The organism is Zhongshania aliphaticivorans (genome assembly GCF_902705875.1).
GTDB classification, from domain to species: Bacteria; Pseudomonadota; Gammaproteobacteria; order Pseudomonadales; family Spongiibacteraceae; genus Spongiibacter; species Spongiibacter aliphaticivorans_A.
Genome location: NZ_CACSIK010000001.1, coordinates 1,557,126 through 1,672,468, shown reverse-complemented (window position 1 = coordinate 1,672,468; position 115,343 = coordinate 1,557,126). Strand labels below are relative to the sequence as shown.

The 115,343-nt window shown below is 46.0% G+C and carries 102 protein-coding genes, 1 tRNA gene and 1 other RNA gene (2 of these 104 cut by a window edge); 30 read left to right on the top strand and 74 right to left on the bottom strand.

Annotated features, from left to right (window positions below; translation table 11 throughout):
• The 3 genes in view from AELLOGFF_RS07610 to AELLOGFF_RS07600 are tightly spaced (each overlapping or abutting the next) and all read right to left on the bottom strand, a layout consistent with a single transcriptional unit that may run on beyond the window.
• Positions 1 to 851, bottom strand: the 5' portion of a protein-coding gene (locus AELLOGFF_RS07610; RefSeq protein WP_159268192.1) for a lipoprotein-releasing ABC transporter permease subunit. Its footprint begins 370 nt before the window's first position; 851 of the gene's 1,221 nt are visible here — the first part of the coding sequence; it begins with the start codon at positions 849 to 851; its stop codon lies beyond the left edge, outside the window.
• Positions 851 to 1,585, bottom strand: coding sequence for a lipoprotein-releasing ABC transporter ATP-binding protein LolD (gene lolD / locus AELLOGFF_RS07605; protein WP_159268191.1), 735 nt, complete (start codon positions 1,583 to 1,585; stop codon positions 851 to 853). Before lolD ends, AELLOGFF_RS07610 begins: the two co-directional genes overlap by 1 nt.
• Positions 1,585 to 2,832 (bottom strand): lipoprotein-releasing ABC transporter permease subunit, encoded by a 1,248-nt coding sequence (locus AELLOGFF_RS07600; protein WP_159268190.1) that lies wholly within the window; start codon positions 2,830 to 2,832, stop codon positions 1,585 to 1,587. The genes lolD and AELLOGFF_RS07600 overlap by 1 nt, the downstream gene beginning before the upstream one ends.
• A gap of 138 nt (positions 2,833 to 2,970) precedes the next feature.
• On the opposite strand from AELLOGFF_RS07600, the gene AELLOGFF_RS07595 reads away from it, so the two are divergent.
• A complete protein-coding gene (locus tag AELLOGFF_RS07595) occupies positions 2,971 to 4,092 on the top strand; it encodes a 3-deoxy-7-phosphoheptulonate synthase (protein ID WP_159268189.1) in 1,122 nt (373 codons plus the stop codon).
• A gap of 15 nt (positions 4,093 to 4,107) precedes the next feature.
• Here the strand turns inward: AELLOGFF_RS07595 and nqrM are convergent, their stop codons facing one another.
• The 9 genes from nqrM to AELLOGFF_RS07550 all read right to left on the bottom strand — a co-directional run bounded on the left by nqrM (position 4,108) and on the right by AELLOGFF_RS07550 (position 12,904).
• Positions 4,108 to 4,347: a (Na+)-NQR maturation NqrM gene (gene nqrM, locus AELLOGFF_RS07590; protein WP_159268188.1), complete on the bottom strand. Its 240-nt coding sequence runs from the start codon at positions 4,345 to 4,347 to the stop codon at positions 4,108 to 4,110.
• A 4-nt stretch (positions 4,348 to 4,351) separates the two neighbouring features.
• Complete coding sequence (locus AELLOGFF_RS07585) at positions 4,352 to 5,365, bottom strand: FAD:protein FMN transferase (RefSeq protein WP_235035745.1); 1,014 nt, start codon at positions 5,363 to 5,365, stop codon at positions 4,352 to 4,354.
• A 4-nt stretch (positions 5,366 to 5,369) separates the two neighbouring features.
• A complete protein-coding gene (gene nqrF / locus AELLOGFF_RS07580; protein ID WP_159268187.1) occupies positions 5,370 to 6,593 on the bottom strand; it encodes an NADH:ubiquinone reductase (Na(+)-transporting) subunit F in 1,224 nt (407 codons plus the stop codon).
• Between the two features lie 24 nt (positions 6,594 to 6,617).
• Positions 6,618 to 7,226 carry an NADH:ubiquinone reductase (Na(+)-transporting) subunit E gene (gene nqrE, locus AELLOGFF_RS07575; protein WP_159268186.1) on the bottom strand — a complete coding sequence of 203 codons (609 nt, stop codon included), beginning with the start codon at positions 7,224 to 7,226 and terminating at the stop codon, positions 6,618 to 6,620.
• Positions 7,226 to 7,891 carry an NADH:ubiquinone reductase (Na(+)-transporting) subunit D gene (locus AELLOGFF_RS07570; RefSeq protein ID WP_159268185.1) on the bottom strand — a complete coding sequence of 222 codons (666 nt, stop codon included), beginning with the start codon at positions 7,889 to 7,891 and terminating at the stop codon, positions 7,226 to 7,228. The genes nqrE and AELLOGFF_RS07570 overlap by 1 nt, the downstream gene beginning before the upstream one ends.
• A 2-nt stretch (positions 7,892 to 7,893) precedes the next feature.
• The gene (locus tag AELLOGFF_RS07565) at positions 7,894 to 8,661 is read right to left on the bottom strand and encodes a Na(+)-translocating NADH-quinone reductase subunit C (RefSeq protein WP_159268184.1); all 768 of its coding nucleotides are present in this window, start codon (positions 8,659 to 8,661) and stop codon (positions 7,894 to 7,896) included.
• Positions 8,654 to 9,853, bottom strand: a complete 1,200-nt coding sequence (locus tag AELLOGFF_RS07560) for an NADH:ubiquinone reductase (Na(+)-transporting) subunit B (protein ID WP_159268183.1) — start codon at positions 9,851 to 9,853, stop codon at positions 8,654 to 8,656. Before AELLOGFF_RS07560 ends, AELLOGFF_RS07565 begins: the two co-directional genes overlap by 8 nt.
• A 3-nt stretch (positions 9,854 to 9,856) precedes the next feature.
• A complete protein-coding gene (locus AELLOGFF_RS07555) occupies positions 9,857 to 11,197 on the bottom strand; it encodes a Na(+)-translocating NADH-quinone reductase subunit A (protein ID WP_159268182.1) in 1,341 nt (446 codons plus the stop codon).
• Between the two features lie 240 nt (positions 11,198 to 11,437).
• Positions 11,438 to 12,904: a glyceraldehyde-3-phosphate dehydrogenase gene (locus tag AELLOGFF_RS07550; protein WP_159268181.1), complete on the bottom strand. Its 1,467-nt coding sequence runs from the start codon at positions 12,902 to 12,904 to the stop codon at positions 11,438 to 11,440.
• A 158-nt stretch (positions 12,905 to 13,062) separates the two neighbouring features.
• Between AELLOGFF_RS07550 and mfd the strand changes: the two genes are divergently transcribed.
• Both mfd and AELLOGFF_RS07540 read left to right on the top strand, forming a co-directional pair.
• Positions 13,063 to 16,503 carry a transcription-repair coupling factor gene (gene mfd / locus AELLOGFF_RS07545; RefSeq protein WP_159268180.1) on the top strand — a complete coding sequence of 1,147 codons (3,441 nt, stop codon included), beginning with the start codon at positions 13,063 to 13,065 and terminating at the stop codon, positions 16,501 to 16,503.
• 67 nt (positions 16,504 to 16,570) lie between these two features.
• On the top strand, positions 16,571 to 17,395 hold the full coding sequence (locus tag AELLOGFF_RS07540) for a CsiV family protein (RefSeq protein WP_159268179.1): 825 nt from the start codon (positions 16,571 to 16,573) through the stop codon (positions 17,393 to 17,395).
• On the opposite strand, the gene AELLOGFF_RS07535 is transcribed toward AELLOGFF_RS07540, so the two are convergent.
• Both AELLOGFF_RS07535 and AELLOGFF_RS07530 read right to left on the bottom strand, forming a co-directional pair.
• Positions 17,389 to 18,132 carry an S-methyl-5'-thioinosine phosphorylase gene (locus tag AELLOGFF_RS07535; protein WP_159268178.1) on the bottom strand — a complete coding sequence of 248 codons (744 nt, stop codon included), beginning with the start codon at positions 18,130 to 18,132 and terminating at the stop codon, positions 17,389 to 17,391. The genes AELLOGFF_RS07540 and AELLOGFF_RS07535 overlap by 7 nt on opposite strands.
• Positions 18,133 to 19,245 carry a mechanosensitive ion channel family protein gene (locus AELLOGFF_RS07530; RefSeq protein ID WP_159268177.1) on the bottom strand — a complete coding sequence of 371 codons (1,113 nt, stop codon included), beginning with the start codon at positions 19,243 to 19,245 and terminating at the stop codon, positions 18,133 to 18,135. It abuts the gene before it with no gap.
• A gap of 254 nt (positions 19,246 to 19,499) precedes the next feature.
• On the opposite strand from AELLOGFF_RS07530, the gene AELLOGFF_RS07525 reads away from it, so the two are divergent.
• The 3 genes from AELLOGFF_RS07525 (at position 19,500) to AELLOGFF_RS07515 (ending at position 21,022) form a co-directional block, all read left to right on the top strand.
• On the top strand, positions 19,500 to 19,817 hold the full coding sequence (locus AELLOGFF_RS07525) for a DUF6763 family protein (protein WP_235035743.1): 318 nt from the start codon (positions 19,500 to 19,502) through the stop codon (positions 19,815 to 19,817).
• Positions 19,818 to 19,997: 180 nt separating this feature from the next.
• The gene (lexA, locus tag AELLOGFF_RS07520) at positions 19,998 to 20,600 is read left to right on the top strand and encodes a transcriptional repressor LexA (protein WP_159268176.1); all 603 of its coding nucleotides are present in this window, start codon (positions 19,998 to 20,000) and stop codon (positions 20,598 to 20,600) included.
• A 5-nt stretch (positions 20,601 to 20,605) separates the two neighbouring features.
• On the top strand, positions 20,606 to 21,022 hold the full coding sequence (locus AELLOGFF_RS07515) for a hypothetical protein (RefSeq protein WP_159268175.1): 417 nt from the start codon (positions 20,606 to 20,608) through the stop codon (positions 21,020 to 21,022).
• A gap of 15 nt (positions 21,023 to 21,037) precedes the next feature.
• Here the strand turns inward: AELLOGFF_RS07515 and AELLOGFF_RS07510 are convergent, their stop codons facing one another.
• The 5 genes from AELLOGFF_RS07510 to AELLOGFF_RS07490 all read right to left on the bottom strand — a co-directional run bounded on the left by AELLOGFF_RS07510 (position 21,038) and on the right by AELLOGFF_RS07490 (position 25,417).
• The gene (locus AELLOGFF_RS07510; RefSeq protein WP_200842620.1) at positions 21,038 to 21,295 is read right to left on the bottom strand and encodes a hypothetical protein; all 258 of its coding nucleotides are present in this window, start codon (positions 21,293 to 21,295) and stop codon (positions 21,038 to 21,040) included.
• Positions 21,296 to 21,380: 85 nt separating this feature from the next.
• A complete protein-coding gene (locus tag AELLOGFF_RS07505; protein WP_159268174.1) occupies positions 21,381 to 21,851 on the bottom strand; it encodes a hypothetical protein in 471 nt (156 codons plus the stop codon).
• Positions 21,852 to 21,882: 31 nt separating this feature from the next.
• Positions 21,883 to 24,555: a type I DNA topoisomerase gene (gene topA / locus AELLOGFF_RS07500; RefSeq protein WP_159268173.1), complete on the bottom strand. Its 2,673-nt coding sequence runs from the start codon at positions 24,553 to 24,555 to the stop codon at positions 21,883 to 21,885.
• Positions 24,556 to 24,672: 117 nt separating this feature from the next.
• Positions 24,673 to 24,924 carry a DUF1653 domain-containing protein gene (locus AELLOGFF_RS07495; RefSeq protein WP_159268171.1) on the bottom strand — a complete coding sequence of 84 codons (252 nt, stop codon included), beginning with the start codon at positions 24,922 to 24,924 and terminating at the stop codon, positions 24,673 to 24,675.
• On the bottom strand, positions 24,917 to 25,417 hold the full coding sequence (locus AELLOGFF_RS07490; RefSeq protein WP_159268169.1) for a hypothetical protein: 501 nt from the start codon (positions 25,415 to 25,417) through the stop codon (positions 24,917 to 24,919). The genes AELLOGFF_RS07495 and AELLOGFF_RS07490 overlap by 8 nt, the downstream gene beginning before the upstream one ends.
• An 86-nt stretch (positions 25,418 to 25,503) precedes the next feature.
• Between AELLOGFF_RS07490 and AELLOGFF_RS07485 the strand changes: the two genes are divergently transcribed.
• A complete protein-coding gene (locus tag AELLOGFF_RS07485; protein ID WP_159268167.1) occupies positions 25,504 to 25,944 on the top strand; it encodes a universal stress protein in 441 nt (146 codons plus the stop codon).
• Positions 25,945 to 25,947: 3 nt separating this feature from the next.
• Here the strand turns inward: AELLOGFF_RS07485 and AELLOGFF_RS07480 are convergent, their stop codons facing one another.
• Positions 25,948 to 27,840 carry an ATP-binding cassette domain-containing protein gene (locus AELLOGFF_RS07480; protein WP_159268165.1) on the bottom strand — a complete coding sequence of 631 codons (1,893 nt, stop codon included), beginning with the start codon at positions 27,838 to 27,840 and terminating at the stop codon, positions 25,948 to 25,950.
• 107 nt (positions 27,841 to 27,947) lie between these two features.
• On the opposite strand from AELLOGFF_RS07480, the gene AELLOGFF_RS07475 reads away from it, so the two are divergent.
• Positions 27,948 to 29,885 (top strand): transglycosylase SLT domain-containing protein, encoded by a 1,938-nt coding sequence (locus AELLOGFF_RS07475; RefSeq protein WP_159268163.1) that lies wholly within the window; start codon positions 27,948 to 27,950, stop codon positions 29,883 to 29,885.
• A 47-nt stretch (positions 29,886 to 29,932) separates the two neighbouring features.
• Here AELLOGFF_RS07475 and AELLOGFF_RS07470 read toward each other — a convergent pair whose 3' ends face one another.
• The 3 genes from AELLOGFF_RS07470 to AELLOGFF_RS07460 all read right to left on the bottom strand — a co-directional run bounded on the left by AELLOGFF_RS07470 (position 29,933) and on the right by AELLOGFF_RS07460 (position 32,427).
• The gene (locus AELLOGFF_RS07470; protein ID WP_159268161.1) at positions 29,933 to 30,733 is read right to left on the bottom strand and encodes an MOSC domain-containing protein; all 801 of its coding nucleotides are present in this window, start codon (positions 30,731 to 30,733) and stop codon (positions 29,933 to 29,935) included.
• Positions 30,734 to 30,976: a glutaredoxin family protein gene (locus AELLOGFF_RS07465; protein WP_159268159.1), complete on the bottom strand. Its 243-nt coding sequence runs from the start codon at positions 30,974 to 30,976 to the stop codon at positions 30,734 to 30,736.
• Positions 30,977 to 31,122: 146 nt separating this feature from the next.
• Entirely contained in the window at positions 31,123 to 32,427 is a 1,305-nt protein-coding gene (locus AELLOGFF_RS07460; RefSeq protein WP_159268157.1) for an ammonium transporter, read from the bottom strand.
• A gap of 559 nt (positions 32,428 to 32,986) precedes the next feature.
• On the opposite strand from AELLOGFF_RS07460, the gene rlmB reads away from it, so the two are divergent.
• Positions 32,987 to 33,754, top strand: coding sequence for a 23S rRNA (guanosine(2251)-2'-O)-methyltransferase RlmB (rlmB, locus tag AELLOGFF_RS07455; protein ID WP_159268155.1), 768 nt, complete (start codon positions 32,987 to 32,989; stop codon positions 33,752 to 33,754).
• 15 nt (positions 33,755 to 33,769) lie between these two features.
• Here the strand turns inward: rlmB and AELLOGFF_RS07450 are convergent, their stop codons facing one another.
• Both AELLOGFF_RS07450 and AELLOGFF_RS07445 read right to left on the bottom strand, forming a co-directional pair.
• Positions 33,770 to 34,945, bottom strand: coding sequence for a vWA domain-containing protein (locus AELLOGFF_RS07450; RefSeq protein ID WP_159268153.1), 1,176 nt, complete (start codon positions 34,943 to 34,945; stop codon positions 33,770 to 33,772).
• A gap of 1 nt (position 34,946) precedes the next feature.
• Positions 34,947 to 35,795, bottom strand: coding sequence for an AAA family ATPase (locus AELLOGFF_RS07445; RefSeq protein WP_159268151.1), 849 nt, complete (start codon positions 35,793 to 35,795; stop codon positions 34,947 to 34,949).
• A 206-nt stretch (positions 35,796 to 36,001) separates the two neighbouring features.
• Between AELLOGFF_RS07445 and cysK the strand changes: the two genes are divergently transcribed.
• Positions 36,002 to 36,964, top strand: a complete 963-nt coding sequence (gene cysK, locus AELLOGFF_RS07440) for a cysteine synthase A (protein ID WP_159268149.1) — start codon at positions 36,002 to 36,004, stop codon at positions 36,962 to 36,964.
• A 51-nt stretch (positions 36,965 to 37,015) separates the two neighbouring features.
• Here the strand turns inward: cysK and AELLOGFF_RS07435 are convergent, their stop codons facing one another.
• The 18 genes from AELLOGFF_RS07435 to gltX all read right to left on the bottom strand — a co-directional run bounded on the left by AELLOGFF_RS07435 (position 37,016) and on the right by gltX (position 53,340).
• Positions 37,016 to 38,638, bottom strand: coding sequence for a serine/threonine-protein kinase (locus AELLOGFF_RS07435; protein WP_159268147.1), 1,623 nt, complete (start codon positions 38,636 to 38,638; stop codon positions 37,016 to 37,018).
• Complete coding sequence (locus AELLOGFF_RS07430; RefSeq protein ID WP_159287836.1) at positions 38,635 to 39,510, bottom strand: alpha/beta fold hydrolase; 876 nt, start codon at positions 39,508 to 39,510, stop codon at positions 38,635 to 38,637. Before AELLOGFF_RS07430 ends, AELLOGFF_RS07435 begins: the two co-directional genes overlap by 4 nt.
• 17 nt (positions 39,511 to 39,527) lie before the next feature.
• Complete coding sequence (locus tag AELLOGFF_RS07425) at positions 39,528 to 40,877, bottom strand: autotransporter outer membrane beta-barrel domain-containing protein (protein WP_159268143.1); 1,350 nt, start codon at positions 40,875 to 40,877, stop codon at positions 39,528 to 39,530.
• Between the two features lie 60 nt (positions 40,878 to 40,937).
• Positions 40,938 to 42,575: a caspase family protein gene (locus AELLOGFF_RS07420; protein ID WP_235035742.1), complete on the bottom strand. Its 1,638-nt coding sequence runs from the start codon at positions 42,573 to 42,575 to the stop codon at positions 40,938 to 40,940.
• Between the two features lie 132 nt (positions 42,576 to 42,707).
• A complete protein-coding gene (locus AELLOGFF_RS07415; protein WP_159268139.1) occupies positions 42,708 to 43,514 on the bottom strand; it encodes an FHA domain-containing protein in 807 nt (268 codons plus the stop codon).
• 158 nt (positions 43,515 to 43,672) lie between these two features.
• A complete protein-coding gene (locus AELLOGFF_RS07410) occupies positions 43,673 to 44,080 on the bottom strand; it encodes a hypothetical protein (RefSeq protein ID WP_159268137.1) in 408 nt (135 codons plus the stop codon).
• Between the two features lie 7 nt (positions 44,081 to 44,087).
• A complete protein-coding gene (locus AELLOGFF_RS07405) occupies positions 44,088 to 44,540 on the bottom strand; it encodes a YcgN family cysteine cluster protein (RefSeq protein WP_159268135.1) in 453 nt (150 codons plus the stop codon).
• Between the two features lie 8 nt (positions 44,541 to 44,548).
• Entirely contained in the window at positions 44,549 to 44,827 is a 279-nt protein-coding gene (locus tag AELLOGFF_RS07400; protein WP_159268133.1) for a YcgL domain-containing protein, read from the bottom strand.
• Positions 44,824 to 45,942 carry a ribonuclease D gene (gene rnd, locus AELLOGFF_RS07395; protein WP_159268131.1) on the bottom strand — a complete coding sequence of 373 codons (1,119 nt, stop codon included), beginning with the start codon at positions 45,940 to 45,942 and terminating at the stop codon, positions 44,824 to 44,826. The genes AELLOGFF_RS07400 and rnd overlap by 4 nt, the downstream gene beginning before the upstream one ends.
• Positions 45,935 to 46,534, bottom strand: a complete 600-nt coding sequence (gene recR / locus AELLOGFF_RS07390; protein WP_159268130.1) for a recombination mediator RecR — start codon at positions 46,532 to 46,534, stop codon at positions 45,935 to 45,937. Before recR ends, rnd begins: the two co-directional genes overlap by 8 nt.
• A gap of 2 nt (positions 46,535 to 46,536) precedes the next feature.
• Entirely contained in the window at positions 46,537 to 46,860 is a 324-nt protein-coding gene (locus AELLOGFF_RS07385) for a YbaB/EbfC family nucleoid-associated protein (RefSeq protein WP_159268128.1), read from the bottom strand.
• Positions 46,861 to 46,871: 11 nt separating this feature from the next.
• Positions 46,872 to 48,761, bottom strand: a complete 1,890-nt coding sequence (dnaX, locus tag AELLOGFF_RS07380; RefSeq protein ID WP_159268126.1) for a DNA polymerase III subunit gamma/tau — start codon at positions 48,759 to 48,761, stop codon at positions 46,872 to 46,874.
• 115 nt (positions 48,762 to 48,876) lie between these two features.
• An RNA gene (gene ffs / locus AELLOGFF_RS07375) (signal recognition particle sRNA small type) lies at positions 48,877 to 48,973 on the bottom strand.
• 104 nt (positions 48,974 to 49,077) lie between these two features.
• Positions 49,078 to 49,674 carry a DUF4136 domain-containing protein gene (locus AELLOGFF_RS07370; RefSeq protein ID WP_159268124.1) on the bottom strand — a complete coding sequence of 199 codons (597 nt, stop codon included), beginning with the start codon at positions 49,672 to 49,674 and terminating at the stop codon, positions 49,078 to 49,080.
• 29 nt (positions 49,675 to 49,703) lie between these two features.
• Complete coding sequence (locus AELLOGFF_RS07365; RefSeq protein ID WP_159268122.1) at positions 49,704 to 51,107, bottom strand: DegQ family serine endoprotease; 1,404 nt, start codon at positions 51,105 to 51,107, stop codon at positions 49,704 to 49,706.
• Between the two features lie 96 nt (positions 51,108 to 51,203).
• Positions 51,204 to 51,482 (bottom strand): polyhydroxyalkanoic acid system family protein, encoded by a 279-nt coding sequence (locus AELLOGFF_RS07360; RefSeq protein ID WP_159268120.1) that lies wholly within the window; start codon positions 51,480 to 51,482, stop codon positions 51,204 to 51,206.
• A 165-nt stretch (positions 51,483 to 51,647) separates the two neighbouring features.
• Positions 51,648 to 51,723: transfer RNA gene (locus AELLOGFF_RS07355), tRNA-Ala, on the bottom strand.
• Positions 51,724 to 51,855: 132 nt separating this feature from the next.
• A complete protein-coding gene (gene gltX / locus AELLOGFF_RS07350; RefSeq protein WP_159268118.1) occupies positions 51,856 to 53,340 on the bottom strand; it encodes a glutamate--tRNA ligase in 1,485 nt (494 codons plus the stop codon).
• Between the two features lie 132 nt (positions 53,341 to 53,472).
• On the opposite strand from gltX, the gene dusA reads away from it, so the two are divergent.
• Genes dusA through AELLOGFF_RS07335 form a run of 3 tightly spaced genes read left to right on the top strand, consistent with a single transcriptional unit; the run spans position 53,473 to position 55,894 of the window.
• Positions 53,473 to 54,492 carry a tRNA dihydrouridine(20/20a) synthase DusA gene (gene dusA / locus AELLOGFF_RS07345; RefSeq protein ID WP_159268116.1) on the top strand — a complete coding sequence of 340 codons (1,020 nt, stop codon included), beginning with the start codon at positions 53,473 to 53,475 and terminating at the stop codon, positions 54,490 to 54,492.
• On the top strand, positions 54,485 to 55,435 hold the full coding sequence (gene tal / locus AELLOGFF_RS07340; protein WP_159268114.1) for a transaldolase: 951 nt from the start codon (positions 54,485 to 54,487) through the stop codon (positions 55,433 to 55,435). The genes dusA and tal overlap by 8 nt, the downstream gene beginning before the upstream one ends.
• Before the next feature lie 3 nt (positions 55,436 to 55,438).
• Positions 55,439 to 55,894, top strand: a complete 456-nt coding sequence (locus tag AELLOGFF_RS07335) for a TerB family tellurite resistance protein (protein WP_159268112.1) — start codon at positions 55,439 to 55,441, stop codon at positions 55,892 to 55,894.
• 7 nt (positions 55,895 to 55,901) lie between these two features.
• Here the strand turns inward: AELLOGFF_RS07335 and AELLOGFF_RS07330 are convergent, their stop codons facing one another.
• The 14 genes from AELLOGFF_RS07330 to AELLOGFF_RS07265 form a co-directional block, all read right to left on the bottom strand.
• The gene (locus tag AELLOGFF_RS07330; protein ID WP_159268110.1) at positions 55,902 to 56,390 is read right to left on the bottom strand and encodes an STAS domain-containing protein; all 489 of its coding nucleotides are present in this window, start codon (positions 56,388 to 56,390) and stop codon (positions 55,902 to 55,904) included.
• Positions 56,391 to 56,393: 3 nt separating this feature from the next.
• Positions 56,394 to 57,575, bottom strand: a complete 1,182-nt coding sequence (locus AELLOGFF_RS07325) for a PP2C family protein-serine/threonine phosphatase (protein WP_159268108.1) — start codon at positions 57,573 to 57,575, stop codon at positions 56,394 to 56,396.
• Positions 57,576 to 57,656: 81 nt separating this feature from the next.
• Positions 57,657 to 58,388 (bottom strand): VacJ family lipoprotein, encoded by a 732-nt coding sequence (locus AELLOGFF_RS07320; RefSeq protein ID WP_159268106.1) that lies wholly within the window; start codon positions 58,386 to 58,388, stop codon positions 57,657 to 57,659.
• Between the two features lie 77 nt (positions 58,389 to 58,465).
• Positions 58,466 to 59,215 carry a DNA-binding domain-containing protein gene (locus AELLOGFF_RS07315; RefSeq protein ID WP_159268104.1) on the bottom strand — a complete coding sequence of 250 codons (750 nt, stop codon included), beginning with the start codon at positions 59,213 to 59,215 and terminating at the stop codon, positions 58,466 to 58,468.
• Complete coding sequence (locus AELLOGFF_RS07310) at positions 59,212 to 60,084, bottom strand: DUF692 domain-containing protein (RefSeq protein WP_159268102.1); 873 nt, start codon at positions 60,082 to 60,084, stop codon at positions 59,212 to 59,214. Before AELLOGFF_RS07310 ends, AELLOGFF_RS07315 begins: the two co-directional genes overlap by 4 nt.
• Positions 60,085 to 60,135: 51 nt before the next feature.
• Positions 60,136 to 60,603, bottom strand: a complete 468-nt coding sequence (locus tag AELLOGFF_RS07305) for a hypothetical protein (protein ID WP_159268100.1) — start codon at positions 60,601 to 60,603, stop codon at positions 60,136 to 60,138.
• Positions 60,604 to 60,832: 229 nt separating this feature from the next.
• Complete coding sequence (gene hrpA, locus AELLOGFF_RS07300; protein ID WP_159268099.1) at positions 60,833 to 64,729, bottom strand: ATP-dependent RNA helicase HrpA; 3,897 nt, start codon at positions 64,727 to 64,729, stop codon at positions 60,833 to 60,835.
• Positions 64,730 to 64,788: 59 nt separating this feature from the next.
• The gene (locus AELLOGFF_RS07295; protein ID WP_327785477.1) at positions 64,789 to 66,495 is read right to left on the bottom strand and encodes an AMP-binding protein; all 1,707 of its coding nucleotides are present in this window, start codon (positions 66,493 to 66,495) and stop codon (positions 64,789 to 64,791) included.
• A gap of 150 nt (positions 66,496 to 66,645) precedes the next feature.
• Complete coding sequence (locus tag AELLOGFF_RS07290; protein ID WP_159268097.1) at positions 66,646 to 67,125, bottom strand: hypothetical protein; 480 nt, start codon at positions 67,123 to 67,125, stop codon at positions 66,646 to 66,648.
• A gap of 63 nt (positions 67,126 to 67,188) precedes the next feature.
• Positions 67,189 to 68,181 (bottom strand): oligopeptide/dipeptide ABC transporter ATP-binding protein, encoded by a 993-nt coding sequence (locus AELLOGFF_RS07285; RefSeq protein ID WP_159268095.1) that lies wholly within the window; start codon positions 68,179 to 68,181, stop codon positions 67,189 to 67,191.
• Positions 68,181 to 69,188 (bottom strand): ABC transporter ATP-binding protein, encoded by a 1,008-nt coding sequence (locus AELLOGFF_RS07280; RefSeq protein ID WP_159268093.1) that lies wholly within the window; start codon positions 69,186 to 69,188, stop codon positions 68,181 to 68,183. Before AELLOGFF_RS07280 ends, AELLOGFF_RS07285 begins: the two co-directional genes overlap by 1 nt.
• Positions 69,185 to 70,492 (bottom strand): ABC transporter permease, encoded by a 1,308-nt coding sequence (locus tag AELLOGFF_RS07275; RefSeq protein WP_159268091.1) that lies wholly within the window; start codon positions 70,490 to 70,492, stop codon positions 69,185 to 69,187. The genes AELLOGFF_RS07280 and AELLOGFF_RS07275 overlap by 4 nt, the downstream gene beginning before the upstream one ends.
• 13 nt (positions 70,493 to 70,505) lie before the next feature.
• Positions 70,506 to 71,450 carry an ABC transporter permease gene (locus AELLOGFF_RS07270; protein ID WP_159268089.1) on the bottom strand — a complete coding sequence of 315 codons (945 nt, stop codon included), beginning with the start codon at positions 71,448 to 71,450 and terminating at the stop codon, positions 70,506 to 70,508.
• A gap of 2 nt (positions 71,451 to 71,452) precedes the next feature.
• Complete coding sequence (locus AELLOGFF_RS07265; protein ID WP_159268087.1) at positions 71,453 to 73,078, bottom strand: peptide ABC transporter substrate-binding protein; 1,626 nt, start codon at positions 73,076 to 73,078, stop codon at positions 71,453 to 71,455.
• A 63-nt stretch (positions 73,079 to 73,141) separates the two neighbouring features.
• Between AELLOGFF_RS07265 and mnmC the strand changes: the two genes are divergently transcribed.
• The 3 genes from mnmC to AELLOGFF_RS07250 all read left to right on the top strand — a co-directional run bounded on the left by mnmC (position 73,142) and on the right by AELLOGFF_RS07250 (position 79,175).
• Positions 73,142 to 75,217 (top strand): bifunctional tRNA (5-methylaminomethyl-2-thiouridine)(34)-methyltransferase MnmD/FAD-dependent 5-carboxymethylaminomethyl-2-thiouridine(34) oxidoreductase MnmC, encoded by a 2,076-nt coding sequence (gene mnmC, locus AELLOGFF_RS07260; RefSeq protein WP_159268085.1) that lies wholly within the window; start codon positions 73,142 to 73,144, stop codon positions 75,215 to 75,217.
• Positions 75,210 to 76,085, top strand: coding sequence for a glutaminyl-peptide cyclotransferase (locus AELLOGFF_RS07255; RefSeq protein WP_159268083.1), 876 nt, complete (start codon positions 75,210 to 75,212; stop codon positions 76,083 to 76,085). Before mnmC ends, AELLOGFF_RS07255 begins: the two co-directional genes overlap by 8 nt.
• 129 nt (positions 76,086 to 76,214) lie before the next feature.
• Positions 76,215 to 79,175 carry an insulinase family protein gene (locus tag AELLOGFF_RS07250; RefSeq protein WP_159268080.1) on the top strand — a complete coding sequence of 987 codons (2,961 nt, stop codon included), beginning with the start codon at positions 76,215 to 76,217 and terminating at the stop codon, positions 79,173 to 79,175.
• Between the two features lie 84 nt (positions 79,176 to 79,259).
• Here the strand turns inward: AELLOGFF_RS07250 and AELLOGFF_RS07245 are convergent, their stop codons facing one another.
• Positions 79,260 to 79,691, bottom strand: coding sequence for a Spy/CpxP family protein refolding chaperone (locus AELLOGFF_RS07245; protein WP_159268078.1), 432 nt, complete (start codon positions 79,689 to 79,691; stop codon positions 79,260 to 79,262).
• Between the two features lie 148 nt (positions 79,692 to 79,839).
• Positions 79,840 to 80,241: a regulatory protein RecX gene (locus AELLOGFF_RS07240; protein WP_419183922.1), complete on the bottom strand. Its 402-nt coding sequence runs from the start codon at positions 80,239 to 80,241 to the stop codon at positions 79,840 to 79,842.
• Between the two features lie 212 nt (positions 80,242 to 80,453).
• Here AELLOGFF_RS07240 and AELLOGFF_RS07235 point away from each other — a divergent pair, with 212 nt between their 5' ends.
• The 12 genes from AELLOGFF_RS07235 to AELLOGFF_RS07180 all read left to right on the top strand — a co-directional run bounded on the left by AELLOGFF_RS07235 (position 80,454) and on the right by AELLOGFF_RS07180 (position 91,687).
• Positions 80,454 to 80,666 (top strand): Flp family type IVb pilin, encoded by a 213-nt coding sequence (locus AELLOGFF_RS07235; RefSeq protein ID WP_200842619.1) that lies wholly within the window; start codon positions 80,454 to 80,456, stop codon positions 80,664 to 80,666.
• A 15-nt stretch (positions 80,667 to 80,681) separates the two neighbouring features.
• On the top strand, positions 80,682 to 81,134 hold the full coding sequence (locus tag AELLOGFF_RS07230) for an A24 family peptidase (protein WP_159268074.1): 453 nt from the start codon (positions 80,682 to 80,684) through the stop codon (positions 81,132 to 81,134).
• 34 nt (positions 81,135 to 81,168) lie between these two features.
• Positions 81,169 to 81,651, top strand: a complete 483-nt coding sequence (locus tag AELLOGFF_RS07225) for a TadE/TadG family type IV pilus assembly protein (RefSeq protein WP_159268072.1) — start codon at positions 81,169 to 81,171, stop codon at positions 81,649 to 81,651.
• Between the two features lie 164 nt (positions 81,652 to 81,815).
• Complete coding sequence (cpaB, locus tag AELLOGFF_RS07220) at positions 81,816 to 82,736, top strand: Flp pilus assembly protein CpaB (RefSeq protein ID WP_159268070.1); 921 nt, start codon at positions 81,816 to 81,818, stop codon at positions 82,734 to 82,736.
• A 41-nt stretch (positions 82,737 to 82,777) separates the two neighbouring features.
• On the top strand, positions 82,778 to 84,091 hold the full coding sequence (locus AELLOGFF_RS07215) for a type II and III secretion system protein family protein (protein ID WP_159268068.1): 1,314 nt from the start codon (positions 82,778 to 82,780) through the stop codon (positions 84,089 to 84,091).
• Positions 84,092 to 84,108: 17 nt separating this feature from the next.
• Positions 84,109 to 85,362, top strand: coding sequence for a CpaF family protein (locus AELLOGFF_RS07210; protein WP_159268066.1), 1,254 nt, complete (start codon positions 84,109 to 84,111; stop codon positions 85,360 to 85,362).
• Positions 85,363 to 85,379: 17 nt separating this feature from the next.
• Positions 85,380 to 86,243 (top strand): type II secretion system F family protein, encoded by an 864-nt coding sequence (locus AELLOGFF_RS07205; RefSeq protein WP_159268064.1) that lies wholly within the window; start codon positions 85,380 to 85,382, stop codon positions 86,241 to 86,243.
• A 10-nt stretch (positions 86,244 to 86,253) separates the two neighbouring features.
• Complete coding sequence (locus AELLOGFF_RS07200; RefSeq protein ID WP_159268062.1) at positions 86,254 to 87,126, top strand: type II secretion system F family protein; 873 nt, start codon at positions 86,254 to 86,256, stop codon at positions 87,124 to 87,126.
• Between the two features lie 18 nt (positions 87,127 to 87,144).
• Positions 87,145 to 87,846, top strand: coding sequence for a hypothetical protein (locus AELLOGFF_RS07195; RefSeq protein WP_159268060.1), 702 nt, complete (start codon positions 87,145 to 87,147; stop codon positions 87,844 to 87,846).
• Positions 87,843 to 88,112, top strand: a complete 270-nt coding sequence (locus AELLOGFF_RS07190) for a DUF3613 domain-containing protein (protein WP_159268058.1) — start codon at positions 87,843 to 87,845, stop codon at positions 88,110 to 88,112. The genes AELLOGFF_RS07195 and AELLOGFF_RS07190 overlap by 4 nt, the downstream gene beginning before the upstream one ends.
• 5 nt (positions 88,113 to 88,117) lie before the next feature.
• The gene (locus AELLOGFF_RS07185) at positions 88,118 to 90,316 is read left to right on the top strand and encodes a pilus assembly protein TadG-related protein (protein ID WP_159268056.1); all 2,199 of its coding nucleotides are present in this window, start codon (positions 88,118 to 88,120) and stop codon (positions 90,314 to 90,316) included.
• A 207-nt stretch (positions 90,317 to 90,523) separates the two neighbouring features.
• The gene (locus AELLOGFF_RS07180) at positions 90,524 to 91,687 is read left to right on the top strand and encodes a PilT/PilU family type 4a pilus ATPase (protein ID WP_159268054.1); all 1,164 of its coding nucleotides are present in this window, start codon (positions 90,524 to 90,526) and stop codon (positions 91,685 to 91,687) included.
• Positions 91,688 to 91,703: 16 nt separating this feature from the next.
• Here AELLOGFF_RS07180 and secF read toward each other — a convergent pair whose 3' ends face one another.
• The 3 genes from secF to purL all read right to left on the bottom strand — a co-directional run bounded on the left by secF (position 91,704) and on the right by purL (position 98,531).
• On the bottom strand, positions 91,704 to 92,627 hold the full coding sequence (gene secF / locus AELLOGFF_RS07175) for a protein translocase subunit SecF (RefSeq protein ID WP_159268052.1): 924 nt from the start codon (positions 92,625 to 92,627) through the stop codon (positions 91,704 to 91,706).
• Positions 92,628 to 92,636: 9 nt separating this feature from the next.
• Entirely contained in the window at positions 92,637 to 94,502 is a 1,866-nt protein-coding gene (secD, locus tag AELLOGFF_RS07170) for a protein translocase subunit SecD (protein ID WP_159268051.1), read from the bottom strand.
• Between the two features lie 141 nt (positions 94,503 to 94,643).
• A complete protein-coding gene (purL, locus tag AELLOGFF_RS07165; protein WP_159268050.1) occupies positions 94,644 to 98,531 on the bottom strand; it encodes a phosphoribosylformylglycinamidine synthase in 3,888 nt (1,295 codons plus the stop codon).
• Positions 98,532 to 98,671: 140 nt separating this feature from the next.
• Here purL and mltF point away from each other — a divergent pair, with 140 nt between their 5' ends.
• A complete protein-coding gene (gene mltF, locus AELLOGFF_RS07160; RefSeq protein ID WP_159268049.1) occupies positions 98,672 to 100,135 on the top strand; it encodes a membrane-bound lytic murein transglycosylase MltF in 1,464 nt (487 codons plus the stop codon).
• Between the two features lie 58 nt (positions 100,136 to 100,193).
• Here the strand turns inward: mltF and AELLOGFF_RS07155 are convergent, their stop codons facing one another.
• The 3 genes from AELLOGFF_RS07155 to AELLOGFF_RS07145 all read right to left on the bottom strand — a co-directional run bounded on the left by AELLOGFF_RS07155 (position 100,194) and on the right by AELLOGFF_RS07145 (position 104,913).
• On the bottom strand, positions 100,194 to 100,550 hold the full coding sequence (locus tag AELLOGFF_RS07155; RefSeq protein ID WP_159268048.1) for a YibL family ribosome-associated protein: 357 nt from the start codon (positions 100,548 to 100,550) through the stop codon (positions 100,194 to 100,196).
• A gap of 223 nt (positions 100,551 to 100,773) precedes the next feature.
• Positions 100,774 to 103,830, bottom strand: a complete 3,057-nt coding sequence (locus AELLOGFF_RS07150; protein ID WP_235035741.1) for an efflux RND transporter permease subunit — start codon at positions 103,828 to 103,830, stop codon at positions 100,774 to 100,776.
• Positions 103,831 to 103,848: 18 nt separating this feature from the next.
• Complete coding sequence (locus tag AELLOGFF_RS07145; RefSeq protein WP_159268046.1) at positions 103,849 to 104,913, bottom strand: efflux RND transporter periplasmic adaptor subunit; 1,065 nt, start codon at positions 104,911 to 104,913, stop codon at positions 103,849 to 103,851.
• A 137-nt stretch (positions 104,914 to 105,050) separates the two neighbouring features.
• Here AELLOGFF_RS07145 and AELLOGFF_RS07140 point away from each other — a divergent pair, with 137 nt between their 5' ends.
• Positions 105,051 to 105,662 (top strand): TetR/AcrR family transcriptional regulator, encoded by a 612-nt coding sequence (locus tag AELLOGFF_RS07140; protein ID WP_159268045.1) that lies wholly within the window; start codon positions 105,051 to 105,053, stop codon positions 105,660 to 105,662.
• A 10-nt stretch (positions 105,663 to 105,672) separates the two neighbouring features.
• Here AELLOGFF_RS07140 and AELLOGFF_RS07135 read toward each other — a convergent pair whose 3' ends face one another.
• The 9 genes from AELLOGFF_RS07135 to folC form a co-directional block, all read right to left on the bottom strand.
• Positions 105,673 to 106,242, bottom strand: coding sequence for a mechanosensitive ion channel domain-containing protein (locus AELLOGFF_RS07135; RefSeq protein ID WP_235035740.1), 570 nt, complete (start codon positions 106,240 to 106,242; stop codon positions 105,673 to 105,675).
• The gene (locus tag AELLOGFF_RS07130; protein ID WP_159268043.1) at positions 106,239 to 108,230 is read right to left on the bottom strand and encodes a transglutaminase TgpA family protein; all 1,992 of its coding nucleotides are present in this window, start codon (positions 108,228 to 108,230) and stop codon (positions 106,239 to 106,241) included. Before AELLOGFF_RS07130 ends, AELLOGFF_RS07135 begins: the two co-directional genes overlap by 4 nt.
• Before the next feature lie 30 nt (positions 108,231 to 108,260).
• On the bottom strand, positions 108,261 to 109,214 hold the full coding sequence (locus AELLOGFF_RS07125; protein WP_159268041.1) for a DUF58 domain-containing protein: 954 nt from the start codon (positions 109,212 to 109,214) through the stop codon (positions 108,261 to 108,263).
• A 2-nt stretch (positions 109,215 to 109,216) separates the two neighbouring features.
• Positions 109,217 to 110,131, bottom strand: a complete 915-nt coding sequence (locus tag AELLOGFF_RS07120; protein ID WP_159268039.1) for an AAA family ATPase — start codon at positions 110,129 to 110,131, stop codon at positions 109,217 to 109,219.
• Between the two features lie 3 nt (positions 110,132 to 110,134).
• Positions 110,135 to 111,346, bottom strand: coding sequence for an O-succinylhomoserine sulfhydrylase (locus tag AELLOGFF_RS07115; protein ID WP_159268037.1), 1,212 nt, complete (start codon positions 111,344 to 111,346; stop codon positions 110,135 to 110,137).
• A gap of 45 nt (positions 111,347 to 111,391) precedes the next feature.
• Positions 111,392 to 112,912, bottom strand: a complete 1,521-nt coding sequence (purF, locus tag AELLOGFF_RS07110) for an amidophosphoribosyltransferase (protein WP_159268035.1) — start codon at positions 112,910 to 112,912, stop codon at positions 111,392 to 111,394.
• Positions 112,913 to 112,940: 28 nt separating this feature from the next.
• The gene (locus AELLOGFF_RS07105) at positions 112,941 to 113,465 is read right to left on the bottom strand and encodes a CvpA family protein (protein WP_159268033.1); all 525 of its coding nucleotides are present in this window, start codon (positions 113,463 to 113,465) and stop codon (positions 112,941 to 112,943) included.
• A gap of 216 nt (positions 113,466 to 113,681) precedes the next feature.
• Entirely contained in the window at positions 113,682 to 114,314 is a 633-nt protein-coding gene (locus tag AELLOGFF_RS07100; protein ID WP_159268031.1) for an SPOR domain-containing protein, read from the bottom strand.
• Positions 114,311 to 115,343, bottom strand: partial view of a bifunctional tetrahydrofolate synthase/dihydrofolate synthase gene (folC, locus tag AELLOGFF_RS07095; protein WP_159268029.1) — the 3' portion only. It continues 272 nt past the right edge of the window; the window shows 1,033 of its 1,305 coding nt (coding positions 273-1,305); its start codon lies beyond the right edge, outside the window; the stop codon is at positions 114,311 to 114,313. The genes AELLOGFF_RS07100 and folC overlap by 4 nt, the downstream gene beginning before the upstream one ends.

Here is a 115,343-nt window from a genome sequence, read left to right as displayed (position 1 = left end):
ACAAGGGTAGAGATGATGTTAAATACCGCTACCGCGACTACCGCCAACAGCATGATTACCACTAACTTTCTGGACATTTGAATCGCATGATACATATTGCCAAATTGCTGGCTCCAATCTTTTAGCAAGTAGTCTTGGCCATGAACAGAGGCCAATTCCCATCCTATTTGCGGCGCTGCAAAAACATCATTAACGGAAACTCTCATTGATACTGGCAAGGGCTTCTCAAACAGGGAGTTAGCCATACTGATATGCATTAACACCAGCTGCTGATCCAATTCAGTGCCCGTTTCCACAATCGCCGCCACGGTCATTTGTAAAAAACGAATATTTTGCTGCCCCTTTTCTTGCGGTACTCCCAGGGTTACCTTGTCTCCGGCACTGAGTTTAAGACGCTCAGCCAAGGCCTTCCCGAGAATAATATCCGGCGTGTTTGGCTGTAAAATATCAAGGTCGACATATTCTTGAATGCGAGAAACGCTTTTTTCAGAAACAGGATCGATTCCAAAAAAAACGCTGGGTTCAACTTCGCCAGCCTTAATTAGCATCGCGTTACCCTGCACAAATGGTGCAGTGGCAAAGACATCTGGATGCTGTTCAACGTCTTTCTGGAGGCTCTGCCAATCTAATTGCTGGCTTGACCATGGTTGTAAGGTAATGTGGGGAACCAGCGCTAAAATACGGTTCCTCATCTCCCGATCAAAACCGTTCATAACTGACAGCACAACCACCAGCAAGGCAACCCCGAGGATTAAGCCGAGCATGGATAGCCGCGACAAAAATGACACAAGCTGATTTCCTGATCGATCAGCGCTGTATCGAAAACCTATATATAACGCCAATGACCGCATTACTGCATTGCCTCAGACAGCGTTCCATCAGATAGCGTCAAAACCCGGTCCATGCGCCCCGCTAAACCCAAATCGTGGGTGACAATCACTAAGCTGATCGACAATTCTTTGTTTAACTCTAACAATAAAGTCTGAACCGCCTCAGCATTGTCACCATCTAAATTACCTGTAGGCTCGTCGAGTAACACACAAGCTGGCTCGTTAACCAAGGCGCGGGCTATAGCAACTCGCTGACGCTCTCCGCCAGACAGCTGAGACGGCCTATGCTTTAGACGCTGAGCCAAGCCCACACGCTCTAACAACGCCGCGCTGCGTTGAAATGCTCGCTTTTTATTTTCACCGCCAATAAGCAGTGGCATTGCGGCGTTTTCTAAGGCCGAGAATTCATTTAAAAGATGATGAAATTGATACACAAAACCTAATTCACGATTTCTCAAACCACTGCGATCACGATCACTCATGGACGCAATATCCCGACCACGAACCAGAACTTGACCTTCCGAAGGTATATCCAAACCTCCAAGCATGTGCAGCAGAGTAGTTTTTCCCGCACCAGAAGGCCCTACGATTGAAATGCGCTCACCACGATGAATATCCAAATTGATATCATTCAGAATTGTTAGCCGCTCACTACCTTGGGTATAGAATTTTCGTAATTTGCGACAGGCTAAAACTGAATCAGCTTCTTTCGCAGCCTGCGACGCATCGGTATTAAACATATAAATTACACTCATTATTCATAGCGCAGAGCCTCAGCCGGCTGAACGCGCGAAGCCTGCCACGCGGGATAAAGTGTGGCCATAAGGCTCAACAGCAAAGCACACCCACTGACCACGCCAACATCGGACCACTGTAAGTAGGAAGGTAGCCTAGTTATAAAATAAACATCAGGATTAAAAACCTGCATTCCACTCAAGTTCTCAATCCAAGCCACCACATCCCCCACCCTCATTGCCAGTGGAATACCTATCATTAATCCCAAACACAAACCGGTAATACCAGTGGCCATACCGTAAACCATGAAGGTTGCCATAATGGCCTGTGGTGACGCACCCATCGTACGTAAAACCGCAATAGAACCGCGTTTGCCAGACACCGCCATACTAAGAATCGATACAATATTAAATGCAGCGATTAAAACAATGAAAAGCAAGAGTAATCTCACCATGTGCTTTTCCATTTTAACTGCTTGAAAAAGGCTACCCTGACTGTCTCCCCACGATTCGGCAACACTTCCTTCAGGTAAAAATGTGGCGAGCTGGGCTAATAAGGTCGGCGCTGCAAACATATCAGACAGCTGAATACGTAAGCCTTCTACGTCGCCTCCTAACTGGTATAAGCGCTGAGCATCTGAAATATGGATAAAAGCACTTGTGGCATCTAGCTGTGCACCCGCACTAAATACCCCACTGACTCTAAAACGCTTTTCACGAGGGAATAAGCCAAAGGGAGTGACCGTCACTTTCGGCAAAATAACCGTAATGTCATCACCAATATTTACACCCAACTGACGAGCGAGGATATCACCAAGAATGATACTGTAATTCCCCCCCTCATCACCGAGGTACTGACCCGCTACCATGTGCTCAGCCACGGCAGACACTGAGCGTTCTTGTTCCGGCTCAATACCATACAAGGCAACGCCTTGAAGTCGGTTAAACGCTGACAGCATTGCTTTGCCGCCAACATAAGGCGCGACACCCACTACTCCATCTTTATTACTAAATTCTTGTATATACGGGCGCCAGTTAGCTAAGCGCTGCTGAGGACCCTCTATATAACCGTGTGGCACAACAGATAAAACACGCTGCTGCAGCTCCCGCTCAAAGCCGTTCATAACAGACATAACAACGATGAGAGACACCGTACCTAGGAGCATTCCCAGAAGAGAAAACCACGAGATCAACGACAAAAATCGATCGCTGCCAGAGGCACGATGAAAATAGCGCAAGCCAATGCGTATATAAAGCGGGACTGCCATAGTGACGACTATAAATTCCAAGTTATAAAACTGCGCCTATACTATCACTAGGGACAAATTTATTGCGCTGTGACGGTGACTATTATTAAGCTTAAATATTGTAGTGAGACAAGATAAATTGCTAAAGGAGCTAAAAATATGCTGTTAATACTCCACCCCAACATCAAAGAAACAGATCCGGAATACCTTAAAACCATCACTCATTTACAACAATTGGATGGCATAAAAGTTCAACACCATCATGTTAACGGGCAGCAACAACAGCTCCATGAAATATATTTATTGGGAAACACCCTAGCACTCGACTTGAATGAAATAGAAACACTGCCCGCGGTTGAGAAAGTTATTCGCATATCAGAGGAATATCGTATTCTTGGCCGCCACAATGACCTATTACGCCATACGGGCTTCCATTATAAGGGCTTGAACTTTGACCAAGACTCCCTACACATATTTGCGGGCTTGTGCGCTGTAGACACCCCCAAGCATGTTGAAGAAATGATGATTGTTTTAAAAGCTAATGGACTTAACTGTACCCGAATGGGCGCCTATAAACCTCGCACCAACCCCTACGCCTTTCAAGGCCATGGCAAGCAATGTTTACCTTGGGTTTTTGATCTTGCCGGGAAATATGGCATAAAAGTTATCGCCATGGAGGTAACCCACGAAAGCCATATGGCGGAAATAGACCAAGCCCTTAAAGATGCCGGACACCCTTGTGGCGTGATAATGCAAATAGGAACGCGTAACACCCAAAATTTCGAGCTTTTAAAGGCAATTGGCAAACAAAAAAACTACCCTGCGTTATTAAAACGGGGATTCGGTATTACCCTCAATGAGTCCTTAAACGCCGCAGAATACCTTGCCAGTGAAGGAAATAGCCAAGTTATATTCTGCTTACGGGGAATGAAAAGTGATTTTGGCGCTCCCCATAGAAATATGGTGGATTTCGCCCAAGTGCCAACGGTTAAGCGTTTAACTAGGATGCCGGTATGCATTGACCCATCTCATTCTGTGGGTAGCCGTGACATTGCCCCAGACGGTGTTCTCGAGCTGTGCCACGCAACGGCGCAAGGTGTTTTAGCGGGAGCTAATATGGTGTTGGTTGATTTCCACCCCAAACCTCAAGCGGCATTGGTAGATGGCCCACAGGCATTGACCCTAAATGAGTTGGATGTATTCCTAAAAGATATGGAGATATCCAGAAAAGCTTATTTATCTCGTGTAGACGCTTGGAAACAAAATACGACTAGTTTCTAAGCTGTAAAGCCAATGTCAGCCTTTACTCGCGTCATAAAACTCAGCTTTTGAGGTGGTTTGACGCGTTTTATCATTTTCTTCTGCGCATTTATTGGGATCATTGCCACAAAGATCACAAATATAATCTGGATCATTAAGGGCTGCACCCACACCACCGCAAGAACCTGCGATTGGTTTTCTTCCCATAAGTACGCCAATGGACATTGCACCAACAATAATTAACATCACAAAAAATGCAGCAAATACAGTTGCCATCTTATTACTCCTGTTCCAAGTACGGCGCAAATGCCGAACTATATCGACTCGTAAACCCGTTTTCGGTCTTCTCTATTAAGTAAACAGGAATATTTAATTGTTCCGCTAATGCCAAAGTTTTATCGCTACCAAGCACGGAAAAGGCCGTCGCCATAGCATCTGCAAAGGCAGAAGAAGGGTCTAGCACGGTGACGGAAGCGAGGTTATGGGTGATCGGGCGCCCAGTTCTAGGATCGATAGTATGGGAGTAACGCACGCCATTTTCTTCAAAATAATTCCGGTAATCACCAGAAGTCGCCACCCCGATTTTACCCAGTAAAATTGGGGTAGTTTTATCTGCCGCTAAATCAGGACTTTCGACACCAATGCGCCATTGATCACCACGTGGGCTCAATCCTGCAACCCGCATCTCGCCACCAATCTCGACCAGATAATCCGTGCTACCCAAAGACTCTAGCCATAAGGCCACCACATCGACCCCGTAACCCTTAGCAATCGCTGACAGGTCTATACGAAGTGGCGCGTTTTTTTTCAGCTTATTTTCACTTATGTCCAACTCTATGCGATCAAAACCAACCTCCTGCAAGGCTTGATTTACTGCATCGTCGGTAGGCTTAACATAGTGTTTTTCGGGACCAAAACCCCAGAGATCTACCAATGGCCCAACGGTAACATCAAAGGCACCATTGCTTAACCAGCTTACCTCAACCGCTTGCACCAAGATATCAAACAACATTGGCGTCAACTGCCGCCACTCGCCAGCTGGCAAGTTATTAAGAAGGCTCAATTCAGAGTCATCAATATACGTGGAGGCTATCTGATTAAAGGCATCTAAGCGCTTGTCCAGCGCGGACTTTAAAGATTGCTCATCCCAATCACCTGGTGGCGCACGCAGGTTTATATGGTAAGTGGTTCCCATCGTTGTGCCGCTGATACGCAAATATTCTTGCGGCGCAGGCGAACAGGCGCTTAAAACGAATAAAAGCAGCACAAAGGCTGCTTTTATTAATGGACTCAAAAACTTATCCACCAAAGTCATCAAGGAGAATATTATCCGATTCAACACCAAGGTCTTCCAACATTTTAATGACAGCAGAGTTCATCATTGGCGGCCCACACATGTAGAACTCACAGTCTTCCGGAGCATCATGGTCCTTTAAGTAATTTTCATACAATACCTGATGGATAAACCCAGTTTTCCCTGTCCAGTTATCTTCTGGTTGTGGATCAGATAGGGCTAAATGCCACTCAAAGTTCTCATTTTCAGCTGCAAGTTTATCGTACTCTTCAACATAAAAAGCTTCACGCATTGAACGCGCACCATACCAGAAGCTGATTTTACGCTTTGAGCTAAGTCGCTTAAGTTGGTCAAATATATGCGAACGCATAGGCGCCATACCGGCACCACCACCTACAAACACCATTTCAGCATCGGTTTCTTTGGCGAAAAACTCACCAAACGGACCATATACTTTAACTTTGTCACCCGGCTTAAGGTTAAATACCCAAGACGACATTTGCCCTGGTGTTAACGCCAGATTATTTGGCGGTGGCGTAGCGGCACGAATATTGAACTTAACAATACCCCGCTCTTCAGGATAATTGGCCATGGAGTATGCGCGAATGACGGTTTCTTCTACCGTAGACTCCACGTTCAAAAATCCAAAACGCTCCCAGTCAGCTTTGTATTCATCAGGGATATCAAAGTCAGAGTACTTCACATGGTGTGGTGGACACTCTAATTGTACATATCCACCGGCACGGAAGTTAACATTCTCTCCCTCGGGTAATTTAAGCGTCAACTCTTTGATGAAGGTAGCAACATTGGGGTTAGACTCAACGGTACACTCCCACTGTTTAACACCAAATACGTCCTCAGGCACTTCAATTTTCATGTCCTGCTTAACCGGGGTCTGGCAAGACAAACGCCAACCTTCGCGGGCTTCACGAGGACTAAAGTGTGCTTCTTCTGTGGCAAGCATAGAGCCACCACCATCATTAACAATACACTTACACTGGGCGCAGCTACCGCCACCACCACAGGCTGATGCTAAAAACACACCCTGCCCTGACAAGGTATTAAGTAATTTATCTCCCGCAGCTACGGTGATTGTTTTCTCACCATTGATCTCAATTGTGACATTACCGCTGCTCACCAATCTTGAGCGCGCAAATAAGATAATGCATACCAATGCTAGCACTATCGCGGTAAACATCGTCACACCGAGAATAACTACTGTATTCATTGCAAATTCTCCAGTTTCTCTCGGTTAAAGATCAATGCCGCCAAAGGACATAAAGCCTAGGGACATCAAGCCAACAGTAATAAAAGTAATGCCAAGGCCGCGAAGACCTTCTGGCACATCACTGTACTTTAACTTTTCACGAATACCCGCCAAGGCCATAATCGCTAATGCCCAACCAGTACCCGCACCAGCGCCATACACCACTGATTCAGAGAAATTATAATCACGCTCAACCATGAACAATGAGCCACCCATTATCGCGCAGTTAACGGTAATCAAAGGTAGGAATACGCCCAGCGCGTTATAAAGTGCAGGGACATATTTATCTAAAACCATTTCCATTATCTGGACGATAGCGGCTATAACACCGATATAACTCAGCAAGCCAAGAAAGCTTAAATCTACCTCTGGATAACCCGCCCACGCCAATGCGCCTTCGCGCAACAAGTGGTTATAAATCAAACTATTGACCGGCACAGTGAGGGCCATTACCACAATCACTGCGATCCCTAAGCCAATTGCGGCCTGTACCTTTTTAGATATTGCCAAAAAAGTACACATACCCAAGAAGAAGCTCAGCGCCATATTTTCAATAAATACCGAGCGCACAAACAAGCTAATATAATGTTCCATTAAAAAGCCTCCTTAACACTGCGGGTATTTTTGGTGATTTTGAACTCTTCCTTTTCAACTTGATCTTTTTTCACCGAGCGAACAATCCAGATAAAAACACCAATCAAAAAGAACGCACTTGGCGGCAGTAATAAAAGGCCATTTGGAACATACCAACCACCGTCGGTAACAAGTGGCAATATTTCGTAACCAAGCAGTTTTCCAGAGCCAAATAACTCTCTCACCACCGCAACACTAATAAGCACTACGCTATAACCCAGTCCGTTGCCAATACCGTCTACAAAGCTTGCCAGTGGTGGGTTTTTCATTGCGAAACCTTCCGCACGCCCCATGACAATACAGTTGGTAATGATCAAGCCAACAAACACCGATAACTGCTTACTAATCGCAAAGGCATAGGCCTTTAGCAATTGATCCACCACTATTACTAGCGAGGCAATAATTACCATCTGTACAATAATACGAATACTGCCAGGTATTTGATTGCGAATAAGCGATACCGCAAAACTGGAACAGGCCGTCACCAATATCACCGAAATACACATTACCAGCGTCACTTTCAAGCTGGATGTCACCGCCAACGCCGAGCAGATACCGAGTATCTGCAAAGCGATGGGGTTATTTTTAATAATCGGATTAGTTAAGGCGTCTCTCATTGTAGACATGCTTATGCCTCCCCTGAGCGCAAATTGTTTAAGAATTGTTGGTAACCCAGCTCACCCATCCAGAACTGTAAAAGGTTGCCGACACCGCGACTGGTTAATGTTGCACCGGATAGCGCGTCCACTTTATTCACCGCGCCAGGCGTAGATGAATCGACATTACCCTTTATTAACTGAATTGCCACATCGCCATCATCGTAAATTTCTTTACCCGGCCACATAGCTTTCCATTTAGGGTTGTCTATTTCTCCACCTAGACCGGGAGTTTCACCGTGTTGGTAAAATCCAAGTCCCACTACCGTATTAAAGTCATTTTCTAAGGCCAAAAACCCGTACAAAGTTGACCAAAGTCCATAACCGCGCACTGGCAATATGACTTTATCGAAATCACCTTCTTTACCAATAAGATAAACCATCGCGTAATTTTCACGACGCTTAATCTTGGCAAGATCGTCATCACCTAAGGCAATTGAAGTGTCGCTGTCTTTGGCTACTTTTGCTTGATCAAAGCCTTCCAAAGAAACGTCATCGGTGAATTTACCCGTACGTAAATCAACAATCTTGGTTGTTACTTGCTCAAACTGGGCCTCAATACTCTCACCCGGTATCAGCATACCTGCTGCGGCTAAAATGTTGGCCTTGCGGTCTAACGCTTTATTTACCACCTGAGCTGGTTTAAGCAATACTGCTGCACTGGAAACTACCAGTGCACATACGATACAGAGAATTACGGCAACCAGCAGCGTTCTCTGTGTACTGTCGTTATTAGCCACGAGCCAACCTCCGCTTGATGTTTGCCTGCACCACAAAATGGTCGATTAAAGGTGCGAATAAATTGGCAAACAAAATTGCCAACATCATCCCTTCTGGAAAGGCGGGGTTTACCACACGGATCAGGACTACCATCATGCCAATCAGCGCACCATAAGCCCATTTTCCAGTATTTGTCATCGACGCAGACACCGGGTCTGTCGCCATGAACATCATACCAAATGCAAATCCACCTAAAACCAAATGCCAGTGCCAAGGCATTGCCATCATTAGATTGCTACCACTATCCAAGGCATTGAACAGGGTTGTTAGCGCAAACATACCAATTAACACACCCGCGACGATGCGCCAGGATGCAATTCCCGTCCATAGCAAGACCCCACCTCCAATAAGTATGGCCAGCGTAGAGACCTCACCCATAGAGCCGTGCATATTGCCGATGAACGCATCCATCCAAGACATTTGCTGCTCTAACACAGCTAAACCGTCACTTGCGACAATGGACAGCGGTGTTGCACCGGTGAAACCATCAACGGCAGTCCACACTGCGTCCCCTGACATTTGGGCAGGATAAGCAAAGAACAAGAATGCACGACCAGCCAGTGCCGGGTTAAGAAAGTTTTTGCCAGTTCCACCAAATACTTCTTTACCAACGACAACACCAAAACTAATCCCAAGTGCAACTTGCCAAAGTGGGATACTTGGCGGGCATATAAGTGCAAACAAGATAGAGGTGACAAAGAAGCCTTCGTTGACCTCATGGCCACGTTTCATGGCGAACAATACTTCCCAAAAGCCACCAACCACGAAGGTCACAGCATAAACAGGAATAAAGTACCAAAAGCCGTGCCAGAAATTATCCCAAATACTGCTCGGGTCATAACCCGCCATCATCGAAATCATTACATGGCGCCAGCCCTCACCTGCAGCAAGGCCAGTATCAAGCATGATTTGATTAGCCTGAAAACCAATATTCCACATTCCGTAGAACATCGCAGGAAAGGCACAAAACCAAACGGTGATCATAATACGCTTAAGATCTACACCATCGCGAACATGGGCATTTGTTTTGGTAACAGACGACGGTGAATAAAAAATGGTATCGGCGGCTTCGTAAAGCGCATACCATTTTTCGTAACGGCCACCTTTTTCAAAATGCGGTTCTATATCATCGAGAATTTTTCTTAACCCCATGACTTAACCCTCCTTCTCTATGCGGCTTAAATTGTCGCGAAGGATCGGGCCATACTCATATTTGCCGGGGCAAACATAGGTGCACAGCGCAAGGTCTTCCTCGTCCAACTCCAAACATCCCAAGGTTTGAGCCACCTGGGTGTCGCCAACAATTAATGACCGCAACAATTGGGTCGGCAGAATATCCAGCGGCATAACTTTCTCATAAGCACCTACCGGCACCATCGCACGCTCACTACCATTGGTATTAGTAGTATAAGGAATACGTTTGTTTAAAAACTGCGACAAATAAATACGCAAGGAAGAGTGTTTCGCCACGCCAGGCGACAACCACCCCATGAACTCGCGATGATTACCTTCCGCCAATACCGTTACTTGATTGTGGTAGCGTCCCAAGAATGCCGTTGCACCTCGCGCAGTACGGCCGCCCAATACTGAACCCGATATCACACGATTATCACCAGGTAAAACTTGGCCAGCACAAAGCTCATCAAGGCTGACACCCAAGCGGGTTTCAAGCAAGCGAGGTTTTTCAACCTGTGGACCTGCAAGAGATACCACGCGTTCAGGGCTTAGTTTACCGGTGGTAAACAATTTGCCAATCGCGATCACGTCTTGATAGCCAATCGACCAGACAACCTTGCTAGCGCTAGCCCCTTCCAAGAAGTGGATATGCGTACCCGCCAAGCCCGCCGGATGAACACCGCCAAACTCTGCCACATGTAGTTGATCATTATCTAAACTTGGGACATTGCTATCTGGAGCAACACACAAGTGAACCTTGCCCGTTGTTAAACGGCATAGCAACTCGAGACCATTGCTAAAATCTTGTTCTGATTTTGCAATAATCACCGCAGGGTCACCAGCTAATGGATGGGTATCAATTGCCGTGACGAAAATAGCTGCGGGGTTGCTCCCAATACTGGGCACACGGCTGAACGGTCGAGTGCGAAACGCGGTCCAAAGACCAGATTCAACAAGATTCTCTGTAACTTGTTCCGCAGTGAGAGTAGCCAGAGAAGATGCGTCATACTGCGCAAAACTCTCGAACTCATCCTCTTCCACATCAATAACTACTGACTGAAGTACCCGCTTTTCACCGCGATTAATCGCAGAAATAAGCCCGGTTGCTGGTGACGTATAACGCACCCCTTCATTTTTTTTGTCAGTAAATAGTACTTGGCCTGTTTTAACACGATCACCGGTCTTAACAGCCATAGTTGGCTTCATTCCGATGTAATCAAAGCCGACCACCGCGACCGAGCGCACTTTTGAGCCAAGCTCTATACGCTGATCGGGTACGCCCGAGATGGGCAAATCCAGTCCCCTGGTAATTTTGATCATAAGGTTGCCTAACACTCTTATGGTTAAACGCGACATTGCAAATCTGCGTAAACAGAGCGCGAAAACGCTCCGGAAATAATGAGTGACTGCTTTTAGAGCCACACATTATAAAAACTGCGACAAGTATAAAGACTCGACGATCTGCTTGCTACAGCAAGACCCATGTTAAAGGCCAAGTTAACAAACATTTCGGGCCACACTCACTTGCTTTAAAAACCAAGTGAGCCCAGCCCTAACACTCTAATCCTGAGGATATACCGCGTAATCAACGCCGGCCATTTGTTCAAGAATACGATGAACCTGGCAGCTATAACCAAATTCATTGTCATACCAGCAGTACAAGACTGCAGTATTGCCTTTGACAATAGTCGCTTCACTATCAAAAACACAGGCGTGACGCGAGCCAACAAAATCGCTGGATACAACTTCAGGTGAATTTGAATAATCAATCTGCTTACGCAATGGCGAATGCAATGCCACTCGGCGCATAAACTCGTTCAATTCTTCGACCGTCGTTTCAGTTTTCAAATTCAACTTTAGAATCGCCAAAGACACATTAGGTGTCGGTACGCGAATCGCATTACCACTAAGCTTTCCAAGTAACTGAGGCAAAACTTTACCAACAGCCTTTGCCGCCCCTGTTTCAGAGATAACCATATTCAATGGCGCACTGCGGCCACGACGGTCGCCTTTGTGGTAATTATCGATCAAGTTTTGATCATTAGTATAAGAGTGGACAGTTTCTACGTGTCCGCTATCTACACCAAATTTATCATCTAAAACTTTCAATGGTGGTGCGATGGCATTAGTCGTACAGCTCGCAGCAGAGATGATGGTGTCTGTAGGAAGGATATCGTCACTATTAACACCGTGAACGATATTCTTCATATCACCTTTGCCAGGTGCGGTTAAAATAACCTTGGAAATACCTGGGCACGCCAAATGAGTAGACAAACCTTCAGCGTCACGCCACTTACCGGTGTTATCAACCAGAATAGCGTCGTTAATGCCATATTTTGTATAATCAACTTCAGAAGGTGAATTAGCATAAATCACCTTAACTTCAACGCCATTAGCCACAAATGATTGACGTTCTTCATCAACCCGAATTGTACCGTTAAATGGGCCGTGAACTGAGTCGCGACGCAATAAGCTTACACGCTTAACCAGGTCGTTTTCTGCACCGCCTTGGCGTACAACTACTGCTTTAAGGCGTAAATTCTCACCCCCACCCGCCTTCTCGATTAATAAACGCGCAACTAAACGGCCAATACGTCCAAAACCGTAGAGTACGACATCGCGAGCTGGACGGACTGGCTCTTTAGAACCGCCGATCAAATCACTAACTTGACTGCGAACAAACTCTTCTACCGACTGGCCAGCAGGCTTGCCGGTTTCCTCGTAAGCTACGGCTATACGGCCAGCATCTATATGTGCAGTACCCAAGTCTAAGGTTGCTAGCGCCTGAATAATGGGGAAAGTCTCAAACTCTGAGAGTTCGTTTTGCTCTACCTGACGCACAAAACGGTGCGCTTGCATAATATCTAGAACCGACAGGTTTACTAGATTTTTACCATAGATATAGGTCTTAACATTATTGGCTCGGTACAACTTACCAATAAGGGGAATCATCCCCTCTGCTAATGCTTCGCGCTCTTTCCAATCGGCGAAGTAATCATCAGGACGCTCACGTCTTCTTTCAGTCACGGCAGATACCCTTTGCTTACGGGGGAGAAAATTGAGGGCGTATTATCTTGGTTACTGCTCTTGAGTTCAACTGTCGATGCAACTTGAAGCAATGTAATAACTACCATTTGCAGGTTACAATAACGCGTTAACCTCTTAAAAGAAGCCGAATTTCTACTGTGATTGAACTACCCACCATCGTAAATCCGCCAAAAGGCGGAGCCCTTCACTGGGGAAATATACCCTCTGCAAGTCACGGTTTAATTGCCGCAGAGTTAGCTAAATCAGTAGATGCGCCCATTTTGCTGTTGACGGCGGATACAGCATCCGCTTATCAACTCGAACAAAATTTACGTTTTTTTTGTGACAGCTTAATCGTCAGGCTGCTCCCAGACTGGGAAACCCTACCCTACGATAATTTTTCGCCCCATGAAGACATTGTTTCAGAGCGCTTACGCACCCTTAGCGAACTCATAACAATGAAACGCGGTATTCTAGTCGCCCCCATTACCACCCTAATGCAGCGAATCGCACCGCCAGACTATATCAACAAGCACAGCTTAGACCTGAATATAGGACAGACCTTAGATATTGATGCGTTTCGTCAGCAATTAGAAAAAAGTGGTTACCATCATGTCGATACCGTTTATCAACATGGTGAATATGCCAGTCGCGGCGCAATAATCGATATTTTCCCCATGGGCAGTGAACTGCCCTACCGTATAGATTTACTTGACGATGAGATTGATAGCCTGCGTTGTTTTGACCCAGAAACCCAGCGCGGTATAGATTCAGTCAAGCAAATAAAATTACTACCAGGAAAAGAACTGCCATTAGATGAAAATGGCATCGCGCTTTTTCGACGGCAATGGCATGAAAAATTTAATGTTGACCATCGGAAATGCCCAACCTATCAAGATGTCAGTGACGGGATAGCGCCAGCGGGCATAGAATACTATTTACCCTTATTCTTTGAGCAGACCGGTACCTTATTCGATTTTCTCCCCAGCAATAGCTGGTTACTCACAACGGCTGGAATTGAGGCCGCTGCAGAACATTATTGGCATGACGTACAGCAACGTTACGAACAGCGGATTGGAGACATATATCGCCCCATTCTTCCCCCAGCCGAAGTTTTCCAAACCGTACCTGAACTATTTTCGCGCTTAAAAAACTACCCACGCGTGACGATCAGCAATGACACTCTCCCCAAAACAGCAACGGCCTTTAATTTTGCCATTAACACGGTCCCGTCACTGACCGTAGACAGCAAACAAGACGACCCTATCCGCAGCCTAAGGGAGTACTGCCAAAACCGACGGGTCCTTTTTTGCGCAGAATCTGCCGGCCGAAGAGAAGCATTAATAGAGCTACTAACTCGCCACAAACTCAAACCAAAAGCCGTTAACGGCTGGCAAGACTTTGCCAACGGCAAAGACACGCTTAACATTACGGTCGCGCCACTAGATGAAGGTATTGCTTGCACCTCAGTCAAGCCCTTTGCATTAATTGCCGAGTCAGAGCTATTCGGCAAACGAGTATCACAAAGTCGGCGACGCAAAAAATCGACTAACACCGCTGAAAATGTCGTTAAAAACCTAGCGGAGCTACGTATTGGCGCACCAGTGGTTCATGCCGACCACGGTGTCGGTCGCTATTTAGGCCTGCAAAGTATAGATATAGATGATCAAGCCAATGAGTTTTTGAGCCTAGAATATGCAGACGGCGCAAAATTGTATGTGCCCGTTACTTCTCTACAATTGATAAGCCGTTATAGCGGCGCAGATGATGACCTAGCACCCCTACACCGGCTTGGCACCGACCAATGGAGCAAGGCCAAGCGTAAAGCGGCAGAAAAGATTAGAGATGTTGCCGCAGAACTTCTCGACATTTATGCACGACGGGAAGCCCGCCAAGGGCGATCATTTGCGTTAAGTGACGAAGATTATTACGAATTCGCCAACGCCTTTCCCTTTGAAGAGACACCCGACCAACAAACCGCCATTGAAGCTGTTGTTGGCGATTTAAAATCCAGCAAACCCATGGATAGACTGGTTTGTGGCGATGTTGGTTTTGGCAAGACTGAAGTGGCAGTTAGAGCGGCATTTGTTGCCGTACAAAACCACACCCAAGTAGCCATTTTGGTGCCAACCACCCTGCTTGCTCAGCAACATTTTGAGTCATTTCGTGACCGCTTTGCCGAATTACCGGTGAATATTGAAGTGCTCTCACGGTTTCGCAGTGCCGCTGAACAAAAAACGGTGATCGCAGATCTCGCTGCAGGTAAAGTTGATATTCTAATTGGCACTCATAAGCTCCTTGGCAACGATATCAGCTATAGCAACCTAGGCTTGGTCATTATCGACGAGGAGCATCGCTTTGGTGTACGCCAAAAAGAAGCACTTAAAAACATTCGCGCCGAAGTCGATGTACTCACCCTCACCGCGACACCGATTCCACGAACCTTAAATATGTCGATGGCGGGTATTCGCGATTTATCAATCATTGCGACTCCGCCAGCACGACGACTTTCGGTAAAAACCTTTGTGCGGGAATCAGATCCAGCGCTCATAAAAGAGTCCATACTCCGTGAAATTCTTCGCGGCGGTCAGGTGTATTACCTTCACAATGATGTGAAAACCATTGAAAAAACAGCGCGGGATTTACAAGAAATGATCCCCGAGCTGCGTATTGGTATTGGCCACGGGCAAATGCGTGAGCGAGAGCTGGAACAGGTAATGAGTGATTTTTATCACAAACGTCACAATATATTGGTTTGCTCAACCATTATCGAAACGGGTATAGACGTACCTAATGCAAATACCATCATTATTGATCGCGCCGACAAGTTTGGGCTTGCACAACTACACCAATTGCGAGGCAGGGTTGGTCGCTCACACCATCAAGCTTACGCCTATCTCCTAACCCCTCCTACCAAACAATTAACAGGCGATGCAGAAAAACGTTTGACGGCCATCAGCGAAGCCGACGATCTCGGCGCGGGCTTTACCCTTGCCACTCAAGACATGGAAATCCGCGGCGCTGGCGAACTCCTCGGTGAGGGCCAAAGCGGTCAAATACACACTATAGGTTTTACCCTCTATATGGACATGCTGGACCGTGCGGTTCAAGCAATTAAGGCCGGAAAAAAAATCAACTTAGAAAATAGTGACGACGATCATATTGAAGTCAATTTACGCCTGCCCGCCCTTATTCCTGACGAATACCTCCCCGACGTACAAAGCCGCCTAATGCTGTATAAACGTATTGCCGGTGCAGTTAACAGTGAGGCTTTAAGAGAGTTGCAGGTTGAAATGATTGATCGCTTCGGCCTACTTCCAAATCAAGTTAAAAACCTGTTCCGCTGTGCGGAGTTAAGACTGCAAGCGGTATCACTTGGGCTCAGTAAAATTGAAGCATCAGGGCAATCTGGGCGGATTGAATTTGCTGAAGATACTAGCGTAGAACCATTGAGCCTAGTGCAGATGGTACAATCTGCACCAGCAACTTATCAGCTAGACGGGGCTACCGCGCTTAAATTTAAATACCCCATGGAAGAAACATCACAACGTTTTGAATTTATAGAATCACTGCTAACAAAGCTAGCGCCAAAACGATAGAACTGGGATAGTTTGGCTTGGCATTAGATGATCATGGGAAGACAGAGACACAATGGGACTTTTTGATATGAAAACGCTTAAGCGACGACCAAACCTCCAACAGCCCTATGTTGTGGTCGCCCTATTCATATTGCTATCGGCCAGCAACATGGCCTTTAGCCAAAACGACAGTCGCTTCCATATTGATCTTGTCGTATTTGCCAACAACGATCCCTCAAATCGGTACGAGGAAGACTGGCCAGACAACCTTCACCTCCGCTACCCTCGTAACTGGGTTCGCATAGACAACAGTGGCAATTCCTTACAAAAAGTTGACTATATGGACCCAGAGTTTGAAAAGACGCTTAAATCATTGCGCCTGTCGTCCCGCTACAAACCGCTTATCCAAGCCAGTTGGCAACAAGATTTAAAATCACGAAAAAATGCACCCGCCATCCTTATTCAAGGCGGCCGACAATACGGTAATCATTACGAATTAGAGGGATATCTCCGTGTTGCCGTAGAACGCTACCTTCATGTGGACACCAATTTATGGCTAAGTAGTTTCGGTAGCCAGGCAGGCAATTACTATCTACCGCGCCAACCCCTGCGATTTGACGAGCCAGAAGAAGAGTCCCCATTTATTGATGAGGACTTTGAATCTAGCCCAGAGTACGCCAAATTTCTTGAGCAAAACCCAAGCCGCACTCAAACATTGAGTCAAACTCCGGTGCAAGCACAAAATAATGACTACCCCATTGAACAAATAGTCGTAATGAAGCAGCAGCGCCGGATGCGAAGTGACGAATTACACTTTATTGATCACCCTCGCTTTGGGCTCATTATCAAAGTGACCAAGATAAAAACAAAACCTGTAGAGAGTGAGCCAGGTTCTGTAAACGCGGCTCAATAAGCCGCGATACAATGCGCGAGAATAGATTTAACTTGCAGCATGCCGGTATCGATGACAGTCTGAATATCTTCCATGGTAATAATGTTGTCGCTTAAGCCCGCACCTGGGTTAACGACAAGCGCTACCGACGCATATTCAATGCCTACTTCTCGGGCTAGACTTGCCTCAGGCATCGCCGTCATCCCAACAATATCGTTTCCATCACGGGCTAAACGGCTAATCTCTGCCGCCGTTTCTAAACGCGGCCCCTGTGTTACGGCATAAACGCCATAGTCTTCAAATGCAATATCAGCATCAACCGCCGCATTTGCGAGGCGAGACCTTAAATCCTGGCTATAGGGGTAACTAAAATCGATGTGCTCCACCTTGCCATTACTACCATCAAAAAATGTATGCTCTCGCCCCCAAGTATAATCATTAATTTGGTTGGGAATCGCAATCACCCCAGTGACAAATCGCTCACTTATCCCCCCCACTGCATTAACAGCAACCAAGGCATCAACCCCAGCCTTTTTTAGGGCCGCCACATTCGCTCTATAATTAATAGCATGTGGCGGAATTTGATGCCCCTTGCCATGACGTGCTAAAAAAAGAAACTCGGCACCCTCGTAGCGGATACGCTGTAATAATGAACTTGGGGCGCCATATTCTGTTTCTATAGCAGTTTCATCCAATACTTCAGCACCCGGCCAATCACACAGCCCAGTACCGCCGATTACGGCAATCGTTTTTGTCATTTAGTTACTGCTCCGCTGACGTTCTGACGCCGATTCAATTGAGATAGGGTCGAGTTTGATGGTGGACGTTGGGAACGCCACATCAGCCCCAAGGCCATGAATAATTTCAAGAATCCTTAGCAACACATCCTGCTTGATTTTATGGTATTCAACCCAGTTTGTGGTTTTGGTAAATGTATACACAAAAAAGTCCAATGAGGACGCATTGTACTTATTAAAATTAACGATCAGGGTTTTACCTAAATCTATATCTGAATGATCCTCTAGCATGGCTCGGACCTGTGTAATGATTTCAGGAACGACCGACGCATCCTCATAGCGCACCCCAATCGTCTCGTAGATTCGACGGTTTAGCATCCGTGATGGGTTTTCCACAGAAATTTGTGAAAACGTTGCATTGGGAACATACAGTGGACGTTGGTCGAAGGTTCTAATACGGGTTTGGCGCCAACCAATATTTTCTACCGTACCCTCAATATTTTTATCCGGAGAACGAATCCAATCCCCCACTGAAAAGGGACGATCCAAATACACCATCAAACCGCCAAAAAAGTTAGCCAACAAATCTTTCGCCGCAAAACCAACCGCTATCCCCCCAATACCACCAAAAGCCAAGACACCTGAAATACTGTATCCCAAGTTTTGAAGGACCATTAAGGCAGATACAATAATAATGGCAGACCGTACCAATTTACCCAGAGCCATTACTGTGGTCTGGTCAATAGGCTCATCCTGCTTACTGTAAGTATCCGACAACAAGCGCAATTCAACCTGCCGGACCAAAGACACCAAAAACCAAGCAAGAATCAACACCACACCCACTGCGCGTAGTGAATCCAGTGTTGAAAAAACTTCTGCTTCTGTCGATCGACCTATGATCTCTAATATGTGACTACCGCCCACTGCCCAAATCATTAACAGTGCAGGTCGCCTAGCAGCTTCCAACAATGCGTCATCCCAAAGGTTATGAGTTGCCTCAAATTTCTTAGCAAGGTGAGATATCAATCTGCCCAAAACCAAATTCAAGCTCAATAGGATTAAAACCAACACAAAAACATCGCCCAACCAGGGGTATTCCTCTGGTTGAAAATTCATCCACCACTGCTCCAACATTGGGGCATCCTCTAGGTTCTGCTAGACAATTTCATTTCTAAACGAGCCGCGCTTAGATAAATGAACCATAAAAAAAAATAAAAAAACCGCAAAACTAGATCAAAAAATGCATCTATGCGGCTGAATATAAAGCCAATTGTATTAAAGACTGCAACAAAACCCCAGCTCGCCGTTACGCAGCCGTGAAAAATACGTACTGGACAGTAAATTGTTAGATGTTAATTTGGAACGGTAAATCAACGGAGGCGAACATCATGGCCACAATTAGACCCCAAGTTGGTTATTGGTATAAAGACATCGAATCAAGTCAGTTATTTGAAGTTGTTGCAATCGACGACGACGGCGACTCAGTAGAAGTACAGCTAATCGACGGAGAACTGTGTCAATACGATATGGATAGCTGGGCACAGTTAAACCTAGACATGGTAGAAGAGCCAGAGGATTGGCGAAATGCATTTGAATTGAGTGATGACGATTATCGCTTTCTAGATGACACCATGGTTCCTGAAAGCTGGAATCCACTATCAGAAATCGAATCAGATATCGTCAACGGCATCACCGACGAATACTGACAATCCAAACGTTATCTTTGTAAACGATAGCCCCCCGTTGCTCGACCTCCCCTCCAACCTGCCTTGGCAGGTTTTTTTTGTATATAGGCAAGTTCAAACCAATTAATAAGACAGCTATTGCCATCCAAATAATACTGTATATAATAACAGCTACTGTATAAGTAACCAGATGCTGAAATTATGGAAAAGCTGACCGCTAGGCAAAGTGAAGTCCTCCAATTAATCAAAGACCACATCGGTGAAACAGGCTATCCGCCAACAAGAGCTGATATTGCACGGCAGCTTGGCTTCAAATCTCCCAATGCAGCAGAAGAGCACCTCAAAGCCCTTGCTCGTAAGGGCGCAATAGAAATCATTGCCGGTGCGTCACGAGGCATCAGACTCCCAGAAAACCTGGGACTCCCTATTATTGGTCGAGTTGCTGCAGGCAACCCAATACTTGCTGAAGCCAATATAGAAGATTATTGCGATATGCCGGGATCCATTTTTTCACCCAGCGCCGACTATTTCCTTAGGGTTAAAGGCGACAGTATGATTAATGTTGGCATATTTGATGATGATTTACTTGCCGTTCATCGCACCAGTGATGTCCGCAATGGCCAGATTGTCGTTGCCCGCATTGATGATGAAGTAACGGTTAAACGCTTTCAGCAAAACAAAAGTAAGTTTCAAATTTCACTCATTGCCGAAAACCCAGAATACGCCCCTATCGAAGTCGATTTAAGAGAGCAAGACTTTGCTATTGAAGGGTTAAGTGTTGGCGTTTTAAGACGCGGGAGCTAAATACAATGACATGTATCGAACAAATGCCTTTACATTATAATCCCGTCACAGAAAATGGCGACGGACAAGTTACCGAAATCACAATGCGTAGCGATGCTCACTTGTCACGACCAATGCTGGCAGCCATGATGATTGAACTTAGTGGTAACTCCGATCAGCGCTGGCTTTGCTGGGTTGCTGATCGACCACTAAAACCGTTACTTAATGCCGATGTGCATCAACATAATCGAAAAATTCTGCAAGTAGTTTCAAATAGTAATCGTGATCTATGCGAAATAGCGATAAGAGCACTAGAGCGTGGAAAAAGCCATACCGTTGCTATTTTGATAGAAAAGCCTTTACGGGACGATGAGAGAGAGGCTTTAAAGGCGGCTGCATTGGCTGGTTCAGCCGAGTGCCTTGTCATATATATGCACTCGTAAAACAGGCCTTATCAATTAATGGACAGTTTTGACCTCAGGTTCTTGGTCATCGAAGTCATCATCGTCCACATAATTTTCCTCTCCTGCAGACACTGCGGCCGCTTCAATACCGGCTTGAACCATTGCACGCGCAACATCCAAAACGGAACCCGTGATGTGCTCGCGGGTTTCTTTAGAGAATTTAATCGTCACCAGCGGGTTTTCATCACCTTCTGATCGCTGTAAAACAATATCACCGTTAGCGAGTTCGACGAGTTCTAAATATGACAACACTTATATATCCTTGATCTAGCGAGTGCCAACACAGCACCCCTGATGGCCTATTGTAGCAAACACGCCCATCGAGACGCCAACCACATCAATATTCCATCAAAGTCGCTCTATGACGCGCAATCAACGATTTTAATTCTTCTAGGCTTTCTTGCAGATCTAACTCAATATGCCCCTGAGCTGCCGCATCACTCGCGATAACACCACCCGCTGGAGCTCTACCTGATTGCAAGAAAGGGTACTCAACCAAAGACTTTAGCCAACCCGAATATACCTCTCGATCGGCAAGCTCAATAATTTCAGGAGGCAAATCATCCGAAACTATAGAACGAGCAGTAAAGAAACCACCTGGTATGCTCAAGCCAAACTTTGGTTGCTGCTTCAGAATATCAGCCAAATGACATTGATAGGCTAATAGCAGCTGCCAAATTAATGACTCCGTGGTTGCGCGGTGAAAATGCCCACCCCACTCATCAAAGGTTTCGGCATTTAATTGCGACAAATATTGCTCGGCAAAATAAATATGTAAATTAGATTGCCCTCGAAAGCTATCTTTCATTGCGCCTGCCTCACGACTCATGCCAGCCTAATTACTTGGATGCTTTCGCCTTAGGTTTGGCTTTTTTAGCCGCTTTTTCCCTTACGACCCATTTACCACCCTCAAAGAACGCAGACCAACCAGATGGTTTACCATCAACCTCTGTTTGTACATATTGCTCTTTAGTTTTACGACTGTATCGAATTACCGTATCGCGGCCTTCTTTGTCGCTCACCGGTGCGTCGAATAAAAATGCATACTTTTCATCAATCTCGTCGCGATGAGGCAAAATCTCTTTAACCAATGGCGCACGAGTTTCCCGATTGCGAGGGAAGGCACTGGCAGCTAGAAACAAACCAGATGCACCATCACGTAAAATATAGTGATCATCTACTTTTAAGCAGGCCAATTCCGGCATGGGTACAGGGTCCATTTTTGGCGGCGCTGCTTCGCCACTACGCAGTAACTTGCGTGTATTTTTACATTCCTCATTGGTACAGCCAAAATACTTTCCGAAGCGGCCAGTTTTGAGCTGCATATCCGAGCCACATTTGTCGCACTCAATTAGCGGTCCTTCGTAGCCTTTAACCTTAAAGCTACCCTCTTCTATTTCGTGACCCGAACAGTCCGGGTTATTCCCGCAAATGTGCAATTTTCTTGATTCATCAATGACATAACTATCCATTGCGGTATTGCATAACTGACAGCGCTTCTTAGCGCGCAGCAGTTTAGATTCCGCCTCGTCGTCATCACTATCAATACTCACAAAGTCATCGCCAGAAACGAGGTTAATGGTTTTCTTGCAACGCTCCTTTGGCGGCAAAGCATAGCCCGAGCAGCCCAAAAACACCCCTGTACTCGCCGTGCGAATCTGCATATCACGACCACAATTTGGGCACTTAATGTCCGTCCCCGTGGGTGTGTTTTGGCGCATACCGGCATCAGCGGCTTCGGCAGTTTCTAAGGTTTTGCGAAAATCGACATAAAATTCGTTTAGCAGCAACTTCCAGTTTTTATCCCCGGCAGCTACCGCATCCAACAATTCTTCCATTCTAGCGGTAAAACTATAATCCAAAAGATTACTAAAACTTTCTACCAGGCGATCAGTGACAATATCGCCCATTTTTTCTGCATAGAAACGTCTGTTTTCGACTTTTACGTAGCCACGATCCTGAATGGTGGAGATGATTGAGGCGTAGGTAGAGGGGCGACCTATACCTCGTTTTTCCAATTCTTTAACTAGAGCGGCCTCGGAATAACGCGGTGAAGGCTTGGTAAAATGTTGAGTCGGGTCCACTTTCACCAATGCTAAAACTTCACCGACTTTTACATCGGGTAATTCTTGATCCTCTTCTTTTTTAGCGGCTACAGGTGGCTGCACTTTCATAAAGCCATCAAATCGTACAACTCGGCCTCGGGTTCTAAGCTCAAATTCTCCGGAGGTAACGGTAATCGAGGTGCTGGTAAAGTCCGCTGACACCATTTGGCAAGCCACAAATTGCCGCCAAATTAAGGTGTATAGTCGCTCAGCGTCACGCTCCATCCCTGCCAATTGCGTTGGCTCAACGTTGACATCAGAGGGTCGAATCGCCTCATGTGCCTCTTGAGCCCCTTCTTTACTTGAATAAGAGCGAGGAGAATCGGGCAAATACTTGTTTGAGAAATTGCCAGAAATATAATCCCGACAAGCAGCGACAGCATCAGCACTTAAATTTGTAGAATCTGTACGCATATAGGTGATGTAGCCGGCCTCATAAAGCCGCTGAGCCATCATCATCGTTTTCTTGACCCCAAAGCCTAGCCTAGTGCTCGCCGCCTGCTGGAGTGTCGAGGTAATGTAAGGCGCACTAGGGTGGCTCTTAGTGGGCTTGTCTTCTCTAGCACTGACTTTGAACTGCCCCTGTTCTAAAGCAGAGGCTGCCGCCATGGCATCTTTTTCATTGTCTGGCCGAAATGCCACACCGGCTTGTTTTTTAAGCTCTAGGCGCAACTTGCCTGACTTGGCGGTATTGTCAGTATGAATCTGCCAGTACTCATCCGGTATAAACGCTCTTATTTCTTTTTCTCGATCTACGATCAAGCGCACTGCAACTGATTGCACACGCCCAGCAGATAAGCCCCGCGCTATTTTTGCCCACAACAGCGGAGAGACCATATAGCCAACAATCCGATCTAAAAAGCGTCGGGCCTGCTGGGCATTAACCCTATCAATATCTAATTCTGTAGGGCTTTCAAAAGCCGACTGTATTGCCTTTTTGGTTATCTCATTAAATACGACACGTTTATATCGGCTATCATCGCCGCCAATAGATTCACGTAAATGCCATGCAATGGCCTCTCCCTCGCGGTCCAAATCCGTCGCGAGGTAGATTGTGTCAGCATTTTCAGCAAGCTTCTTTAACTCATTAACCACTTTTTCCTTGCCGGGCAATATTTCATAATGAGCCTTCCAATCATTGTCTGGGTCCACACCCATACGACCAACCAGTTGCTCGCGCGCCTTATTCTTTTTGTGGATAGCTTTTTCTTCAGGGGACATTTTTCGCGTGAGAGCGGCAGCTTTAGCTCGCTGCTTGGCATCTACAGGCGTCGCTTTACTGCTACCACTAGTAGGTAAATCGCGGATATGGCCAATACTGGATTTCACGATGTAATCGTTACCCAGGTATTTGTTAATGGTCTTCGCTTTTGCCGGCGATTCCACAATAACTAAAGATTTGCCCATATTATCCTTCAAAAATTTATGTAAACGTGTGACGCCTTAACGGCGAGAGGCGACATATATAAGTGTTCATTCAGCTAGGGTCAAGGGCGAAATGAAACCCCTACCCTTGTTAACGGCTTATAACCCTGCGTCATTAGCTGGTCTAACAAACTCAAACCTAGGTAAAGTTTTTCCTTTAAATTCAATGAGTTCCACGAACATTTCAAACGGCCTAACCCATAAAGCTGCTTCGCCATAGAGCGGTCTATAAACTACAACTAATTCTTCTGTTTCACTGTGAGTAGCAACGTCGTAGACCTGATACTCCCCACCTTTGTAATGGCGATACACACCTGGCGCCAAGTTTTTGCTCCCCGCTTGACTACTCACTACGCTTTACTCCATTTTCAAGACCAGTATCACTAATTATGGCGTCAAAGCATTCGCTAATGTTTGTTACTACATCAGCGCTAGCATTCACCTCTCGCCAATAAATATTGAGGCCAAGCGGTGTTAATTCAAGCATGCTTGCGTCGCGAGGTAGCAAATGCTGATATTTTTTGATGGTTTGTAACAGATCAGCATCAAGCGACAAGGTATCATCCTCATCCTCATCTTCTGCCACGTCAATCAACCAATACTTCCAACTACCTATTGACTTTGAATTAGGTAAAAAACGGCTATAACACACCCCAAACACATCTTCTTCACGCCGAACTTTTGCCCTTCGTGTTTTTGGCATTGCCACCACTTTTACGGACAATCCCAGTGAGCGCGCATGGGTACGTATTTGCGCCTGCTGAGTTTGCCGTCGTGAAGGTAATATCCACATCACTGGGGCCAACATAAACCCAATGACAACTACAGCTATTAACCACCCCATTTAATCACTCCAACGAGTTGACTGGACAGATGGCAGGCTTTATACCTTAATAGCAGGGTAAATTGCGACTACAAAAGGTGAATGAGATGGCAAATTACAAGCGTATTCTTACGGCAATTGATCTATCTGACGAGGCTGATGCGGTCCTAACTCGCGCAATTGCTATGGCAGCGAGTGACAACGCCGAGCTTCATTTAGTGCACGTAGTGGAGCCCTTAAACCTCGCTTATGGCGGCGACATTCCTATGGATTTCTCCAGCGTGCAAGAACAGCTACAAACCCAAGCTGAAGAGGCACTGCAACAGTATGCAGCCCGCGCCAATATACCTGCAGAGCATTATCACTTACTCAGCGGGCGACCAGACTCTCAGGTCCACGAGCTAAGCGAAAGCATCGCTGCAGACCTCATTATTGTGGGCAGCCACGGCCGCAAAGGCTTAGCCTTATTGCTAGGCTCAACTGCCAACGCTGTTTTACATGGAGCAAGCTGCGATGTATTAGCAGTTAGGGTCGGACAAGAAGAATAATCTTTATTCTGCTAGCTCAAGCCAGCGGTCCATACATTCGTCCAGCTCACGCTGGACATTTGCTAGTTGATCAAGATGTTTAGTCACTTTCTCAGCATCTTGCTGATAAAATTCAGGAGCGCCAGCAAGCTCCCCTAACTCCGCAATTTCAGCCTCTAGCTTTTCAATTTTTGCAGGCAAGCCATCGAGCTCTCGCTGGTCCTTGTAACTTAACTTTTTTCCCTTAAGAGCTGGCTTCGCCTCTATGGTTGATGTTACCGGTGCAGCAGCTTTACTTGCCGTCGCGCTTTTTTGCTGAGCAGCAGTGCGCGCCATATAATTAGATACCTCGGTATAGCCACCTACGTGTTCGCTAATCTGGCCATTACCCTCAAATAACAAGCAACTGCTAGCAACACTATCTACAAAAGAACGATCATGACTGACCAGTAACACGGTACCAGTAAATTCAACCAGCAGACTCTCTAGCAACTCCAGGGTTTCCATATCTAGGTCATTTGTAGGTTCATCCATTACCAATACATTAGCAGGCTGACTGAATAAACATGCAAGCTGAACACGAGCACGCTCACCACCGGATAACACCCCAAAGTGGCTGCGGGCACGTTCTGGCGTGAATAAAAAATCGCCAAGATAACTCATGATATGCCGGTCTTTACCATTAATCGTGACCGAGTCACGACCTTGACCAACAATGTCGACAACTCGTTTATCTTCATCTAAGCGGTCACGTAACTGATCGAAATACGCCACCTGTAATTTCGTACCCGCCTTTACCGTTCCTGCCTGTGGGGCCAGCTCACCGAGAATGAGTCGAAGTAATGTGGTTTTACCCGCACCATTTGGACCAATTAATGCTAATTTATCGCCACGACAAATTAATAAGGAAAGCTTATCGACCAATAACTTACCCGGCACTTCGAAGCTCACCTCGGTAAGCTCTGCAACGACCTTGCCTGTTTTATCACCCTGATTAACACTGAGGCTAGCCGAGCCGGTAATTACGCGTCGTTGAGAACGCTCACTGCGCATTTTTTCTAGCGCCCTTACTCGGCCTTCGTTACGGGTTCTTCGCGCCTTTATGCCTTGTCGAATCCACACTTCTTCTTGTGCCAAACGCTTATCAAAAAGGGCGTTTTGTTCAGCTTCGACCTCTAAAGCATGCTCTTTTAATTCAAGGTATCGAACGTAATTTGTATCGTAGTTTGTCAGTATTCCTCTATCCAACTCTATGATTCGCGTAGCTAATTTTTCAATTAACGCCCTATCGTGGGTAACAAATAACACGCAACCTTGAAAAGACATAACACACTGTTCTAGCCACAAAATACCATCCAAATCCAAATGGTTAGTGGGCTCATCTAGTAATAAAATATCTGGCTCACACACCAGAGCCCGCGCCAAGGCGACACGGCGACGCCAGCCGCCAGATAAGCTGGCAACTGTTGCATCTGCGTCCAACTCAAGCCGAGATAAAATATTTTCTATACGCTGTTGGAATAACCATCCATCGTTAACTTCAATCTCACGTTGTAATTTTTCGAGCTCATTTAACTCTTTATCACCCATATCTGAGCTAATTAATTCATGATAACGGCGCAGGGTCTTACCCAAACCGGCCAAACCATCGGCAACTACGTCGTAAATTGTTTCTTCTGGAGAGGCAAAGTCTAAGGTTTGCTCCATTCTCGCGACTTTCACCCCAGGTTGACGCCATATATCACCTGAATCCACGGTTGTATTGCCATCAACAATTCGTAGCAATGTTGACTTGCCGCAGCCATTTCGGCCCAATAAACAGACACGATCCCCAGCCTCTAATTGCAATTCTGCGTTATCCAGCACAATCTGTTGTCCAATACTGTGCTGTAATTGTGTCGCGCGTAACAAAGGCATATATTTGATCCAGTGTGTAAGCAGCATTATGCTGACTAATCTAAAGAGTTGGTTCGTTCGGTTATTTACTTAAGGAAATTCACGATGTTCTACAGGGCTGCAGGGATATGAAACGCCTCATTACATTTTTTATCGCTCTATCTACACTAATATCGCAAGCACATGCCGATCTTAGTCTTGATGAAAGCCGCCTATTATACCGTGAAGCCATTACGGAAATCAGCCGTGGCCGACTTGCCAATGCAGAAAAGCTCATCCCAAAGCTAAATAACTACCCTTTACTCCCTTATTTAGAGCTCGAATTAATCAAGGCTCAAATTAACAATGTATCGCCACAGACCATTGACGTTTATCTACAACAATATGGCGATACCATCGTAGGCCAGCGCCTTCGCATCTCTTGGTTAAATAAATTACGACGCAGCCGCGACTGGCCCCGCTATGTTCACTACTATAAAAAGAATTCTTCAAAAACCGGTAGCTGCCTTTATGCTTACGCCTTACGTCAAATCGGCGACCACGCTGAAGCCGACGCGGTTATTGCCAAAACATGGCAAACGCCCTATTCACTGCCCAAAGAATGTGACCCTCCTATTAGCCAGTGGATGGCTAGACTGACCCAAACGCAAAAAGAAAATCAATATATCATTCGCGCTGAACTGGCCCTCAAAAAAGGCCAAACTGATATGGCGCGCTATTTACTGGGTAAAGTCACAGGGTCAGATCAATACATAGAGCTGCTGCGCAAGCCCGCACGCCTCCATCAGATTGGCTCAAACTTACCCCCTTCTGGGCTTAGTCAAGAAGTCGCAGTACATACATTAAAGCGCCTAGCTCGTGGTGATTTTGAAAAAACTAACACCCTATGGCACCAGCTTGAGCACAACCTCCATTTCACTGCAGCACAAAATTATGCGCTTCGCGATAGTATGGCAAGGCAAACCATCGCGAGTGATGCCGACTACACCCGCGACTGGATTACAGCCACCGATCCAAACCACGAAGACCCCTATCTCACTGAGTGGCGCATTAGGCTGGCTTTAAAGGATCGTGACTGGATCGCCGTTCAAAAAACAATTCCGTTCCTTCCCCCTGAAAAACGCGAAAAAGCGGATTGGCGATACTGGTGGGCACGTGCCGACATTGAGCTTAATGGTGAATTGAGCGTAAGCACCCAATTGGTATTACAACAGCTTGCCGCTGAGCGAGGCTACTATAGTTTTTTGGCTGCCGACATTCTTAACGAAGATTATCAGCTGGCATCAACTCGAACTGTCGACGCCAGCCTTCTTGAGGAAATCAAACAGCATAGCGCGATCATTCGCGCCCGTGAGCTGTATTTACTGGGTGAGCACTTTACCGCCACCCTTGAATGGAATTACGGCATGCGCAGCTTGAACACAACAGAGAAAGTTGCCGCCGCACAACTTGCTTTAAATTGGGGCTGGTCACATCAATCCATTATGACGGCTATTCGAGCCGGCGAGTGGGACGATCTCACCCTGCGCTTTCCAACACCCTACAAAAACACGTTTAGCGAAATAGCAAAGCGTGAAAACATCGAACTTAAATGGATTTACGCCATTGCTCGCCAGGAAAGTGCGTTCTCACCAAGCGCCAACTCATCTGTGGGTGCTCGCGGCATAATGCAACTGATGCCAGGCACTGCCCGCACCGTGGCAAGACAAATGGGAATAGCTAAGCCCCGCACTGCTGACTTGGTAACCCCAGAGAAAAATATTGCTATGGGCGGTTTCTATCTGGGTCAACTGCAAGAACAGTTTGGCGGAAACCGAATACTTGCAACAGCTGCCTACAATGCTGGTCCAACAAGAGTCGAACGCGTCTTACTTCGTCAAAAAGGTGATCTGCCTGCTGACATTTGGATAGAGAATTTACCCTACGGCGAAACCCGTGAGTACATCAAAAACGTTCTGGCTTTCAGTGTTATCTACGCCGACAAACTAAAGCTGGACCGCCCCCTACTTGCAAGTCATGAACGCATAATTGGGCCGGCCAACGCAGCCACTGCACAAAAAAATTAATACCGAAAAAGGCAGGTGTATAGGCGCCTGCCTTAGTTAGTAAATTGTTATTTTAAAATTTCCACCTCTTGGCCAAGAGTAATGCTTCCGTCACCACGATGAAGTAAATTTTGGCCAAAAAACACCTGCCCATCTCGTGTTCGCTCACGCCGCAGCATTCTAAATACATCGGGCTCTCGCACACCATTATCTAAATTAATCGTAGGTATCGCGCACCGCGCACAGGGTTTTACAAGGTCGAATTCAACGTCACCGATCCTTAAGCGTCGCCAAGCATCTTCAGCAAAAGCCTCACTACCAGTTACCACAATATTTGGTCTAAAGCGCTCCATCTCAAGGGTTCGCCCCAGCGATTTAGACAAGGCAGCCAAAGACGCTGTAGAGCATAATAAAAACGGGAAGCCATCTGCAAAACTAACTTGTGCACCAATAGGAGCAAATGCTGTATCGACTTGACGAAGATAATCATCAGGCATAAAACATAGTCGAACTGATTGCCCTAGTACATCGCTCAGCCAAGCTGCCGGAGCATCACCTGCATCTATTGCGGAGCAGGTATCAGACCACACTGACACGTCATAACACTGGCCATCAGTAGGTTGAGCTACATCTATACCATGCCCAGGGTCGCTCACTAATTGTATTCTCACCCCACGCTCAGTTAGCAATGCCGACAACCTGCTCATCATCGGAAGCTGCCGTTGGCTCACAAAACGATGACGAGTGTCTACAAGCATCCATCGCCGATCTAAATTCGGTCCCCACTTATTCACCTCAAGACGAGCAAGAGACTCACCAACCATAGATTTTACGGGATAGCGCCATAATGAAGTAACGGTCAGCGCCATTTAGGTTTCCTCAGCAAATTGCATGACGCTAGAGGTATCAAAAGGCCAGCACAAGACGTTGCCATCAAAACGCTTCAAAAGAGGGATTGTATCCGCATATTTTTCAAGAGTGGCGTCGTCATCGGCAATGTCGATAAGCTCTATTTGCCAATGAGTTTGCTCCACAAGTAGCTGGGCTAATATAGCCTCTGCCAACTCACATAAATGGCAAGCAGATGTGCCGTAAAGCCTAAACTCCTTCATCCAATCTCCATCAGGTACAAAGACATAGTCGTCACAATCCAAATCATCTTGTATATGAGAGCAGACCAATATTATTGATGCCAACAACACGTAACGATTTAACAAAGCCCTCAGCACACGGAGTACGAGGGCTTAACGGCAGATTACTATAAATCGTAGCCTACTTCGTTGTGACAAGTAATATCCAAGCCCTGCGCTTCTTCATCTGATGAAACCCGCAAGCCTATAAATTTATCTATCACCATAAATAGAACCCAACTGACTACGGCTGTGTACGCAAACGTTGCCCCAATGCCAATGAGTTGCACCTTAAGCTGGGAAGCAATTGTCACGCCTTCGGCAAGCCCTTGGCCGCTAAAAATGCCTAGTTCACTGCTGGCAAAAATACCCGCCATAAAAGTCCCCAATATACCACCGACACCGTGGACGGGAAAAACATCTAATGAGTCATCAATTTTAAAGACCTGCTTAATCCACAAAGTACAGTAAAAACACACTACACCGGCACTTAAACCGATTACCATTGCACCTGCAGGGCCAACATAACCCGATGCCGGCGTGATCGTCCCCAAGCCAGCGACCATACCAGTTACCGCACCCAAAGCACTTGGTTTACCATAGCGCACCCACTCAATAAACGACCACGTTAAACAGCCAACCGCCGCAGAGAGGTGAGTCACCAACATTGCCATGCCAGCGTCGCCATTAGCTGCAAGCGCACTTCCGGCATTAAAACCGAACCATCCCACCCAAAGCATACCCGCACCAATAAACGTCATGGTTAAGTTATGTGGCGGCAACGCCATTTGACCAAAACCCTGCCGTTTGCCTAATACCAAGGCCGCCACCAACGCAGCTACACCGGCTGTAATATGCACTACCGTGCCACCGGCAAAGTCCAGCAAGCCCATCTCTGCCAACCATCCACCACCCCAGACCCAATGGGTAACCGGCGCGTAAACAGCCAATAGCCACAGTGCTGAAAACACCATAACGGCAGAAAATCGTATACGCTCAGCAAATCCACCAACAATAAGTGCTGGCGTAATAATCGCAAAGGTCATCTGAAACATAATAAATATTGTTTCTGGAATGTCACCGCTGACACTCGACTCCGTTACCCCTGCTAAAAAGGCTTTACTCAACCCACCAACAAAAGCAGTTCCCTCGGAAAATGCCATGGTATAGCCCAGCGCGACCCACAGCAGAGATGCCAAACACGTAATACTAAAACACTGCATCAAGACGCTAAGTACGTTTTTACTACGCACCAAGCCACCATAAAACAATGCTAGGCCCGGTAAAGTCATAAATAAAACCAAGGCTGTTGATGTCAATACCCACGCTGTATTCGCGCCATCAATCTCAGCCGAAAATCCCCATTGCGGGGCAAGCAATAACATTAAAACTGATATACCGTGAACCGGCCGCCATAATTTAACGGTTTTCATCAAAAAACATCTCCAAACAAATCATATGTGCACCACAAAGTAACTAAGCGCATTCAATTACGCCCCACTTAAAGGCACTTAAAAAATAAAATGAAGCAAACCTAATATACGAAGAGGACAACAAATCCCCTCAATACTCTGATTTATAACAATTTTATCTAATTAGAACGTTATTTATTATGAAGCTCTTTACCATCACAGCAGTGACATGGTGAACCCTGAAAATAAAACGCACAATAAATAAGCAATAATCATGCCCAAATATAAAGCAAGAGCACCAAAAAGATGCGAGACTTATGTAAGACCAAACAAAAAACACATTAAGGAGTAGCTTTTATTTGATATACCCATCACAGGATAAAAAATTCGACCGACGAAAACTGCCACTTAGGACACTATTATTAAGTACAATGGCCAAACGCAGGCTTACATGTATAAACAAACCCAGCTAATAATGTAATCTCACTTCTCACCATCGCAACACGCCCTTAAACACGCTTGTTTTCACACAAAGGGCATATAAGCTATAACGCTATCTCGAAAAGGCAAAAAAACCTCAATGAGCGACTCTCAATACCAGCAACGCAAAGCTTTTTTTGACCAGCTATTAACAATATATGGTCGCAAACCGGTCCTAGAAGCACTGCAAGACCCCGCCATACTTATTTATAAATTACATCTTGCAAGTAGTAACAGAGAAGACGGGATTATTCGCGAAATAAAAACACTCGCCGAACAACGTCAAATCGACATTGAAATACATGATCGCAAAGCCCTATCACGCATTTCAAAAAACGGTAAACAAGACCAAGGCATCGCCGCAGACTTACAACTCAGCGCCTACCAGCCCACCTCTACGATAACGAAAACTGAACTAAGCAATAACAAACGACGCTATATAGCATTAGATAGAATTACTAATCCGCAAAATATGGGCATGATTATTCGAACTGTTGCGGCAAGCGGTATTGACGGTATCATCTTGCCCCGAAAAGGCGGTGCGCCTTTAAACGCCCTGGTGATCAAAGCTAGCGCTGGAACACTTTTTCGCGCCCCTTTATTCTATTGTGAAAATCTAGCTCAGGAGTTATTGAGAATGCAGGCTGACGGCGCAGCGCTTTACGGCCTATCTTCTCACGCAAAACAGTCGATATTTGACAATGATTCAAATCAAAGCCAAATATACATCTTGGGCAATGAAACAGACGGTGTAAGTAAAGCGATAACGGCGAATTGCGACACCATGTTGAAAATACCAATGCACAACGGCGTTGAGTCCCTAAATGTCGCCATTACGGCCGCTCTTATAGCTTTCTTGGGCCGCTAAACCAATGGCAATGGCTTATTTTGCCAAATAAGCCATTGCCTGCTCCAGACCACCAAGAGTCATAGGGTACATATGACCTTCCATCTGTTGCTCAACCAATTTAATCGACTGCGTCCAATTCCAATCCTGCGGCGGGACGGGATTTAACCACGCGACTTTTTCATAGGTTTCCCGTAGGCGACGCATCCATAGCTCACCAGACTCTTCATTCCAATGCTCTACACTGCCACCTGGCTGAACAATCTCGTAAGGTGACATTGAAGCATCACCGACAAAAATCACTTTATAATCAGAGCTATATTTATGAAGAATATCAAGTAATTGAATACGTTCAGAATGACGGCGGATGTTATTATCCCAGACCGATTCATAAATATAGTTGTGAAAATAATAATATTCCATATGCTTAAACTCAGTTCGAGCCGCAGAGAATAATTCTTCACAAACACGGATATGGGGGTCCATTGAACCTCCCACATCAAAAAACAATAGCACCTTGACCGCATTGTGCCGCTCGGGGACCATTTTTAAATCAAGCATCCCACCATTTTTTGCTGTTGACGATATCGTGTCATTAATATCAAGCTCTTCCGCCGCACCAGTACGAGCAAACTTACGTAATCGTCGAAGTGCTACCTTGATATTTCGGGTGCCAAGCTCAACATTGTCGTCTAAATTTTTAAAGTCACGGCGCTCCCAGACTTTCACGGCTTTCTTGTTCTTACTTTCTCCGCCGATTCGAATTCCTTCTGGATTATAGCCACTGTGTCCGTAGGGCGAGGTGCCGCCGGTACCAATCCATTTATTACCGCCAGCGTGACGCTCTTTCTGCTCTTCAAGGCGCTTTTTAAACTCCTCTATGAGTTTATCTAAGCCCCCAAGAGACTCTATTTTGGCCTTATCTTCATCACTTAACTGCTTCAAAAACTCTTTGCGTAGCCAGTCATCAGGAATCATCGCTTCGATAACATCGTCAAGCGAGCTCAATTCAGAAAAATAACTCGCAAATGCTTTATCGAATCGATCGTAGTATTTTTCGTCCTTAACCATGCACACACGCGCAAGCTGGTAGAACTCATCCACATTAATAAAGGCCAGCCGTGACTCTAATCCCGCAATTAAATCCAGTAACTCACGAACGGTAACTGGGATACCGGCATTACGTAATCCTAAGAAAAATTGTACTAACATATTAGCCGCGGCTCTCACGACGATGCATAAATGCAAGACGCTCTAACAAATGAACATCTTGCTCATTTTTAAGCAGCGCTCCGTATAACGGCGGTATTGCTTTACTCGCATCACGATTCTTTAGAATTTCATCGGGAATCTCATCTGCCATTAGCAATTTCAGCCAATCAATCAATTCAGATGTGGATGGTTTTTTCTTTAAACCCGGAATTTGGCGAATTTCAAAAAACACTTCCATTGCCTCTGCAACCAACTGCTTGGAAACGTCTGGGTAATGAACAGAAACAATTTTCTGCATGGTTTCACGATCTGGGAAGGTAATAAAATGGAAGAAACAACGACGTAAAAAGGCGTCTGGCAACTCTTTTTCATTATTACTGGTGATAATGATGATCGGCCGTTTTTTCGCTTTTACGGTCTCGCCCGTTTCATAAACAAAAAATTCCATACGATCTAATTCAACGAGTAAATCATTAGGGAACTCAATATCTGCTTTATCTATTTCGTCAATGAGCAACACCACTTGCTCATCTGCATCAAAAGCCTCCCAAAGCTTGCCACGACGGATATAATTGCTTATATCGTTAACTTTTTCATTTCCTAGCTGAGAATCACGTAAGCGAGAAACGGCATCATATTCATACAAGCCCTGCTGCGCCTTGGTAGTCGATTTAATATGCCACTGAATCAGCGGCATACCCAAAGAAGCCGCAACCTCCTCTGCTAATAAGGTTTTTCCTGTGCCCGGCTCACCCTTAATAAGTAATGGTCGTTTTAAAGCCACTGCCGCATTCACAGCCATGCTTAGGTCGTCAGTGGAAACATAGTTATCGGTGCCGGTAAATTTCATTTCTTTTTCCTAGTAAAGATGTCGCACTAGCTATAAACAAGGCGAAGTTTAAAAAGACTGCGCAGCAGACTACCCAAGCTAGCATTATAAGGCAATTACAAATCAGGCCAGCTATAGTGTGTCACTTGGATAAACTTCATGAATTTAGCCTCTTTTTTATCACTTTTAAGGCTTATTCGCCACATTCAACAACTATGGAGCCCTCTATGCCTGCACCATTTAACGATCTTAGCCTCAGTATTGGTAATACCCCCTTGGTTAAACTAAACCGTATAAGCCAACATAATATTTTAGTCAAAATGGAGAGTAGGAACCCTGCCAATAGCGTGAAATGCAGAATTGGCGCAAATATGATCTGGCAAGCAGAGCAAGATGGACTCTTAAAACCAGGTATGGAAATTGTAGAGCCGACCAGTGGCAACACTGGAATCGCTCTCGCCTTTGTTGCTGCGGCTCGGGGTTACCCCATTACACTTACCATGCCTAACACCATGAGCATTGAACGGCGTAAGGTGCTCCTTGCACTAGGTGCCAAGCTAATTCTCAGCGATGGTAGCAAAGGAATGAAGGGGGCGATTGCAGCAGCTGAGTCTGTCGTTGCCAGCGACCCAACGCGCTACTTTATGCCTCAGCAATTTAGCAACCCTGCCAACCCAGCCATTCATGAACAAACCACCGGCCCAGAGATATGGCAAGATACCGATGGAGCTATCGACATTCTCATTAGCGGCGTGGGTACTGGCGGCACTTTATCAGGAATATCCCGTTACATTAAAAACACCTGTGGTAAAGCCATTACCACTGTCGCAGTAGAACCCGAGTCCTCAACCCTTATCCGCAGCGCCCTTAGTGGAACAGAACCCAGTCATGCCCCTCATAAAATTCAGGGTATTGGTGCTGGTTTTTTACCAGACAACCTTGATTTAACCATGGTTGATCTTGTCGAGGCGGTTAGCGATAGCGAAGCCATGCAATGGGCCCACAGGCTCATGAAAGAAGAAGGCATTTTAGTAGGAATTTCTAGCGGTGCGGCTATGGCGGCGGCTGAGCGTGTTGCCGCACGCCCAGAAAATGAAGGTAAAACTCTGGTGGTTATTCTACCTGATTCGGCGGAGCGTTATTTAAGCTCAGCCTTATTTGAAGGCGCATTTACAGAGATCGAGGCTTAGAACAAAAAGGCGGATACACTGGCAAGAGGGGCTTATCCGCCTTTTTAGGTATTACTGCGCTCGCTTTGCTTGCAAGTTATTTTTAAGTGTAAGCAATTTAGCATTTTGTGCCAGAGAATCGTATTTCAAAAGCTCATCGAGCTGGGCAATACCCATGGCAATACCTTCGGGGGTGTTTGCGGCTCCGAATGTACCGACGATATCCTCTACAACCAAGTTCAGCTTTTCCATAACATCGTAATTTCTTGGGTGTAAAGCATAAGCGCGATCTAAATAAAACAAAGCACCGTTAACATCCGAAAATTGAAGCGCCTGGTCGGCCTCCCTCAAATCATTGACAAGTTTTTGCTGTACATCAGCAGACAAGGCCTCAAAAGGAATTTCTGGGCCAGCTTCCGGGCTATAAAGGCTCAAGTAAGCAGTAAACGTGATGACAACAGCTAATAATGCAATACCAAGCTGTTTAACCCTGCGACCGGCACCGCTAAACTGCCTGTAAAACTGGTCAGCATTTTGCCAGCGCTCTGTTCGCTCAAAACTCAAGGCCTTTGCTATTGCCTTCCATTGATATGCTGGAATACCTTTAATGCGCTTAGCTTGCATACCCGCATCACGGGCAACGGTAGCTTTTTTTCGATCAAAGGGGTGGCTGCCAGTCAGTAGCTGGTAGGCAATGATACCAATGGCATATACATCATCAGCGGGATCGGGCTTAGCACCTTCAAACATGTCACAGCTAGCATAAGCCGGTGTTAACCCCACTACCTCATCAACGACGTCTTGCACCGTACCCAGCCCCGCAGACAATGCCCGAGCAATGCCAAAATCTAAGACTTTTAACACCCCATCGTCAGTGACAAATATATTTGGTGGCTTAACATCTGAATGTACAATATTGCGTTGATGCGCATAAGCAAGCCCTAGGCTTAGGGCCTTAATATATTCAATAGCTTGAGCGCGACTACGGTTATCCTCCTTAATCACAGAATCTAAAGTACGGCCTTTTAATGCCTCCATGGTCATAAAAAACACATCACCATCACGATCAAAATCGTAGACAGTAATCACATTCGGGTGAGCCAATTTCTGAGATTTATCGGTTTCTCGCTGTAATGCTATATACGCAAGCGGGTCTTGGGAGAATTCACCGCTGATTAATTTAATTGCAACATAAGGGTCGTGATGCCGAGCCTCAACTTTCCGCTGATCCACCGCAAGAAAAACCGCACCCATCCCCCCTTCACCTAACATTTTTTCTAGCCGGAAACGGTCTTTAAGTAAATCACCCACCTTAAAACCTGAGCCACTCGCAGAGACGGCACTCTCTGTATTGGGGATAATTGCAGTAGCATCATTATTTGTAGTAACAACAGTGGCATCATCGTCAAAGTTAATAACCGAATCGTCATCACTGTCGATCTTGCTATCAACGATGGTTCCCTCGTCAAGTTCCAAGTTGTCTGCACCTAAAATCGTCAGGTCCACAACTTCATCCACATTGAGATCTATTGCACCAGCACTCGAGGAAGACAGCTCGGTAATATTATCGATGATGAGAGAACTATCTCCGCAAGCAAGACTATCATCAACATCAAATAACGATTCGTCTAACTCCGTATCATCCTGCTCCTGCACATCACTATGAGCAATTTTGGTTTTATCATTGTCAGTCATTGCGCTTGCCCCGATATAGGAATAGATACTTGTGGTAACAACATTGGCCATCGTTGCGCCCAGCAACAATTGTGATCTACATCAGCTAAAATCTTATGGCTACCACCCTGCTCTGCTACAAAGTCTAGAAGCTGACTTGCTGGGATATTTTTATCCGCTGAACCAGCATAATGTAAAAATGATACTGTGTTTGGGTATGTTTGCAGAGAGGGATCAAGTGACTCATTCAACGGCAAATAATTATGATGTTGTGTCCACGCATCAACATTCAAATTTGCCGCAATAGTGACCACCTTTTCAATTGATGGAACTGCAGACAAAAATGGCTCAGTCGCCATTAACATGGCCAAGCTACCACCGCCACTATAGCCAATTAAATGAACACTTTTTACGTCAAGCTCATCAAGCACAGCCTTAAGTGCCGTCGACATACTAGCGACAACCTCTGCGGCATACCGCGCTGATGTCCAATATTTTTTTTCACAAACACCACTATTAGCAAAGCCCATATAACAGGGCCGGCCAAGATAAAGCACATTTTCAGCATCAAGATTGGCCAGCGTCAACGCTAAGGGCTTGAGCGAGGTGGGATCCTCAGCAATCTCTCTGCCATAAAGCCACGGCCTGCCGTCACCTTCAATATAAACATGTAAGCGCTGGCTCTCAACCTGCGCCATTTTAAGATACGCAACATGCTGAAAAGGGTTGCCACGTATGGTTAGCTGCTCCATCCCATACCCGCTGGCCATTTTGTAAATACGCTGAGATGGAGAGCTGCAAGCGCTTAACAAAACAACAATACCAGCCGCAATCACAGGCCACGTAAGCTGCCACCATAGAGCGTGACCTAGTATTCGCGACCTGTCATTCATACTAGCGTAATAAACTGTTATGGAAGCTCGTAACGAACACCTAATGTTGTTGTATAACGATCTAAATAATCATGATAAAACAAACGCTCGTAGACTAAGAAAGCAGAAAGACCTTGTTTAAATTGCGCCGATGCTCCCCAAGAGACAAACACCGTACTTGAATCGGGATCATCCGCTTGGTCAGCAAAGGTACTGATGGCACTTTTATCAGAATCATTTAAAGTCTGGCCATTCGATTTATAGCCATCACCACCGTCAGCCAGCAATTCAACCCGTAAGGACGGTAATAAAACCCCCCAATTAAGTAATACGGGGTAATCCGCTTGCACAGACAGAGCAAGTGTTGTCGAATCAATATCCTGACTTTCTATACTACGAATAACACCAAAACCCGAGGCCGAGGATTCCTGGTATGCATCAATCTCACCTGATAAAAACAACAGCCTCGCCTGTGGTGTTACTCGCATGCCGCCATAATTTTCTTCAAAGCCAATTGAAATATCACCATACCAATACTCCCCATCCGTGGATGCACTATAACGATCAGCTGCGGTTGCTCTCCCGACATCAATATCTAATGCACCGTAGGCTACAAACCCCGCCACATAGCGGTTGCCCCAGTATTTTGCGCCATGGAAACCAATCGTCGTGGAAGATATCTCGCTACCCCCGTTGTTAGTATCTAGAACACTCTCGCCATCAGCGCCGGTCACGGTTGCGCCAATAAATGTAGCGTCGTCAAGGCGATAATCAAAGCCCAACGTATAGGAATCTAGTTCTTGTTCATAGCCACCGCTACGCGAGCTTGCATGCCGGTCTCGCTCGGAAAAATCAACAAAACTAAACAACGAAAAACGGCCAGTATTGATCAAATTACCGCCGGTATCGTCAGCACCTGCAGCGCCACCTAGCGGGCGATAATCATAAGCGTTGTTATTCCCTTTTTTCTTTCTCTCGTAAAACGTTTCGGCACGTAGCCTTAAAATTCTGTTCCCCAGTGTCATTGCCAATTCTTGAGCATGAGTACCGGTTGACTCACTGACAGGCGCACCACATGTTTCTGAGTATTCGGTTTCTTTGTCGTATTCTGTTTCATCATACGTCGTCTCATCGTAATACACTTCATCATAGGGCGTTTCAGTGTATTCAGCTTCTGTTACCCGCGTAGTTCCGCCATACGCTGCAGCAGTACTAAAGCCGCCATTCCCAACGGCACCCGTTGGATCAGTATAATCACCATTATCAGTCCGCGTTGACACACTGCTATCACATTCTTCTTCAGCTAAAACACCAACCGGTAGTAAAACTAGCGCACAGGTAATTGTTGCTGCAGCTAAGCTAGTCTTATTGAAATTTTGATTATTCACGTCGTCTGCTCTCTAAATTCATCGAAGGTTATAATTTGCCCATTAACATACTCAGCGCATCTAATTAATTGCTGTTGTTGGCACAAAGAAAAAATCACCGACTTCGTGGCCAGCGCCTTTTATAATTTTATATACGGGCTCTTGAACAAAATTATTAACTTTTGCTTGTCGCTTTACCGGTTCACGTATTTGCACGTACAAATCTGGGACGGACAACACGCCTTTGTTAGCGCGCAAGCTATTAATTAACTCCCTTGCGAATACTGAGTGACCGTCTCCACCTTGATCAATAACCGGTTTATCACCCCCTGATGACAGGAGCAACCTCGACCGCCGAGGAAGTTTATACTTAATATATTCTGGGTTATCAGATACACGACGCTCACCCATAAACAACTGACCAGGTGCAGAAGACAATAGGCCTCCGTAGCAGGAGTCCGCAATGACTAAAACCCGTTTGGCCTGTAAGCGACCTAGATGGTTGCTTACAAACTCATTCGATACCCAAAACGAATCATTAGGTGGAGGATCCGCATTTATTGGCAACCAATACCCTGTATCACGCTCACCAACATTAACCATGCTGCCATGACCCGCATAATAAATAAGCAAATTATCCTTGTCTGTTAATACACTATGTAGCTCATTTATTGCCTGCATGACCGTTAAACGGTCCGAATTCAATAGTAGCTGAACCTGAAAACCGTATTGATTTTCAAGAATCTCGCCAATTTCTTTTGCATCGTTTAAAGGTGTTTCCAGATCATCTAATACCGAATAATCCTTATTACCAATGACTAAAGCATAATAGCGGCCAAAGTCCACCTCACCCGCTTTGAGTCCATCACCTCCGCTAACGGGTGCAACAGTGGGTAATACCACCGAGGGGGTGCGTAATTTTGGAATAGTTGAAAGCCGATGTTCAACGCTGGCGCGGTCATTGTGCACAGACTTTAATAACTGCTGTAAGGTTGCTAGATCGGCAGAGGGGGTTTTAGTAGAGGATTCACTTTCGGTGGTTTTTAATTCTTGTTGCAAGGACGCCATTTGCTTGTCCAGCAAGGCTAACTGCTGATCTTTTGCTTTTAACTGCTGAGCAAGCTCTGCACGCAAAGCCTGTTGCTCACGCTCGGCCGTTTCCTGATAAATCAAGCTATTTTCCGGCATCCCCCAAGCTTGACGATAATAATTTATAGCAACTAAACGATCTTTCTCAACACCAAGCCCTTGTTCATAGAGTGTTCCCAAATTGAATAAGGCACTTTTATTTCCCTGTTCAGCTGCCTTTTGATACCAAAACAAAGCCACTTCATAATTTGGCTCGGTACCAAGACCTTTTTCAAAAATCTCTCCAACTGCAAGTTGCGCCTCTGCATCACCTTGCTCAGCAGAAGGCAGCCATACATTTAATGCGGTTTTGTAGTCTGCTCGGTCATAAGCTACATATTCACCACCGCGTATCCGGCAATCAGCGGCGGTAGTCTTAACCGGTCTTCGGGGTGACATATAAGACATATTACCAAGCTTACGAAGCTGTCCTGGCAACAGGCAATCCACTATTTGGAGTCCAGAAATGATATCTTCGGCACTCGATGGTGGAAGATTAGCTTCCTGATCTTGAGTGGAAGAACAGGCCGTAGCCAGAATAATGAACAATACCGTCAGACAGGCAAGCCAAGCCCGTTTGATTGAACTCAAATGATTTACCATGACCACCTTAGCCTCCATTGCTTAAGTTATGTCGTCATTCACCATCTAAGATATGCAATAAATTAGATGTGTGCTGAACGACAACTACTCTTCATTGTTCTTGTTCTTGTTCTTGTTCTTTTACTGCAACTTACGAAATACCATATCTACCCGACCTAATGTAACCACACTTTGATCTTTCAACACGACTTTCGCGCAAGCTTCTTCATCTACCCGCAAACCGTTGGTAGAACCTACATCTTCCAACGACCACACTCCCGCCTTATAAATAAGACGCGCATGTTGCGTAGAAATACTAGGGTCATCCACTTTAACCTTTACATCTTGGCCACGACCAATGCTCCAAAAGGACTCGGCCTTTTTGGCTGAAATTCCGTAAACAAGCGGCCTAGCCTGATTAATATAAAAGACTAATACGACATCTGGGTTAAGTTGTTTAGATGTGATGGTTCGCTTTATGAGTTTATCTATAGATTCTTGGGTGTAAGCGGGACTTTTTTCGACATTAGTCCAGCCTGAGGGAAGCTGGTAAGACTGCTGAAATGAGGTAACATCACCATCCGACTCCTCATCTACGACGACAGAGCCGCCTGTTAGCTCTTTTTGTGGGAGACGGGAAGCAACAATGGTTCTCTCATCGCCGGAGGCATTTTTAAGATAATATGCCATCTCACCAAATTTAATAACATCACCCGCCTTAACCTTGGTTGGCCGAGTTATCTGACGGTTATTTACTGACGTGCCATTAGTAGAATCCAAGTCTTCTAGCAACCACTCGTCTTCAGCAAGACTGAGTTTTGCATGGCATCGAGACAGCAAATCTTTCGCAATCGTAATATCATTGCTCGCGTCCCGGCCTATAAGTACAGATGACGCCGTGATCGCATATTTATCGCCACCATCAACGCTGACTAGTTCCAAATCCATCGACTTCCCTAATAACGCTTTTATACGTTGGCTCGCGTCCAATGCATTATGGTTATGATTTAGCTTCAATTACATGACATTGTTGCATTTTGCCGACAAAGTATAGCGAATCTATCGCAATTTAAAAGCAAGCAGCTATAAACTGCATAGCCCTAAGCCTAATCTAGACCAATTTCAGGTTCTGTGCGTACTTTACTCGCCTCTGAAGACGTTGCTACTGATTTCTTATTATCTTGACCCTTAGCGCCAAATACATAGCTCAGCAATATACCAACAACAAGCGCCAATATTTGAGATATAGCAATGACCAACAACATCGGAATAGCGGCCTCAAGGCCTTCTGTCAAAAGTGATAATACCGCAGCACCAGCCGAAGGAACCCATAATTCAGACATTTCAGGGTGACGAACCGGTAGAAACAAAAAGACCACACCCGCGGCCATAAGCCAATAACGTATTGCCCTTATCGGTAAACGACGAAGTAACATGCACCAAATCACTGACGCCACCAGCCCTACGCTGAGATAAACCTGCCATGCGAGTTTATAGTCACTTAGGTCAATCATCTGTCACCTACTCCACCCAATAAATAATGCGATCTTCGTAATCTTCAGTATCAACTTTGCTCTCACTCATACAGCGCCCTCGAACAGACACTGCAGCGAAATGAACACTATCAGTGTTGCCAGAGATTAATGGATGCCAATCCTCTAACTCCCGCCCTTCGGCCAAAGTACGATATCCACAGCTTTGCGGTAGCCAGAACATCTCAGCTGGATCGCTTTCTCGCAATGATACGCAGTTAGGGACCAATTTTCGCCTTTCACCATAATTGCTACAGCGACATTGATCGGTATCTAATAAGCGGCAGGCAACATCTGTGTAAAAAACCTCTCCGCTATCGTGATCTTCTAATTTATGAAGGCAGCACTTTCCGCATCCGTCACAGACAGATTCCCACTCTTCCGCTGACATCTCCGCTAAGGTTTTACGCTCCCAAAATGGTCGCCGGACTATATCGGCCATACTGATTCTCAGTAATCCGCTTCTGGCACAACACGCGGATTCAAACTTTCAGGCTGAGGCGGCAACTGAAGGTAAAACCCCTTTTCCGCAATCTCTGCCATAACCTTATTAACATCGGCACGTGCTAATTTTCGCTCCGCATTTAGCACCAGTGTCATTGAACGCTGAGGCTGGCCAAAGCGCTTCAGCAAGTCCTCTGGAACCCGCGACAAATCTTCTTGGTGGTCAACATACAAATACATACCCTCGGTACGTGAGCTGCGATAAACCGCGCAAATACGCTTCATGACCCGCCCTCAACTAGAGCTAACAATTTATTACCAATCAACAACTTACGCCATGATGTTGAAACACCAGACATCGTGCCTGAGCGAATAATACTCTCTATATCCCGCTTTTTTATAAAAACCTCGGCTGCAATATCATGATCATTAGCCACTTGCTCTGCTACCGATTTCATTTTTTTATAAAGCTGGGTTTGAGCCGGTGTAAGCGGTCTGGTTGCCGGTGGCGGAAAACAAGCTTCATCACTCTCATTGGCATTGGATAATATCTCTAACACAGTGTCGCCATAGCGCCTGACACTCCCGGAAGAGACGTCTTTTATCCGGTTTAATTGCCCCGCGTCATTAGGTTGTTGCCTAGATATTTCAAAACACGCAGCATCTTTTAACACCCTGCCTCGCGGTATATTTCGAGCCCGTGCTTCAGTTTCACGCCAATCGCACAACATCTGTAAAGCGTACTGCTGTCTTCGGCTAAGCTTCCACAATGATTTAACTTTCAAATAATACTCACTAGTGGGCGCAGGGTTTTCAGATTGATGCGTAAGTAATGCACAATCTTCATACCACCACTCCAGCGCCCCTTTTTCTTCTAGGCGCTGACATAGCATTGGATAAATCCGCTGCAAATAAAGGACATCCAAAGCAGCATAAACACACTGACTATCACTTAAGGGGCGAAGTAGCCAATCGGAACGGGTTTCTCCCTTTTCCACATGAACACCAAGACACTCCATTACTAACCGCTGATAGCTTAAACTCGCCCCCATGCCAGCAAGCGCAGCCCCCACTTGAGTATCCAACAAGGGCTGGGGTATACACTGAAATAAAACCTGAAACACCTCAAGGTCTTCACTGCAAGAGTGTATGACTTTTGGTAAATCATTCCGCCGCAGTAATTCAGTAAATAGCGACCAATCACTGATTGGCAATGGATCAATTAAATACAGCTCACCGTTGGCACCCACCTGCAACAATCCAGCAATGGGATAAAAGGTATCGGTACGGATAAATTCGGTATCAATCGCAAGAAATGGGGCCTCGGCCCAAACTCGGCAAGCATCAGCAAGGCCGGCATCAGTATCGATATAAACACGAGATTCTACTGGATCAGTCAATTGGACGGCGTCCTTTTAGTGCATGGGCCAGCGTACCGCTGTCCACGTATTCTAACTCACCACCTAAAGGTACTCCGTGAGCAATACGACTCACAGCTACCCCTCGGCTGCGCATTTGCTCAGTAATATAATAAGCCGTCGCCTCACCCTCAACGGTAGGGTTCGTTGCCAAAATCAGCTCCTTAATTGATAACTCCTCTGTACGCTGTAGTAGTCTATCAATGCCAATTTCAGCTGGGCCGATTCCATCAATTGGTGACAAATGCCCCATCAATACGAAGTACAAACCTTTATAGTCTCCACTTTGTTCAAAGGCGACAACGTCTGCGGGGGACTCGACAACACAAATCGTTTGCTGGTCGCGCCGCTGGTCTGCGCAAATATAGCATTGCTCATGCTCTGTGAGGGTTCGGCAACTCGTACAGTGGCCAACATGCTCTGCGGCCTTACTCAAGGCAACAGCCAGTCGCGCTGCGGCCGGGCGATTCCGCTCAAGCAATTGAAAGGTCATACGCTGGGCAGACTTGGCTCCGACACCGGGCAAACATCGCAAAGCATCAATTAAATCATCAATTAGAGGGCTATAACTCATAATTAGAAAGGCATTTTAAAGCCGGAGGGCATGCCTAAACCGGACATCATCCCTCCCATACTATCTTGGTTATTTTTTTCCACCTTACGCACAGCATCGTTGACTGCCGCTGCCAATAAATCTTCTAGAATTTCTTTATCTTCAGTCATCAAACTAGGATCAATTGCTACCCGTCGCACATCATGGCGGCCTGTCATGGTCACTTTTACTAGGCCTGCTCCTGACTCGCCTTGCACCTCAACGTTAGCCAGTTCTTCTTGTGCCTTCTGCATTTTTTCCTGCATTTCAGTGGCTTTTTTCATTAACTCATTCAAATCAGGTTTCATATTGCCTCTCACTAATCAACAAGACGTATAGACTCTTCATCTAAGACGCCATCAAATTCTTCAATTATACGCTTTACATAAGCGTCGCTGCGCAGCGCCTGTTTCGCAATAACTAAACGTTCAGCTAAGCAACGCTGCTTGAACGCGGCCGGTGTTTCATAAGCAACATCACCAATATTAACCTCAACTTTCAAGGGTTTGGCAAAATACTCTGACAACAATTCGGCAAGCCTTTCCACGTGTCGATCATTTAATAATGTCGCATTTTCGGATTCTATATTAAATGTAACAGTGGTTTCCGTTAAGGCTTGAATTTGACAGTGGCTCGCCACACTGCCCAACATTCCCGGTAATTGAAAAACATCAAATTGCTCACGCCAAGTCACTTCATTAAACATCTCGAAAATAACTTTTTCTGTCACCAAGCTTGTACCTGGGACAGATTTAGTGGAATTCAAAGGGGGTGAGTTGGCCTGTAAGCCTGCCTCAGAAACTGTATCAGGCCTGCTCTGAGCTACATGCGCAGGGCTATCCACAGGCCCCGCTGCGATTGCTTCCTGTTCACTGCCAAGCTCGGTCGCTGTGGACGGTATTGATTCCGAACTAGGAAGCTTTTCAGGCTCAATGACAGAACCTTGATCTTTAGCTTCAGTGGCTGCAACGGGTGATTTTTCAAGCTCGCGGCCTGTTGTCACAGCCCCTTGAGATACGGGGACAGCCCTAATGTCAGGCGTCTGAGGCTTTTTTACCGGAGCAGCGGCCTCCGCCACTGCCGGTACAGACTTTGGTAGTATTTGGCGAGGCCCGTCAATAACCCCCTGCGGTTTAAATGCCAACATTCTCAGCAGCAGCATTTCTAAACCAGACCGAGGCTCAGGTGCCAATCCAATATCACGCCGACCCGCCAATGCTATCTGGTAATAAAACTGTACATCTTCCGCCGCTAGCGCCGATGCTAAAGCGATTATTTTGTCTCGATCACCCAAGCTATTATCTAAGCCTTCAGGCACGGTCTGGGCAACCGCTAAACGGTGCATAACCACTAACAACTCACTAATTACACCGCTAAAATCCGCCCCCATTTCGGCGAGATCAGCCACGACAGACAACAGCTCTGCACCATCGCTATTTGCCAAGGCCTCAACTAAGCGATAAACCGAGTTATGATCAATCGTGCCAAGCATTTGGCGCACATCGGCATCGCCTAACTTTCCTGACCCAAAAGCAATCGCCTGATCAGTCAAACTCAAGGCATCACGCATACTGCCATCAGCTGCGCGGCCCAATAACCACAAAGAAGACTCATCGTACTGAACCATTTCATGTTCGAGCACTGTTTTTAAATAATCAACAATGCGCTCAGGGGTCAGGTTCTTTAAATTAAACTGCAAGCAGCGAGATAAAATTGTCGCGGGTAACTTTTGTGGATCAGTAGTGGCCAACAAAAATTTCACATGGGCAGGAGGCTCTTCTAGGGTTTTCAGCAGCGCATTAAAACTACTGCTACTAAGCATGTGCACCTCATCAATGAGGTATACCTTATAACGCCCCTGAGATGGCGTGTATTGCACATTATCCAGAATTTCTCGGGTGTCTTCGACTTTGGTTCTGGATGCAGCATCCACTTCAATCAAGTCGACAAAACGACCTTCATTTATGGCAACGCAGGCATTGCACTGGCCACAGGGTTCAGAGCTAACGCCTACTTCACAATTTAGACATTTGGCTAAAATTCGGGCAATGGTTGTTTTACCAACACCTCGTGTGCCGGTAAATAAATAGGCGTGATGCAGACGATCATGATCAAGGGCATTAACCAATGCCTTTAATACATGGTTCTGACCGGCCATTTCACGAAAGGTTTTCGGGCGCCATTTCCGCGCCAACACCTGATAGCTCATCGAACAATTCCTAGCATGCAAGCGGCAAGGATACACCAGCCCAGCAAGGACATAAACCAATGATAGAAGTAGAAAACTAACACAGATGATGATCAGAGTAAGGGCTTGGTGGCGGCCCAACTAGCCACACCCCGGCACACGAGTCAATAACTACCGTTGCTCCCTTCCGGGCCTGGCGGGGTTTGCTATTTATCGTTGCGAGGGGACCAGAAGGACCACCGCAGAAGACACGTTAGAGCACTGCTTTAACGCGGGCGCTATTGTCGACGAAAGCCAACAGACATGCAAGGACCCGCCAACAAAATATTGAATAATATCAATGCGCCACGGCAGAACCAGGAGGAAATTCTGCAAGAATAGCTGACACCGTTTCCAATACGTACAATCGGCGCTCTTCTGGGGTTTTCAATGTAGGTATTACCCGCTTGGTAGTCCCTCGCCACAGCAATTTCTTAGATTCTGGGGCAATAACATCAACCATTAAGGTGCTCTCTTTATAGTTGCGCACCCAAAGATCATCATTATAAAAATGGCTAGCACCAATATAGCCATGACGGCCACGGGGATTACACCGGTAACAAGGGTAGTATCCAAAATGGGTATACCATGAGCCGATATTATCAATAGCAATTTTATCTTCTTGGCCTAGCTGATAACTTAGTAATACTGACGGCCCATCACCAGCACTCACCTCTTTCATGCCTTTGGCAGTAAGCTGCATATCGACGGCATTAATGACCCGCTCCCGAATCAAATCATTATCCACTTCTGATTTTTTATTCATTGGCGGGAGCAGCCATGCATAGCTAGACACATTACTAAAATCATAGCTTTGTGAATAATCAGTAGACACTGGCACCCCGGCACAAGCCCCTAACATTAACATCACAAGCGTTAGCACTAGTTTTTTCATAACTGCTCCTCAGTTTTTATTCAGGCTTACTAGGGTTCCAATACAACCCAGAGCGCCATTTGCCCCCGTAATACCCGCAACAATAAGCGCCCTTTGCTCACTTTCAATACTTCGCTAAATTGCTCAATATCAGCAACACGACGCTGGTTAACCGAAACAATTAAATCTCCCCGAAGTAATTTACCTGCCGCTTCGGCACTACGTTCAACGTTTGTCACCAGAACACCTTGGCGCTCCTCAGCGTCTCGAAGCGTCACGCCTTTTAAAATATCACTGGCAATATCGTTACTGGCCATCAACGATTTGCCATCGGACGCAACTGCGAGCCTTGCTTTAAACGTCTTGCGTTTACCCTCTCGCAAAACAGTGACACTTATACGATCGCCAACCCGCTTTAGACCAACGGCATTACGTAATTGGGCAGAGCTCTGAATGTCTTTACCATCGACATCGATAACTACATCCCCCACTTTCAAGCCAGCTTTTTCCGCAGCCGAACCGGGTTGTACTTCTGCTATCACAGCCCCTCGCTGATGCTTTTCTAAATCAAAAGCATCTCCAAGCTCTGGAGTTAAATCCTGAATAACAACACCTAACTGACCCCGGCGAACCTCTCCATGCTCAATAATCTGATCAATGCTCACCTTGGCCATATTAATGGGTATAGCAAAACCAATCCCTACATTACCACCCGAGGGCGCTAGAATTGCGGTATTTACCCCAACCAACTCGCCACGTAAATTGACCAAAGCACCACCAGAATTGCCGGGATTTATTGAGGCATCAGTTTGAATAAAATTTTCATAGCCCTCAATACCCAAACCAGTACGGCCAAGTGCACTCACAATACCCGTAGTAACGGTTTGCCCCAAGCCAAAGGGATTGCCAATGGCGACAACGTAATCGCCCACTTCCAAATGTTCAGAGTCTGCCAATTTTACAGCGGTAAGTTCATCTGCTTCGATTTCTAATACCGCAATATCTACATCCGGATCCGAACCTATTAGGGTCGCGGTATAGTTACGACCATCTTCCATACCGACGGTAATCTCATTTGCACCGTCAATAACATGATGGTTCGTTAATACGATGCCTTTTTTAGCATCAATAATGACCCCCGAGCCTGCGCTCTGCGTGCGGCGTTGCTGCGGCTGCTGCAGTTGTTGCTCTGGAACATTAAAAAAACGCCTAAAAAAAGGGTCATTTAACAAGGGATTCTGACGGATAGTGCGGGTTGTGTAAGTGGAAATATTAACAACGGCCGGATTGACCGTTTTAAGCATTGGCGCGAGGCTAGGAAGAGCTCTACCCTCGCCATCCTCGGTAGGGAAAAAAGCCCAGCTACCTTGCGCCAAACTTACTAAACACACAAAAATTAACGCTTTGCGTAAAAAAGAACGCGAAGTATGAACCTGCCGCAACGAGTTAATCATTTCTTATCCAAACCTCCAATAGCCATTAATCATGACCATTAGAACCTTTCTTATTATAAAAAATTCCCTAACACGGCTATTAGTTCTGTAATTTTATCAGCTCAGTTTTTCTGCCATTGAGCGTGTAATTTCACTCTGAATGGTCGACTTAAATGCCCCCATCATTAAACCCAGCTTGATATCTACAGCCACTTCGTCACTACCCAAAGATATTCGGCCCTTGATACCTGAACGCGCCACTTCGACTTCGTTACTACTCAACCAGCGCGTATTCAGCTGATAACGCTGCTCCAACTTTACCGTCATCTGTTCTATTAAACTGCGGAGTTCTTCTGGGCTTTTATTATGTTGTTGGCGAATCGAAATAGTCGACACTAATTCATTACTCCATTGATAGATTCGTTATATTCATTCACACACAGTATGGCAGCTCATACTGAACTTGCCTAACCACTCATCCATGCCAATAACGACTAACTAAGCTTAAGGTATAAAATTCAGGCAAAAAAAAACCGCTATTACGCGGTTTTTTTAAAACTTTGGTGGAGCTAGGCGGGATCGAACCGCCGACCTCTTGCATGCCATGCAAGCGCTCTCCCAGCTGAGCTATAGCCCCAAAGTGGAGGCTGCGCATATTACGGCCAGCCCCCAAACTTGTCAACACACCATCTTGAATTCACTCATTTTTCTACAATTACCGGCTAAAACCCGACAGTAAATAAGCCACCACTAAAAACCATTAGAGGCTTTATCCAAGCTCTTGATATTGCTTTTCCAGCTTCTTTAAACGCTTTTTACCAACACCACCTAAGGCGTCGATTGCATGCCGCAAGCGCGCACGACTCATATCAGGACCTAATACTTCCATTGAATCGACAACAGAAATAGACGAGGTAGTGCCAGCTATAGCTACAAAAAGAGGCGGCATAAAATCTTTAAGCTTGATACCGAGACCATCCGCCAGCGACTTAACCTCAGCAAAGATACGATCACGCTGCCAATCAACCAAAGACTCTAAACGCCATGCGGTGCATTGAAGGAGCGTAACCAACTCTTCTTCACTCAAGTTAGATCCCGAAAAACTAGCAGAGTTTAACGGTAGCATCCCGGACAGAAAGAACCCCACCAACGGGGCCATATCACTAAATACTTCGATACGAGACTGCACATGCGGTAACATTTTCAATAGCATGTCACGATTTAAAGCCCACTCCTGCATACGATCAGCAAGTTGCTCTACACTACAATCTTCTCTAAGCCATAAGCCGTTTAGCCAACGCAATTTTTCAACATCAAATATTGGCCCACCCAAGCTAACTCGAGTCACATCAAAGTGATCAATCATGGTTTGTAAGCTAAACTTCTCACTCTCATCTGGCATAGACCAGCCCATCCGGCCTAGATAATTGAGTAAGGCTTCCGGCATAAAACCCATACGCTGGTAGTACCAAATACTCGTCGGGTTTTTACGCTTACTTAATTTACTTTTATCAGGGTTTCGCAAAAGCGGGAGATGACACAGTACCGGCATCTCCCAGCCGAAATACTGGTACAAAAGCTTATGTTTTGGGGCTGAGTTAATCCATTCCTCACCACGTAATACGTGGGTAATGCCCATTAGGTGGTCATCAACCACATTCGCCAAGTGGTAGGTTGGCAAGCCATCTGATTTTAGTAGAATCTGGGCGTCAACCTGCCCCCATTCCAATTCAATTTTACCACGCAATAAATCATCTACTTCACAACGTCCGTCTTCTTCAGGCACATGCATACGAATCACATACACATCACCTGCTGCTTCACGACGAGCGTACTCAGCTTCATCAAGCTTTAAATCTGAGTATTTTAAAGCTGTGTGGCCACCCGCGGCTCTGCGCTGCTCTCGTAAGGTATTTAATTCTTCAGCTGTTCTATAGCATCTAAAGGCGTGGCCTGCGGCAAGTAATTGCTCGCAGTGCGCTTTGTAGATATCACTTCGCTCACTTTGTCGATACGGGCCATGTGCGCCTCCGACATCTGGTCCCTCTGCCCACTCCAAACCCAACCACTTCAAAGAATCTAAAATCGCCTGCTCCGACTCGGGTGTAGAGCGCTGCTGATCAGTATCTTCTATACGAAGTACAAATTCGCCACCCTGACTTTTAGCAAAACAATAGTTAAATAAGGCGATATAAGCCGTGCCGACATGTGGGTCGCCTGTGGGCGAAGGAGCAATTCGAGTGCGAACAGTCATGGAGTGTTTATTACCATTTGAATACAATAGATGTTTAGTACCGCCGTATTTAATCGAGCGGGCCGTTAAGAGCGACATTATACGTGTCGAAAGCGGCAAGATTCACCCACCCGCAGAGGTATTTCGCGGCAGATGCATAAAAAAACACTTAATCGCCGCTTTTGCGTGGCCCCCATGCTGGACTGGTCAGATCGACACTGCAGAGTGTTTTGGCGCCAGTTGACCACTGAAGCAGTCCTTTACACCGAAATGGTAACCACTGGGGCGCTTTTACATGGCGATGTTGGTCGTCATCTTAATTTCAGTGACATCGAACACCCTGTCGCATTGCAGCTGGGCGGTAGTGACCCCGCCGCACTTGCTAGTTCTGTGAAGCTGGCTGAGCAATGGGGTTATGATGAAATAAACCTAAACTGTGGCTGCCCTTCTGATCGCGTCCAAAATGGTTTCTTTGGCGCCTGTTTAATGTCTCGGCCGTCCCTAGTTGCAGACTGCGTAAAAGCAATGAAGGATGTCACCGCATTGCCCGTTACCGTAAAACATCGAATTGGTATAGACGATCAAGAAGGCTACGGTCCTTTACAGGATTTTGTATCAGCTATTTATGATGCGGGAACTGACGCGATTATTGTTCACGCCAGAAAAGCATGGCTTCAAGGGCTGAGCCCCAAAGAAAACCGTGAAATTCCGCCGTTGAACTACGACCTAGTTCATAAACTAAAAGTGGACTTCCCCGACCTTGATGTCATCATCAACGGTGGCTTACAAACCATTCCCGAGGCCGCCTCGCAATTGTCATACGTCGATGGCATTATGATGGGCCGCAGCGCTTACCAAACCCCGTATCTACTCGCTGAAGTTGATCAGCAATTTTACGGTATAAACCGACAGGTCGCTGCGCGAAATCAAGTTGTTCGCGATATGTTCCCTTATATTGAGTCAGAACTGGCGCTGGGAACACGCTTAAATCACATAACTCGCCATCTTTTAGGCATATTTAATGGGCAACCTGGCGGCCGATTATTCAGACGCTACATAAGTGAGCATGCACATCGGCCAAATGCCGGTATTGAGGTGTTGGAACACGCCTTAACGCTTGCCGAACAAGCCTTGCTGATGATGCAAGAGAAAAGGACCTTAATTAATGAGTAGTAAATTAGATCAACTTAAACAATTTACCGACGTTGTCGCAGACACCGGTGATATAGAAGCGATTCGAGGGTTTTCTCCCCAAGATGCCACCACCAATCCCTCGCTCATCCTTAAAGCAGCGCTACTACCCCAATACCAGCCACTAGTCCAACGAGTTATTGAAGCACAAGGCCCCGGAGAGAGAGATGCTCAATGGCTGCAACAAGCTGCCACGCAATTAGCGGTAGAAATTGGCACTGAAATTACTAAATTAGTCCCCGGAAAAGTATCAACAGAAGTTGACGCACGACTCTCCTTCAATACTGAAGCCATGATTTCAGAGGGACGTTATATTACAGAACTCTATCAACGAAAAGGGATAGATAAAGATCGCCTACTGATAAAACTTGCCTCCACTTGGGAAGGAATTCAAGCCGCTGCCGTATTAGAAAAAGAAGGAATTGAGTGTAATCTCACGCTGCTATTTAGCTTGGTGCAAGCCGCAGCCTGCGCTGAAGCGGGCGCCACACTAATCTCTCCCTTCGTAGGCAGAATCCTGGACTGGCATGTAGCTCGTGGAAGCACCCCGAGCAGCGCCAGCGATGACCCAGGAGTGCAATCCGTGGTCTCGATTTATAGCTACTACAAACAACACAATTACAAAACTATTGTCATGGGCGCAAGTTTTCGCAACATCGGTGAAATCGAAGCATTGGCTGGCTGCGACCGGCTCACAATCAGCCCAGCCTTACTGACTGAACTCAGTGACAGTAACGAAGCCCTACTTCGTCAACTCGCCCCCGATATGACGTTTTCCAATTTACAAAAATTGGATGTGACTGAATCGGGTTTCCGCTGGGCACTTAATCAAGACCCCATGGCGACTGAAAAATTAGCTGAAGGGATTCGCGCCTTTGCCGTGGATCAAGTTAAATTAGAAACTCTGCTAAGTGAATGGACATAAAGAATGTTTGAAAAATTAAAACAGCTTTTCTCTGGCTCAGATGATGCCCCAGAAAACAGTGCAATGACTATGGAGCTCGCAGCTGCCGCGCTCCTTATTGAAGTTAGCAAATCCGATTATCAACAAGATCCGGCCGAAATTGCCAAAATCAAAGAACTACTTATCCGTCACTTTTCCATATCGCTTAGTGATATAGAGCATTTTATGAAAAATGCTGCCGCCATTAACAAAGACAGCACATCACTCTACCCATTTACGCGGTATATCAATGACAATTGCAATAATTTAGAAAAATACGAACTGATTGTCGCATTATGGGAGGTGGCGATTGAGGATGGGCAAATTGATAAGTATGAAGATCATTTAATTCGCAAAATTTCTGATCTTATCTACCTACCCCATACCGAGTTTATTCGAGCAAAACTTACCACCACTCAAAAAGCCGGTATTAATCAGTAAGCTTTGCTTAAAAACACTGGCCTTCAAGTAGCGACACCAGCTCTCGAAACTTCGCGTGATTGCTGTCGCTTAAGCCCATTAGTGTTCTATGCGCTTCCAAAACACGCGCCTTCACCGCGTCCTCACTGCAAGGCAGAACCGGTAGCTCACCGAGGTCCTCATCATTCAATAAGGGCTCTTCTCTGACATTAAAAACACGGTCAAAGCCCATACTTTGTAAAATACGGGTTATATCGGGATTCGTAGACAAAATAACAGGAACAAATTTGAATCGTTCCTTGGCTTTAATCGCGAGCTTAGCCAGCAAACCTAAGGTTGTACTATCGACGTTCAACGCATCCGAGAGATCAACAACAACACTGGCAAAGCCATCGACAGATAACATTTCGTCGAAAAACTCGTCCAAAGTTGTACAAAGCGTTAGTCGTACGTCACCAATTAACTTGATAACAAACGCCCCATCTTGTTCTGCTACCAATATCCGACCAGGCTGCATTACCTATGACCTGCACACTACTAAAATCGCTATATCGTCTGGCGCATCGTCTAAGTCATATAGACCAAACGTTTTTGCCAGCCCCGTAGACATCCTTTCCCCAGTATTGAGTATATCAAGCAAAGCATGCTCTTTATCCTCAAGGGTATCATTGTCCAACACCTCTAAAATACCGTCCGAAAACAACGTTAAAACCGCACCGGGCGGAAAGGTGGTCACATGGTCACTGTACTCGGCATCAGCGAATAAACCAACAGGCATATCATGTTCTGGTAAAAATTCAGCACTGCCATCTATTGCCATTGCTGGCGCAGGCAGGTGGCCAGCAACCGAGTAACGGAGTTGATGGCATTGTAAATCTATTGCTGCAACGCACATGGTCACGTGTTTGCCAATACCCATTTCAAGCAATTCACGATTAGCAATATCAAGCATCTTGGCTGGCGACAAAATAGCAGTTGAGTCACGATGTAAAAAATCGCTTCGTTTGCGAGCAAATAGATTTTTCAAAAAGACCGTGACAAACGCCGAACTTGCTCCGTGGCCTGACACATCGGCAACAAAGAAAACCGCGTGATCTTCACCAACAATAAAATAATCAATAAAATCGCCACTTAAATACAGCGAGGGCAGAATGAAATGACAGAAGCTGTAAGCACCAATGCGCTTGGGGGTATCGGGGAGTAAAAGTTGCTGAACATGCTTACCGGCCTGCTGATCTTGCTGCAAAAGGGTCAAACTTTCGAGCAAATCTCGGTTAGCATTCTCTAGTTGAGTACGGTAAGCCAAATTCTCGCGCTTTAAGGCGCCACGTTCAACGGCTCGATCAATAACATGGCGAATAACATCCAAGTTCTCTGGCGGCAACATAAGATAATCTGTCGCACCATGACGCACCGCCTCAACAACATCCGCTAAGCTTTTGCGGCGCGACACGCCAATAAGAGGTAGCTCTCGAGGGTCAGCTGCCATTTTCCCAAGAAGGTCTATACCACGATCCTCGGGGAAATCGATATCAACCATGACGATATCTATGTCTTCTTCTCTAAACCCCTGCATGGCAAGCGAACATTCTGTTATAGCAAGAACCGACAAGCCAAGCTTTTCCAAGGAGGCAACTAGCTCAAAATGTACGGCATCCGCTTGCTGCACCAACAAAATGCTTTGGGGAGAATGTGTATTCATGCGGCCTTTGTACTCGCATCGACGAAGACACACAAGCCATATCTATGTGGAGAATTTACAGATAACGCACTGCAGGCTAGCTCAAAACTCAAACGATTCGAAATCTTCATCACCAAAATCGTCCTTCATCTCGCCATCAGAAATTAGAAATTCGCGACGCTGTAAATAGGCATCTTTAAAGAAGGTGTATTTATCACCAGATATCAACTCCTCAGTACCTAATAGAGAAGCCCTAACTTGGAGTAAATCCAGTAAAGTCATGGCATATTGCGCACTTTCAGGGTCAATACCTCGGGTTACCGAAGTCCATGAATCCACGCCACGCCCAAATCCATCACGTAGCGTGCTAGGCCCAAGAAATGGAATCATAAGATATGGACCGTCACCCACCCCCCAAACAGCAAGGGTTTGACCAAAATCCTCAGAATCGCGTTTTAAGCCGATGGCTCCCGCCACGTCAAAAAAACCGAGCACGCCAACGGTGGTGTTAATCACAAAACGGCCACTGCTGACCAGTACATCGCCACCTTTACCTTGCAAGGTATCATTGGCAATATTTTTGATTTCACCAATGTTATTAAAAAAATTGGCTAAGCTTTGATCAACAATGGTAGGCGTCACTTTACGATAGCCTCTCGCCACTGGCTCTAACACATAGAGGTCGGCAGTATTATTAAATGCAAATATAGTCCGGTTTAACCCTTCCCAAGGATCTCGGGGGTCGTCATTACCCGAATCATCATCCGCATACACTGCGCCGCCATAAAACGCGGACAACAGCATTATCAACAAGGCGCACCCTATTCGTCCCATTGCTTCTACTACTCATCATGTCAAAAATACGGCCATTACTATACGCAATGCGCTAATGCTTAGCACTACTTCGAAAATTACGACTCAGCAATAATTAAAATATCCAGTTCAACTAATTGCGTCACAAGCTCACCGCCAAAGCCTAATAGTGATTCTACCTCTGCCCCCAACTCAGCAGCAATGGTCGCCAGCACTTCGATGGCTTTTGGGCTAGTACCATCATCGAATAACGCCAGCAACCTCGCAGTCACAGCATTAATTTCCAAAAACTGTACTCGATCCGCTCGATTTCGATATACCACGATGTAAGTTGGCTCATCACTCGGAGAGTCTGGACAATTGCTGCTGCTAATCTGCTGCACAGGGAAAGCATATACCAGAGGCCAGGCCAATGGTGACAAATAGAAATGGCTATCTAATAGTTGATTAGAAATAGGACCGTTATCAGGTAACTCTTCATTGGCAACATCTAGCGCGAGTTCCACCCACTCATAATGCGCAAGCTCTGCTAAAAAGGGTGGATCCACCACATTATTGCCACGCCCTGACTGTAAATACGCTAGAAACTCTTCGGCAATCTTTAAAAAATACGGGCTGGCACATTGATGGCGAGTCATAAAATCTCTCACCATGGCATCCCAGTCAGCCTCACTGTACACACTGCGGCAAACGGGAAACCCATTACTTAGAAACCCATTTATATTATTAAAAAACAGGTCGCGATATATCACCAAACGCCGATGTTCTAGGCCTTCAGGGCCAGGGTTATGGTCTGGGTCACGAACAAATTGAGTTAGCTCACGCTGAACACTCTGGAATGACTTCATAGGCTAAGCACATTAGTTTCAAGAAATGACGCAGACCGCGTTGCGATTTCTTGAGCACGCTTAATTCGGTCGACTTCCACAAGCATTTCAACCATAGGGGGAAAGTTGAAGTCACGTTCTAGCAAAGTGGGTAATGGGCCACAGCGCTCATATGCCGTATCGAGTAAAGCCCACACAGGGTCAATAATATCTGCACCATGAGTATCTACCCTAAGGTCTTCAGCCTCATCATAATGCCCCGCAATATGAACATACTTGGCACGCTCTAATGATAAAGAAGATAAAAACTCGTAGGGGTCATAGCGATGATTAATACTATTCACATAAATATTGTTCACATCTAATAGTAAATCGCAATCCGCCTCAGCAAGCACGGCATTTATAAACTCACTTTCGCTCATTTCTTGGGCTGGCGCGGCATAATAAGAGGCATTTTCAAGCAGTATTCGCCGTCCTAATACATCTTGTACCCGCTTCACCCGTTCTGCGACATGGCTTACTGCTTCTTCCGTAAACGGAATGGGTAACAAATCATAAAGCTGACCTTCATCACCGCAATACGTTAAATGTTCAGAATACAAAGGGCAGTCAAAATCATCCATAAATTGCTTAATTGAAAGCAATAAGTCCGTATTTAAAGGCGAAAACCCACCAATATTTAACGATAAACCGTGTAAATAGACGGGGTATTTTTCAGCAATTGCACGAAATTGGCGGCCATAGCGACCACCAATTTCGATCCAGTTCTCTGGGGCAACTTCAATAAAATCAATATCGCCGGGTAATAATTCTTGAAATGCAGGCATCAGGCCTCGCCGTAACCCTAATCCGGCAATCCCGCGTTGATGTCCTGCTAGAATATTAGCCATTAATATTGCCTTGCCCAAAGGGTGAATTAGAAGAACTGAAATACAATCCGATTATTTCTCTGCTCCGCATTTGCCTTCACCACACTTGCCTTCATGCTCGGCTTTGTCTGCACCACATTTTGCTTCACCGCACTTACCTTCATGGCCCGCTTTAGCTTTGTCTGCACCGCATTTTGCTTCACCGCACTTGCCTTCATGTGCTGCCTTAGCTTTGTCTGCGCCACATTTTGCTTCACCACACTTGCCTTCATGGGCTGCCTTAGCTTTATCTGCACCGCATTTGGCTTCACCGCACTTACCTTCATGTCCGGCTTTAGCTTTATCTGCACCGCATTTGGCTTCACCACACTTTGCCTCAGATTCAGCGGCTTTGTCAGCACTCCCCATTGCCAACTCATAACCTGAGCTTAATTGCTTGGCTGCAAATGGGTTGCTATCTGCCATTGCTGGGCCTACCGAAGAAGCTAACATTGCTGCGCTAAACATCGCCGCCAAAGGTTTTTTGGTAAAAGTCGCCATATTTTTTCTCCAAATCGGCCATCGCCGAATTATTGTTAAATTTAAAAAGCCCTATCAATGAATATCTCATCACCAACAAATAGCGTGTAAGTTAGTTATTGGTATGCCTCATCAGCATAGCCTCAGAGCAGCTTATCTGCCAAACCGCTCAGAGTGTACGTTTATCCAGCCACTTCCGATTTTGCTGATTTAAAATCACACCGAGCATATCAAGTAGACGAGGTGAATTTTAAAATGTTACATCCTGAGACACACTTTTCCAGAGCTGCTTCAAACGCTTTTCTGAAACCGGTGCTCTAGTGCCTATATTTTGTGCAAACAAGGAAATACGAAACTCTTCTAACTGCCAGCGATATTCCCGCACCACTGAATAAGCCCGGCTCCTATCGGAAGACTTTTCTATAAACTCACTTAATTGTTGTTGCAGTGGTTCCAAAATCAAAGTGCATTGACGATCTCGCTGATAATGCCCGTCCAATTTGGTTATTCTTTGTAGCACAGCGCGTAAATAGCGAGGGTACTGCTCTAGCTCATCAAGACTAAGCTCTGTAATAAACCCTTCTGCAAACAAGGCTTTAATTTGTTGGTTAATGTCATTAATACTATGGATCCAACTTAAAGCATTCAGCTTTTTTAACGCTCGTCGTATCTCTGAATAATGCCCAAGAATCTCTGTTAGCAATGCCGCATAACGCTCTGCATTGCTAGTAAAGTTTGCTCGACCATCCTGCCACAAACGCTCAAAATCACTTTCTACCTCAGGTAATTTAGCGGGATCCACATCAAAGCTGTGTCTAGCAGCGGCAAGTAAACACCCTTCCAACCAGGTTTTCTTTTGCTCACCCACGGCTGCAAACTGTAACTGAACTGCATTACTGCGAAACAAACTCCCTTTCAGCATTTTCACTTGTTGAGACATTTTTAATAATAACAAGCGCAGAACACCATAAAGATTTGCCTGCTCCGCCTCGTATCGCGACTCGGCAAGCTCTAATACAACGTTTTCACCATTATCTCTTAAACAGGGGTATGCCGTTAATGTTGCTCCGCCACGCTTAAATTCATGCTCCTTTTCTAGCCGACCAAAATCCCACTCTTGGATCACCCTACTTGTGAAGCTAGTTTGGCTTTGCTCTGCAATCCCCTGCTGTATTTGTCCAGCGAGTTGAGCTTTTAGCTTCTGTAAATTTCGACCTTGAACAAGTAATTTTCCTGCGTTGTCCAATACCTTTATATTCATAAGATAATAATCGTCTATGCGATTAGAGGCCCATTCATTTACTTCAATTTTTAGCCCACTTAACTTACGGAGCGCCTCTGCAAGCTGGGGCAGTAGGGCTTGCTCATTTGCCTTTATCATCGGAAGGGCTCTATCAACATAATCAGGCACAGGAACTAATTGCTTGCGCTGGGCTTTCGGTAATATTTTGACTAAAGCAATACACTTTTCTCTTAACAAGCCGGGCACCAGCCAGTCGAGCCTACCATCAGGTAAATGCGCTAAATTTGTGAGAGGGACAGAAACACTCACCCCATCTGCAGGATGTCCTGGCTCAAAATGATAATTAAGTGCCAATTCCATTCCCGCGCATATCAAGCTGTCAGGGAATTGTTGTTCAGTAACATCGCCACCGCCGTGACGCATTAATTCGCCTCTGCTTAAAAATAAGGTATTGGCAGGCGCAATCGTTTTAAGCCAGTGCTCTAAATGCTTTGCGGTAGTAATGCCTGCCGGTATACGTTCATCGTAATACCGAAATAATTCCTCGTCTGAAATTAAGATATCACGGCGACGCGACTTATCTTCAAGTTCGGTAATCTCTAAAATTAGCTTTTTATTATGACGATAAAATGCCGCACGTCCTTGATAACGCCCCTCAACTAATGCCTGCCGAATAAGAATCTCACGGCTTTCTTCCGGTGCAATTGGGCCATAATGAACACGCTTTTTATCTCGTATAACCAAGCCGTATAAGGCAGTTTGTTCAAAGGCCATAACTCTGCCGCTACGGGCCTGCCAATGTGGTTCGTAATACTGCCGCTTAAGCAGACTATCATTAACACCCAATACCCATTCGGGATCAATTTTCGCTACACAGCGCGCATAAAGTTGAGTGGTTTCTGCTAATTCGGCCGCCACAATCCATTTAGGTGGTTTTTTGAATAATGACGAACCAGGGAATATATGGAGTTTACGATTACGAGCCCCGATAAACTCACGCCCCTCGTCTTTGGCGGCAATTTGGCCGAGAAAACCAGGCAATAAAGCACGGTGAATATTATTAAAATCCGCCGGATCTTTGTTTAGCTTCAGGTTTAACTGCCGGCACATTAACGTAAGTTGATGATGAACTTCGCGCCACTCTCGCATTCTTGTCCAAGACAGAAATTCTCGCTGACAAAGCTTTCGCCACTGACTTGCCGATAATTCTTGCCGTTTTTCTTCAGCGTAATCCCAAAGGGAGACAAACGCGGCAAAATCTGAGTCTTCATGCCAAAATCGACGATGCTTCTCATCCGAGGCTTGGCGTTTATCTGCGGGCCTTTCTCGCGGGTCTTGTATGCTTAAGGCGCTTGCAATAATTAGCATCTCACGTAAGCACGACTTTTCTGCGGCAGCCAATATAAGACGACCTATACGAGGGTCGACAGGAAAACGGCCTAGCTGGTCACCCAATGGAGTTATCCGCCCTTGAACAACCGCTCCCAGTTCGCTTAATAAGGCGAAGCCGTCATTTACAAACTTTTTATCCGGCGCATCAACAAAGGGAAAACCAGAAATATCACCTAACTTTAGCTGCAGCATCTGAAGAATAACTGCCGCTAAATTTGTACGCTGTATTTCAGGCTCTGTATATTCTGGCCTAGCTAAATAATCCGCTTCACTGTATAGCCTATAAGCAATTCCCGGCGCCACACGGCCACAACGGCCTGCTCTCTGGTTGGCACTAGCTTGAGATATTGCCTCAATGGGTAGACGCTGAACCTTGCTACGAACACTATAACGGCTAACTCGCGCGGTACCGCCGTCGATAACATACCGAATTCCCGGCACCGTTAGCGAAGTTTCCGCAACATTGGTTGCCAGCACGACTCGCCAACCTCGGCGTCCACGTAAATCAAAGATTCGCTGCTGCTCTGCACTACTAAGCCGAGAATACAGAGGCAGAATTTCGGCCCCAGGCAATTCAGCTCGCTTGAGATGATGCGCCACTTCACGAATATCACGCTCACCACTCAGAAATACCAAGGTATCGCCATGGCGATGCGCCCCTTCTGCCATAAGCTCCTTAAGCACTAGCTCTACCGCTTCAGCTATATCATTATCAGCACTTAATTCCTCTTGAGGGCGGTAGCGATATTCGACGGGATAACTACGACCTGAAACTTCAATCACCGGCGCATTGTTAAAGTGAGTAGAAAACCGCTCAACATCAATCGTTGCTGAAGTAATAATCAGCTTTAACTCAGGCCGTTTGGGTAATAGTGTTTTTAAGTAACCCAGTAAAAAATCAATATTAAGACTGCGCTCGTGAGCCTCATCTATAATAATAGTGTCGTACTGTTTTAAGAACCGATCTCGTTGAATAGCCGCCAGCAAAATACCATCGGTCATCAATTTTATATAACTGTTGGGAGAGGCAACTTCCTGAAATCGAATTTGATAAGCAACCCCATCACCCAGTGTAGTATTCAACTCTTCTGACAAGCGCTCCGCTACGGCCCTTGCCGCCAACCGCCGAGGTTGGGTATGAGCGATTAAGCCCGCAACACCACGCCCCATTTGCAAGCATATCTTAGGAATCTGAGTCGTTTTACCTGAGCCAGTTTCGCCGGCTAAGATCACGACTTGGTGCGCGGCAATGGCCTTGCGGATATCATCCACACGCTGGGAGACAGGTAGCTCGTCAGGGTAATGGATTTCAGGAACATTCTCCTGCCGTGCCTTGAGGCGCAGTGCCGAGGCGTTCATTCGCTGTGCTAGGGCAAGAAGTTTCACCCCCACATCTACGTTTGCTGAGACTTGCTTCTGGAGCTGGTGGCACTGGCGAGCAAAGGTATGACGGTCGCCCAACATACATTCATCAACACTGGCCATTAACGAGGCCGCTGTAATTTCAGACATAAATACCGTATCAATAAAAAAGGCGCCAAAAGGCGCCTTTTTTGCTTATTGCTGAGGATTTACTCAGCTTTGGCGAGCTTGGCAAGCTCTTCGTCGCGAAGTGAACGACGCAAAACTTTACCCACATTGGTTTTGGGTAATTCATCACGCACTTCTATATAACGAGGCATTTTATAGCCGGTTAAGCGTTCACGCAAAAATGCTTTTAATTCAGCTTTATCAATATCACCTTTTTTAGGTGCAACAAAGATTTTTACTGCTTCACCTGATTTTTCATCAGGCACACCAATAGCCGCACATTCTGCAATATTGGGATGGCCGCTCAACACGTCTTCGATCTCATTAGGGTAGACATTGAAACCCGATACAATGATCATATCTTTCATACGGTCGACAATTCGCATATACCCATCTTCTTGGACAATAGCGACATCACCCGTGTGTAGCCAGCCGTCCTTAATCGTTTTATCAGTCTCATCTTGGCGCTGCCAATAGCCCATCATAACCTGAGGACCACGAACACAAAGCTCACCCCTCTCGCCGATACCCACATCCTCTCCGGCCTCAGTCACAATGCGAATTTCTGTGCCAGGCAAGGCAACACCAATTGTCCCAACCTGATTTGCACCACCTGGGTTAATCGATACCACCGGCGAAGTTTCTGTCAAACCGTAACCTTCGTAAACTTCCGCGCCGGTCATTTCGGTCCATTCTTTTGCCGCGCCAGCCGTTAAAGCCATACCGCCCGACAAGGTTGCCTTAACAGAGGAGAAGTCCAAGGTTTTAAACTCAGGATGATTACAAAGTTGAACAAACAGGGTATTGATCCCGCTCATTCCGCTCCAGCGCCAGCGCTTCATTTCTTTGATTACGCTATCTAAGTCTCGCGGATTAGGAATAAGCACCGCGTGATTGCCCTGCATCATCACGCAAAATGACAACATGAAAGAGTAAATATGATAAAGCGGTAGCGGCGACAAAAAGATCTCTACGCCTTCTTTTAGGCCATAGCTTTCAAAAAGCTGCTTACTTTGTAAAACATTAGCCATCAGGTTCTGGTGACTAATCATTGCACCTTTAGAAACACCCGTTGTTCCACCGGTATACTGCAATAATGCAACATCATTAGCCGCAGGAGTAGCCTTGGTGTACTTACCACTTTTACCCAAGGATAAGGCTTTGCGATAAGGGATCGCATTTTTAAAGCTCACATCCGGCACCATCTTTTTAACACGCTTAACCACTGTGTTAATCAAAGGACGCTTGAAACCAGTATGCAAATCAGCAATCTCAGTCACAATTACAGTTTCAACTGGGGTGTCAGCAACAACCGCTGCGGCAGCTTCCGCTACATTTGCCAATACAACCAGCGCTTTAGCCCCAGAATCATTCAACTGATGCTTTAGTTCACGCTCACTGTACAGGGGGTTGGTATTAACCACGATCATCCCAGCACGAATGGCACCAAATAAAGCCACTGGGTATTGGAGAATATTCGGCATTTGTAAAGCAATGCGATCTCCGGTTTTTAAGTTAGTGTGGTTTTGGAGGTAGCTGGCAAATTGAGCAGATAGGACATCGAGCTCACCATAGCTTAGGGTTTTGCTCATGCAAGAGATCACCGGGCGATCGGCAAACTTTTTAGCACAGTAGGCGAACATTTCTACCAAGTTAGCGTACTGACTCAAATCAACGCTACTCGGTACGTTAGCCGTTTTCCGTGCAGCGCCAATTGCTGCTGCGATTTCTTCGATTGCTGATGACAAAGTTAACCCCTCATACACTTGTTATTGATACGCTAGCCAAACCCCAGACAGACTGGCTACACATAAGAAAGTTGGCAAGCTATCGGTATTTGTACTCACTGTCAACACTAGCTTAAATTACAAGCAGCACAGGGGCGTTTTTTTCAGCATTTACCCTCCTGCTGCCGCCGGTTCTGGCGAACGATACTGATTAGGATCAATAAACATAAGCTGTAGTACTAATTCACCTCTACGACGTAGGTCGGCGCCAAGAACAAAAGCGTTAAACTCACCGTCTATATGGCTAATAGCTGGAATATTGAACATTAATTGACGACCATTATCACCACTCATCACAATCGGCTCCGACTTTGCTTGCACCACTTTAACAAGCTCAGCACTCAGCATTTGTAATTGCGACTTAAAGGCACTGTAATTTAACTGACCGTTATACTCCTGCGCCATTAACTGCAGGCGGACACGCAGGGTCGACTTATCAGGCATGGCTATTTCGGTTAAAAACAGTTCTCGCCCCGCCTCAAGCTCCTTAAAATGACGTTTAGCCTCTGTACGCCCTGCATCAATCAAACAGGTTTTGAATAAACTCACAGCAACTGCAAGTACACTCGACGCATCCATATTTACATTCATAAATCTGATTACCTAATGCTGATGTATGTCTGCTCGTATAAAACGAAGCATATTATTTTAGTATTACAAAGCCTGTGCCCGAGACCGAAGTATCTCAATATCGACCAAACGGAGACAGGCAACTTCTGTGCTAACACGACTTGAATGCAACCAAGGCGGCTTAGTAGTGCAAGCCGCCTCAGCCATATTGCAACGCGGTGCAAATCTACAGCCACCATCGGTCGCCAACGGCGCCTTATTTGCCACGGCTTTTACCGATGGCGTAGTGCTCAATACTCGCTCGCGAGGATTACCATCCAAATGAGCGGCTAACAAACTCACCGTATAAGGGTGCCGAGGCGATGCAAACACTGCCTTGGTTGGCCCAATTTCGACGATTTCACCAAGATACATCACTGCAGTGCGACTTGCCAAAAAACGCACTACCGCTAAATCGTGAGCGATAAATAACATCGCGGTGTTATGTTCCCGCTGTAACTCTTGCAGCAAATTAATGATTTGTGCCTGCACAGACACATCTAAGGCCGATACCGGTTCATCGCATATTACAAACTTTGGATCAGTGATAAACGCACGGGCAATACCAACCCGCTGCCGCTGTCCCCCCGACAGTTCATGGGGGTATCGCTCCCCTGCAGATTGCGGTAAGCCTACCCGCTCCAACCAGTATCTGGCTTTATTGCGCGTATCAAGCTCACCAACACCCAAGGTCAACAGAGGTTCTTGTAGGCTTGCCAAAATTGTCATACGAGGGTTCAAGCTAGCATAACTATCTTGAAACACCATTTGCACTTGCCCAGACATAGCTTGAAACTGCCGACGACTATATTTGTAAGGCATTTCCTTGCCGCCAATAACAACGCTACCGGCACTACGTGACTGCAAGCCGGCAATTACCCTTCCTAAAGTCGATTTACCGGAACCGCTCTCACCAACTAGACCGAGCACCTCCCCAGCATTAATGTGCAGATTTATGCCATCAACCGCTGCTAGCAACCCCTTATCATTGCCGAAATGGCATCTTAATTGACGAATATCTACCAAAGGCGCCACCATCACTTGCTACCTTCCGTCATTGGCATTTGCTCTGAATCAGACTCACGCCAGCGGCTTGGATGGTCTTTATGCCAAAGCCAGCAACGAGCTAAATGGCTTTCTGCACACTGTATTAATGGGGGGGCTTCTTCGCAAATTGCCATACGCTGAGCACATCGCGCAGCAAAGCCACAACCCGTCGGCGGCTGTCGCAAATCTGGTGGCGACCCGGCGATGGCTTCAAGTGGCTGAGGGTTATCCAAGCTCGGTACGGCACGTTTTAATGCTTGCGTATAAGGGTGTGCCTGTGTGCTGAACACCTGTTGTAAGTTGCCGGACTCTACGGTTTGCCCTGCATACATAACAGATACTGAATCTGCAATTTCAGCAACCACCCCAAGGTCATGGGTAATAAAAAGCATTGCTGTGCCGCTCGATTCCCGCATTTCCTGCAATAAACTTAGGACTTCAGACTGCACTGTCACATCTAATGCAGTTGTCGGCTCATCAGCAATCAATAACTCAGGTTCACACACCACCGCCATGGCAATCATCGCACGCTGCAACATGCCACCTGAAAACTCAAAGGGATATTGCGCTGCACGTTGCGCGGGATTAGCGATGGCTAAGCGTTCTAATAATGCAATAGCTCTCATCTTGGCCTCCCGCCGCGACAATCCCTTGTGGACAAGTAATGGCTCGGCAATTTGGGATCCTATAGTTTGAGTAGGATCTAACGCTGTCATCGGGTTTTGAAAAATCATTGCAATGCGATTGCCCCGCAATTGTCGCCATTCACGCTCATTAAGCTGAGTCATATCTCGGCCTGAAAACTGCCACTGGCTAGCAGTGATTTGCGCCGCATTAGGTAAAAGGCCGAGCAAGCTCATAGCAGTGACAGATTTACCGCAGCCAGATTCACCGACTAAGGCGCGACACTCCCCCTCTTGCAAGCTTAATGATACATCCCTCACTGCTTGTACAGGGCCAATGCTAACTTGCAAGGACTCAAGATTTAACAGACTCATGCCCGCACCACCCCAGAACGTCGATCAGTAGCATCCCTTAAGGCATCACCCAATATATTAAATGCCAGTACCGATAAACTGATCAGTAAAGCGGGCAACAACAGCTGGCGAGGATGGGATAGCAAAGTTTTAATGCCATCATTGCACAGCGCGCCCCAAGACGTGGTCGGCGGAGAAACGCCCATCCCTATAAACGACAGAAACGCTTCGGTAAAAATTGCCTGAGGAATAGCAAAACTAAAAGCGACTAAAATCATTGGTAATACATTGGGCAGCATATGGCGAAGAATTATTTTATGGCTCCCCACTCCAGCAATACGGGCAGCTTCCACATAAGGTTGATTTCGCAATGCCAAAACTTGGCCACGGATAAGCCGCGCACTCCCCGGCCAACTTAACATTAACATCGCTAATATAAGCGGCATGATACCGTTTTCGCCGGGGCCAATACCAAATGCAACGCGAAACAAAATCATAAATAGCAGAAACGGTAAGGCAACCACAAAGTCGACAAAACGCATGGCAAGTTGATCTACCCACCCTCCCATTAAACCGGCGACTGCACCAAAAATGCAGCCAAAACTTATATATAAAAGTGGCGCAACTACGCCGACAAATAAAGACGTTTGCCCTCCCGCCATCAACCGCGCCAAAATATCACGACCCAAGGCATCAGTACCAAGTGGATGAGCAGGTATTTGCACCCAATTTACCTTGTCACTTGTTACGGGAGCCAAGCCTTGTAATTGAGCCTCAAACGCTGACATCGCCGCTTCAGGGCGCACTTCTCTTGCCAGTAGTAAAAACCCCGTGTCAGCATCCATAACGGTGTAGCGATAAAGCTCACGACTCAGTTGTAATTTATCTTGAAAATAACTATCTCGGGTTTCCGCAATGACCAAACCTAGGCCAGGCTTATTGGCGTCGCCACGGTACACACGATACCGTTCCACACCCTCTATTTTAGGCCATTGTAAACGCACATATTCGGTATTCGCCTCACGGATAGTTAGGCCAGTAGAGTCTATCTCTGCTAGCGGCTGCCACTCGCCATTGCCTGAAACAATACGCACAAAATACGATCGACTGGGTCCGTCAGAAATTTGCGACAACCATTGCTGCGATGGACTCTGACGCCAAATTAGCGGCCCAACAGTAACAAACAACAGCAATCCGACAACCATTAGTGCTGATAACACCACCATTGGGCTTGCCATACTAGGCAAAGAAATTGGCACCACAGACTCCACATCATCTGCGGTTCCCCACGTCTTTGGCGCAAAACGAAATACCGAAATAGCCACTAGCCCTTGCGCCTCATGATCTACCTCGATGCAAACGAATACGTGGGTCAATCAGTCCGTAACTAATATCAACCAACACCACCACCAACACTAAAAATGCGCCATAAAACACGGTGGTTCCCATAATAACTGTGTAATCAAGTTGCTGAACTGCCTGAACAAAATACCGCCCCAAACCCGGAATGGCAAAAATCAACTCAACAACAAAGCCCCCCGTGGTTATTGCTGCAATGGTTGGCCCTAATTCAGTTACCACCGGCAGCACCGCATTACGAAGCTGATGATGCCAGAATAATTGCCAACCACTTACCCCTTTTGCCTTAGCCGCAATATTATAATCAGCACTGAGCACCTCAAGCATGGAGGCACGCATAATCCGGCTCAAATACGCCATAGTACCCAGACCCAGCACCAATGCTGGCACCCATATCTGACTAACACTTCCCCACCCAGCCACAGGCAACAAGGTTTTACCGGCAGCGCTATTCATGGCAACAATCACCAGCTGTGCCAAACCTGCTATCACAAAGCCAGGAACGGATATTGCGGCAATAACCGCAATCATAACAAGCCGGTCAGGCCATTGATTACGAAAATAAGCAGCGACCGACCCCGCCGCAATACCGCCGACTAGGGCAATTAACACTGCCGCAATACCGAGGATGGCAGAAATCGGAAAATGCTCTCGGATAATGTCATTCACCTTGCGATTTTCTTGCGTAAACGAAATGCCAAAATCGCCATGAAGCATATTGCTCATGAAAAGCTGGTACTGCTCAAACAAGGGCTTATCCAAACCATAGCGCGCTTCTAGTTGTGCACGCACGGCAGGCGACATGGCCTTCTCTTGGGTAAGTGGATCACCCGGCACGGCATGCATAGCAAAAAACGTTGCGGTAGCAATAAACCAAATTGTAATGACACCAGACAAGAGCCTTCTGGCTATAAAACTCACCATAACTACTGCTCAATCCATGCGTAACGAAAGATGGGGTCACCACCAAAAATTGAGCGCCGCACGCCTTTTAAACGGGGGTTTTGGACATATAAAGCCCCATTTTCGTAGGTAGGCAGTATCGGCACATCCTCCACTACAATACGCTGGATCTGCGCCATAGCATTAAAACGCGTGCGAGCATCATTACTTGTTTGGGCCAAACGAATCCAGCGGTCGTAGAGCGGATTATCATAGCGACCACGGTTGTTATCGTTCCAAGAAGCAAATAAGTCGGCAAAAGTCATAATATCGTCATAGTCTGGCCCCCAAGCTGCGGCCACAATATCGAATTCACCTCGACGCATTTTTTCTATTCGCTGTTTAAAGACCTGCTGATCGATACGTAATTCTAGCCCCAAACCCTTTTGGAATAGATATTGATAATATTCGGCTTCTTGTAATGCTCTTGGGCTATCCCCCACCAATAACACCAGAGGGGAAATTTCTTTTAAACCAAGCTCAGCTTTAGCTTGAGCCAAATATTTTCGTGCAGCGGCAATATCTGGATCTACCCGCATGACCGGGTACTCTTCCCTGAACGAAGACTTCACCCCCTTTACCGTGACTGGAAACAAGGAATATGCGGGTTTAATTCCCGGTAAACCAATAATTTTATTAACCAGTAAACTTGGATCAATTAAGCGCTGCACTGCTTTGCGGAATGAACGATTCGCAGTAATGCGCCCTTCACGAAAATTAAACTCTAAAAAAAACAAGGACCCAGTGTGAAAGTATTCAATGTCAAAACCACGATTCACCGCTTCGTTAAGCAATCCCGTATCCAGTGGGGCAATCGCGATTTGTTGATCGCGAAACAAATTAAATTGCGCCCCTGGGTCAGCAGTGATGTAAGGCATATCGATCTCATTGATCTTAATAATATCTGCCTGCCAGTAATTCGAATTTTTTCGTAGCCTTAAATGTGCACCATGCACCCACTTATCTAATACATAAGCGCCATTTACCATTAATTTATCGCTATCCGCAGCGTAACGCCCCCCCCAATGGTCAACAACATCTTCTCGCATCGGTAAAAACGTCATGAACGCCGCCAAGCTCAAAAAATAAGGACACGGCTGCCCAAACTCAACCCGTAACTCATAATCAGATACCGCAACTACGCCCAATTCCGTTACCGGCATATCGCCGTTATTAACGGCTTCGGCATTTTTAATTGGATAAAAAATAAAGGAGTATTGGGAGGCTGTACTGGGCTTTAGAGCATGCCGCCATGCAAACACAAAGTCATGAGCGGTAACTGGTTTGCCATCACTCCAGCGCGCGGATTTCCTAAGCCAAAAACTGGCGCCGTTGTCATCCAAATGCCAGCGCTCGGCCACACCGGCAACTAAGTCTCCATTTGGGCCATAAGCAAGCAAGCCTTCCATTAAATGCGCTAACACAAAGCTGGCGATAGTATCTGTCGCAACCGCACTGTTTAACGTGGGCGGCTCCGTCGCAAGAGCAAGCGTAACCTTGTTATTGATCGCATCAACTGCCTGTGCGTGCAACTGCGCAGCAAAGCAAATAGAGATGAAAAAAATCAGGAGATTACTTAAAGATCGCACAGTCGACCTATACCACCGCAAAGAGGATTTCCCTATATTCACTGCTACAATACGCCCCCCGGCAATGCTGAAATCACACTTATCATGGCAAAAACTGTACACCCAAACCCCTATTTCATTGACACCGCCAATATCGATTGGGGCACCGATGGCGTCCCGCGAGCCGGTAATTACGGCGACATCTACTTTAGCCAAGAAAGCGGCATACAGGAAAGCCGCCATGTCTTTTTAACTCACAACAAACTGGCCGAACGCTGGCGAGCTCTGGACCCAGCAACAAATGGCACATTCACCATTTTTGAAACCGGTTTCGGCACCGGTTTAAATTTTCTAATTACTTGGCAACTATGGCAATCACTAGCACCTTCTAGCTGGCAGCTGCACTATATATCTGTAGAAAAACACCCTTTGCTACCAAGAGATCTACAGCGCGCCCATGCTTCATGGCCAGAACTTCAACACTTAGCCGATATACTACAGTACAACTATCCGCCGCGCTTACCCGGCCAGCATCGTAGAATGTTGAATAATGCACAAATACGGTTAGATTTACTGTTTGGCGATGCACTTGAGTGCCTGCCGGCACTCCTCGACTCACCCACTAAAACCAATCCAAACTCGGTTTACCAAGCTAACGAGCGCAAACCCTGTGTAGACGCGTGGTTTCTCGACGGTTTTTCTCCTGCCAGCAATCCAGACATGTGGCATGACACTTTATTCAGCTGCATGGGGGCATTAAGCAAAAATGGAACCAGTTTCGCAACATTTACCGCCGCAGGATTTGTAAAACGTGGCCTGCGTGCTCAAGGCTTCCAAATAGAAAAAGTAGCGGGGTTTGGCCGTAAACGAGAAATGTTGCGCGGCGAATTTACGCAAATAGCGGCGATTGACGCCCCTACACCAACCCCTGTTGCGGTGCCTTGGCATCGCCCCTCAGCACAATCACCCAGCAATAATGCCATTATCATAGGCGCGGGATTGGCCGGTTCAAGTACAGCAAGAGCATTAGCAGAGCGCGGCATTAACGTCACAGTTATAGACCGCAACACGCCAGCCAGTGGCGCATCGGGTAATCCTCAGGGTGTACTTTACACCAAGTTATCACCGTCTCCTGGTGATCTAAACAACTTCACACTGGCCAGTTTTTTATTTTCGCTGCCCTATTACCGTGACCGGCTTGAATCCGGCGACATTGAAGGTGATCTGTGCGGAGTATTACAGCTAGCCAAGTCAGAAAAAGAGATCGCCCAATATGAGGCGCTAAAAAAGCAATTAAACAAGCAAGAATGGCTGCAGTTTGTATCTGGGAGCACACTCAAGGAAATCAGCGGGCTGCCCTTATCTGGCAGTGGCTATTTTTATCCTAACGCTGGCTGGTTATCACCAAAAAGTGTTTGCGATGCAGACCTTAACCATAAAAATATTAATCTCATTCAACATTGTGAGGCTGTAACACTGAAACAGGCTCCCCAGCCAAACCAGCATTGGCAAGTACTTGATGCAAAGGGTGAGATTATTGTATCTGGCGATATCCTTGTTGTTGCCAACAGCAATGATGCGCGCCAATTTCAACAAACAAAACACTTACCCATCAAACCCATACGGGGACAAATAAGTTATGTTGATGAATCCAGTTTACTGAACACACCTACATGTGTCATTTGCCACGAAGGTTATCTTGCACCCCCTAATAATGGGAGCTTAGGCTTTGGCGCGACGTTTAAATTACATGACAACAGCACTCGAATTAATCAGCAAGACCACGAAGATAACATCACCCAACTTCAAGACATGTCATCAAAGCTACTCAAAAAGAATGCGATAATCAAAGGTGGCCGAGCATCACTCCGTTGCAGCAGCTCTGACTATTTACCCATTGCTGGTGCCGCCCCCATTTATGGGGACTTTGCTAAACAATACGCAGGCCTAAGAAAGGACGCCAGAGCCGTTATTGACACGCCAGCCTGCAACCACCCCAATTTATATATCAATGTTGGCCACGGTTCACGTGGTTTAACATCAACACCATTGTGCGCAGAACTACTTGCGAGCTATATTTGTGGAGAAATTCGTCCCTTGCCCCGTCGTTTATGTGAAAGTTTGTCGCCCGCGCGTTTTTTAATTCGCAAACTTAGTCGGAATCAAAATATCGATGAATGATAAGCCTTTAGCATTGCCAAAAACACAACTTAGCTACGGTGACAGCCTCATTCATCACACCGTAAAAATGACGCAATATGCTTGCGCGATACTTTTCACGGTTTTTATCATGCCCACGAATAGCCTTGCGGAAAGCGGCTATCAGCTAGTAGCTAGCTACCCCCACCAAAAAACGCTATTCACTCAAGGCTTAGAGTTGTATCAAGGCAAACTTTATGAGAGTAGCGGCTTATATGGCCACTCAAAAATCATCGCGCGTAAATTTCCACCTTCACCCACAGATTCTATAAAAGGCGCAGCACTTCCCGCCAATATATTCGCCGAAGGAATTACCCAATATCGCGGCAAACTATACATGTTGTCGTGGCGCTCGGGACGAGGCCTTATTATTGACCCTCAACATTTTAAAGTACTAGAAACCTTCTCATACCACGGTGAAGGATGGGGACTATGCGCTAGCGTCAGCGAAGGACGAGCTGATCACTTTGTGATGAGTAACGGAAGTAGTCAGCTTCAATGGCTAGCGCCAAACACCATGACGCCAATCAATACCTTGGTCGTCACCGAAAATGGCAAGGCGGTCGATAAATTAAATGAACTTGAATGCCTTGGCGACTATGTGATTGCAAACCAATGGCACACCAACAACCTACTCATCATTAATGGCCGAAACGGTAACGTCCTTAAGAAGCTAGACCTAAGTGCCCTAAAAGACGACGTATCGAAAACCACCCAACTGTCTTCGGAAGCAGTGCTCAATGGAGTGGCTTATGATGCCCATGATGATAGCTGGCTCGTTACCGGCAAGCTGTGGCCGACTCTATTTCGGATTAAATTTACCCTGCCACCACTGGAGCCATCATTATGATGGCGCCACATCACCATTTTAGACCACCACCAATACAGAAAGTCTGAACGATGGCGCTAATGCAATTACAAGCCACAGGCCATAGAATACCCACAATAGCTATTTTTTTTCCAAATATACGGAACCTGTATGACTCAAGTCGACACCAGCGTTAATAACACCATCAATCCAAGCCCATTCCCTAGTTTTGAACTACTCAGCAACGAAGACGTACCCGCATTGGGTGTGAATATTGCTGAATATCGCCACACTCAAACCGGTGCCAGCCACTATCATATTGCCAGCGACAATCCAGAAAATGTGTTCTTGGTCGCCTTACGCACAGTCCCTAAAGATTCAACAGGCGTCGCTCATATCTTAGAGCACACCGCACTTTGTGGTAGTGAGAAATACCCGGTTCGCGACCCATTTTTTATGATGATTCGCCGTTCTTTAAACAGCTTTATGAACGCATTTACTAGCTCGGACTGGACCGCCTATCCCTTCGCAAGCAGTAACCGCAAGGATTTTGAAAATTTACTGCAGGTATACCTAGACGCGGTATTTTTCTCCCGCCTGCACCCGCTCGATTTTGCCCAAGAAGGCCACCGCTTGGAATTTAAAGACTCCGCTGACGCAAATTCTGATTTAGAATTTAAAGGCGTGGTTTTTAATGAAATGAAAGGGGCTATGAGTTCGGTTCCCAGCCAACTCTGGCACACACTATGCAAATACCTGTTTCCTAGTACAACCTATCATTACAATAGTGGCGGTGACCCAGAGGCGATACCTGACCTCAGTTACGAACAACTCAAATCGTTCTATAAAAGCCATTATCATCCCAGTAATGCTATTTTCATGACCTTTGGCGATATTCCCGCCGCAGAACATCAAGCACGCTTTGAAGAATTAGCACTTCATCGTTTTGAAGCGCTCGCAACACACATCGCCGTGGGTGATGAAAAACGCTACCACGCCCCAATTAAAGTCCAAGAAAGCTACCCTTTGCCCCCATCAGAAGAAACTGACAACAAAACCCACATCGTGGTCGCTTGGTTAATGGGAAAAAGCACGGAGCTAGAAACCCAGCTAGAAGCTCAATTATTGGCGGGCGTGCTGCTAGATAATAGTGCCAGCCCCCTCCTACACGCACTAGAAACATCGAGTCTTGGCAGCGCACCTTCTCCCATGTGTGGTCTTGAAGACTCTATGCGTGAAATGGTTTTTGCCTGTGGTATAGAAGGCAGTAATGTCGGAAGTACAGATAAAGTAGAGACGTTGATTTTAGACACCTTAAGTAAGGTCGCACAAAATGGCATCCCTAAAGCCGATGTCGACGCAGTTCTTCATCAGCTTGAGCTTCGTCAACGCGAAATAGGTGGCGATGGCTACCCTTACGGCCTGCAATTAATTCTTACTGCTTTAGGTAGTGCAACACATCGTGGTAATCCAATAGAGCTGCTTAATTTAGACCCTGCGCTCAATGCAATCAGAACCAAAACTGAAAGCCCTGAATACATTAAACAACTTGCCCAGAACCTGCTGGATAACCCACATCGCGTCACCTTGGTGATGAGCCCAGACCAACAGATTCAAACTCGCATCGAACAGGCTGAAAAAGCACGATTAGACGCAGCAAAAGAGCAACTAACTGACGAACAAAAACAGCAAATCATTAACCAAGCTGCGGCGTTAGCTGAGCGCCAAACGATGGAGGAAGACGAATCCATACTGCCTAAAGTGACACTGCAGGATGTCCCACTCGATACTCCGGCACTACTATCTGATAGCGCCCATTTTGGCTCACTTCCCTATACAGCTTACGGTAGAGGGACAAACGGCTTGGTATACCAACAACTACTTGTTAGCCTGCCAGAGTTAACGGATCATGAACGTCAACTTCTCTCCATCTACACCCTGGTTATCACTGAACTCGGCCTTGGCGACCACAGTTACCTCCAGGTACAAGCGCGTCAATCACAAGTATGTGGTGGCATTAGCGCTTACACCACCATGCGTGGTAGCACCGACAATGAACAAGAAATCCAAGCCTATTTAGTCCTGTCATCAAAAGCGCTACTTCGCAATGCCAGTGAACAAGCCCAACTAATGAGAGATACCTTTGAGAAGCTACGCTTTGACGAACATGAGCGTTTGAAGGAGCTCATCGCTCAACTCAAGGGTCGACGCGAATCTGCCGTAACAGGAAATGGTCACGGCCTTGCAATGAGTGCTGCCAGTGCAAATATGAGCCCTGTCGCTAAGGTAAATGAAGAGCTGGGTGGTTTGCTCAGCATACGTAAGGTAAAGCAACTCGCTAAAGAAATAGACAATAAAGCATCATTGGCCGCTCTTGCCGATGAGCTCGCCGTCATTCATAAAAAAATGCTGTCGAGTAATAAGCAACTTTTAATTATTGCAGAAGAGCATCAGCTCACCGAGCTCAAAACAGAAACTGGTGCCATTTGGCAAGATTTTAATGCTAGCCCTGCCAGCGCATTTTCCCTTCCGTCGCTACGCACAGTAAACAAAGCATTTTGGCTTGCTAATTCTCAGGTCAATTTCTGTGCTAAAGCCTACCCTACTGTCCCCTCCGGCCACCCCGACGCCCCTGTGTTGACGGTGTTGGCGGTTTATTTGCGAAATGGGTTTTTACACCGCGCGATACGGGAACAAGGTGGTGCCTATGGCGGCGGTGCCTCTCAAGACTCCAATATAGCGGCGTTCCGCTTTTATTCCTATCGCGACCCGCGCTTACAAGAGACCTTAAATGATTTTGATGAGTCAATCCGCTGGATGCTTGACTCACCCGTGTCAGCTCAGGGCTTAGAAGAGGCAATATTAGGTGTAGTGAGCAGTATCGACAAACCAGGCTCACCGGCAGGGGAAGCAAAACAAGACTACCACAGTAATATTTTTGGCCGCACACTGGTTGAACGTCGCCAATTTAGGCAACGTGTTCTGGCAGTGTCTGCAGAAGATCTATTACGAGTATGTGAGCACTATTTTAGTAATGTAGAGCCCAGTGTTGCCATTGTCAGCAATGAAGCTAAGGCTGAGTTACTTAGTGAATGGATTGCACAAGAGGGATTAACAATACAACGCTTGTAAAGCTCCTATGTATGAGGGACTAATAAATTCAATTATTAGCCCCTCATACGCCGCTTTAAATTAGCGATTATCTACCAATACTTTCTATTTCGCGCTTGCATTGGCCGCTGCCTGTAATGCATCAGAGCGAATTATGTTATAAGCACGCTTTTGATCTTTATCAAGCAAGGCATAAAAGTTACGCTGCGTATTTAACAGCGCCGCTGTATGAGCCGCTGAAAGACGGCCAGCTTCCCGGCTTAATCGACTGACATCATTATCAGCTAATCTCGCTAAGTTTACCCGGCGAATACTATCTTGTACCGCTACCAGCCCCTCACGTATCGTAACCGCTTCTTTGCTATAATTGGCAAGTATGCCTTTAATCCTTTCCTGTTGATTATTGGTCAACTTTAGCTTCTCGGTAAGAACTTCTAAACGAGCTCCTCCAAAAGCGGCATTATCTGCAAAAACAGGGCTAGCTGTAAAACCACCCAACACCGCACTCAATAACACAATAAAGCTAAATTTCTTCATTTCTCCCTCGCTAGGCTTAAAACACATATATGATTCAAACATGATAATCACAAAAAGTGCAAATTGCACAGACTGGCGAAAGCCATCTCATTACACGCCTCACTGAAAAAAGGTCTTAACCCACACAACTATCTACACCAAACGCATATTAGAGCAAGCCTCTAATATGATCGAAGGTAAAACCCTTATACTGAAAATAGCGCAAACACTTAGCACGTAGCTTGGCATCCGACATATCTTGATCGCTAAACTTTTTGGAAAATAATTGTTGTGCCACGTCAAACCAGTCTACGGATAAATCGGAAAAAGCCTCTTCCACAATATCTTCTGTAACTCCGCGCTGACGTAATTCAGCGCGAATATATTGAGGACCATAGCCGGCATTCACTCGTAAACGCAGAAATGAATCCGTAAACCGCGAATCAGATTGCAAGCCATCAACAATTAATTCATCCAAAACGGATGCTATATCTTCATTCCCAGGAAATTTTTGCTGTAGTTTTTTTTGCAATTCACACCTTGAGTATTCACGCCGAGCAAGAAAATCCATTGCCTTTAATCTTATATTTTTCCTAGGGTTACTCAAAAGTGTGCTCCACGTCACAAAAATACCTATAAACCCCGCTAAACCTACTACTTTCCTTAACCCGGCTTCGGCAACTACTTATTTCATTCAATCTGTGTAAATAGCAAAGTAAGCACCAAGGCCGAGAGGGAAACCTGCGATGTTCGACCTACTACTTTAATCACGGAGAATGCATCATGTTAAACAAAATCACTAGCAAACTAAACAACTTCAAAAAAGACGAAAGCGGTGCCAGCGCGATTGAGTACGCAGTAATGGCTGCCCTATTAGTTGTCATTATTGTTTTCGGTATTGGCTTACTTGGTAGCGGAGAAGATAGCGGTAAAGGTATAGACCAAGCCTTTAAAGATATTGCGGACACTCTTGTAGAACCAGCCGCAGGTGGCTAAGTAGAAACCAACACAATGTGCTCACTCCCCTTATTACTTATTATTGGGTATATCGATTGGCGAAACCGTCGAATACCCAATAACTGGGTAGTAATTTTATTTGGATGGGCGGTATTTTATACCGCCCTTTCTCCGGAGATAAACTTAAAATTAATCGGGCTCAATTTAGTCATTGGTTTAGCACTCACCCTACCCGGATACGTAAAAGGAATTGTTGGTGCAGGTGACGTAAAACTTATGATAGCCATTTCACCACTATGGCAACCAACGCAATTACTTTGGGTATTTTCTTTGGGAATTATTAGTTTGTTATTTTTAATGTCATTACAACATTATATTTTAAAGATGCCATTAATAAAAACGTACTACCCAGACTCTCAAACTTCCAACACAGCTTTTCATAGGGGCGTACCGTTGGGAAGCGCAATAGCAATCGGCGCGACATTAGTCACTCTTTTAAAAATTTAAATTAACACCAAGAAGGTTTGCATGGAGCATCACAATGGTAAAGCCTAGTTTTTATCGCTCAATAAAGCAGCGGCAAAAAGGTGCCGTTGCTATCGAGTTTGTCTTTATATTTCCCGTATTATTCATTATTTGCTACGCCATTATTGTTTACGCGCTAGCATTCTTGTTAATTCAAAACTTCACTTACTCAAGTGAAGAAGTACTTCGCTCGGCACTCTTTTGCAACGATTGCGAAACACCTGAAGACTGGGAGTTCGAAATCAATGCCATCGCGACCGCGCGCATTAAAAAAGACAATACCAATGGTCTTCTCATTTACGCCCCAGAGTCTCTAAGCTGGACCTACGACTGCCGAAACGCATCAGCCTCTGAAGAGGGAGCACCCGAGTTGACTGGCATCCTCTGTGAAATAGCCATCAGCGCCGAACCACTAATCGACGGAATTAGTATGCCGGGATTTGGAAAATTACCCTCACTCCCTGAACAGCTCACCGGCGGAGCAAGCTTACTATTTTAACATTATCCAGCCTTTTTACCACGCCAACTGAGGCGCATGTACAAGCCGAGATCGGAATACGTAACAGTCACAATAGAATCACTATGACACACAGACTAGTATTTATTCAAAGACAGCGGTAATCAATAAACCCACTATTTATTGACCTTTTTAGGGACACGACTATGCAAGCAAGGACATTAAAAATTATCGCAGCGCTGCTCATTATCAGCGCCGTTTTCATGGGGATCATTGGTTATAAGATTAGCCAGGAGGATTCTGCAAAAATACGGGCTGCCAAGCAAATACAGCCCCAGAACACTGAGCAGACCAACTTTTCATATGCACAAAAGCTAATCATTGCTAACCGCAGTATGGACAAGGGCGAAATTATCACTACAGAAGATATCCAACTTATCCCCTACCCCTTACTGGTTGAAGGCAGCTATACAAAAGCTGACGACATCATCAATAAAAAACTGGAATCTAAAGTTGCAGTTGGTGCAGTCATTCGCGCCAACAATTTTGAGAAGCAAAGTGCACTAGCACCTTATATCAACCCTGGATACAGAGCGTTATCAATAAAGGTAAATGAAGTTTCAAGTGCCGGTGGTTTTTTAAAAGCCGGAGATCAAGTTGATGTGATTTTTTCGATGCAAGCATCAAAAGAAACCTACAACAAAAGCATGTCACGGCGGCTGCTTAAAAATGTTCGTCTTATCGCTTTCGGTACTGACATCGAAAGCGAGGACAAAAATATAGTCGTCAGTGATGATAAAAAGAAACCTTCTTCCAAAACCATTAAAGAATCAGGAAAAAGTAGCCGCTCAGCCGTTCTCGAGATCGCCCTAGATGACATTCCGGTACTAACGCTTGCTGAAGAGCGGGGGGAGCTTCGTCTAGTCGCACTGGGAGAATTAGACATCGAAGAGGCAGCATCTGATGCCGACTTGATTGATCCGGAATTAGGCGCCCAAAAACATATGAGCGACGCCGACAGAACCGCGTTCATTCGTGATGTTACTGGATTAAAACCACCAGTAGCTCCTAGATCCGTCTATGTATACAGCGGCGATTCAGTCGAAACCATCAAGGTACGCAACTAATGAAAACGAGCGAAATCACAAGCAATAAAGGAGTATCCCACATGAAGAAAGGATTTATATTCAGCTTGCTACTTGCGCTCGTTAGTGTGGCACAAGCAAGTCCATACAAAACCTTACGCATGACATCCGGTGAGCAGCAAGCCCTTACCACTCAATACAGTGTTAAGCGCAGTGCTATTGGTAATCCGGCTATAGCAAGCCTTAAAGTACTCAACTCTAAACAATTTTTAATTACGGCAAAACAAACTGGCTCAACCCAGCTCTTATTGTGGCAAGGTAGTAGTGAGCCAACCACCTTTAAAATTGATGTCGTCCCAGAGATAGCTGGCTCTAGTACCGCTGGCGTCGCTATAGACGCGGCAGGCAATACCGTTGTTCTACAAGGTAAAACCCAGTCCCTTAGCCAACACGACCAATTAATTAGTGCGGCAGGTGATAAAGCGATAGACAACACTGTTCAAGAAGGTGCTGTCCAGGTTCAAACCGATATCCAAATCGTTGAATACAGCCGCTCGCAATTAAAACAAATTGGCACCGCCCTCGCCTATGCCGGCGGCGACACCGGACTGGCAATGGGCTCTTCAAGTTTAATATCTAGTATATCTGGCATCTTTGGTGACCTGGATACGTTGATGGGCGGCCTGGTGAGCGCAAGTGATTCGTCTTCGATTCTAATAGGCCACTCAGGTAAAAACTTTAGCGCTGCCGTTAATGCATTACAGCAAAATGGCTACGCTTATACGCTAGCAGAGCCATCACTTGTCAGCCTCTCTGGTCAAACGGCAAGCTTTTTAGCCGGCGGTGAGTTTCCTTATCCAGTCTCAGCACAAGATGGACAAGTACAAATTGAATTTAAAGAATTTGGCGTACGATTGCGTTTAACTCCCACAATACTCAGTCAAAACAGCATTATGCTAAAAGTCGCCCCAGAGGTTAGCGATTTAGATTTCTCTAATGGCGTAGAAAGTGGTGGAGTAGCGGTACCCGCACTACGAGTTCGTCGCACAGACACCACGATTCAAATGGCACCAGGTGAAAGTTTTATCATCAGTGGCCTAGTGAGCCGCAACACCTACAACAACGCAGATAAGATTCCTGGCTTGGGTGACATACCTATACTGGGCGCCCTATTTCGCTCTACCCGTTTTGAACAAGACGACAAAGAGTTAGTGATGATCGTTACTCCACACTTGGTTAAACCTCTTGCTAAAAATACCGAAATCAAAGAATTACCTGGCGATATTTACCAAGACTATACGCCATCATTTACCAGCATGTTATTCGGTGACCCCCAGAAGGGTGACACCCCTACTAAATCAGCAACACCTTCTGCTGGCGTTGGCTTTTCTAACTAATTATTAGGCATTCCGCTATGAGACTCATTGAACGCAGAGCACCAGATAACCAAAAAGCACCAACTGATGATTATGAAAAGTTAAAATCAGACATGCATAAATTTGTTATCGATAGAATTGAAGATGACAAAATTATTTATGACGACAACCAGAAAAAATTGGAAGAAGCCATTTCAGCGTATATACGACAGTACTGCCGTATATACGAAGCGACGATTGACCGTGAAACATTTAAGTCATTAGAAAAACATTTGCTGAATGAAATTGTTGGGTTCGGTCCTTTACAAAGCTTGCTAGACGATCCCGGCATCAATGACATCCTCATTAATGGCCCTAGAAATATTTACATTGAACGCGCAGGCGTACTCGAAAAAGCGGATATGCGTTTTCTCGATAACCGCCATGTATTGCGGGTCATTAGAAGAATGATTTCACCCTTGGGCCGTCGTATTGATGAATCTAGCCCTATTGTTGATGGGCGGTTAGAAGATGGTAGTCGTATTAACGCTATTGTTCCTCCCCTAGCTTTAGATGGTCCTTGCCTTTCTATTCGTAAATTTCGTAAAGATCCATTAACGGCACAGGAATTAATCGCCTCAGGTTCAGTAACAGAAGAGGTTCTTAATTACCTAACCAATGCCGTAGAAAGTAGAACGAATGTTCTCATCAGTGGCGCTACAGGCTCAGGTAAAACCACTTTGCTCAATATTCTTAGCCAATATATTCCGACCACAGAGCGTATTGTCACCATTGAAGATGCTGCAGAACTTCGCCTACGCAATGATCACGTGGTTCGCCTAGAAACTCGCCCAGAAAACAACGAAGGTGTCGGTGAAATAACGGCGCGGGAACTAGTTAAAAATGCCCTACGTATGCGGCCTGACCGTATTATTGTGGGTGAAAGCCGTGGTGGAGAAATTCTAGACGTGCTTCAAGCCATGAATACGGGACACAACGGCTCAATGAGTACCGTCCACGCCAACTCCGCACGAGACGCCATCACTCGCTTAGAAATGATGGTTGGTATTTCCGGATTCAAAGGTAGCGGTGAACTAATTCTTAAAATGATTGGTAGTGCCTTGGATCTAATCGTTCACATTGGTAGAAAACCTGATGGTCGGCGCTGTGTTCTACAAATTTCTGAACTTCATGTCATTAATAATGAATTAACCCTGAAAGATATTTTTATCTACGACGAAGGGAGTCGACAGGTTGTCCGCGTAGATGGTGCGAAGACCGCTACCCGATCTCCTGATTTGGCGCATATCTGAAGCTAGGGAGATTTGCTATGTTATGGATTGCACTCGCATTATTATTAGTCGGACTCACTTTTGTTGTTTTGATGATCATCAATAGCGAAACCGAAGAACCAACACCGGAAGATGAAATCATACCGGAAACTGGCCCCAAGCTACCCGCAGCCATAGAGAACTATCTTGGCAGAAACGGTGTTGAACTGCCGCCGGCAATCGTTTACGCCGGTATTGCCATTACCGCAATTGGGGTTGCACTAAGCTTGCTTATTTTACCCCTTAAAATTGGTGTATTGGCAGCAGTGGGCTGTATTTTCATTGCCTTTTCAATGGTGAAAATAATTGGCGCGCAACGGCGAGCTAAAATGTTAAATCAACTACCCTCATTCGTTAATCAAGTTACTCGACGCTTATCAGCTGGTATCTCAGTAGAAAATGCCTTTGCAGATTCTGTTGAAACCTTAGAGCGCCCGCTGGGAACAGTTATGAGGCGAGTCGTACGCCGCGTTCATTATGGATACGACCTGCATCAAGCATTCGAGCGAGAAGCTCGTGTTAATAAGCTTAATGAATTTGATGTTTTGGCCACGGCCCTTCGTATAAACGAACAATATGGCGGTAGTATTCGCTCTATTCTTGACGACATTGTCGACATTCTCCGCATGCAAGACTCGGGCAAACGCGAGCTAAGTGCAATGACAGGGGAAACTCGCGTGACAGCAGCTATTTTAGCAGCATTACCTCCAGGAATTGCTGCCTATACATTCTACAACAACCCAAGATTCCTTACAGATATGTGGAACAGCACCGGTGGCCAACAAACACTCATCGCAGCACTCATCATGCAGATACTAGGTGTCGTAGTGTTATGGCGCATGATTAAATCGATAGGAGCATAAGGGGAATAACATGGAAGCACATCATCTATATTATGTTATTGGCGCCGTTATTCTCTGTACTGCACCAGTATTATTGTTAGCACTTGCACATGTAGAAACGAGCTCATCAGATAAAGGGGGTGATGAATTCGAATTTAACTCCAAAGATATGTGGCGGCAATTGCGTGAAGAAAACACTCATATTGCGTCTTTATCTCAATTATTACGACGTGCAGGCTTGATTAATTCAGAACAACAGGTGAATGCGATCTCAATCACCCTTGTGGCTGTAGCCACTATCGCTATTTGCCTTGGTATATATACATATTTTAATAGTAGCCCTGCTACCACCATACTATTAGTCATCACATTAGGTTTTGTGTTACTGATTTATTTGGCTTATTTCTTTTTAAAGAAAATTGCAGAAGATCGCCAAGAACGACTAAACCAAGAAACATTAATATTAGTGCAAACCACAAGGATGCTTTGGCGCGTGGGTTTATCTCTTCCAAAAACACTGGCTATTATTTGCGACCAACTTCGTAATCTAGCCCCCACATGCTCGCAAGAATTACAGCTCGCGGTTAACAAAATTGAATCTGGACAAAGTCAGGAAGAAGCATTGTATGAACTGATTGGCTGCACCAATGCAGAAGGCTTTAAAGAGTACCTAATCGTTGTACGTCAGCAAGCCATAACCGGTGGCAGCATCGACAAAGCATTAGATGAACTTTACAAACTTTTACAGAATCGCAGAAAGCTAGACCTTCAAGAGCAAGTTAACAAAATGTCAGGAAAAATGTCCCTTGTGATGATGGTTTTTCTTTTCCCTGCATTATTAATTGTGGTGGCAGGCCCCGCACTTGTATCAATTTCGACAGCGCTAGGAAATTTAGGCAACTAAGGAAGGGATAATTTAATCATGAATAAATTATTGATCACTATATTTTGTGTTTCGACTATTATTTTGAGTGGCTGTGCCAATACGGCTACCACCAAAACCGCAAGTAGAGATAATTGCGATGTGCCAGCCAGTAAAGAAGAAAGCATCACGCTTGATTTAATTGAACAGCAAATTGCAGAGAAGCAATACTATTCTGCACTAGCTTATCTTGAAAAAGCACAAAACAACTCTCCTCGCGTGTTACGCCTGCGTGCTGAAGCGCAACGTAATACGGGTCTACTCGATGAGGCTTATGCTAGTTATCGAAACTTAAGCCTAAGCTGTATGGCTGCATACGGTCACGCCGGCATGGCTAAAATATTAGCCACTCGTGGCGACATCCCTCAAGCCCATCAGCAAATGCTGAAAGCAAGACGAATCGCCCCAGGTAATGCCGATATACGCAACGATTACGGCTTTATATTATTAGCACACAAAAAATTCAAAGCTGCGCAACGAGAGTTTATGACCGCGCTGCAATTACAACCAGGTCACCCCGTCGCTATAAGAAACATGGTTATGAGCCTTATTTTAGATGGCGACAGTCGTACTGCACTACGCATGGCAAAAAATAACGACATCTCTACAGAGGAATTTAAACAGTTACTTAGCCAAGCAAATGCCTTTAAACAACCCACCATCGCTGGTAGCAACATAGCTAGACAAGGAGCACCACTATGAAAGCGTTAAAAGCAGCTTATTTTATCTTAGGCGCAACACTATCTGTTTCTGCTATGGCTGAACCAGATGTTATTTACACGCAAAACCCAACGCCAAAAACAACAACACATAGCTTGCTCGAAATGCAGCGTTCTGGAAAAAATGCCAGCACAGACGAGCAATATCTTAGCGGTAAAGTGAGCACTAAAATCTATAACCGTTATGTGGAAAGTTTTGCACATAGTATTCCAGAACGTTTTAGCTCAGATTCATTCACGGAAGAGTAACGACCATGAAAACACAGCGATTAATGAATAATCATTCTTTTCATTCCCAACGCGGCGTAACTACGATTCTCGCCGTTTTAATGATGTTAAGTTTATTTACCTTTCTCGCTGTGGTGACAGACACAGGTCGTTTGTATCTTGAAAAGCGGTCGCTACAAAAAAATGCTGATTTAGCTGCGATGGAAACCGCTTTACGGTATTGTCGCAGTGAAATTACTGCTGACGATATCCTTTCCTTTAATATTGGCGATATGTTAGCTCCCGGAGAAGTTCTTTCCCCAGAACGTAATAATTTTCCGGGTGACAGTACAAACAGTACATTTACAGCGATACCAGGTGAAGGCACTGTCGAAGTTATCTTAACTTATAATGTTCCGACTTCATTGTTTGGACAATTACTAAGTGATGAGAATGTGGACCTAAGTGCTAGAGCTACAGCTGTAGCTTGCGAGCCCATTGCAGCTTTTAGTGTTGGTACGAGACTAGCTAGTCTAGGTGCGGGTGAATCCATTGTAGGCAGTCTGCTCAGCGGTGTTGGTCTAGACCTCGGCCTAGACCTTATGGATTACAATGGCTTGGTTGGCGCAACTATAACGCCAAGCGGTCTTTTACAAGCATTAGGCATTCCTGTTTCTGCCGATCTGAGCATAGCGGATTTCAATAATTTACTGATTGTTAGAGCGGTAAGCCTTGGCGAGATATTAGATGCAACAGCAACTCTAGTCGGTCAAGATAGTCTGCTTAATCTCAACCTTGATTTGTTATCTAGCTTAGAACGAGAAATGGATGTCACCCTCCCTGATATCCAGCTTGGCTCTGACGAATTTAGCTCGGGACTCTTCGCCTCCATTACCTCTCCAGCAAGCTCTGCATTAGATGTTAAAGTGGATGCCATGGGGCTCGTAAGTACTGCGATAGGTATTGCAACCTCAAGCCGAGCAATTGATGTTGACCTTGCTTTACTCCCAGGTGGACTAGGGAGCTTATTGGGCACCGATATTAGTGCAAAAGTAGGCATTATCGAACCACCTTCTATTGCCATTGGTGGAATTGGAACCACAGCATATTCCTCACAGACTAGGGTATTCGCCCATATCGAAGTCAGCACTAATGACCTGTTAGGCGGTGCACTAGGAGGCTTGCTCGGAAGTTTAGCTAGCGTAAATGTAGATATACCTTTGGTGATTGATCTAGCATCAGCATCGGGCACAATCGAAGATATGTGTACCCAGCCCTTAAAAGAACTTGATAACCCGCCAAAATGCCCTGCTGGTGAAGATTGTGCGACTATTGCGGTAGATGCACAAATTGCCAAAATTTGTGTAGGTGACATTGATCCAAACACCATTTTCTCTACTAGTGCGAGCTGCGATGTAGGCCTGACCTCCAAAAGTCTTTTAAGTGTTGAGTTACTTGGATCCTCATTAATTGGCCTCGACACAAGCTTAGCAATCGACCCCCTTGAAACTACAGGCCAAGATGATCTAGCAGAGCAGCAAATGATGGTCTTAGATGGAAATATCGACCTAGGTACCACTGTGCAGGACCTTACAGACGCATTATTGGCAGCACTACTTGGACAAACACTAAACTCTAACCCCACAATGAATAGCAGCGATCGCACTCAGATCGCCACAGAAATATGGGAAGATTTGAACGGAGATAGCTGCGGAAGTGGGTATAGTGGTAGTACATGCCGCGGGCAAAAACTTGAGGAGGCTCAAGATTTAATTAGTGATACATCCGATGGTTTACAAGGATTTGTTGCTGATGCACTTCTGAATCCGGTGGTCGGCTTGCTAGATTCAGTACTAACTTTAAATGTAGGCGGTATCTTAGGGAGTGTTGGAGATTTAGTTGTCGGGCTTCTAGGTGGTGTAGGAGACTTATTAAGTGGAATTTTAGTTGGAAATCCATGTACCGGCGGTGGTGTTGTGGGAAGTTTATTTGGAAACAATGGCAGTAGCACCGGATGTATTGATGAGCTTGCAGATGCACTGGACACCCCCTCAGGGCAAACGCAATCTAACGCTCTCGTATTTCTAACAGGTTTGCTATTGGAGGTTCTCCGCCCTGTTTTGGACGCTGTTGGAAATAACCTTCTAATGCCTTTATTGGACAATTTACTTGGCTTACAGCTGGGGCAAACTGAGGTCAACCTACTTGGTTTAAATTGTGACGGCCATTCAAAGCTTATTAAGTAAGCTCTGATTACCTCCTATTTACACGTCTTAAACATCACTGACCTAAGGTATATTCATTAGGTCAGTGATTGGATTGATCTCTATTTAATCTATTTGCATTTCAGGTTATTTTCATAAAACGCTGCATAGTTTTGATATACAATAATTTGTGGATTTAATTTCAGTTGTTTTTGTAACACCAACTCTACCAACAAAGACAAAAATATAATGACTTTTGATGATTATTTAACCCTACTCGCTAAAAATGATGGCTCTGATCTTTTTCTTAGCACTGGTGCCCCACCCTGCGCAAAATTTCACGGAAAATTAAAGCCTCTTCATAAGGAGCCATTTCTTCCTGGAGAAATAAAAGCTATCGCCTATGCCATTATGGACAAAGAGCAGGTAGATGAATTTGAGCAAGAACTTGAAATGAACCTCGCCTACCATATTCCTCGTATTGGCAGGTTCAGGGTTAATATTTTTAAACAACGTAACGAAATATCTATAGTTGCCCGAAATATTGTTACTGAAATTCCAAATGTAGATGCCCTTGGCCTACCGCCTATATTGAAAGACGTCATAATGACGAAGCGTGGCTTAGTCCTCTTCGTTGGCGCTACTGGTTCTGGTAAATCTACATCGCTAGCGGCCCTCATTGATCACCGCAACACTAATAGCAGCGGTCATATAATTACGATTGAAGACCCCATTGAGTTTATTCACCGTCATAAGCGCAGCATTGTTAATCAGCGTGAAATCGGCATGGATACTCGGAGCTTTCACCAAGCTCTGAAAAACACCTTACGGCAAGCACCCGACGTTATTCTTATTGGTGAGATCCGTGATAGAGAAACGATGGAGCACGCTCTTGCCTTTGCTGAAACAGGGCATTTGTGTATCTCAACATTGCATGCGAATAACGCCAACCAAGCCCTTGATCGTATTATCAACTTCTTCCCAGAAGAGCGACGAAACCAATTATTATTAGATCTTTCTCTTAATTTAAAATGTTTTGTTTCTCAGCGCTTAATACCCACTGAAGATGGAAAGCGCGCTGCCGCCATAGAGATATTATTGGGTACACCCAGTGTTGCCCAAGCAATTCACAAGGGTGAAATAGAAACGATTAAAGAAATTATGAAAAAATCTGAAAATGTGGGCATGCAAACTTTTGACTCCGCATTATTCAAGATTTATGAAAGCGGAAAAATATCCTTTGAGGAGGCATTAAAGAATGCCGACTCTGCAAATAATTTACGGCTGCAAATTAAACTTCATAGTAGTCACGGTATACCAGAAGGAAATGCAGAAGAAACAGAAAACGAAGAGCAAACAGGATCATTTGCTCTCAGCATAGAAGTTGATGATCAGGATGATGTCCCGACCTAAACCTTGAGCTAAAAGCTCAAGGTAAATCGTCTATTTCTGCCCCTTCTTTCTCTACAACAATCAGGTCATCTTGGCTAATATTCATTGTCATCAGCAAGCTGGCAACAACATAGATAGATGAATAAGTACCCACACCGATACCAATCAGCAATGCTAAAGCAAAGCTATGAATCATTTCACCACCGACAAAAGCCAGTGCTAGCAACACCAACAATGTTGTGCCAGAAGTCACCAAGGTACGATCTAGTGTTTCAGTAAGCGAAATATTGATAATTTCATCGGCATCATGTTTGCGTAACTTACGCAAATTTTCGCGAATACGGTCAGCCACCACAATCGAGTCGTTGAGCGAGTAACCTATAACAGCCAAAATCGCGGCCAACACGGTTAAATCAAAATCCCAGCCCACTATGGCGAAGACACCTAACGTGATAAGAACATCATGTCCCAAAGCTGCTACAGCGCCAACCGAAAACTTAATTTGAAAACGCATTGCCACATAAATTAACACCACAACCAAGGCTAACAACACTGCCAAGCCGCCCTGCTCTCTGAGCTCCTCACCAACTTGAGGGCCTACAAATTCAATACGGCGTAACTCAACCTCAGCTTCAGTGCCAGCCTGTAATACTGCAAGCACCTCTTCGCCTAGTGTGGGGCTCATGCCTTCAGGCATTCTAACCAACACATCAGTATCTGATCCAAAATTAACCACAATGGCGCTTTCATATCCTGCGGCACTGAGGTCTTCACGAACCTGCTGTAAAGGTACTGACTCTTCGTAAATAACCTCTATTAAAGTACCACCGGTAAAATCGAGACCAAAGTTCAATCCCTTTACGGCGAGCACTGACACCGATGCGATCAAAGCGATAATTGAAATGACCATCGCAATGCGACGCCCACCCATAAAGTTAATCATTTTAGTTGTATCCGACATACGTTTCCCCTAGATCGCCAGCTTGGTGATACGACGACCGCCGTAAACGAAATTAACAATAGCGCGGGTGCCCATAATTGCGGTAAACATCGAGGTTAATATCCCCAGCGACAAAGTCACTGCAAAACCGCGTACAGGCCCAGTGCCCACTGCATACAAAATAACCGCCACTAAGAGCGTGGTAACGTTGGAATCCATAATGGTAACGAATGCGCGACCGTAACCAGCTTCAATTGCATGCTGCACTGATAAACCCGCTCGCAGCTCCTCTCGTATTCGAGAAAAGATAAGCACATTGGCATCAACAGCCATACCAACGGTAAGTACGATACCCGCAATCCCTGGCAACGTTAACGTGGCACCCAGCAATGACATGGCAGCTGTCAACAGAATGATATTGGCACCCAAGGCAACCACCGCAATAACACCAAAAACACGGTAGTAAACCAACATAAACAAGGCTACCAAGCCCAAGCCAATCTTCACCGCATTTAAACCCTTACTAATATTTTCTGCCCCTAGTGATGGGCCAACCGTTCGCTCTTCCACAAAATCGATGGGCGCTGCGAGGGCACCCGCTCTCAATAATAAAGACAGCTCAGCGGCTTCGCCTGGAGCGTCTAAACCGGTAATACGAAATTGCACACCTAGGGCATCTTTTATAGTTGCCAGGCTAATAATTTTTTTCTCGTCATAAGGTACTTTTACTATTTGCTCTACACCTTCCGCATCAACTTGATAATGGGTACGACTCTTACGCTCAATAAACAACACCCCTAGACGACGGTTAATATTGTGCCGCGTCATTTTGTGCATCAAGGTACCACCTTGGCTGTCCAGAGTGATATTGACCTGAGGCATGCCATTTTGGTCAAAACCAGCCTGAGCATTTGCAACCCGCTCACCAGTAATAACAACATCGCGCTCCAACCACGCGCTCGGTTCACCACGGCCAGGATTGCGGAACTCAAATTGCTCACGATCTGTTAAAGGCGCGTCATATTTAGCTTCTAAGCGAAAATCCAAATTCGCGGTTTTACCCAAGATACGTTTAGCTTCTGCGGTATCTTGAATGCCTGGCAACTCGACAACAATACGATTACGGCCCTGGCGCTGAACCAGAGGCTCCGACACGCCTAATTCATTAACACGATTACGCAAGGTCGTCAGGTTTTGACTTACCGCATAATCTTCAATTTCTTTACGCTTGGCTTCACCGATAATAGCTCGCAAGTAAAAAGACTCATCATCCATCTCTACTTTTTCGCCGGTGAGCTCAGCAAAATCACTACGAATCAATTTTAACGCCGTGTCACGTAATTCAGCCGTTGTAAATTTCCCGGAGATAACCCCATCGTTCAAGGTAACAAACCCGCGGATACGCTCCTCTCGCAGTTTCTTTTTAATACCTGAACTGAAGTGCTCTAAACGAGTTTCAATGGCGGAATCAGTATCGACTTCCAATAAAAAATGCACACCGCCACTTAAATCCAAGCCTAATTTCATGGCTTGAGCACCCAAGTTACTAAGCCAATCCGGTGTATTAGAGGCGAGATTTAACGCCACCACATAACCGTCTCCCAATGTGCGCTGAACAATACTCTGGGCCCGTAGTTGGACATCGGTTTCATAAAGACGAACTAAACCGGATTTACCGGTTTCATTAGCCTCTTCGCCAAAATGTTCGATGCCGCCAGCATCTAATGCCGCAGACAAGCGAGTCATCAGTGCCTGATCTATCACCACTCCGCTACTTTCACCCGAAACCTGTAAGGCCGGATCAGGCCGATACAAATTTGGTATCGCGTACAGAAGGCCGATCCCTAGCACCGCTAAAATTAGCAGGTTTTTCCAGAGAGGATATTTATTAAGCATTGTATTTTCACCAAAACCGCCTGTGACGACGGTGCCTATTTAGTAACGGACGCCAACATGGGCGTTAATAATAGACGGAGCACCCCTGATCCGCCCTTATAAAAGCGCCGGCAATAGCCGGCGCCAATTCGTCTTACTCACTTAATCAACCCAAACTCGGGCATTTCTGAACAGCCTCATCCAACCGCTGTCTTCTTTCGAACTGTCCGCCACCCATGAGTTTTGCACTGTACGAAACACTCGTTCTGGGTGAGGCATCATAATCGTAACACGACCATCTACACTACTCGCCCCAGCAATACCCAATGGTGAGCCATTAGGATTAGCAGGATAACGCTCGGTAACCACCAATGTATTATCAATAAATTGAAGCGCCACTTTTCCGCTTTGCTGCAAGTTATGTAAATGAGCGGCATCAGCAAACTCCGCACGCCCTTCACCGTGAGCTACAGCCACCGGCAAATGCGACCCCGCCATGCCAGATAATAATATGGAGGGTGATTCCGGAATTTCAACCAGAGAAAAACGCGCCTCAAACTGTTCAGAGCGATTTCTTACAAAACGTGGCCAATGTTCTGCGCCTGGTATGAGTGAATGCAGATTCGACATCATCTGACAGCCGTTACACACACCAAGAGCAAACGTATCATTACGCTGGAAAAACGCTGAAAACTCATCTCTAGCTAAACCATTAAATAAGATGGTTTTTGCCCAGCCCTCTCCCGCACCGAGAACATCCCCATACGAAAAGCCCCCGCATGCCGCTAAGCCTTTAAAATCTTGCAAGCTAACACGGCCACTGAGGATATCACTCATATGCACATCAACTGCGGTGAATCCAGCGCGATCGAAGGCCGCAGCCATTTCCATTTGGCCGTTAACACCCTGCTCCCGCAAAATCGCCATACGGGGCAATACGCCCGAATTAATATAGGGCGCGGCAATATTTTCCTGTGCATCAAAAGATAAAGACTGGCTTAAACCGGGATCATTTTCGCTAATACCGTCAAACTCCTGTTGGGCGCAATCTGGGTTGTCCCGCAAAGCCTGCATCCTATAGCTCAATTGCTGCCAGTTCTTTTGCAATCGTAATCGATCATCTTGCAGCACCGGTACCCCGCCGTAGCTCAGCGTGATATCTGATCCTGCAACGGCTTTACCAATCTCTTGAACACATGCAGACAAGCCGTGAGCCGTAAAGATGTCTAGTACCGCCTCAACCTCACTGCAACGCACTTGAACAACTGCACCCGCTTCTTCAGCAAATAAGGCCCCGTGCACATTACCTTGGGCGCTCAATTCAATATCAAGTCCACAGTGGCCAGCAAAAGCCATCTCTAATAAGGTAATTGCCAAACCACCATCGGAGCGATCGTGGTAGGCAATAATTTTTTGCTCTTCAAGCAGCTGCTGAATGGCATTAAAAAAACCGGCTAGCAAGGTTGGACTATCAATATCTGGCGACTCACTGCCAACCTGCTGGTAAACCTGCGCCAAACAAGACCCACCCAAGCGCTGTTTTCCCGCGCCTAAGTCAATTAATAGCAAGGCATTATCATCAAGGTCTGCTTGTAACTGGGGCGTCACTGTTTTGCGAACATCAAGCACTGGGCTAAACGCGGTTATCACCAGAGACATTGGTGCAGTCACGGCTTTATTTTGGTCGCCATCCTGCCATGTAGTGCGCATAGACATAGAGTCTTTACCCACTGGAATGGTAACCCCTAATGCGGGACAAAACTCTAAGCCCACCGCTTTTACGGTATCAAATAGGACTTCGTCTTCACCGCCATACCCCGCCGCGCACATCCAGTTTGCCGAGAGTTTGATATCGGCGATTTTCTCTATGCGAGTGGCTGCAATATTAGTCAGCGCTTCGGCAACAGCCATACGTCCAGAGGCTGGGCCATCAATTAAAGCCAGCGGAGTCCGCTCGCCCATGGCCATTGCTTCTCCTGCGTACGAGTCATAGCTCACCGTGGTAACCGCGCAGTCTGCCACTGGAATTTGCCAAGGGCCTACCATTTGGTCTCTATGAACTTGTCCGGTGATAGAGCGGTCACCAATGGTGATTAAGAAATTTTTTGCCGCAATGGTAGGTAAGGCTAATAAGCGCTCCAAGGCTTCATCGATATTAATTGCCGCCGGGTCAAATTCAGGTCTTTGTGGATACTGACGAGTAATATCCCTATGCATTTTAGGTGGCTTGCCAAACAACACCGACATGGGCAAATCTACCGGATTATTGTCAAAGTGCGTATCACCAACCCGTAAACGTTTATCTTCTACTGATTCGCCAACCACCGCATACGGCGCTCGCTCGCGGGCACAAATGGCTTCAAATGTTGGCAAATTTTCCGGTGCAATGGCAACTACATAGCGCTCTTGAGATTCATTACACCAAATTTCTAGTGGTGACATGCCAGGCTCATCATTTGGAACTTTGCGTAAGTCAAAGTCACCACCGCAGCCACCGTCTTTAACCAACTCCGGAAACGCGTTTGATAATCCGCCAGCACCCACATCGTGAATAAAGGCAATGGGGTTATTCTCTGCCATGGCCCAGCAGCGATCGATGACCTCTTGGCAACGCCGCTCAATCTCAGGGTTTTGTCGTTGTACTGATGCAAAATCGAGATCTTCTGTAGAACTACCGCTACTCATAGAAGATGCAGCACCGCCACCCAAGCCTATCAGCATTGCCGGCCCACCCAGCGCCACAAGCTTGTGACCCGCAGGGAATTCAGTTTTCAGAACATGCTCTTCTTTAATGTTGCCATAACCACCGGCAATCATAATTGGTTTGTGGTAGCCCCGCCGCTCCTCACCTGCCGCACCCACGGCGTTTTCTTCAAAACTCCGAAAGTATCCGCACAAATTAGGTCTGCCAAACTCATTATTAAATGCCGCGCCACCAATGGGGCCCTCCAGCATAATATCCAGCGCCGAAACAATCCGGCCCGGCTTGCCGTAATCGGCTTCCCAAGGTTGTTCAAATCCCGGTACACGAAGGTTTGAGACACTAAAACCACTTAAGCCTACTTTGGGCTTGGAGCCACGCCCCACTGCGCCTTCATCGCGAATCTCTCCTCCAGAGCCAGTTCCAGCGCCCGAGAAAGGTGAAATTGCCGTAGGGTGGTTATGGGTCTCCACTTTCATTAATAAGTGGATATCTTCTTGGTGATAGCGATATTCAGCAGAGCCTGGTTCGGGATAAAAGCGACCTGCGCGGTGGCCTTTAACCACGGCGGCATTATCGGAGTAGGCACTCAGCACATCTTCACCACCCAATTCGTTGGTGTTTTTGATCATGCCGAATAAAGAATGCGGCTGCTCCTCGCCATCGATTGTCCAGCTCGCATTAAATATCTTATGACGACAATGCTCTGAGTTCGCCTGCGCAAACATCATAAGCTCGACATCACTGGGGTTTCGATCAAGCTGAATAAAACTGCTAACTAGATAATCTATCTCATCATCAGCCAAAGCCAAACCAAGCTCGGTGTTAGCGGCTAACAATGCCTCGCGGCCTCCACCAAGTACGTCGACGGCCTGCATGGGTTTAGGGCTGTGGCGATTAAATAACACTGCTGCGTCAGCGGGACTATCCAAGACAACCTCGACCATACGATCATGGATAGCAGACAATAAGATATTGCGTTGTGAGTCGCTAAGCTCTCCATCAATATCAAAGAAATACTGCACGCCACGCTCTATACGCGCGATCATATCTAGACCGCAGTTGTGAGCAATATCACTGGCCTTACTAGACCAAGGTGAAATTGTTCCGGCCCTAGGCACAACAAATACGCTCATGCCGGTGTTAGCTGAAAACTCAGCAAGGGGGCCGTATTGCAATAATTGACTCAAAACGTCACTACTTGCGGTATCGAGCTCTACGGTGGTGTCCACCAAGTGAACATACTGTGCGCTCACACCTCGCAGGGTGGGAATTGAGCTCGCCAAAGCGGCCTTTAATTTATCTACACGGAAATCTGAAAGCGCCGGAGCACCTGAAAGAATAAGCATTCGGGGCGACAACCTCGATCGAATGGATTGAAGCCGGCCATTGTAAAGGATTTACGCGAGAATTTTTATCCAAAATAGTCTTTATGGTGTGATCTGCTCCATACCGATACAATTACCTTCTAATCTTTGGAGTTTTACACTTGTTCGCAAGCCGAAAAACAGAACTATTGATCACCAAGTTGCTCTGTGCTTTAAGCATATTGCTCTCTGCTTGCCTATTGAGCGCATGCCAAGATAGCGATACCGACAAACTCCAAGAAATCCGTGACAGCGGGGTTTTACGGGTACTTACTCGCAACGGAGCCACCACCTATTATGAAAGCCAAGGCGCACCAGCTGGATTTGAGTATCATTTGGCACTCGCCTTTGCAGACCACCTCAATGTCGATTTAGAAATGATTCCTGTCGTCAGTATTGATGAGGTATTTTCTGGGCTGGCGGAAAACAAAGCAGAAATCGCTGCCGCAGGGCTAAGTATTACCTCCTCTCGACAGGAAACTTTACTTTTTGGACCAAGCTATTTGAGCGTCAAACCCTTCTTTATTTATAACCGCGACAAAAATGCGCCAATGAGCTCGGCAGAAGACTTAATTGGCAAACAAATTCGCGTGATTAGCAACACCGCACATGTCGAGCAATTACTTGAGCTCAAAAAATCCTTCCCGACACTGAGCTGGGCCGAAAGCCGAGACCTAGAATCCATCGACTTACTCGAGCAACTTGCAGAGGGGGAAATTGATGTCACCATCATCAATTCCACTGAATACTATGCAAATCGCGCCTTTTACCCCAGCTTTAGGGTTGCATTTAGCGCTGAAAAACCACGAAAACTCGCGTGGGCAATGACCAACACACCGGCTAATGCCAGCCTGATTAAAGAAATGACGCTCTTTTTTAAGACGTTTACCGCCAACGGCAAACTTGCACGCCTAATAGATCGCAGCTTCACAATAAATGAGCGCCAAACATTCATTAACACCCAAACATTTTTACAAATGAAAGAAGAGCGGCTTCCAGATGTCAAAGGGTTGATTGAGCAGGTCGCCATAGAATACGATCTAGACTGGCGATTTCTCGCCGCCATTAGTTACCAAGAATCCCACTGGGATGCATCAGCCCGATCTCCTACGGGAGTACGCGGCATGATGATGCTCACTAGGTCAACCGCACTTGAACTCAATGTGGACGATCGCTTAGACCCACTACAAAGTTTGCGTGGTGGCGCTCGCTATTACAAAAAACTCTACAGCAGGCTTCCTGCGAGCATAGAACCACCTGATCGCAGCTGGTTTGCCCTTGCGGCCTACAATATTGGTTTAGGTCATGTCGAAGATGCACGCATCATTACCCAGCGGCGTGGAGGCAACCCCAACCTCTGGAATGATGTCAGGGAAAGCCTGCCATTATTACGACAAAAGAAATGGTACAAACCCACTAAATACGGTTATGCCCGTGGTGACGAAGCCGCCCGCTATGTACGTAATATTCGTGATTACTATTCATTACTCACCTGGGATGAGCTGAATCGCTATCGAGTTCCCCCGCCGAGAATCATTTCTGACTATCTACCTGCAGAGTTAAATAGAGGATTTGATGCACTTTAAAATATGAAGCCAAGTATTACCCAAATTGCCAAAAACTGGGTTGTACTTATCAAAGCTATTAAAACGGTTTCGGCGCGTAACCTGTCACTTCAGAAATACCCATTTCCTTGCCTAGCGCAGTCAACGGGTGCACAACAACAAGCCCCCGGACCGACTTTTTAAACGCACCCATGTCAGCCTGCTCGACTTTTGTTAAAGGCCGTTGAAATCCCAAGGTCAACAATTGCTCGGCTTGAGCTAAATTTTTGCGGCTCTGCATACCCTTAATACTGGCAATCTTTTTATTAATTGCCGCCAACTCACGTTTAAATTGCAGAATCAGCGCTTGATTGTCAGCAGCCTTGGCATCGTCCAACTTGCGACGAAGTAAATCCAGCTTATTATTTAATTGTTGAATATCTTTATTTAAATTCATTAATTACTCTCCCCAAGGGTACACTGCGGGGACCATTGTCATACCCCATCTTAGATGCAGTATAACAATAAGCAGCGAGCTTACGGCGATAAAGCAGTACCCCATTGTGCTAACAAAGCGGCCGTTTCTTCATTTAACTAACTGAATCATCAAGAAACACTCGCTACCCGATTTCCAGGTAATCAAAAAAGGGGGGGGGGTTAATATTTCAAGCCTTACAAGTTTAAACCGCAGTTTTTCTCTGTGGTAAATACTTGAGCACATAGGGCTTTCTAAGCACTAAAAATGCAGCAGGTACAAAAAACAATGACAGTACTGTCGTTAAGACCGTACCACCGGCCAGCACCACGGCAAAGGGAGGCCAAAATCCCCCTCCCGACAAGATTAAAGGTATCAACCCCGCCACAGTGGTGATGGTGGTAGAACTAATATGCTTAGTACACACCGACACTACATTCACAATTTCGGCCTGATCACCCGCCATGGCCAAGGGCGATGATTTAAGCTCTGTTAAAATAACAATCGCCGCATTAACCGCCAGCCCCATCAACCCCATCAAACCGATGATGGCGGTAAAACCAAATGGGTACTGAGCAATCCACAGACTCAGCATGCCCATACCAGCAGATTGGATAGCAACAGCAAATACCAATGCAGAAAGACGGAAAGAATCAAATGCCATCACGACGGTGACAACAAGCAAAACCACGATAATACCAACACTGCCCATTAAATTACCAACGGCCTCATTGCGGCTTTCTGATTCGCCACCAATCTCTAATGTATAACCTGCAGGCACGGTGAACCCCTCCTCTGCAATCCTCGCCTTAAGACGAGTAAGTACTTGTGCAGGAAGAACTCCGTCTCTAATAAATACATCTATCATATTAACCCGTCGCCCATCACGACGAGAGATTTTCGCCTGTGCAGGCTTTAATTCAACATCGGCCAAGGCAGATAGCGGCCGCGCTCCCGTTGGTAATGCGAGCGGAAACGACATGAGCCTATCAATACTTGTTTCTTTTACACCCGCTCCAGATACCCGTATAGGCAGCTGTTCAGTACCATCCAACATGCTGCCACTCACCACCCCATCGATATTCGTTGCCAGCAACGCTGAAAGATCTTTCAGGCCAATTTGACTCCGCTGCGCTTCACTCTCATCAATATCAATCCAAAGTTTAGGCACAACTTCACCTAAGGAGTCTCGAACATGAATTACGTCATCAGTTTCCTGTGCGATACGCCGCAACTCATCGCCCATCATTTTTAAACGGGGCAAACTACTACCGTATAACCGCAGCTCAACAGGCGCATTTGACGGTGGTCCTTGTGCTAGTCGACGCACAATAATTTGATAATTCGGAAAAGCCTCGTCTAATTCCTGCTGCAAGATGCTTATCAAGCGATTCGCGTGACTAAAGTCCTTCATTTTCATCATCGTTTGTGCATAATTTGACGCGCCATCTTTAGAGTCCATAAGGTTGTAATAAAACGACACGGCATTACGCCCAATAAACCAATGAATAGAAGTCACTTCTGGGTGGGTATTGATAATTTCGGTTATTTTCTCAGTAGCCCGTCGCGTATGCTCAATACTGCTACCAGCGGGTAGATATAGCTCAAGGTTAATCATGTCCCGGTCTGAGGGCGGAAAAAACTGCTCGGGTAAACTTTGAATAGCGATAAATCCCGTTACCGGCAATACACATGCCGCCAACATAAAGCGCCGAGGACGTAACAACACCCACGCCAGAAAACGGCGAAACCAATAGTTCAAACGCGGCGCACCAACACCACTCACTTGATTGTTGGACAACCATTTCCCCGCAACCGGCGCAATAATAAAGAGAGAAATAAGCCATGAGCCAAGCAAAGAAAAAATAACTGCTCGTCCTAATGGGCCGATAAATTCACCTGCAGGCCCGGGCATAAGTACAACCGGCATAAAGGTCAAAACGGTGGTTAATGTGGAACCTAACAGAGGGACCCATAAATGGCGTAAAGTTTTGGTTGCCGCTGCAACAGCAGAGAAACCTCCGCGGCGATAACGCATGACGGTATCAGCGACCACAATAGCGTTATCTACCATAATCCCTAGGGCCACGATAAGCCCCGTAACTGACATTTGATGTATAGGCATATTCGTCATGCGCATACACGCCATCGAAAACAACATCGTCAAAGGTAGGGATACGGCAACTATCGCCGCAGAACGCCAACCTAGCGTCACCAACAAAATGGTAAAAATAAAGAAAAAACCCAGCAAAATATTATTAATTAAACCGCTTAAACGAACCTCGTTGTAATCTTCTTGTACAAAGAGTTCTTGCAATACAATCTCATCAGGTAAGGTGGCCACAAAATCAGCCACCTCCTTTTGCAACACCTCGGTCCAGCGATCTCCTCGCATGTCTGGCAGCATACGAGATCCGATCACCACCGCGCGCTCGCCGCTGACAATCGCAATATCGCTAGGCGTATCCGGCTCGCCGTGATACACATGAGCAACATCCTGTAACTGCAATGAACCACCATTAGCTAAGGTCAGCAAAGGCGTGCGACGAATGCGTTCAACAGCGTCAAACCCACCCACTAATTCAACAGAAATACGCTGCTTATCATTATTGAGTTCGCCGGCAGCCGTTTTTGCATCGCTGACTCCCAAAAGCCCCGCAATCTTAGGCACATCCAATCCAACTGCCGTTGCCTTGACCGGGTCTACTTTCACCTGTATTTCTTCAACTGGCGCCCCGACAACCTTAACGATATCGGTGCCAGAAAGGTTTCTTAATCTACTGGCTAACTCGTCTGAATAGCGCCCCAAACGCAATAAATCTGAAGGCCCAGTGCCTTGCCAAGCCAAAGCCCCAATCCACGTAAACGCATAGTTTCTGGTTGTATCCAAATACGGTTCGCCGGCACCTTCCGGAAGCTGACTCGCTGTTTGTTGAATTTTATCCCTTATTTCGGCCCACAACTGATCGCCATCTTCCTGATTAACAGAATCGTCCAGCTGCACCACAATCACTGAAACACCACCGCTAGAATGGGCGGTAATGTGGTATACCTCGGGCACTGTGCGAATCGCCGTTTCTAGGGGTTCGGCAATTAAACTTTCTACGCGCTCTGCACTGGCTCCGGGGAATGGAGTCACTAAAATTGCGTGACGATTAACTATATGGGGGTCTTCAAGGCGCGGTAAGCTAGCTACCGCAGCAAGGCCGGCAACAAGGATAAGTGCAAATAGCAGTGCAACCATTCGGGGGTTAGTCAGCATTTTAGAAATCATAGCGGATTACTCGGCCATTAAGCTGACATGCAGCCCAGGCGATAAACGATGAAGTCCGGCTGTCACAATACGATCACCCGTTTGTAATTCCCCGTCCACATAGACTCGACCCTGATATTGATAGACCGGCTGAACCGATCGCTTGCGCAGCTGGTAGCTGCCATCGTCGACTGCTGCGAGTCCGTAAACTGCCCATGTTCCTCGGACATCCTCAAGCAGTGCAGTCAAAGGCACCCAAAAGCCAGAGACATCCCGTTTCTCGGGTAAATGTAAATAGGTTGTATTGCCATCAACGGCGGGCGCTTCTGGTGGAAGTTGAACTCTCACCGTACGAGTTTGGGTGCGCCAATCCAAATTTTGCGCCACTGAAATGACTGAAACCGGCCAAACACCAAAATCACCGGATATCGATAAAGGCTGGCCATAGACTAGGTTCCTGCCCAAGCGGTCAGAAATACCAAATACCGCCTCGTTATTTCCAGTAACAACCACTTGCATTAACGCTTGCCCAGCACTAACCAATACGCCCTCTTCCACTTGCTGTGTAGAGACTTCACCGCTAAATGGCGCAGTCATTTGTGATTTTTTCATTCGCAATGCCACGCCTTTAAGCCGAGCATCAACTTGTGACAACTGGGCGGCAGCCGCACTGCGACGAGATATTAATTCATCAAGTTGGCCAACCGATACATAACCACTCTCACGTAAATTTCGGAAGCGAATGACGTCTTTTTCTAATTGTTCAAGTCGAGCTGTCACTTCACTCTGCGCTGCAATTAACTCAGCCTTTTCAATGACTAAAGATCGTGTATCAAGCCGTGCAAGTACTTCTCCAGCATTGACTTGCTGACCATCCTCAACTGTCACCTCTGCAACCTTACCAGCCAATTCAAAACCAATATCTGCTCGCTGGCTACCAATGACTCGACCAGCAAATAAGCGCTGAGCCTCGTAGGCTGGTAAACGCTCAATCACGGTAGTACTAACCCGCTGAAGAGTCACCTCAGCTAATAAAGATGGCGAAAACAACATCATCACCAAAATTACCGATTGAACAAAAGTTGATTGCATTGCCAAATACTCGATCTGCTGTAGATTGACACGAATATAGATAAACTAAACTGGACTGTCTAGTCTATTTTAGATAAATTAGCATTACATATTGGCAATAACCCAGCAGTGTTATGCATAAAAAGGTAGACACGAAAGTGGAAGAAAAACGCGTACGTAGCAAAAGCGAAGAAAAGCGCAGCCAAATTATTGATGCCGCAGGAGCCCTCTTTATTACTGATGGCTTCGAAAAAGTCAGCATGGAACAGATTGCCAAATCGGCTGGCGTTTCAAAGCAAACCGTATACAGCCACTTTGGCAATAAGCAATTACTGTTTACCGCCGCAATTGATTGCAAATGTGAGGAATATGACCTTGCACCAAATAAAATCAAACAACCAATGGGCTGCGAAGAATACCTGAGTTTATTCAGCCAACAACTGTCTTCTTTGCTGATTAGCGAAGATGCCATTGGCATGTTTAGGGCTTGCATCAGCGGCGCAGGACAATCAGAAGTGAGCAAACTATTCTGGGAAGCCGGCCCCGGAAAAATTCGCCGTCAACTCAGAGTCTATCTCGAAGAACAGAGTAAGCTAGGTATTTTATGCATTGAAAATATCGATACCGCGGCAGCCCAATTAATGTCTATGATAGTTTGTGAAACACAATTTCAAAGTTTAATCGGCTTACCGCAATCAAAGTCAACTGAAGAACTAAAGCAATATGCTACACAATGCGCACAACTTTTTTATAAAGCTTACCGCTGTTAGTGACTTCATATTACGGGGTTTCTTTTTTAGCAATCACGTCAACTTCAGCGTTTATAGAGGATTCATTTACCTCAGCAACAGCTGACTTACTACTCAACTGAGGCGACTTAATAACGGCTTTTTGCAAAATAATGCTATTGGGATAGGTCACCGTACTACCATCATCGCGTCGAATAAGAACATGAAATAAAGCGATCTCGACAATTTGTCCGGTAATATCATCATCTTTATCAACCACTTTAATACGATCACCAATACGATACGGAAATGCAAAAAAAATGATCACACCTGCAGTAATATTACTGAGAATGGACCACTGAGCCACCAAGGCAATACCCAGCACGGCCAGAAACGAAGAAAGAAATATAAATACTTGCTGAAAACCTAGGCCAAAAAAGAAACAAATTAAGATTAAGCCTGACAACAAAAAACCGATATTTACCGCTTTTCGCACATAACCCAAGCGAAGCGCTGACACCTTATTTTTGTCGGCAAACGTAATCAGCACACCAGTAACGATTCGATTAAAATAAAACAACAACGCGAGAGAACAAATCGCTATTACAACCTTAGTAATCAATCTCGCAACTCCTCGTCAGCACTTTGTTGCATCCACTTTCGTGGACGTTGTAATTGTTTCAATTGCAGTAAATTGTATTTGTAACTCTCACTGTCTACCGGCAAATAACTACAGCGAGTAAACAATTGTGTTTGTAACGTAAACCACTGCGCCCAACACGGTTGCTCGACAGCAACTCTAGCTAAAAAATCCTCTGGGGTTTCACCCTCTGCGCGATCTATACCTCTTCGTGCTAACGCTCTGCAGCTGTACAAATAGTAACGCGCTGCTAAATCTTCTCCCCGCTTTGCAGGAAGGCGCAAACTAAAGAATGCTGCCACAACCAGAGGCAGGCCGCCCACCAACATCACCGCAATTAACATTCGCTGAGGGTTTATTTGTCCTAACAAGCCACGTAAAAAACTATTTTGAATATCACTATCAAAATTTAACACCCAGCGCGCCCATGCGTAATTTATATTATCGACGAAATAACGAAATTGCTTTGCCCATTCATAACGACGTAACGACATGGGCGAATCATTTAGATAACCTCGCTGACGACTCAATAAAGCCTCTGCCCCCAAACTTATCCGCGATGGCGCAACCGTTGCTGTTGGATCAATCCTCACCCAGCCACGATCTTCAAACCAAACCTCTGCCCAAGCATGCGCATCAGACTGGTGAACCAAGAGATAGCCTTCCCGCTCATTGAGTTCTCCACCTTGATACCCGACAACAATCCTCGCAGGCACACCGGCTGCTCGCATAAGATAAACAAAGCTACCAGCAAAATGCTCGCAATAGCCCTGTCGAGTATTAAACAAAAAATCATCTACATTGTTATCACCCAAGACTGCTGGCGTTAGGGTGTATTCGAACGGTGTCGTCTCAAAATAACGCATTGCCGCCGCCACTCGCTCACTGGGATTTGAATATTCCTGTAGCCACGTTTTTGCCAAAGCAGATGCTTGCGGGTTTTTCGACGCACCCACCAAGCGTAAATTTTGTTTGTCAGCCCCACGATCATCCATAAGTACCGAGGAGTAATTGCTTTCTGCACGATATTCGACTCGTCCGTTAATCCCGCGACGACTCAACCACTGATGCTGATGGGTGTAATATACATCGGATCTATTTTCCACCTTGCCCAAAGGCAGTACATAAAGCCATTCATGCATACCTGACTCAAGGGTAACGGTATAGTTAATGCTGGGCTCCTCCACTAAAGGTGCCTTAGTTTTGTCCCGTGCAGGCCAACTGTTTCGGCTCCAACGGCGCCCATCAAACTCGTCTAATACAAGACCCCGCCAATATAACAACTCAGTGTTTGGCGGCTCGCCATCAAACCTAACCCTAAACGCCAAATCGCCAGACTGGCTTAACTTCGCAATATCTCCAAACTCAAGAGAATCAGACATTCCCGTCACTCCCTGCCCTCCAGGCAGAGGCATGGTCCACAAAGGGCCAATACGGGGGAAAATCACAAACAACATGAGCATTAAAGGTAGCGATTGCAAGGCAATGACGGCAATCTTTCGCAGCATAATGCCCGGCCTGGTTTTATCGCGGCTCATCGCCTGTTGGGCCATTAACAGCATGGCAAGCTGAATAAGCGCCAAAGCAACATCGATTATCTGCTGTGACAACAATAATCCGCAGGCGACAACAAAGTAACTAAGCATCAAGATTAGCCAGTGATCGCGCTCGGTTTTAAGTTCTAATAGTTTCAGGATCAATGCGAGAACGAGAATGGCAACCATCGCCTCTAAAGCCAGCAGCGACGAAAACGACAGATACACACCCGCCACAGCAACCAGTGCAAGTGCAGCCTTAAGCAAAGGGTTTGGGTAAGACCTCCCCGCCGACAAAATACGCCAATACCACCATGCGGCCCCCAACCACACCAGCACGACCCACGGCGGCAACACCGCAATCAAAGGCAATATTGCGCACAGCTGGGCAAGTAATAACCAAATCACTGCATGACGATTTTCAGCCGCGGTCACAATATTCATATCGTTAAAAAGAAGCGCATATTAATACATGGCCAACGAGCGGAGTACTCGGCTTAATTGATCACCACCACTAGCCGCTGCGACTTTAAGCCCTGGGAGCTGCAAACCAAACGCTAGGCCGCGCTTATTACAATCCAGAGCCCAAGCGCACAACGTACTCAGCCGGTCCTCCACTCCCAAGCCCTCAAGTTCATTCCAATCCAAAACCAATTCATCTGCCTGTGATTGCTCAAACTGCTTCGTTTGTAATGGCTGCCCCTTAGCATACGCTTTCCAAAATATTCGGCTAGGTGATTGCCCCGGCTGATAGCGTTGAAAACCACTAAATTCATCTCTATCACGGGAAAAGCTATCCACCCCACCCTCACCGTCTGCGGCCCGATTGATTAACGGCCGCAACATTTTTGGCTGAGGATAAACAACGCAGTGCCAATCTAGTTTAGGTGCGGCCCAACAACGCAATATTCCCAATGGATAACGCGTTGTTACTGTCATTCGGCTTGGATGCATTACACCTCGCTTGGAAGCTGGAAACGTCAATATAACCGTGGTCGCCCCCTCATTCGCATTCACGCTGCAAACTTCTTGCTGTTGTTCAGCAAAGCCTAGGTATAAACGGTGTCTATCGCGCTTGCCTGCGTCCAAGTGCAAATGAAAAGCCGCTCGTTGACCTGCAAAGACCGGCTCAGCTGCACCCGCACGTAAGATAATGCCAGATAAATTGGCGTAGGTATGAAGAATGACAACAAGGAAAATACTGAAGAGCCAAAAGGTAATCGCAAAGATTAGGTTATTTTGATAATTGATCGCCAGCATTAGCAGACCAAACAACATAATGAAATAGCCGCCACCAACCCGGGATGGAATAATAAATATACGACGTTGGTTTAGTATTAATTGAGCGCAAGGTGGGCTGCGCCTTTCTAGCCAGATATTAAATCGACGACGAACAAACGCTTGCAGTTTGCTCACCATGGTTACACCACTACCGGCACCTGCGACAGCAGCCGCTTTATCAAATCAGGACCATTATCGTGATTATCGGCAGCAGGTTTCAAACGGTGGGCGGCTACCGGCTCAAGCAAGAGCTGGATGTCATCTGGTAACACATGGTCTCTCCCCTCTATCATGGCCCAGGCTTTTGCAGCTTGAATTAACGCTAAGGCCGCGCGGGTAGATAAACCAAATGCATAGTGCGAATCTTGTCGAGTAAATGCAATGATTCGCTGCACATAGGACAAAACACTATCACGAACCGTAATTTCATCAACCTTGGCTTGTAGGCCAATAATTTTTTCCGTATTCAATAAGGCTCGAAGCTCATCGATAACCGCGCGAGGATCGCCACCTGCAAGCAAGCGACGCTCAGATACCTCATCAGGATAGCCAAGTGAGATTGTCATTAAGAAGCGATCTAATTGCGATTCTGGCAACGGAAACGTACCAGATTGAAACCAAGGGTTTTGTGTTGCCATAACAAAAAATGGTTGGGGTAAGTGGCGAGTTTCGCCCTCTACCGTTACCTGCTTTTCCGCCATTGCTTCCAACAACGCACTCTGCGTTTTTGGGCTAGCTCGGTTAATTTCATCAACTAGCAAAAACTGAGTAAAAACCGGACCGGGGTGAAAATGGAAAGCATTGGTATTGCGATCAAAAATCGACACACCAAGAATATCAGAGGGTAACAGATCACTGGTGAATTGCATCCGCTGATAGTCTAAGCCCGTCACCTTAGCAAAAGCTTGCGACAGGGTTGTTTTGCCAACCCCTGGAACATCTTCAATTAACAAATGCCCACGCGCTAACAAACAGCAAAGCGCTTGTCGTATTTGCCGATCCTTACCTAGTACGACTTGAGAGATTTCTTCGATGATTTGCGCATAAATAGTCATTATTTATACCGCGCTCAAACCACGTTGCAAATCTTTGCGTAAGTCTTCTACATCTTCTAGCCCTACCGACACTCGAATAAGGTTATCAGTAATACCAGCCTCAAGACGCTGCTCTGGAGTGAGGCGTCCGTGAGTAGTTGTGGCCGGATGCACAATGGTGGTTTTTGCGTCGCCCAAGTTTGCGGTAATTGACATCAAACGAGTCGCATCAATAAATTGCCACGCATCCTCCTGACTCTCACCCACTTCAAAAGATAACACACCACCAAAGGCTTTTTGTTGTGACGCTGCCAATGCATGTTGAGGGTGATCTATTAAGCCCGCGTAATGCACTTTCACCACGGCGGTTTGCTCTTGCAACCAAGTCGCCAATGTTAAAGCGCTAGCACTATGAGCCAACATCCTGAGGCGCAGAGTTTCCAAGCCTTTCAAAAATACCCAAGCATTAAAGGGGCTCATACTTGGCCCCGCGGTACGAATAAAGCTTAGGACTTCATTCATTTGTTCAACACGACCAACAACGGCACCGCCCACACTGCGGCCCTGCCCGTCCAAATATTTTGTCGCAGAGTGCACAACAATATCAGCCCCTAATGCTAAAGGTTGCTGTAATGCCGGCGTACAGAAGCAATTATCAACCACTAACAAGCAATTGTGCTGATGAGCGATATCAGCCAAAGCGCGGATATCTGCAATTTCTGACAAGGGGTTTGATGGTGTTTCTAGCAGCAGTAATTTGGTATTAGGAGTAATAGCTCTTTGCCATTGCGATAACTGAACAGGAGAAACAAATGTTGTTGAGATGCCCAGCTTAGCTAAATACTTCGTCAGCAAAACGGTTGTAGTGCCAAACACACTTCGCGAGCAAACAACATGATCACCCGTCTGCAAGAGGGCAATACAGGTGCTCAAAATTGCTGCCATCCCAGAGGCGGTAGCAACCCCCATTTCAGCGCCTTCGAGCGCCGCTATACGCTCTTCAAAAGTTCTGACCGTGGGATTGGTATAACGCGAGTACACATTACCCGCTTGCGCACCGGAAAAACGTGCCGCCGCCTCAGACGCAGAAGCGAAGACATAGCTCGATGTCATAAAAATAGGTTCTGCGTGTTCGCCTTCTGCTGTGCGTACTTGCCCCGCTCTAACAGCGCGAGTATCAAGTTCTGCCTCAGCCAATACCGACTGCCGCTGAGCTAAATATTCTTGCTCGGTCATGTTCCCTCTCTTACAGCCGTCGTTAGCTCACTACTATCCTGTTTTTTATGATACGTCGTTATGCAGGCCAATCAATGCACCCTCACCTATGACCGCATTACGCTCATTCTGAGAGTCATCATTACGATCTGCTTCAAGCTTATTCAAATAGGCTTGATCAACATCACCCGTTACATAATTGCCATTGAATACCGAGCATTCAAAATTGGTGATTTTGGGGTTCCCTTCAGACGAACAACTAATCAAATCATCCAAATCTTGGTACAGCAACCAATCAGCGCCGATTTCGTCTTGTACTTCTTGAGGTGTGCGACCATGAGCAATGAGCTCATTGGCCGACGGCATATCAATGCCATATACATTCGGGTAACGCACTGGCGGCGCTGCAGAGGCAAAATACACTTTGCGAGCACCCGCATCTCTAGCCATTTCAATAATCTGCTTACAGGTGGTTCCACGAACAATTGAATCGTCCACCAGCATCACGTTTTTATCCTTAAACTCTAAACCAATGGCATTGAGCTTTTGTTTTACGGATTTTTTACGTGCGCTCTGACCCGGCATGATAAATGTCCGGCCAATATAGCGATTCTTAACTAAACCTTCGCGGAATTTTACACCGAGCTTTGCCGCCATAGACTGGGCAGCAATACGGCTAGAGTCGGGGATAGGCACAATGACATCAATATCGTGATCAGGGTGGTCACGCAGAATTTTTTCCGCTAAACGCTCGCCTTGACGTAAACGAGATTTATATACCGATATGCCGTCCATAATTGAATCTGGGCGTGCAAAATAAACATGCTCGAAGATACAAGGTCGATAATCACCCACTTCGGTGCATTGGCGAACATGGATTTCACCACTGGTCTCTATATATACCGCTTCTCCGGGCGCAACATCGCCTATTAATTTGTACCCCAGGGCATCTAAGGCGACGCTTTCTGACGCCAGCATATACTCATTTCCCAGTGCAGACTCTCGAACGCCATACACTAGTGGACGAATACCATTGGGATCACGAAAGCCAATAACACCGTAATTGGCAACCATTGCCACCACGGCATAGCCACCTTTGCAACGATGGTGTACACCCGTCACTGCAGCAAATACATCCTCGGCTGCAGGGACTAATTTACCGAGCTTTTGCAATTCATGGGCAAAAACATTTAACAAAACTTCCGAATCTGATTCGGTATTTAAATGCCGTAAATCAGACTGGAATAACTCTCTTGATAATTCAGCCGCATTGGTCAAATTACCGTTATGCGCAAGGCTTATTCCATAGGGAGAGTTAACATAAAAGGGCTGTGCTAATGCGGGGCTAGAGCTACCCGCCGTTGGATAGCGGACATGGCCAATACCAATATTACCCAGTAATCGCTGCATATGCCGGGTATGAAAAACATCTTTGACTAAACCGTTGTCTTTGCGTTGATTAAGTTTGCCATGCTCAAAGGTCACGATACCGGCGGCATCTTGACCACGGTGCTGTAGCACCGTTAATGCATCGTACAAATCTTGGTTCACATTAGCCTTTGCGACTATACCTGCGATGCCACACATGCAGTACTACCTCATTAGGACAAATACGTTAGTTACGCTGACTCGACAGTAAAGAAGAGCCCCAGTTAACCACATCGTTAAAGCTCTGCTCAGACCATTCCTTCATCAACAGAAACTCGGGAATCAACTGGGAGTCCTTCCACCACTGATCATCTTCTACCCCCATCAACAGGGAGGGCAGTAATATTAATACAGCCAAAACTACGATTAAGCCGCGCGCAGTTCCGAACATCATACCGAGCAAGCGATCAGTACCGCTTAGCCCAGTTCGTTTTACCATGATGGCAATTATGTGGGTGACTAAACTGCCCAGCACTAACGCTATGATAAACACGAGAATATAAGCAAGAATCTCGCGTAGGTATATTTTGTCGACTAGCGATTCGAGTAATGTGACCGCTTGAGGGTGAAAGGCAACCGCAACAAAAAATGCGACTGCCCAGCTCAGTAATGACAGCGCCTCTTTTACAAAGCCCCGAATGAGACTGATCAGCGCCGAAGCCGAAATAACAGCAATAATAGCCCAATCAGCCCAGTTAAACGTGCTCAGCACCGTAATCGGCTCCAGCAGAAATTCAAGACGCGAATTCTAACAAGCCCAGCGCTATAGCCCAAGTAAGATTTTGTATTGATTAAGCTCACAGCGTGATAATTTCTCATATTGATAAAAAATTTGATGCTAAAACGGGGTTTAAGCAAGCCAAGCACGGTAAACCGGTGTACCCACAGCTCAGCATAAAACCAAGCGCATTGTTAGCTTAGATTCGGCTTAGGGCTCAAATCGATTCACAATAGATTTCACATTAAAACGTCGGTTTATCGCAGCCTGCTGAGACACCGCTTTTTCATTACTGATCACAGGTCCAACCAATACGCGATAAAGTGGTTTACCATTGCGTGAGATCTCATCTATAAAGGCTTTGTAACCGGCACTCTGAAGAGACTTTTTCAAACCGTCTGCGTTCGACTGACTACCAAACACGCCAACCTGAACCACCCATGCTGGAGGCAGGCCATTTGAATCTATTTTTTTGGCGGTAGGCTCTGGCTTTTTTGTCTGAGAGACTTTTGGTTTCGGGCTTGATACCGGTGCCTTACTTTTTGGGCGATCCAGTGCATCGGGGATATTCCCCGCCTGAGCCTTAACAGCAGAGCCCGTTAAGTTTTTATCTTCATCTGCAACAACTAAATTTGGCTGCGCTGGGACTATTTCTGCATCAGCAGACATCACCCCGCTAGGTTTTTGCGGCGGAGTATTAATAATCGGATCAACTAAGGGCGCATCAGGAATCTGTGTCTCTCTATCCACCTTATAGGCAGCTGGTCCGGTAAACAATAACGACCAAAGAATAACGCCGCCACACAACAGCACTAAAGCACCTACCAACCGTTGTCTCATCATAATTCAGACTCCCCCACTGAGATTTGCTCTGCGCAGAGCAGTTCATCTATTTCTGTCACTGCCGCAGCCACAGTGAAAAAAGAACCAAACACAACGAGGCGATCTCCTTTGGACAAACGGGATAACTCCTCATCTAAACTTTCTTTAAACGTACTTGCCGTCGAACTCGACCCTACACCCTGCACCTGTAGTGCCGCCAAAATGTCATCAGGCGTAGCTGCACGGTCATTATCAGCCAATGGCGCGATATTCCAATGACTAAAACAAGGCTTTAATGTACTTATCATTTCCGCCAAGTCCTTATCGGCCATGACCGCAAATAGGCACTCTGTCTTACCCTCAACAGGAAACTTTGTAAGGTGTTCCCTAAGAATTACGACTGACGCTGGATTGTGTGCCACATCCAATAGTACATCTATTCCTCTGAACTCAATATGTTGACACCGGCCAGCAAGACTAACGGTACTCAAACCTTGCTTTATTGCTTGTTCAGAAATTGGCAGACCAACATATTGCAGTGCTTGCAACACCGTTGCGGCATTATCTATGAGTACAGCGGGATACGGTAAATTTTCATAGCACATTGTAGCGCCACTGGCAGAGCGTCCGCGCCACTGCCAAGCAGACTCAGCCTCAGTGATGTTAAAATCACCCCCTCTGAATACCAATGACGCACCAACTTCTTTTCCGTAAGCACGTATAGATGCTGGTGGCTGCGCATCGCCAATAACCGCCATTTTCTGCGCTCTAAAAATACCGGCCTTTTCACGACCAATCACGTCTCTGTCAGCACCCAGCCACGCCTCATGATCGACGGCTATTGAACTGATAATGGCCACATCCGCATCTATAATATTTACCGCGTCTAAACGCCCGCCAAGCCCTACTTCCAATACCACAATATCGACCGAACGCTGCATAAAAATCAGCAATGCCGCCAATGTGCCAAATTCAAAATAAGTTAGTGAGATATCACCACGTGCGCTATCGATAGCAGCAAATGCTCGACACAAGGACTCATCGTCTACA

Excerpts from the sequence above, each read along its gene's own strand:
- AELLOGFF_RS07430 (WP_159287836.1), bottom strand. The coding sequence starts at position 39,510 with ATGAATGACAGGTCGCGAATACTAGGTCACGCTCTATGGTGGCAGCTT.
- AELLOGFF_RS07310 (WP_159268102.1), bottom strand. The coding sequence starts at position 60,084 with ATGGCTAATATTCTAGCAGGACATCAACGCGGGATTGCCGGATTAGGG.
- AELLOGFF_RS07505 (WP_159268174.1), bottom strand. The coding sequence starts at position 21,851 with ATGAAAGATAGCTTTCGAGGGCAATCTAATTTACATATTTATTTTGCC.
- AELLOGFF_RS07415 (WP_159268139.1), bottom strand. The coding sequence starts at position 43,514 with ATGGATTTGGAACTAGTCAGCGTTGATGGTGGCGATAAATATGCGATC.
- AELLOGFF_RS07195 (WP_159268060.1), top strand. The coding sequence starts at position 87,145 with ATGAATAAATTATTGATCACTATATTTTGTGTTTCGACTATTATTTTG.
- tal (WP_159268114.1), top strand. The coding sequence starts at position 54,485 with ATGAGTAGTAAATTAGATCAACTTAAACAATTTACCGACGTTGTCGCA.
- AELLOGFF_RS07570 (WP_159268185.1), bottom strand. The coding sequence starts at position 7,891 with ATGTCTACAATGAGAGACGCCTTAACTAATCCGATTATTAAAAATAAC.
- AELLOGFF_RS07385 (WP_159268128.1), bottom strand. The coding sequence starts at position 46,860 with ATGAAACCTGATTTGAATGAGTTAATGAAAAAAGCCACTGAAATGCAG.
- AELLOGFF_RS07460 (WP_159268157.1), bottom strand. The coding sequence starts at position 32,427 with ATGAAAACCGTTAAATTATGGCGGCCGGTTCACGGTATATCAGTTTTA.
- AELLOGFF_RS07255 (WP_159268083.1), top strand. The coding sequence starts at position 75,210 with ATGAATGATAAGCCTTTAGCATTGCCAAAAACACAACTTAGCTACGGT.
- AELLOGFF_RS07185 (WP_159268056.1), top strand. The coding sequence starts at position 88,118 with ATGAAAACACAGCGATTAATGAATAATCATTCTTTTCATTCCCAACGC.
- AELLOGFF_RS07410 (WP_159268137.1), bottom strand. The coding sequence starts at position 44,080 with ATGATTGACCTAAGTGACTATAAACTCGCATGGCAGGTTTATCTCAGC.
- dnaX (WP_159268126.1), bottom strand. The coding sequence starts at position 48,761 with ATGAGCTATCAGGTGTTGGCGCGGAAATGGCGCCCGAAAACCTTTCGT.
- AELLOGFF_RS07525 (WP_235035743.1), top strand. The coding sequence starts at position 19,500 with ATGGCCACAATTAGACCCCAAGTTGGTTATTGGTATAAAGACATCGAA.
- dusA (WP_159268116.1), top strand. The coding sequence starts at position 53,473 with ATGCATAAAAAAACACTTAATCGCCGCTTTTGCGTGGCCCCCATGCTG.
- AELLOGFF_RS07595 (WP_159268189.1), top strand. The coding sequence starts at position 2,971 with ATGCTGTTAATACTCCACCCCAACATCAAAGAAACAGATCCGGAATAC.
- AELLOGFF_RS07235 (WP_200842619.1), top strand. The coding sequence starts at position 80,454 with ATGTTAAACAAAATCACTAGCAAACTAAACAACTTCAAAAAAGACGAA.
- AELLOGFF_RS07115 (WP_159268037.1), bottom strand. The coding sequence starts at position 111,346 with ATGACCGAGCAAGAATATTTAGCTCAGCGGCAGTCGGTATTGGCTGAG.
- AELLOGFF_RS07210 (WP_159268066.1), top strand. The coding sequence starts at position 84,109 with ATGAGACTCATTGAACGCAGAGCACCAGATAACCAAAAAGCACCAACT.
- purL (WP_159268050.1), bottom strand. The coding sequence starts at position 98,531 with ATGCTTATTCTTTCAGGTGCTCCGGCGCTTTCAGATTTCCGTGTAGAT.
- AELLOGFF_RS07290 (WP_159268097.1), bottom strand. The coding sequence starts at position 67,125 with ATGAATGTAAATATGGATGCGTCGAGTGTACTTGCAGTTGCTGTGAGT.
- AELLOGFF_RS07465 (WP_159268159.1), bottom strand. The coding sequence starts at position 30,976 with ATGAAGGAGTTTAGGCTTTACGGCACATCTGCTTGCCATTTATGTGAG.
- AELLOGFF_RS07330 (WP_159268110.1), bottom strand. The coding sequence starts at position 56,390 with ATGCAGCCTGGTCGGATATTGGTAGCAGAACAAGATGGGGCGTTTGTT.
- AELLOGFF_RS07515 (WP_159268175.1), top strand. The coding sequence starts at position 20,606 with ATGACATGTATCGAACAAATGCCTTTACATTATAATCCCGTCACAGAA.
- AELLOGFF_RS07200 (WP_159268062.1), top strand. The coding sequence starts at position 86,254 with ATGGAAGCACATCATCTATATTATGTTATTGGCGCCGTTATTCTCTGT.
- AELLOGFF_RS07190 (WP_159268058.1), top strand. The coding sequence starts at position 87,843 with ATGAAAGCGTTAAAAGCAGCTTATTTTATCTTAGGCGCAACACTATCT.
- AELLOGFF_RS07535 (WP_159268178.1), bottom strand. The coding sequence starts at position 18,132 with ATGACAAAAACGATTGCCGTAATCGGCGGTACTGGGCTGTGTGATTGG.
- AELLOGFF_RS07490 (WP_159268169.1), bottom strand. The coding sequence starts at position 25,417 with ATGGGGTGGTTAATAGCTGTAGTTGTCATTGGGTTTATGTTGGCCCCA.
- AELLOGFF_RS07125 (WP_159268041.1), bottom strand. The coding sequence starts at position 109,214 with ATGGTGAGCAAACTGCAAGCGTTTGTTCGTCGTCGATTTAATATCTGG.
- gltX (WP_159268118.1), bottom strand. The coding sequence starts at position 53,340 with ATGACTGTTCGCACTCGAATTGCTCCTTCGCCCACAGGCGACCCACAT.
- AELLOGFF_RS07365 (WP_159268122.1), bottom strand. The coding sequence starts at position 51,107 with ATGATTAACTCGTTGCGGCAGGTTCATACTTCGCGTTCTTTTTTACGC.
- AELLOGFF_RS07285 (WP_159268095.1), bottom strand. The coding sequence starts at position 68,181 with ATGGTGGCGCCTTTGGTAGATATTCGTCAATTAAGATGCCATTTCGGC.
- AELLOGFF_RS07600 (WP_159268190.1), bottom strand. The coding sequence starts at position 2,832 with ATGGCAGTCCCGCTTTATATACGCATTGGCTTGCGCTATTTTCATCGT.
- AELLOGFF_RS07480 (WP_159268165.1), bottom strand. The coding sequence starts at position 27,840 with ATGCCTTTGTTACGCGCGACACAATTACAGCACAGTATTGGACAACAG.
- AELLOGFF_RS07540 (WP_159268179.1), top strand. The coding sequence starts at position 16,571 with ATGAAAACGCTTAAGCGACGACCAAACCTCCAACAGCCCTATGTTGTG.
- AELLOGFF_RS07445 (WP_159268151.1), bottom strand. The coding sequence starts at position 35,795 with ATGAAATTTACCGGCACCGATAACTATGTTTCCACTGACGACCTAAGC.
- AELLOGFF_RS07120 (WP_159268039.1), bottom strand. The coding sequence starts at position 110,131 with ATGACTATTTATGCGCAAATCATCGAAGAAATCTCTCAAGTCGTACTA.
- AELLOGFF_RS07215 (WP_159268068.1), top strand. The coding sequence starts at position 82,778 with ATGAAGAAAGGATTTATATTCAGCTTGCTACTTGCGCTCGTTAGTGTG.
- lolD (WP_159268191.1), bottom strand. The coding sequence starts at position 1,585 with ATGAGTGTAATTTATATGTTTAATACCGATGCGTCGCAGGCTGCGAAA.
- AELLOGFF_RS07225 (WP_159268072.1), top strand. The coding sequence starts at position 81,169 with ATGGTAAAGCCTAGTTTTTATCGCTCAATAAAGCAGCGGCAAAAAGGT.
- AELLOGFF_RS07100 (WP_159268031.1), bottom strand. The coding sequence starts at position 114,314 with ATGATGAGACAACGGTTGGTAGGTGCTTTAGTGCTGTTGTGTGGCGGC.
- AELLOGFF_RS07470 (WP_159268161.1), bottom strand. The coding sequence starts at position 30,733 with ATGGCGCTGACCGTTACTTCATTATGGCGCTATCCCGTAAAATCTATG.
- secD (WP_159268051.1), bottom strand. The coding sequence starts at position 94,502 with ATGCTTAATAAATATCCTCTCTGGAAAAACCTGCTAATTTTAGCGGTG.
- mnmC (WP_159268085.1), top strand. The coding sequence starts at position 73,142 with ATGGCAAAAACTGTACACCCAAACCCCTATTTCATTGACACCGCCAAT.
- AELLOGFF_RS07315 (WP_159268104.1), bottom strand. The coding sequence starts at position 59,215 with ATGAAGTCATTCCAGAGTGTTCAGCGTGAGCTAACTCAATTTGTTCGT.
- AELLOGFF_RS07370 (WP_159268124.1), bottom strand. The coding sequence starts at position 49,674 with ATGAAAAAACTAGTGCTAACGCTTGTGATGTTAATGTTAGGGGCTTGT.
- topA (WP_159268173.1), bottom strand. The coding sequence starts at position 24,555 with ATGGGCAAATCTTTAGTTATTGTGGAATCGCCGGCAAAAGCGAAGACC.
- purF (WP_159268035.1), bottom strand. The coding sequence starts at position 112,912 with ATGTGTGGCATCGCAGGTATAGTCGCAAAGGCTAATGTGAACCAAGAT.
- AELLOGFF_RS07450 (WP_159268153.1), bottom strand. The coding sequence starts at position 34,945 with ATGTTAGTACAATTTTTCTTAGGATTACGTAATGCCGGTATCCCAGTT.
- AELLOGFF_RS07280 (WP_159268093.1), bottom strand. The coding sequence starts at position 69,188 with ATGAGTCTGTTAAATCTTGAGTCCTTGCAAGTTAGCATTGGCCCTGTA.
- AELLOGFF_RS07435 (WP_159268147.1), bottom strand. The coding sequence starts at position 38,638 with ATGACTGACAATGATAAAACCAAAATTGCTCATAGTGATGTGCAGGAG.
- AELLOGFF_RS07400 (WP_159268133.1), bottom strand. The coding sequence starts at position 44,827 with ATGAAGCGTATTTGCGCGGTTTATCGCAGCTCACGTACCGAGGGTATG.
- nqrF (WP_159268187.1), bottom strand. The coding sequence starts at position 6,593 with ATGAATACAGTAGTTATTCTCGGTGTGACGATGTTTACCGCGATAGTG.
- AELLOGFF_RS07250 (WP_159268080.1), top strand. The coding sequence starts at position 76,215 with ATGACTCAAGTCGACACCAGCGTTAATAACACCATCAATCCAAGCCCA.
- AELLOGFF_RS07475 (WP_159268163.1), top strand. The coding sequence starts at position 27,948 with ATGAAACGCCTCATTACATTTTTTATCGCTCTATCTACACTAATATCG.
- AELLOGFF_RS07245 (WP_159268078.1), bottom strand. The coding sequence starts at position 79,691 with ATGAAGAAATTTAGCTTTATTGTGTTATTGAGTGCGGTGTTGGGTGGT.
- AELLOGFF_RS07530 (WP_159268177.1), bottom strand. The coding sequence starts at position 19,245 with ATGTTGGAGCAGTGGTGGATGAATTTTCAACCAGAGGAATACCCCTGG.
- rlmB (WP_159268155.1), top strand. The coding sequence starts at position 32,987 with ATGAGCGACTCTCAATACCAGCAACGCAAAGCTTTTTTTGACCAGCTA.
- cpaB (WP_159268070.1), top strand. The coding sequence starts at position 81,816 with ATGCAAGCAAGGACATTAAAAATTATCGCAGCGCTGCTCATTATCAGC.
- AELLOGFF_RS07150 (WP_235035741.1), bottom strand. The coding sequence starts at position 103,830 with ATGCTGACTAACCCCCGAATGGTTGCACTGCTATTTGCACTTATCCTT.
- AELLOGFF_RS07320 (WP_159268106.1), bottom strand. The coding sequence starts at position 58,388 with ATGGGACGAATAGGGTGCGCCTTGTTGATAATGCTGTTGTCCGCGTTT.
- AELLOGFF_RS07205 (WP_159268064.1), top strand. The coding sequence starts at position 85,380 with ATGTTATGGATTGCACTCGCATTATTATTAGTCGGACTCACTTTTGTT.
- AELLOGFF_RS07335 (WP_159268112.1), top strand. The coding sequence starts at position 55,439 with ATGTTTGAAAAATTAAAACAGCTTTTCTCTGGCTCAGATGATGCCCCA.
- hrpA (WP_159268099.1), bottom strand. The coding sequence starts at position 64,729 with ATGTCTGAAATTACAGCGGCCTCGTTAATGGCCAGTGTTGATGAATGT.
- cysK (WP_159268149.1), top strand. The coding sequence starts at position 36,002 with ATGCCTGCACCATTTAACGATCTTAGCCTCAGTATTGGTAATACCCCC.
- AELLOGFF_RS07155 (WP_159268048.1), bottom strand. The coding sequence starts at position 100,550 with ATGAATTTAAATAAAGATATTCAACAATTAAATAATAAGCTGGATTTA.
- AELLOGFF_RS07405 (WP_159268135.1), bottom strand. The coding sequence starts at position 44,540 with ATGGCCGATATAGTCCGGCGACCATTTTGGGAGCGTAAAACCTTAGCG.
- AELLOGFF_RS07240 (WP_419183922.1), bottom strand. The coding sequence starts at position 80,241 with ATGGATTTTCTTGCTCGGCGTGAATACTCAAGGTGTGAATTGCAAAAA.
- secF (WP_159268052.1), bottom strand. The coding sequence starts at position 92,627 with ATGTCGGATACAACTAAAATGATTAACTTTATGGGTGGGCGTCGCATT.
- AELLOGFF_RS07305 (WP_159268100.1), bottom strand. The coding sequence starts at position 60,603 with ATGGCGACTTTTACCAAAAAACCTTTGGCGGCGATGTTTAGCGCAGCA.
- AELLOGFF_RS07325 (WP_159268108.1), bottom strand. The coding sequence starts at position 57,575 with ATGAATACACATTCTCCCCAAAGCATTTTGTTGGTGCAGCAAGCGGAT.
- nqrM (WP_159268188.1), bottom strand. The coding sequence starts at position 4,347 with ATGGCAACTGTATTTGCTGCATTTTTTGTGATGTTAATTATTGTTGGT.
- recR (WP_159268130.1), bottom strand. The coding sequence starts at position 46,534 with ATGAGTTATAGCCCTCTAATTGATGATTTAATTGATGCTTTGCGATGT.
- AELLOGFF_RS07555 (WP_159268182.1), bottom strand. The coding sequence starts at position 11,197 with ATGATCAAAATTACCAGGGGACTGGATTTGCCCATCTCGGGCGTACCC.
- AELLOGFF_RS07180 (WP_159268054.1), top strand. The coding sequence starts at position 90,524 with ATGACTTTTGATGATTATTTAACCCTACTCGCTAAAAATGATGGCTCT.
- AELLOGFF_RS07560 (WP_159268183.1), bottom strand. The coding sequence starts at position 9,853 with ATGGGGTTAAGAAAAATTCTCGATGATATAGAACCGCATTTTGAAAAA.
- nqrE (WP_159268186.1), bottom strand. The coding sequence starts at position 7,226 with ATGGAACATTATATTAGCTTGTTTGTGCGCTCGGTATTTATTGAAAAT.
- AELLOGFF_RS07145 (WP_159268046.1), bottom strand. The coding sequence starts at position 104,913 with ATGCAATCAACTTTTGTTCAATCGGTAATTTTGGTGATGATGTTGTTT.
- AELLOGFF_RS07270 (WP_159268089.1), bottom strand. The coding sequence starts at position 71,450 with ATGGTGAGTTTTATAGCCAGAAGGCTCTTGTCTGGTGTCATTACAATT.
- AELLOGFF_RS07230 (WP_159268074.1), top strand. The coding sequence starts at position 80,682 with ATGTGCTCACTCCCCTTATTACTTATTATTGGGTATATCGATTGGCGA.
- AELLOGFF_RS07485 (WP_159268167.1), top strand. The coding sequence starts at position 25,504 with ATGGCAAATTACAAGCGTATTCTTACGGCAATTGATCTATCTGACGAG.
- lexA (WP_159268176.1), top strand. The coding sequence starts at position 19,998 with ATGGAAAAGCTGACCGCTAGGCAAAGTGAAGTCCTCCAATTAATCAAA.